The sequence below is a fragment of the Mesorhizobium tamadayense genome (assembly GCF_003863365.1).
Classification (GTDB): domain Bacteria; phylum Pseudomonadota; class Alphaproteobacteria; order Rhizobiales; family Rhizobiaceae; genus Mesorhizobium; species Mesorhizobium tamadayense.
The window spans coordinates 1-109,618 of record NZ_RQXT01000020.1 but is presented as its reverse complement, the minus strand read 5'-3'; the positions used below and the strand labels follow the sequence as shown (position 1 = coordinate 109,618).

The 109,618-nt window shown below is 63.2% G+C and carries 105 protein-coding genes, 6 pseudogenes and 1 riboswitch; of the genes and pseudogenes, 58 read left to right on the top strand and 53 right to left on the bottom strand.

Features of this window, described 5'->3' with window-relative positions:
- On the top strand, positions 1-311 hold a 311-nt coding region (locus EH240_RS17675; RefSeq protein ID WP_245436152.1), incomplete at its 5' end, for a hypothetical protein.
- 552 nt (positions 312-863) lie between these two features.
- Here the strand turns inward: EH240_RS17675 and EH240_RS38000 are convergent.
- Both EH240_RS38000 and EH240_RS17670 read right to left on the bottom strand, forming a co-directional pair.
- Positions 864-1,064, bottom strand: coding sequence for a hypothetical protein (locus tag EH240_RS38000; protein ID WP_167484051.1), 201 nt, complete (start codon positions 1,062-1,064; stop codon positions 864-866).
- 112 nt (positions 1,065-1,176) lie between these two features.
- A pseudogene (locus EH240_RS17670) lies at positions 1,177-1,898 on the bottom strand (cobalamin-dependent protein); the annotation flags it as partial.
- Positions 1,899-2,341: 443 nt separating this feature from the next.
- On the opposite strand from EH240_RS17670, the gene EH240_RS39050 reads away from it, so the two are divergent.
- Entirely contained in the window at positions 2,342-2,524 is a 183-nt protein-coding gene (locus EH240_RS39050; protein WP_245436150.1) for a hypothetical protein, read from the top strand.
- Positions 2,525-2,683: 159 nt separating this feature from the next.
- On the opposite strand, the gene EH240_RS17660 is transcribed toward EH240_RS39050, so the two are convergent.
- The 5 genes and pseudogenes from EH240_RS17660 to EH240_RS17640 all read right to left on the bottom strand — a co-directional run bounded on the left by EH240_RS17660 (position 2,684) and on the right by EH240_RS17640 (position 6,938).
- Positions 2,684-3,139 (bottom strand): phasin, encoded by a 456-nt coding sequence (locus EH240_RS17660; RefSeq protein ID WP_125000493.1) that lies wholly within the window; start codon positions 3,137-3,139, stop codon positions 2,684-2,686.
- Between the two features lie 517 nt (positions 3,140-3,656).
- A pseudogene (locus EH240_RS17655) lies at positions 3,657-4,456 on the bottom strand (putative bifunctional diguanylate cyclase/phosphodiesterase); the annotation flags it as partial.
- 505 nt (positions 4,457-4,961) lie between these two features.
- Entirely contained in the window at positions 4,962-5,264 is a 303-nt protein-coding gene (locus EH240_RS17650) for a tetratricopeptide repeat protein (RefSeq protein WP_125000490.1), read from the bottom strand.
- A gap of 14 nt (positions 5,265-5,278) precedes the next feature.
- Positions 5,279-6,502: a winged helix-turn-helix domain-containing protein gene (locus EH240_RS17645; RefSeq protein ID WP_125000487.1), complete on the bottom strand. Its 1,224-nt coding sequence runs from the start codon at positions 6,500-6,502 to the stop codon at positions 5,279-5,281.
- A gap of 142 nt (positions 6,503-6,644) precedes the next feature.
- On the bottom strand, positions 6,645-6,938 hold the full coding sequence (locus EH240_RS17640; RefSeq protein ID WP_125000484.1) for a hypothetical protein: 294 nt from the start codon (positions 6,936-6,938) through the stop codon (positions 6,645-6,647).
- An 83-nt stretch (positions 6,939-7,021) separates the two neighbouring features.
- On the opposite strand from EH240_RS17640, the gene EH240_RS17635 reads away from it, so the two are divergent.
- Positions 7,022-7,432 (top strand): hypothetical protein, encoded by a 411-nt coding sequence (locus EH240_RS17635; protein WP_125000481.1) that lies wholly within the window; start codon positions 7,022-7,024, stop codon positions 7,430-7,432.
- A gap of 427 nt (positions 7,433-7,859) precedes the next feature.
- On the opposite strand, the gene EH240_RS17630 is transcribed toward EH240_RS17635, so the two are convergent.
- Genes EH240_RS17630 through iolE form a run of 7 tightly spaced genes read right to left on the bottom strand, consistent with a single transcriptional unit; the run spans position 7,860 to position 14,947 of the window.
- The gene (locus tag EH240_RS17630; protein ID WP_125000478.1) at positions 7,860-8,798 is read right to left on the bottom strand and encodes a sugar phosphate isomerase/epimerase family protein; all 939 of its coding nucleotides are present in this window, start codon (positions 8,796-8,798) and stop codon (positions 7,860-7,862) included.
- A gap of 33 nt (positions 8,799-8,831) precedes the next feature.
- Positions 8,832-9,824 carry an inositol 2-dehydrogenase gene (gene iolG / locus EH240_RS17625; RefSeq protein WP_125000476.1) on the bottom strand — a complete coding sequence of 331 codons (993 nt, stop codon included), beginning with the start codon at positions 9,822-9,824 and terminating at the stop codon, positions 8,832-8,834.
- 52 nt (positions 9,825-9,876) lie between these two features.
- On the bottom strand, positions 9,877-10,695 hold the full coding sequence (locus EH240_RS17620; RefSeq protein ID WP_125000473.1) for a carbohydrate ABC transporter permease: 819 nt from the start codon (positions 10,693-10,695) through the stop codon (positions 9,877-9,879).
- Complete coding sequence (locus tag EH240_RS17615; protein ID WP_125000470.1) at positions 10,692-11,597, bottom strand: carbohydrate ABC transporter permease; 906 nt, start codon at positions 11,595-11,597, stop codon at positions 10,692-10,694. Before EH240_RS17615 ends, EH240_RS17620 begins: the two co-directional genes overlap by 4 nt.
- Entirely contained in the window at positions 11,597-12,916 is a 1,320-nt protein-coding gene (locus tag EH240_RS17610) for an extracellular solute-binding protein (protein ID WP_125000467.1), read from the bottom strand. Before EH240_RS17610 ends, EH240_RS17615 begins: the two co-directional genes overlap by 1 nt.
- A complete protein-coding gene (locus tag EH240_RS17605; RefSeq protein ID WP_125000464.1) occupies positions 12,913-14,010 on the bottom strand; it encodes an ABC transporter ATP-binding protein in 1,098 nt (365 codons plus the stop codon). The genes EH240_RS17610 and EH240_RS17605 overlap by 4 nt, the downstream gene beginning before the upstream one ends.
- Before the next feature lie 28 nt (positions 14,011-14,038).
- Positions 14,039-14,947 (bottom strand): myo-inosose-2 dehydratase, encoded by a 909-nt coding sequence (gene iolE / locus EH240_RS17600; protein WP_125000462.1) that lies wholly within the window; start codon positions 14,945-14,947, stop codon positions 14,039-14,041.
- Between the two features lie 251 nt (positions 14,948-15,198).
- Between iolE and mocR the strand changes: the two genes are divergently transcribed.
- From mocR to EH240_RS17580, 4 genes are all read left to right on the top strand, one after another.
- A complete protein-coding gene (mocR, locus tag EH240_RS17595; protein WP_245436148.1) occupies positions 15,199-16,677 on the top strand; it encodes a rhizopine catabolism transcriptional regulator MocR in 1,479 nt (492 codons plus the stop codon).
- Between the two features lie 291 nt (positions 16,678-16,968).
- A complete protein-coding gene (locus tag EH240_RS37995) occupies positions 16,969-17,169 on the top strand; it encodes a hypothetical protein (RefSeq protein ID WP_167484050.1) in 201 nt (66 codons plus the stop codon).
- Positions 17,170-17,772: 603 nt separating this feature from the next.
- Positions 17,773-18,246 (top strand): hypothetical protein, encoded by a 474-nt coding sequence (locus EH240_RS17585; RefSeq protein ID WP_125000456.1) that lies wholly within the window; start codon positions 17,773-17,775, stop codon positions 18,244-18,246.
- 104 nt (positions 18,247-18,350) lie between these two features.
- The gene (locus tag EH240_RS17580; protein ID WP_125000453.1) at positions 18,351-20,426 is read left to right on the top strand and encodes a sigma-54-dependent Fis family transcriptional regulator; all 2,076 of its coding nucleotides are present in this window, start codon (positions 18,351-18,353) and stop codon (positions 20,424-20,426) included.
- Between the two features lie 96 nt (positions 20,427-20,522).
- Here EH240_RS17580 and EH240_RS17575 read toward each other — a convergent pair whose 3' ends face one another.
- The 10 genes from EH240_RS17575 to EH240_RS17530 form a co-directional block, all read right to left on the bottom strand.
- The gene (locus tag EH240_RS17575) at positions 20,523-21,020 is read right to left on the bottom strand and encodes a DUF1097 domain-containing protein (RefSeq protein ID WP_125000450.1); all 498 of its coding nucleotides are present in this window, start codon (positions 21,018-21,020) and stop codon (positions 20,523-20,525) included.
- 136 nt (positions 21,021-21,156) lie between these two features.
- Positions 21,157-21,846 (bottom strand): MIP family channel protein, encoded by a 690-nt coding sequence (locus EH240_RS17570; protein ID WP_125000447.1) that lies wholly within the window; start codon positions 21,844-21,846, stop codon positions 21,157-21,159.
- 72 nt (positions 21,847-21,918) lie between these two features.
- A complete protein-coding gene (locus tag EH240_RS17565; RefSeq protein WP_125000444.1) occupies positions 21,919-22,962 on the bottom strand; it encodes an NAD(P)-dependent alcohol dehydrogenase in 1,044 nt (347 codons plus the stop codon).
- A 37-nt stretch (positions 22,963-22,999) separates the two neighbouring features.
- Positions 23,000-24,631 (bottom strand): molecular chaperone GroEL, encoded by a 1,632-nt coding sequence (gene groEL, locus EH240_RS17560; protein WP_125000441.1) that lies wholly within the window; start codon positions 24,629-24,631, stop codon positions 23,000-23,002.
- A gap of 76 nt (positions 24,632-24,707) precedes the next feature.
- Positions 24,708-25,505, bottom strand: a complete 798-nt coding sequence (locus EH240_RS17555) for an iron-sulfur cluster assembly protein (protein ID WP_125000438.1) — start codon at positions 25,503-25,505, stop codon at positions 24,708-24,710.
- Positions 25,506-25,510: 5 nt separating this feature from the next.
- Complete coding sequence (locus EH240_RS17550) at positions 25,511-26,533, bottom strand: amidohydrolase family protein (protein WP_125000435.1); 1,023 nt, start codon at positions 26,531-26,533, stop codon at positions 25,511-25,513.
- Positions 26,534-26,608: 75 nt separating this feature from the next.
- Positions 26,609-26,980 (bottom strand): MmoB/DmpM family protein, encoded by a 372-nt coding sequence (locus EH240_RS17545; protein ID WP_006206781.1) that lies wholly within the window; start codon positions 26,978-26,980, stop codon positions 26,609-26,611.
- A gap of 16 nt (positions 26,981-26,996) precedes the next feature.
- Positions 26,997-28,055 carry an aromatic/alkene monooxygenase hydroxylase subunit beta gene (locus tag EH240_RS17540; RefSeq protein WP_125000433.1) on the bottom strand — a complete coding sequence of 353 codons (1,059 nt, stop codon included), beginning with the start codon at positions 28,053-28,055 and terminating at the stop codon, positions 26,997-26,999.
- Positions 28,056-28,105: 50 nt separating this feature from the next.
- Positions 28,106-29,167, bottom strand: a complete 1,062-nt coding sequence (locus EH240_RS17535; protein ID WP_125000430.1) for an NADH:ubiquinone reductase (Na(+)-transporting) subunit F — start codon at positions 29,165-29,167, stop codon at positions 28,106-28,108.
- Between the two features lie 54 nt (positions 29,168-29,221).
- A complete protein-coding gene (locus tag EH240_RS17530; protein ID WP_206075279.1) occupies positions 29,222-30,895 on the bottom strand; it encodes an aromatic/alkene/methane monooxygenase hydroxylase/oxygenase subunit alpha in 1,674 nt (557 codons plus the stop codon).
- 568 nt (positions 30,896-31,463) lie between these two features.
- On the opposite strand from EH240_RS17530, the gene EH240_RS17525 reads away from it, so the two are divergent.
- The 20 genes and pseudogenes from EH240_RS17525 to EH240_RS17440 all read left to right on the top strand — a co-directional run bounded on the left by EH240_RS17525 (position 31,464) and on the right by EH240_RS17440 (position 49,466).
- Positions 31,464-31,940, top strand: coding sequence for a hypothetical protein (locus EH240_RS17525; RefSeq protein WP_125000427.1), 477 nt, complete (start codon positions 31,464-31,466; stop codon positions 31,938-31,940).
- The gene (locus EH240_RS37990; protein WP_167484055.1) at positions 31,937-32,263 is read left to right on the top strand and encodes a hypothetical protein; all 327 of its coding nucleotides are present in this window, start codon (positions 31,937-31,939) and stop codon (positions 32,261-32,263) included. Before EH240_RS17525 ends, EH240_RS37990 begins: the two co-directional genes overlap by 4 nt.
- 13 nt (positions 32,264-32,276) lie before the next feature.
- Positions 32,277-33,404, top strand: a complete 1,128-nt coding sequence (locus tag EH240_RS17520; protein WP_167484054.1) for a WD40 repeat domain-containing protein — start codon at positions 32,277-32,279, stop codon at positions 33,402-33,404.
- Positions 33,405-33,436: 32 nt separating this feature from the next.
- Positions 33,437-33,610 (top strand): hypothetical protein, encoded by a 174-nt coding sequence (locus EH240_RS37985; protein ID WP_167484053.1) that lies wholly within the window; start codon positions 33,437-33,439, stop codon positions 33,608-33,610.
- 385 nt (positions 33,611-33,995) lie between these two features.
- Positions 33,996-34,961 carry an NUDIX hydrolase gene (locus tag EH240_RS17515; protein ID WP_125000419.1) on the top strand — a complete coding sequence of 322 codons (966 nt, stop codon included), beginning with the start codon at positions 33,996-33,998 and terminating at the stop codon, positions 34,959-34,961.
- A gap of 67 nt (positions 34,962-35,028) precedes the next feature.
- Positions 35,029-36,003, top strand: coding sequence for a quinolinate synthase NadA (gene nadA, locus EH240_RS17510; RefSeq protein ID WP_125000416.1), 975 nt, complete (start codon positions 35,029-35,031; stop codon positions 36,001-36,003).
- Positions 36,000-37,541 carry an L-aspartate oxidase gene (locus EH240_RS17505; RefSeq protein WP_125000413.1) on the top strand — a complete coding sequence of 514 codons (1,542 nt, stop codon included), beginning with the start codon at positions 36,000-36,002 and terminating at the stop codon, positions 37,539-37,541. The genes nadA and EH240_RS17505 overlap by 4 nt, the downstream gene beginning before the upstream one ends.
- Positions 37,541-38,395, top strand: a complete 855-nt coding sequence (gene nadC / locus EH240_RS17500) for a carboxylating nicotinate-nucleotide diphosphorylase (protein WP_125000410.1) — start codon at positions 37,541-37,543, stop codon at positions 38,393-38,395. Before EH240_RS17505 ends, nadC begins: the two co-directional genes overlap by 1 nt.
- Positions 38,396-38,551: 156 nt before the next feature.
- Positions 38,552-39,493, top strand: coding sequence for a biotin synthase BioB (gene bioB, locus EH240_RS17495; protein WP_125000516.1), 942 nt, complete (start codon positions 38,552-38,554; stop codon positions 39,491-39,493).
- The gene (locus tag EH240_RS17490) at positions 39,490-40,629 is read left to right on the top strand and encodes an 8-amino-7-oxononanoate synthase (protein ID WP_125000407.1); all 1,140 of its coding nucleotides are present in this window, start codon (positions 39,490-39,492) and stop codon (positions 40,627-40,629) included. The genes bioB and EH240_RS17490 overlap by 4 nt, the downstream gene beginning before the upstream one ends.
- Positions 40,626-41,261, top strand: coding sequence for a dethiobiotin synthase (gene bioD, locus EH240_RS17485; RefSeq protein WP_125000404.1), 636 nt, complete (start codon positions 40,626-40,628; stop codon positions 41,259-41,261). Before EH240_RS17490 ends, bioD begins: the two co-directional genes overlap by 4 nt.
- Positions 41,261-42,527, top strand: a pseudogene (locus EH240_RS17480) (adenosylmethionine--8-amino-7-oxononanoate transaminase). The gene bioD and the pseudogene EH240_RS17480 overlap by 1 nt, the downstream one beginning before the upstream one ends.
- On the top strand, positions 42,524-43,507 hold the full coding sequence (locus EH240_RS17475; RefSeq protein WP_125000401.1) for a beta-ketoacyl-ACP synthase III: 984 nt from the start codon (positions 42,524-42,526) through the stop codon (positions 43,505-43,507). Before EH240_RS17480 ends, EH240_RS17475 begins: the two are co-directional and overlap by 4 nt.
- Positions 43,508-43,560: 53 nt before the next feature.
- Positions 43,561-44,013, top strand: coding sequence for an aspartate 1-decarboxylase (gene panD / locus EH240_RS17470; RefSeq protein ID WP_125000398.1), 453 nt, complete (start codon positions 43,561-43,563; stop codon positions 44,011-44,013).
- Between the two features lie 105 nt (positions 44,014-44,118).
- Positions 44,119-44,235, top strand: a riboswitch (TPP riboswitch).
- Positions 44,236-44,340: 105 nt separating this feature from the next.
- A complete protein-coding gene (gene thiC / locus EH240_RS17465) occupies positions 44,341-46,176 on the top strand; it encodes a phosphomethylpyrimidine synthase ThiC (RefSeq protein WP_125000393.1) in 1,836 nt (611 codons plus the stop codon).
- The gene (gene thiO / locus EH240_RS17460) at positions 46,173-47,174 is read left to right on the top strand and encodes a glycine oxidase ThiO (protein WP_125000373.1); all 1,002 of its coding nucleotides are present in this window, start codon (positions 46,173-46,175) and stop codon (positions 47,172-47,174) included. Before thiC ends, thiO begins: the two co-directional genes overlap by 4 nt.
- The gene (thiS, locus tag EH240_RS17455; RefSeq protein WP_125000370.1) at positions 47,143-47,340 is read left to right on the top strand and encodes a sulfur carrier protein ThiS; all 198 of its coding nucleotides are present in this window, start codon (positions 47,143-47,145) and stop codon (positions 47,338-47,340) included. Before thiO ends, thiS begins: the two co-directional genes overlap by 32 nt.
- Before the next feature lies 1 nt (position 47,341).
- Positions 47,342-48,115 carry a thiazole synthase gene (locus EH240_RS17450; protein WP_125000368.1) on the top strand — a complete coding sequence of 258 codons (774 nt, stop codon included), beginning with the start codon at positions 47,342-47,344 and terminating at the stop codon, positions 48,113-48,115.
- Complete coding sequence (locus EH240_RS17445) at positions 48,112-48,717, top strand: thiamine phosphate synthase (RefSeq protein ID WP_125000365.1); 606 nt, start codon at positions 48,112-48,114, stop codon at positions 48,715-48,717. Before EH240_RS17450 ends, EH240_RS17445 begins: the two co-directional genes overlap by 4 nt.
- Positions 48,708-49,466 carry a hydroxymethylpyrimidine/phosphomethylpyrimidine kinase gene (locus EH240_RS17440; RefSeq protein WP_125000362.1) on the top strand — a complete coding sequence of 253 codons (759 nt, stop codon included), beginning with the start codon at positions 48,708-48,710 and terminating at the stop codon, positions 49,464-49,466. Before EH240_RS17445 ends, EH240_RS17440 begins: the two co-directional genes overlap by 10 nt.
- A 14-nt stretch (positions 49,467-49,480) precedes the next feature.
- Here EH240_RS17440 and EH240_RS39045 read toward each other — a convergent pair.
- From EH240_RS39045 to EH240_RS17420, 4 genes and pseudogenes are all read right to left on the bottom strand, one after another.
- Positions 49,481-49,871, bottom strand: a pseudogene (locus EH240_RS39045) (DUF3363 domain-containing protein); the annotation flags it as partial.
- A gap of 366 nt (positions 49,872-50,237) precedes the next feature.
- Positions 50,238-51,020, bottom strand: a complete 783-nt coding sequence (locus tag EH240_RS17430) for an ATP-binding cassette domain-containing protein (RefSeq protein ID WP_125000358.1) — start codon at positions 51,018-51,020, stop codon at positions 50,238-50,240.
- Positions 51,013-53,262, bottom strand: a complete 2,250-nt coding sequence (locus EH240_RS17425) for an ABC transporter permease (RefSeq protein WP_125000356.1) — start codon at positions 53,260-53,262, stop codon at positions 51,013-51,015. Before EH240_RS17425 ends, EH240_RS17430 begins: the two co-directional genes overlap by 8 nt.
- Before the next feature lie 191 nt (positions 53,263-53,453).
- Positions 53,454-54,536 (bottom strand): substrate-binding domain-containing protein, encoded by a 1,083-nt coding sequence (locus EH240_RS17420; protein ID WP_125000354.1) that lies wholly within the window; start codon positions 54,534-54,536, stop codon positions 53,454-53,456.
- Positions 54,537-55,149: 613 nt separating this feature from the next.
- On the opposite strand from EH240_RS17420, the gene EH240_RS17415 reads away from it, so the two are divergent.
- From EH240_RS17415 to nuoG, 14 genes are all read left to right on the top strand, one after another.
- Entirely contained in the window at positions 55,150-55,650 is a 501-nt protein-coding gene (locus tag EH240_RS17415) for an NADH-quinone oxidoreductase subunit J (protein ID WP_125000514.1), read from the top strand.
- On the top strand, positions 55,650-55,952 hold the full coding sequence (nuoK, locus tag EH240_RS17410) for an NADH-quinone oxidoreductase subunit NuoK (RefSeq protein WP_125000351.1): 303 nt from the start codon (positions 55,650-55,652) through the stop codon (positions 55,950-55,952). The genes EH240_RS17415 and nuoK overlap by 1 nt, the downstream gene beginning before the upstream one ends.
- Before the next feature lie 3 nt (positions 55,953-55,955).
- A complete protein-coding gene (locus EH240_RS17405; RefSeq protein ID WP_125000348.1) occupies positions 55,956-57,410 on the top strand; it encodes a monovalent cation/H+ antiporter subunit D family protein in 1,455 nt (484 codons plus the stop codon).
- Positions 57,407-57,661: a hypothetical protein gene (locus EH240_RS17400; RefSeq protein ID WP_125000345.1), complete on the top strand. Its 255-nt coding sequence runs from the start codon at positions 57,407-57,409 to the stop codon at positions 57,659-57,661. The genes EH240_RS17405 and EH240_RS17400 overlap by 4 nt, the downstream gene beginning before the upstream one ends.
- Complete coding sequence (locus EH240_RS17395; protein ID WP_125000342.1) at positions 57,654-59,414, top strand: Na(+)/H(+) antiporter subunit D; 1,761 nt, start codon at positions 57,654-57,656, stop codon at positions 59,412-59,414. Before EH240_RS17400 ends, EH240_RS17395 begins: the two co-directional genes overlap by 8 nt.
- Before the next feature lie 8 nt (positions 59,415-59,422).
- Complete coding sequence (locus tag EH240_RS17390) at positions 59,423-60,898, top strand: NADH-quinone oxidoreductase subunit M (protein WP_125000339.1); 1,476 nt, start codon at positions 59,423-59,425, stop codon at positions 60,896-60,898.
- Complete coding sequence (locus EH240_RS17385; RefSeq protein WP_125000336.1) at positions 60,895-62,334, top strand: NADH-quinone oxidoreductase subunit N; 1,440 nt, start codon at positions 60,895-60,897, stop codon at positions 62,332-62,334. Before EH240_RS17390 ends, EH240_RS17385 begins: the two co-directional genes overlap by 4 nt.
- 154 nt (positions 62,335-62,488) lie before the next feature.
- A complete protein-coding gene (locus EH240_RS17380; RefSeq protein ID WP_125000333.1) occupies positions 62,489-62,854 on the top strand; it encodes an NADH-quinone oxidoreductase subunit A in 366 nt (121 codons plus the stop codon).
- Positions 62,842-63,345 (top strand): NuoB/complex I 20 kDa subunit family protein, encoded by a 504-nt coding sequence (locus tag EH240_RS17375; RefSeq protein ID WP_125000330.1) that lies wholly within the window; start codon positions 62,842-62,844, stop codon positions 63,343-63,345. Before EH240_RS17380 ends, EH240_RS17375 begins: the two co-directional genes overlap by 13 nt.
- Positions 63,342-63,905: an NADH-quinone oxidoreductase subunit C gene (locus EH240_RS17370; RefSeq protein ID WP_125000327.1), complete on the top strand. Its 564-nt coding sequence runs from the start codon at positions 63,342-63,344 to the stop codon at positions 63,903-63,905. The genes EH240_RS17375 and EH240_RS17370 overlap by 4 nt, the downstream gene beginning before the upstream one ends.
- A 1-nt stretch (position 63,906) precedes the next feature.
- Positions 63,907-65,121 carry an NADH dehydrogenase (quinone) subunit D gene (gene nuoD / locus EH240_RS17365; protein WP_125000324.1) on the top strand — a complete coding sequence of 405 codons (1,215 nt, stop codon included), beginning with the start codon at positions 63,907-63,909 and terminating at the stop codon, positions 65,119-65,121.
- Positions 65,122-65,137: 16 nt separating this feature from the next.
- Complete coding sequence (gene nuoE / locus EH240_RS17360) at positions 65,138-65,650, top strand: NADH-quinone oxidoreductase subunit NuoE (protein ID WP_125000321.1); 513 nt, start codon at positions 65,138-65,140, stop codon at positions 65,648-65,650.
- 4 nt (positions 65,651-65,654) lie between these two features.
- A complete protein-coding gene (gene nuoF, locus EH240_RS17355) occupies positions 65,655-66,920 on the top strand; it encodes an NADH-quinone oxidoreductase subunit NuoF (RefSeq protein ID WP_125000318.1) in 1,266 nt (421 codons plus the stop codon).
- Between the two features lie 32 nt (positions 66,921-66,952).
- Positions 66,953-69,541 (top strand): NADH-quinone oxidoreductase subunit NuoG, encoded by a 2,589-nt coding sequence (nuoG, locus tag EH240_RS17350; RefSeq protein ID WP_125000315.1) that lies wholly within the window; start codon positions 66,953-66,955, stop codon positions 69,539-69,541.
- A 51-nt stretch (positions 69,542-69,592) separates the two neighbouring features.
- On the opposite strand, the gene EH240_RS17345 is transcribed toward nuoG, so the two are convergent.
- Genes EH240_RS17345 through nuoH form a run of 3 tightly spaced genes read right to left on the bottom strand, consistent with a single transcriptional unit; the run spans position 69,593 to position 71,651 of the window.
- On the bottom strand, positions 69,593-70,033 hold the full coding sequence (locus EH240_RS17345) for a CBS domain-containing protein (protein ID WP_125000312.1): 441 nt from the start codon (positions 70,031-70,033) through the stop codon (positions 69,593-69,595).
- A 45-nt stretch (positions 70,034-70,078) separates the two neighbouring features.
- Positions 70,079-70,645 (bottom strand): NADH-quinone oxidoreductase subunit I, encoded by a 567-nt coding sequence (locus tag EH240_RS17340; RefSeq protein WP_125000309.1) that lies wholly within the window; start codon positions 70,643-70,645, stop codon positions 70,079-70,081.
- 19 nt (positions 70,646-70,664) lie between these two features.
- Positions 70,665-71,651, bottom strand: a complete 987-nt coding sequence (nuoH, locus tag EH240_RS17335) for an NADH-quinone oxidoreductase subunit NuoH (protein ID WP_125000306.1) — start codon at positions 71,649-71,651, stop codon at positions 70,665-70,667.
- Between the two features lie 361 nt (positions 71,652-72,012).
- Between nuoH and EH240_RS17330 the strand changes: the two genes are divergently transcribed.
- The 5 genes from EH240_RS17330 to EH240_RS17315 all read left to right on the top strand — a co-directional run bounded on the left by EH240_RS17330 (position 72,013) and on the right by EH240_RS17315 (position 74,946).
- Entirely contained in the window at positions 72,013-72,471 is a 459-nt protein-coding gene (locus EH240_RS17330; RefSeq protein WP_125000303.1) for a YbhB/YbcL family Raf kinase inhibitor-like protein, read from the top strand.
- 240 nt (positions 72,472-72,711) lie between these two features.
- Positions 72,712-73,647, top strand: coding sequence for an oxygenase MpaB family protein (locus EH240_RS17325; RefSeq protein ID WP_245436144.1), 936 nt, complete (start codon positions 72,712-72,714; stop codon positions 73,645-73,647).
- A complete protein-coding gene (locus tag EH240_RS17320) occupies positions 73,644-74,372 on the top strand; it encodes an SAM hydrolase/SAM-dependent halogenase family protein (RefSeq protein ID WP_125000297.1) in 729 nt (242 codons plus the stop codon). The genes EH240_RS17325 and EH240_RS17320 overlap by 4 nt, the downstream gene beginning before the upstream one ends.
- 38 nt (positions 74,373-74,410) lie before the next feature.
- Positions 74,411-74,566: a PTD012 family protein gene (locus EH240_RS37765; RefSeq protein ID WP_148101149.1), complete on the top strand. Its 156-nt coding sequence runs from the start codon at positions 74,411-74,413 to the stop codon at positions 74,564-74,566.
- A 44-nt stretch (positions 74,567-74,610) separates the two neighbouring features.
- Complete coding sequence (locus EH240_RS17315) at positions 74,611-74,946, top strand: 4a-hydroxytetrahydrobiopterin dehydratase (protein ID WP_125000294.1); 336 nt, start codon at positions 74,611-74,613, stop codon at positions 74,944-74,946.
- 117 nt (positions 74,947-75,063) lie between these two features.
- On the opposite strand, the gene EH240_RS39040 is transcribed toward EH240_RS17315, so the two are convergent.
- Both EH240_RS39040 and EH240_RS39035 read right to left on the bottom strand, forming a co-directional pair.
- Entirely contained in the window at positions 75,064-75,516 is a 453-nt protein-coding gene (locus EH240_RS39040; protein WP_245436143.1) for a Rossmann-fold NAD(P)-binding domain-containing protein, read from the bottom strand.
- On the bottom strand, positions 75,516-75,785 hold the full coding sequence (locus tag EH240_RS39035; RefSeq protein ID WP_245436153.1) for a hypothetical protein: 270 nt from the start codon (positions 75,783-75,785) through the stop codon (positions 75,516-75,518). The genes EH240_RS39040 and EH240_RS39035 overlap by 1 nt, the downstream gene beginning before the upstream one ends.
- Positions 75,786-75,972: 187 nt before the next feature.
- Between EH240_RS39035 and EH240_RS37980 the strand changes: the two genes are divergently transcribed.
- Both EH240_RS37980 and EH240_RS17305 read left to right on the top strand, forming a co-directional pair.
- Positions 75,973-76,116, top strand: a complete 144-nt coding sequence (locus tag EH240_RS37980; RefSeq protein WP_167484052.1) for a hypothetical protein — start codon at positions 75,973-75,975, stop codon at positions 76,114-76,116.
- 269 nt (positions 76,117-76,385) lie between these two features.
- On the top strand, positions 76,386-76,679 hold the full coding sequence (locus EH240_RS17305; RefSeq protein ID WP_125000291.1) for a GYD domain-containing protein: 294 nt from the start codon (positions 76,386-76,388) through the stop codon (positions 76,677-76,679).
- A 567-nt stretch (positions 76,680-77,246) separates the two neighbouring features.
- On the opposite strand, the gene EH240_RS17300 is transcribed toward EH240_RS17305, so the two are convergent.
- From EH240_RS17300 to EH240_RS40095, 3 genes and pseudogenes are all read right to left on the bottom strand, one after another.
- The gene (locus EH240_RS17300) at positions 77,247-77,696 is read right to left on the bottom strand and encodes a CBS domain-containing protein (RefSeq protein ID WP_245436142.1); all 450 of its coding nucleotides are present in this window, start codon (positions 77,694-77,696) and stop codon (positions 77,247-77,249) included.
- A gap of 263 nt (positions 77,697-77,959) precedes the next feature.
- Positions 77,960-78,247 (bottom strand): helix-turn-helix domain-containing protein, encoded by a 288-nt coding sequence (locus tag EH240_RS39030; RefSeq protein ID WP_245436141.1) that lies wholly within the window; start codon positions 78,245-78,247, stop codon positions 77,960-77,962.
- 40 nt (positions 78,248-78,287) lie between these two features.
- A pseudogene (locus EH240_RS40095) lies at positions 78,288-78,362 on the bottom strand (hypothetical protein); the annotation flags it as partial.
- Between EH240_RS40095 and EH240_RS37975 the strand changes: the two are divergent.
- Positions 78,339-78,683: a hypothetical protein gene (locus EH240_RS37975; RefSeq protein ID WP_167484049.1), complete on the top strand. Its 345-nt coding sequence runs from the start codon at positions 78,339-78,341 to the stop codon at positions 78,681-78,683. The pseudogene EH240_RS40095 and the gene EH240_RS37975 overlap by 24 nt on opposite strands.
- Before the next feature lie 54 nt (positions 78,684-78,737).
- On the opposite strand, the gene EH240_RS17290 is transcribed toward EH240_RS37975, so the two are convergent.
- From EH240_RS17290 to uxuA, 13 genes are all read right to left on the bottom strand, one after another.
- Positions 78,738-79,574, bottom strand: a complete 837-nt coding sequence (locus EH240_RS17290) for an SMP-30/gluconolactonase/LRE family protein (RefSeq protein ID WP_125000286.1) — start codon at positions 79,572-79,574, stop codon at positions 78,738-78,740.
- A 10-nt stretch (positions 79,575-79,584) separates the two neighbouring features.
- Positions 79,585-81,354: a CoA-transferase gene (locus EH240_RS17285; protein ID WP_125000283.1), complete on the bottom strand. Its 1,770-nt coding sequence runs from the start codon at positions 81,352-81,354 to the stop codon at positions 79,585-79,587.
- A gap of 14 nt (positions 81,355-81,368) precedes the next feature.
- Complete coding sequence (locus tag EH240_RS17280; RefSeq protein WP_125000280.1) at positions 81,369-82,382, bottom strand: aldose epimerase family protein; 1,014 nt, start codon at positions 82,380-82,382, stop codon at positions 81,369-81,371.
- Positions 82,379-83,161 carry an enoyl-CoA hydratase/isomerase family protein gene (locus tag EH240_RS17275; protein ID WP_125000277.1) on the bottom strand — a complete coding sequence of 261 codons (783 nt, stop codon included), beginning with the start codon at positions 83,159-83,161 and terminating at the stop codon, positions 82,379-82,381. The genes EH240_RS17280 and EH240_RS17275 overlap by 4 nt, the downstream gene beginning before the upstream one ends.
- A 2-nt stretch (positions 83,162-83,163) precedes the next feature.
- Positions 83,164-84,369 carry a CaiB/BaiF CoA transferase family protein gene (locus tag EH240_RS17270; RefSeq protein ID WP_125000274.1) on the bottom strand — a complete coding sequence of 402 codons (1,206 nt, stop codon included), beginning with the start codon at positions 84,367-84,369 and terminating at the stop codon, positions 83,164-83,166.
- Between the two features lie 20 nt (positions 84,370-84,389).
- On the bottom strand, positions 84,390-85,175 hold the full coding sequence (locus EH240_RS17265) for an SDR family NAD(P)-dependent oxidoreductase (RefSeq protein ID WP_125000271.1): 786 nt from the start codon (positions 85,173-85,175) through the stop codon (positions 84,390-84,392).
- A 1-nt stretch (position 85,176) separates the two neighbouring features.
- Positions 85,177-86,172 (bottom strand): ABC transporter permease, encoded by a 996-nt coding sequence (locus tag EH240_RS17260; RefSeq protein WP_125000268.1) that lies wholly within the window; start codon positions 86,170-86,172, stop codon positions 85,177-85,179.
- Between the two features lie 42 nt (positions 86,173-86,214).
- Positions 86,215-87,747, bottom strand: a complete 1,533-nt coding sequence (locus EH240_RS17255) for a sugar ABC transporter ATP-binding protein (RefSeq protein WP_125000265.1) — start codon at positions 87,745-87,747, stop codon at positions 86,215-86,217.
- The gene (locus EH240_RS17250; protein ID WP_125000262.1) at positions 87,737-88,720 is read right to left on the bottom strand and encodes an ABC transporter permease; all 984 of its coding nucleotides are present in this window, start codon (positions 88,718-88,720) and stop codon (positions 87,737-87,739) included. The genes EH240_RS17255 and EH240_RS17250 overlap by 11 nt, the downstream gene beginning before the upstream one ends.
- Before the next feature lie 112 nt (positions 88,721-88,832).
- A complete protein-coding gene (locus EH240_RS17245) occupies positions 88,833-89,864 on the bottom strand; it encodes a sugar ABC transporter substrate-binding protein (protein ID WP_125000260.1) in 1,032 nt (343 codons plus the stop codon).
- A 28-nt stretch (positions 89,865-89,892) separates the two neighbouring features.
- Positions 89,893-90,744, bottom strand: coding sequence for an IclR family transcriptional regulator (locus tag EH240_RS17240; protein WP_125000257.1), 852 nt, complete (start codon positions 90,742-90,744; stop codon positions 89,893-89,895).
- On the bottom strand, positions 90,744-91,886 hold the full coding sequence (locus EH240_RS17235; protein WP_125000254.1) for an ABC transporter substrate-binding protein: 1,143 nt from the start codon (positions 91,884-91,886) through the stop codon (positions 90,744-90,746). Before EH240_RS17235 ends, EH240_RS17240 begins: the two co-directional genes overlap by 1 nt.
- Positions 91,887-92,005: 119 nt before the next feature.
- Positions 92,006-93,190 carry a mannonate dehydratase gene (gene uxuA / locus EH240_RS17230; RefSeq protein WP_125000251.1) on the bottom strand — a complete coding sequence of 395 codons (1,185 nt, stop codon included), beginning with the start codon at positions 93,188-93,190 and terminating at the stop codon, positions 92,006-92,008.
- Positions 93,191-93,375: 185 nt separating this feature from the next.
- Here uxuA and EH240_RS17225 point away from each other — a divergent pair, with 185 nt between their 5' ends.
- From EH240_RS17225 to EH240_RS17205, 5 genes are all read left to right on the top strand, one after another.
- Positions 93,376-94,110, top strand: coding sequence for a FadR/GntR family transcriptional regulator (locus tag EH240_RS17225; protein ID WP_245436140.1), 735 nt, complete (start codon positions 93,376-93,378; stop codon positions 94,108-94,110).
- Between the two features lie 16 nt (positions 94,111-94,126).
- Positions 94,127-94,912 carry an SDR family NAD(P)-dependent oxidoreductase gene (locus EH240_RS17220; RefSeq protein WP_125000248.1) on the top strand — a complete coding sequence of 262 codons (786 nt, stop codon included), beginning with the start codon at positions 94,127-94,129 and terminating at the stop codon, positions 94,910-94,912.
- Between the two features lie 4 nt (positions 94,913-94,916).
- Positions 94,917-96,032, top strand: coding sequence for a mannonate dehydratase (locus tag EH240_RS17215; RefSeq protein WP_125000245.1), 1,116 nt, complete (start codon positions 94,917-94,919; stop codon positions 96,030-96,032).
- A 335-nt stretch (positions 96,033-96,367) separates the two neighbouring features.
- Complete coding sequence (locus EH240_RS17210) at positions 96,368-97,168, top strand: WecB/TagA/CpsF family glycosyltransferase (protein ID WP_425374810.1); 801 nt, start codon at positions 96,368-96,370, stop codon at positions 97,166-97,168.
- A complete protein-coding gene (locus EH240_RS17205; protein ID WP_125000243.1) occupies positions 97,165-98,391 on the top strand; it encodes an FAD-dependent oxidoreductase in 1,227 nt (408 codons plus the stop codon). Before EH240_RS17210 ends, EH240_RS17205 begins: the two co-directional genes overlap by 4 nt.
- 81 nt (positions 98,392-98,472) lie before the next feature.
- On the opposite strand, the gene EH240_RS17200 is transcribed toward EH240_RS17205, so the two are convergent.
- The gene (locus EH240_RS17200; RefSeq protein WP_125000240.1) at positions 98,473-99,630 is read right to left on the bottom strand and encodes a GNAT family N-acetyltransferase; all 1,158 of its coding nucleotides are present in this window, start codon (positions 99,628-99,630) and stop codon (positions 98,473-98,475) included.
- A 282-nt stretch (positions 99,631-99,912) separates the two neighbouring features.
- On the opposite strand from EH240_RS17200, the gene EH240_RS17195 reads away from it, so the two are divergent.
- Entirely contained in the window at positions 99,913-101,382 is a 1,470-nt protein-coding gene (locus EH240_RS17195; protein ID WP_125000237.1) for a glucosamine inositolphosphorylceramide transferase family protein, read from the top strand.
- Here the strand turns inward: EH240_RS17195 and EH240_RS17190 are convergent.
- Entirely contained in the window at positions 101,368-102,462 is a 1,095-nt protein-coding gene (locus EH240_RS17190; RefSeq protein WP_125000234.1) for a glycosyltransferase family 4 protein, read from the bottom strand. The genes EH240_RS17195 and EH240_RS17190 overlap by 15 nt on opposite strands.
- Positions 102,459-103,871 (bottom strand): lipopolysaccharide biosynthesis protein, encoded by a 1,413-nt coding sequence (locus EH240_RS17185; protein ID WP_245436138.1) that lies wholly within the window; start codon positions 103,869-103,871, stop codon positions 102,459-102,461. The genes EH240_RS17190 and EH240_RS17185 overlap by 4 nt, the downstream gene beginning before the upstream one ends.
- Positions 103,872-104,110: 239 nt before the next feature.
- On the opposite strand from EH240_RS17185, the gene EH240_RS17180 reads away from it, so the two are divergent.
- The 3 genes from EH240_RS17180 (at position 104,111) to EH240_RS17170 (ending at position 108,977) form a co-directional block, all read left to right on the top strand.
- Positions 104,111-106,258, top strand: coding sequence for a GumC family protein (locus EH240_RS17180; protein ID WP_125000231.1), 2,148 nt, complete (start codon positions 104,111-104,113; stop codon positions 106,256-106,258).
- A 20-nt stretch (positions 106,259-106,278) separates the two neighbouring features.
- The gene (locus EH240_RS17175; protein WP_125000228.1) at positions 106,279-107,388 is read left to right on the top strand and encodes a glycoside hydrolase family 5 protein; all 1,110 of its coding nucleotides are present in this window, start codon (positions 106,279-106,281) and stop codon (positions 107,386-107,388) included.
- Positions 107,389-107,459: 71 nt separating this feature from the next.
- Positions 107,460-108,977, top strand: a complete 1,518-nt coding sequence (locus tag EH240_RS17170) for a hypothetical protein (RefSeq protein WP_125000225.1) — start codon at positions 107,460-107,462, stop codon at positions 108,975-108,977.
- A 40-nt stretch (positions 108,978-109,017) separates the two neighbouring features.
- On the opposite strand, the pseudogene EH240_RS37970 reads toward EH240_RS17170, so the two are convergent.
- A pseudogene (locus EH240_RS37970) lies at positions 109,018-109,618 on the bottom strand (hypothetical protein); the annotation flags it as partial.

Here is a 109,618-nt window from a genome sequence, read left to right as displayed (position 1 = left end):
GCGCTGTAATCGAATATAGTCCCTTAGCGATCGCAGACGGAGGAGGAAAAGAGCAAATGTCCGTCGACGCCGGACCGCGAAAAGCAGACGCCGAATATGCGATTGAGTACCTGCAAGAGCATCCGGAAGCCGGGCTTTGCTGCGAGGATCGGCGCTGGTGGATTACGCCGAATGCAAACGAGACCGATCAGCAGGTCCTGCTTCTTGATGTGGCTGAGGCTGAGCGGCTCAAAGATGATTCGCGCCTTCGACCCGTGTTCGGAATCGCTCATGCGGGACGGTCGCTCTGGGTCGTTCGGAGAATGACATAACTATCTGCCATTCGAACGTTGAGGGTTAGCGGAACCGGGTCGGAGCTTAGCTTCGTCAGGAGAGCATACTATGTCAGTCAAAGTACCATTCGCGGACCGAAAGGATGCAATTCGCGCAGAGTTAATCAGGCGCGCGGCCAGAGGCCTAGCGATCACATATGCGGAGTTGGGTCAGCGGGGTCGGCATCCCGAACATGGGATACTGGAAGCCTGGATGAGATCAGCCGCGAGGAGATTTCCACGGGGTTACCGGACATCACCTTTCTCGTCGTATCGCGAGAGCGCGGATTGCCGAGCCAAATAGGCTTTAAGTCGGCGAAACCAGCCTCATCCGATCAGGAAAGACGCGCAATTCAGGAGGCCTTCGAATACTACCGCCCTCCGAGAGCATAACCTCGGAGAAGCTGCAGCATCGAAGCGGCTCCCGCTATCTGCATGATCGGGTCGTGATCCAGCGAACTCGACCGGGCGGAGCCTGCCGCCTAGTGCCAGGCCTACGATGGAAGCGGCCTCGGCAAAGGCGACCATTCGCAGGGCGCAGCCATAGCTGCGCTATGGTCCCATGTTCCTGTCGAGCGCAAATGCGACCCTCTCGCGCAGCAACTCGGCCATGTCACCATTTAGATGCATCCGTGCCCGGCCGCCACGGGCATCCGTGAGCATGAGCGCTATGCCATCGTCGGTTTCGTTGTCGGCCAACTGAACATCCATGACCACGAATTCGTGTGTGTCCCGGTTCTGATCTGAACTCATTTTCGCTCTCCTCTGCTGAAGAACGAAATAGCGCGTTAACCTGGTGGGCCATTAGCGTTCTCAGGCTCAGGCAGGCCGGACAAACGAAGAGCGCCAGCCGAAATCCTCCGGCCCGACGCCCGAGAATGACGGCGCCGGGGGGCTCGTAGTTCACCCAATCGATCTTGTGGGCATTGGCGCGGGTCTTGGCCAGAGGCAGCCGCAGCTTGTCGACTTCTGAACAGTGATGCGCTTCCGTCACCTTCTTGTAGTCGGCGCGCATGCGCTCAATATAGCCATCCTTCGTGCCCTTCGACAGCAAGGCCGATACCACGCCGACCGCACGGCTGGCGTCGTTGACATGGACGGTCTGGCCTCTGGCGTGGCTCGGGTGGATCTTGACCGCCGTATTAACGCGGCTGGTGGTCGCCCCCCGATCAGGAGCGGGATTTCGAATCCTTCGCGTTCCATCTCCAATGCCACATGCACCATTTCGTCGAGCGAGGGCGTGATGAGGCCCGACAGGCCGATGATGTCGACCTTATTGTCTTTCACCGTCTGCAGGATCTTCGTCGCCGGGACCATGACCCCGAGATCGATGATCTCGTAGTTGTTGCAGGCGAGAACGACACCGACAATGTTCTTGCCGATGTCGTGGACGTCGCCCTTGACCGTCGCCATCAGGATCTTGCCGGCGGTCTTGCGCTCGCCATTGTCGATGCCGTTGGCGGCGTTGGAGAGCTTCTCCGCCTCCATGTGCGGCGGCAGGCCTGCCACAGCCTGTTTCATGACGCGCGCGGATTTCACCACCTGCGGCAGGAACATTTTTCCGGCGCCGAACAGGTCGCCTACGACTGGCGCGCTATGTGGGTTGTCCGCGACGATGGTGACGGGTGGGCGGACATACTCGATTGTTGCCGGTTGTTGGCCTATGTCGATAACCCGATACGAACGCCTCGTTACAGCGAAACGAGCTAGACCTAAACACGCACACGGCGACTAGAAACGTTCCCTTAGCAAACGATTTCGACAACAGCCCTGTATTGGCGGTAGCTCTCCTCCGCTACCAAATTTCTGACGGAATATCAGAGATTTACATGAAGAGACGTGGCTACGCCGCCCTCATTTCGTAAGCCTCAATATCCTTCACACCTTCACACCACTCCTATACCACTTCCGAATTCGCACCGGGCAACGGGCATAGCATTCATCTCGCCCGCTTCGACGGGGTCGTCTACTACACGGTCGAGCAAGACGGCTACAAGGTCGTCGCGACCTTGGCATCCGGAGCGGAGGGATTGCCTATCCGGTTCGGTTCCACACTTCGCTCGGGCCAGCGCGTCGTCATCTCGGTGCCCCAAGCTGCCGGTGAGCCGTCCGTCGATTTCGAAATTGTCCGGGATGGCGACGTGATTCTCGTGAGCCAGCCCATCACAACCTCGGCGGATGAAGTGACAACCGCAGGGGTGGCCGACCAGTGAGGGGGGGGGGCCGGCGCCGCGTCCGGAATTGTGATCCCTAACCTGTTCCGGACGCGGAGGTCGCTTTGAAGCATTGAGCGAGAGGGGGTGAACGTGCTCCATATGCTCGCAACGCTAGTCTGCCTGTCGGCCGCGCCGCAGTCGTGCGAAACCGCGAAATCAGGCCGCCTTGAGATCCTTCAGCACCTTCTCGAAGACGTCTTTGACCGGCTTGGAGATGTCGGTCGCTGCTTTGGTAGTGAGTTCCTGAAATTCCTTGGCTTGCTCGACACCCATTTCGACGCGCTTGCTCAGGAAGGTAGTCTGCAACTCAAAAACTTCTGGCAGCGACTTCGCACGGACCAGAGCCTCGACGTGCTCGAAATCAGCTTCGGCATTGGCGCGCAATGCGGCGATCATCTTCAGCGACAGCTCGTTGCCGACCGATTTCGCGGCTTCGGCGGTCGACTCGAGCGCCTTCCGGGCGTCTTCAGCGCCCGATTGGAATTTTGCAAGAGCTTCTTTCGACTGCTCGACGCCCTTTTCGGCGACTGCACGAAGTTGATCGTTGGCCTTGCCAGGGTCGATTGTCGGAAATTCGGCGGTTCCGGTGGGCTTGTCGGCGGTCTTGGACATTTCCTTATCCTCCCGGTTGACGATGGTGTATCGCCCGCGCCCAGCACAACGAGCCCAGTATGTGGCAGTATTACCTACAGTGCAACAATTTGTTGCGGCGCACAATATTTATATTTGAAACTGGGCGGGAGGGGAGCCAATCAGCTGGCAACGTTGCTCGCCGCACATGTCAACTACGCAGCCGCGGTCCAGCCGCGCGGCGGTCCCGTCGGGTTCGGCTGGCTACCGCTAATCGGCTGTCTGTTCTGGTTGTCGGGTGAGCTCGCTGGCGCATCAGCTTTAGCCGATTGGGCAGCGGCGGCGTTCGTAGGGGCACTCAAACACCAATACGGGATCGAACTCTGCACGCGTTCAGGTCAGGCGCGGTTGCGCTATGCCACAGCGTAGAAACGCTCCATCCCAACCGCGGGTCGGGACGCCTCAACATGGCGCGACCGCGCCTTTCACGACCCTACGTTCATGACACCTTGCTGACCTTCGTCAGGAAAATGCCCTGTTTGGGCCGGAAGCGTGACCGTCAATGTTGAACATAACGCTTCTTCTGGACTGATTGGCGACGGACCAGTATGTCGCCATGACCGGTATGTCGCGCATATTCCTCGATCGGTCGCGGTGGCCCGATCAGATAACCTTGTACCTGATCGCAGGATTCGTCGGCCAAAAAATCGAGCTGATGGCTGGTTTCGACCCCTTCCGCAACGACCGGCAACTGCAGGCCGAGGCCGATCACCGCTCGAATGATAGCCGCCGACTGCGGATGGGCCACGTTGGCGACGAAGGACTGGTCGATCTTGATCTTGTCGAACGGGAAGGACTGCAGATAGGAGAGCGAGGAATAGCCCGTCCCGAAATCGTCCATGGCGACGCGCACCCCGAGCGCCTTGAGACCGCGAGGAATCGACAGAACGCGCGAGGAGTTGTCGATCAGCACGCTTTCTGTGATTTCGAGCTCGAGGCGGTGCGGGGCGAGGCCGTTTCCAGCAGGATCGTGTGCACGAGTCCCGGCAGATCGCCATGCTTGAATTGGATTGGCGAGAGATTGACCGCGATATGTAGATCGCGCGGCCAGGATGCCGCTTGACGGCACGCTTCTCGCAGTACCCAGGCGCCGATGTCGCAGATCAGGCTGCTTTCCTCGGCAATCGGGACGAAAGCGGAGGGCGGTATGTCTCCCCTTGCCGGATCATGCCAGCGCACCAGTGCTTCGAACTCCCCGATCTCCCCGTTTATGAGGGCTTGGGGCTGGTAGTGAACGTTGAGCCGGCCATCGACGAGGGCGGCATGAAGGTCCCGTTGCAGCGCGCCCATCCCGCGCAGCGGGTTCGTTCTCCGACCTCTAAGGCGACACTGATTGCATTTCAGACTAGTTGCCGCCCGTTGATTTCGCCGCAATTTCCCGGAAGTTTCGCCGCGTCCTCACGCGTCGCGGCCTCGCGCCAACTACCCTCATCCTTGCTGCCGCTAGAGGCAGTTCGAGGATGGAGACAAAGATCGTGACCACGATGGTTCGTTTCATCGGTCTCGCAGCCGATCGCCCGTCGCGTGCTTTCCCCTTCCGGCCTTTACGGCTGCTGGCCGCCGTGACATCGGCGCTGCTGTGGCTGCCTCGCTTCTGGAAGGCACGCAGAGACCTCGCTGCCCTTGCCGCTATGAGCGAATGCGAGCGCCGCGATATCGGGCTCACCGCCTTCGACATCGAAAACGCGTTCGCGCTCCCCGTTGGCCGCGATGCGACCGCGACGCTGGCGAGGTCGTTGACGATCGGCGCCGTCACCGCGAATGCTGAGGTGCCGCGCCAGCGGCCCGGTCGCCGGCGACAAGATCACTCAGGCAAGCCGGCCTCTCGTAGGCTGGCTGCGACGCGCTCGCGCGTGCCCGCCTCGAAAGGTAGTCGGTCCCAGATCTTGGCGATCGTCAGACCCGGATCGCTTTCGAGCAGCCTGTCGCAAGCGCGCCGTGCTTCCTCCTTGCGGCCTGCATGGACCAGCGCCGTCACCAGCTGGCGTAGCCCCCAGGTGGCGCCAGGCTGCCGGCTGACCCCACGCTGCGTCATGACCAATGCTTCCTCGTAGCGCGCCGCAATGAGATGGGCGGCGCCTATGCCGAGCTCAGCCATGTAGCTCATCGGGTCGCGCGGGCTCAGTCGTTCGAAATGCCCGAACTTCTCGATCGTCGCCTCGGGCCGCTCGCGATAGACATCAAGCCAGGCGCTGCGCAGCCAAGCCCAGGCCGAATTCGGATCGAGCGCGCGCGCCCGCGCCAGATGCATGTCGGCAACATCGTAGTCACGGGCGAAGGAGTGCGCGGCGCCGAGCACCGCGAGGACCATCGGGTCATCGCCGGAGAGCGCCGCCCCCTTCTGCGCCAGGCGCATGCCCTCGTCCCGAGACGCGGCCGGCGTTTCGGTCCAGTGGTAGGCGACGCGCTGCAGATGGCACCAGGCAAGCAACGAAAGCGCCACGGATAATCCGGTTCGATCGCGATGGCGCGATCAAGCAGCGTCCCGGCCTCCTCGTTCTGCGCCCGCTCGAGCGACCACGCAAGCGGAAAAGCGCGCAGCACATAGTCGTAGGCGGCGAGGCTTTCCGGCCGCTTGCGTCGCGCACGCTCGATCTGGGCCGACAGGATGGAGGGCTGGATGACGCCAACGACATTCTCCGCGAGCCGATCCTGCAGGTCGAACACGTCGGCCATGGTTCCGTCATAGCGGTCGGCCCAGATCGTCTTGCCGGACGATTGATCGACGAGCTGTCCGGTGAGGCGGATGTGGTCGCCGGCCTTGCGAACGCTGCCGGTCAGCAAGTATCTCACGCCGAGTTCGGCTCCGGCCCGTTTCAAGCCGTCGGCCTGTCCCTTGTAGGCGAAGCTGGAATTGCGGGCGATCACGAACAGCCAACGCATGCGCGACAGCGCCGTGATGATCTCGTCGACCATGCCGTCGGCGAAATAGTCCTGCGCCGGGTCCCCGCTGAGATTCTCGAAGGGCAGCACCGCGATCGACGGTGCGTCGCCGGCGCCCGGCCCCGCGCCCGTGGCCGACACCTCGCGATCCCCGATACGACGCACACGATCCTCATCGATCACATAGCCCCGCCGCAGCACGGTGCGGATCAGGCCTTCCGCATCCGCGCCGAGCGCCTTGCGGACATCCTTCATGCATTGGGTGAGGGGATCGTCCGAGACAGCGATGTTGGGCCAAACGGCATTGACCAGCTCGTCCTTGCCGATGACGCGGCCGGCGTTCTCCAGCAGATAGGTGAGCAGCGAAAGCGATTTGGCTCGGAGGTCAACGTCGTGCCCGCCCCTCCGCAGCCTACCTTTGCGCAGATCGAGCTTGTGGCCGGAGAATTCGAACGTCGTCATGTCGCCCCTCGAAGGAGACGTCAAACAACTGCACGCGACGGTCAGTTTCACGCAATTCCGGACGGAAAGCAGCTACACACTTTGCTCCAGTCGTCGATCAAAATCCTAGCAAGTTCGAAGACATCACGGCTGTCCTCCGACATCAAGGCTTGCGCCCGCTGAAGATTGCGTGGCCGGCGAAGAGCCAAATGCAGTCGACCGCGCTGAACCCGGCTTCGGTCAGCCAGCCAAGCTGCTCGGCCAGCGAGGACGGCTTGTCGATTGGCTCGCCGTCGGGATTGCTGAAGTAGTTCCAGCCCAGCCGGTTGAACTCGGCGAAGGCAGCCAAGTCGCCGTCAATCGCGAGCGAGCGCGAACGCACCGCCTCGTCCCACTGCCGCGCGGCGATGGCGAGGCCGCCAGCGCTCGGCGGCCGCACGATGTCGGCCACCACCAAGACACCGCCGGGACGGAGCGCCGCCGCGAGGTCGGCAAACAGGATCTGCTTCTGCCGGTCGTCGAGATGGTGGATCGCGAGCGATGAGACGATCGCATGCGGCGGCTGGGAAAGCTTCGCCAGTCGCGATCCGCCAGCTCGAATGTAGCTGTGATCAGTCGGTCGGCATGATCGCGGCAGGTCTCTTGTGTCCGTTCGAGCATCGGACCCGATCCGTCGAGCGCCAGCACCCGGCTGTCCGGAAATCGCTCCAGCAAGGCTTGGCTAAGCAGCCCCTCGCCGGGGCAGAGTTCGACCAACAAGCTGCCCGACGCCGCTGGGATCAGGTCGGCGATCATGTCGACCTGGCGCTCGCGTTCTGGAACAAAGTAGCGCCCGTAGTCCAGAAAGCTGCGGGAATTTTTCTCGGTCCAGTGCTGTGCGCCTTCTATATCCGTCATGATGCGTTTCCACGTTTTTCGATCATGATGCCCGAGGCCGGCGGATCGTCATGATGCGGAGCTGAAATTAGACTGAAATTGGAGCGAGGAACGCAATTAACGCAGTGCGCTGCTGCTCCGAATGCCGGCTTTTGGAGGGCGCGGTAACGTATCTCGACGGCCGATATTTGGCGCAAAGCTGCCGTTTGCGTAACAGCCCGCGAGATCGCATTTGGGTCAAAGCGGCCCACGCAGTTCTACTCTGACAGGAGCGTGGTGCGGCCTCGATCAGGCGCTGCAAGGTCTCGTCCTTCGAGCCGTCGTTGATGACGATCACCCGACCAAGAACACGATCGACCATGCGAATCATCTCCCTTGAGCTTTCTCACACAGAATCATCGCTCGGCTCCCGTGCGAAGGTTTCTTTGGAGATTGCCAGCCCGTCGTCGAGGCCGACCCAACCGGCAATCCTCTCTTGGCTCGAGGCTCGACATGTCCTCGCCTAAGCTAGATTGATGGCGACGTTGCGCAGCAGCGAGACGGATTTGCGCATGCCTTCCATCGGCGACAGCATCATGTCCTCGTGCTCGATAGACAGCACGTCGTCATAGCCGACCTGCTTGAGCGCAGTGCAGAACTGCCGCCACCAGAACTCGCCGTGGCCGTAGCCCAGCGTGATGTAATTCCAGGCCCGTTCCGCATACTGGTTCGGCGGACGCGCATCGAGCGTGCCGTCTATGCCTGCCGGGATCGGCTCGACGCGGGTGTCCTTGGCGTGGACATAGTAGATCGCGGAGCCGAGCTTGCGCACTGCGGCGATGGGGTCGGCGCCCATCCACATCGGGTGGCTCGGGTCATAATTGGCGCCGACCGTTTCGCCGACGGCATCGCGAAGCCGGAACAGCGTCTGGACATTGTAGACGGCCTGATGGCCGTGCAGCTCCAGGCAGAGTTTGCTGATGCCGAGATTGTTCGAGAATTTTACCAGATCGCGCCAGTAGGGAATGATGCAGTCGTCCCACTGGTAGCGCTGGATGTCGGCGCATTCGGGCGGCCAGTCGGTTATGATCCAGTTGGGATTCGCGTCCCCCGGCCCGCCAGGCAGGCCCGACATCATGACCACGCGATCGATGCCCATCAGGCTCGCCAGCCGGATGGTCTCCTGCGTCACCTCATGGTGCTTCTTGCCCTGCGGCCCCGGATGCAGCGGATTGCCCGAGCAGTTGAGCGCCGTGATCGTCAGCCCGTGATCCCTCACCTTGGCGACGAATTCGCTGCGCGTGGCAGCACTGTCCAGCATCGCCTGCAGATCGATGTGCGGCGCCGACGACCAGTTGCCGCAGGCGAACTCCAGCGTCTCCAGCCCCAGCTCGGCCGATGCGCGCAACATCTCGTCGAAAGAGAGGTTGCCCAGGCTGTCGGTGATCATACCAATCTTCATGGGGAGACTCCTGTTTGACTTGAGACCGTTCCGTCAAAGCTTCACCGACTCGAACCTGCCGGATCTGGCGGAGGCAAGGGCTGCTTCGCAAAGGATCATCGCCTTGCGGCCATCGCTGGCCGTGACAGCGGGCTTCATTCCCGTCTCCACGCAAGTGATGAAGTGGTCGATCTCGGCGGCGTAGGACTCGGCGTAGCGATCGACGAAGAAGTAATAAGGCTTGTCGCGCGAGACGCCGCTGCCGCCGGACATCTCGACCGAGGTCGGCAGCCGGTTGCAGGCCTGCAGCATGCCGCCGGCGCCATGCACCTCGATGCGCTGGTCGTAGCCATAGGCGGCCCGGACGCTGTTGTTGATGTGGCACTGCCGGCCGGAGGCGGTGCGCAGGATGAACATCGCGGTGTCGTAGTCGCCGAGCTTCTTGTATTGCGGCGCCACCAGGGACGACCCGGTCGCGAAGAGGCCGACGGGTTCCTCGCCCAGCATGTTCCGCGCCATGTCGAAGTCATGGATGGTCATTTCGCGAAAGACGCCCCCGCCCCCGGCCAGCGCTTCCTCGGTCTCGGGTTCGGGATCCCGGCTGGTGATGATGACCTGCTCGACGGCGCCTATCTCACCGGCGACAAGGCGCTCCTTCAGCGCCCGGAAGCTCGGGTCGAAACGGCGGTTGAAGCCTATCTGGAACGGCACGCCGGCCTTCTCGACCGCGGCCAGGCACTGGTCCGTGCGCTTGAGGTCGAGATCGATCGGTTTCTCGCAGAAGATCGCCTTGCCTTTCGCCGCCGCCGCCATGGTCAGCTCGGCATGCGTCCGCGTTGCCGAGGCGATGAACACCATCTTCACCGCAGGGTCGTTCATCACGGTTTCGGTGTCGGCGATCTCTGCGCCCGTCACGGCAGCGATCTTCTCGGCCGCCTCCCGGTTTGGATCGACAATGTAGCGCAGCCGCACTTTCGAATGGCGGGCGAGGTTGCCCGCATGCACCCGGCCGATCAGCCCCACTCCGAACAGACAGACATCCATCATGCGTTCGACTTTCCTGTCAGGCAGTCACTTTCGCGAGGCGGCCGATTCATGTTCACTTGACGGCGCCCATGGTAAGCCCGCGAACCAGATGCCGCTGCACCAGCAGCGCGAAGAGGACGATCGGAAGCGCGCCGATGACGCCGGCGGCGGCCATCGAGGCCCAGTCGGTGTCGATGCGCCCGATCAGCGTGGCAGTGCCGCGTGGCATGGTCATGGCGCGCGGCGTCGCCGTCAGCGCCAGCGCGAAGAGGAATTCGTTGAAGGTGACCAGCACCGCGAAGATCGCGGTTGCGGCAAGCCCGGGTGCGGCGAGCGGCAGCGTGATACGGCGGAAGGCGCCGAAACGGGAATCGCCGTCGACCATAGCGGCCTCCTCGAGATCGACAGGGATCTCGCGGAAGAAGCTTTCCATCATCCAGACGCAGAAGGTGACGTTGAAGGCCGTGTAAGTGGCGATCAGTCCGAGCCAGCTGTCGAGCAGGCCAAGGCTGAGCATCAGCAGATAGACCGGGATCAGGATGACGACCGGCGGAATGATGCGCAGCGTCAAAAGGAACAAGCCGACCTTGCGGTCCATAGCGAAAGGCAGGCGAAAGCGGGCGATCGCATAGGCGCCCATGGCGCCGACCACCAGCGCAATCGCGACGGAGAAGAAGGTCACCACCAGCGAGTTTGTCAGGTAGGAGCCGAACTGCTTTTCGGTGAACAGCCTGACGTAATTGTCCAGCGTCGGCACATGCGGATAGAGCGTACCTTCCTGGGTGATCTCGCGGTTGGACTTGAAGGAGGTCGAGACAAGCCAGTAGATCGGCAGCAGCACGACGGCCAGCACGCCGGTCATTACGCAAATGCGCGCCAGGCGAGCGTTCATGACGCATCGATCCTGCGCAAAAGCCTTATGGCGCTGAAAGCCAAGGCAAGCACAACGAGACCGATCGTCACGAACAACGCAGCCGCGTAACCGGTTTGCTGGAATTTGAAGGCGGTGTCGTAGCCGTAGATCGAGACCAGCCTGGTCGCCTCCCCCGGCCCGCCGCGGGTCAGCACGAAAACCTGGTCGAAGGTGCCGAAGGCGTCGATGGTCCTGAGCACGATGGCCACCGCCAGCACAGGCCGCATCATCGGGAAAGTGAGATCGGCAAACACCCGCCACGCGCCGGCGCCGTCGACGCGCGCCGCCTCGAACGGCTCTTGCGGCAGCGATTGCAAGCCGGCCAGCAGGATCAGGAACATCAGCGGCGTCCACTCCCAGACGTCGAGGACGACGAGGCCGATGAAGGCGTTGAGCGGGTTGCCGAGGATCTGCATCGCGCCGCCGCCCATGGCCTCGGAAAGCGCCGTCAGCATGCCGGCATCGCTGGCGTAGATCAGGCGAAAGACGATGGCGACGACGACGGGCGTGATCACCATCGGAATGATCAGCACCGTCCGCAACAGGCGGATGCCGCGGAACTCGCGCAGGCAAAACAGCGCCAGCGCGAAGCCCAGCACCGCCTCTATCGATACCGACAGCGCGACGAACTTCACCGTGACCCAGAGGGAGTTGAGGAACTGCGCATCGCTCCACAGATGCACATAGTTCTGCAGACCGACGTCCGAGATGGGCGAGCCGTAGCGGTAAGTCCTGGTGCTGGCCTTGAGCCCGTCCAAGAGCGGATAGACCAGCACGCCGAGCACGATCATCAGGCCCGGCGCCAGCATGAGATATGGGAGGGCGAGGTCGAGCCCCGCCCCCTGCAGGCGATATTTGCGCGCCTGCGTGCCGCTTTGCATCAGTAGTAGCCGGCCGTGGTCAGGTACTCCTTGACCTGCTTGGCGGCAGTGTCCAACGCCGCACCCCCGCCGGAACCGGCCTGCAGCGCCTTGTTGAGCTCGATGCCGAGCAGTTCCTCGACCTTGGCCCAGTCCGGCGTGCGCGGCCGGGGCAGCGCGCCGGCATCAAGCTGCTGCAAGGCGACCGGGATCAGCCGATTTCCTGGTTTGGCGATGCCGAAGGCGCTGCGCTTGACCGGGATCGAGCCCGCCTCCGAGAGCTTGGCCTGGGTTGCAGCGCTGGTGTACCATTTGAGGAACTCAATCGAGTTTGCCTTGTTGGGCGCCGATTTCGGAACGCCTGCGATGAATATTCCCATCTGGGCGATCGCCAACTGCTGCTTCGGCACCACGCCGAAATCCAGCTTGCCGGCCACCTTCGCCTGAGCGGGATCGTCGGCCTTCAAGGCATTGCCAGAATACTGGATGATCGCGCCGGCATCGCCGCCGAGGATTGCCGCGCCTTCCTGATCCTGGTCGAACTCCACGACGCCGCTCGGTGCGTTCTGCTTCATCGTGCCGACGAAGAAATCGGCCGATGCCTTGCCTTCCGCCGAATTGAAGATAGGGTTCCACTTGTCGTCGAAGAAGGCGCCGCCGAACGACAGGAAGACCGGATACCAGCTGGTGACGATCGGGTTGCCGGAGACGCCGCGGAAGACGACCGGGTATTTGATCTTGCCGGCCGCCACCCCTTCCTTGCCCTTGGCGATCACCTCGTCCCAGGTCTTCGGCGCGCCGCCGGTGAAGACGTCGTTGCGATAGGTAAGTGTCTGCAAATCGCCGACGAAGGGCACGCAGATCAGCGTCGGCTTGGCGTCCTCGAAGCCCTTGACGCGCGGCCCCTTCTGCGGCGGCCAGTAGCCCATGTCGATCATCGAGCCGATCCAGTCCTTGTCGGCGCCGTCGACGCCGCCGGCGCCGAGATCCTCCAGCACATTGGCGGCGCCGAACTGCGGCACCCAGGGATCATCGAGCAGATAGAGGTCGTATTGGCCGGCGCCGCTTTGGGCGTCGGCGAACCACTTCTCAAGCGTCACGCCGTATTCGTCCTCGAGGAACTCGATGTCGAAGCCGGCCTCCTTGGCCTGCGGGATGATCTTCTGCTTGAACGGCGTCAGCCCACCATCGGCGAAGGCGCCGATGATGACCTTCTTGCCGGCGGCTCTCGCCGGCATCGGCAGGCCGAGCGCGGTGAGGGCCGTGGTGGCCAAGGCCAGGCCAAACCCGCCCTTGATGACGGAGCGGCGAGTAAATCTGCTTCTACTGGAATGCGTCATTTCTCTCTCCCGTTACTGTTGACCCTGTGGACGGCGGTGATGCCGACCGAATTGAAGAAACAGGCGTTGGCCGCGTCGAAGGCGACGCCGATGTTTTCGCCCACCGCACCCCTGAAATCGCGGCCTGCCCGCACCGAGACGTTGCCGCCGTCGAGGCGGACATTGACCAGCGTCTCGTTGCCCATCGGCTCGACGACGTAGATCTCGCCGGGCAGCACATCAGGCGCATCGTGCTGGGCGACGCTGCAATCTTCCGGGCGCAGCCCGATCTCGACGATCTCGGCGAGGCGGCATGCGAAGAAGCGCGTTCGCTCCAGCGGCACGATCTTGCCGCCCGCCCTCACGCCGTTATCGGCCAGCGTGACCGGCAGGATGTTCATCGGTGGATTGCCGACGAAGGTGGCGACGAAGCGGTTTGCCGGGCGGTCGTAGATGTCAATGGGCGGCGCCATCTGCTGCAACTCGCCGCCATGCATAACCGCGACTAGGTCCGCCATGGTCAAGGCCTCGACCTGATCGTGGGTGACGTAGATGGTGGTGGCGCCGAGGCGCTGGCAGAGGCGCTTGATCTCGCCGCGCATGGTGAGCCGCAGCCTTGCGTCGAGATTGGACAGCGGCTCATCCATGAGGAAGGCCGCCGGATCGCGGACGATCGCCCGCGCCAGCGCCACGCGCTGCCGCTGCCCGCCAGAGAGCTGGCGCGGCCTGCGGTCAAGCAGATGGCCGATTTCGAGGACGGCGGCGACCTCGCCGATCTTGACCTTGCGCTCGATGTCCGGCGTGCCGCGGATCCACAGCGGATAGCTGATGTTTTCGGCAACCGTCATCTGCGGGTAGAGCGCGTAGCTCTGGAACACCATGGCGATGTCGCGGTCGCGAGGCTGCAGGCGCGTGACGTCGCGCTCGCCGATGAACACCTTCCCGGCGCTCGGCATGTCCAGCCCGGCAAGGATGCGCAGCGCGGTCGTCTTGCCGCAGCCCGATGGGCCGAGGAGGGCGAGGAATTTGTGGTCCGGCACAGCGAGATCGAGCGATCGCAGCACGTTGAGTGCGCCGAAGTTCTTGACCACGCTCTTGTACAGGACCGAACTCATCGCCGCTCCCTGACGTACCCCTCTTGCTTCAGGTCGACCGTTCGTCGACCGTAAACCCAGCTTTCCCCGCCATGTTGCGAAGGTTGCGATAGCCCATCGTCGCGTATGTAAGAGGATGTGCCTTGGCCGGATCCTGCTCGGCCTCGACGACCAGCCAGCCGGCATAGCCATTGTCGGCCAGCGCCTTGAGCAGCGTCGCAAAGTCGATCGAGCCATCGCCGGGCACGGTGAAGATGCCTTCCATCACCGCCCCCATGAAGCTCATGTCGCTGGCGCGCGCGCGCTTCAGCACTTGCGGCCTCACATCCTTGCAATGCACGTGTACGATGCGACCGACATGCCGGCGGAGCAAACTTTCGGGGTCGCCGCCGGAGAAGGCGCAATGACCGGTGTCGTAGAGCAGGCCCACGGCCTCCCCTGAACCTGCCATCAGCCTGCCGATCTCCTGGTCCGTTTCGATGATGGTTCCCATGTGATGGTGGAAAGCCATGCCGACGCCGAAGTCGGCGAAACGCTCGGCCAGCCGCGTTATCTTTGCGCCGTAGTCCTTCCATTCATCGTCGGCGAGCCTTGGCCGCCGCGAGATCGGGTCATGGATGGCGCCGTGGCGCCCGCGCGAGGTGTCGGCATAGACGACGTGTTTCGCACCGAGGTCGCGCAGCAGCGTCAGGTGCGGCAGGATGGCGTCGAATTCCGCCTCGACCTCCTTTTCGCAGATGCGCCCATCGTACCAGCCGGAGACGAGCGCGAGGCCGTAGGGCGCAAGTGCTGCGCCCAGCGCCTTGCTTTCCCTTGGGAATTTTCCGCCCAGTTCCGTGCCGGCGTATCCGGCCTGGCGCGTTTCGGAAAGGCAGGTTTCGAGCGGCGTATCTCCCCCCAACTCGGGAACGTCGTCGTTCGTCCACGTGATCGGGTTGATGCCTATTTTGACAGCCATCGTATCTTCCCGCCGGACCAGACTTCCCAGCGCGGCGCTCCGCCCACTTGTTCGCGGCGGCGAAACGCCGGCGGCATGTCTGGCGCGCTGTTCCCATTTGCAATCTAAGCGCCAATCTGTATCCATCGCGAGGGCCAGTTTTGGCAGAAGTGAAGGTGCCAGTTTTCATGCCCGCCGCCGTCGGCTAGAGTTATGCCCTTGCCGGGGTTTTTTCGATGCAGACGTCAAGGCGCAGGCGCCAGGCCTTTCCGATGGAAGCGCTTGCTATCGAGCGGAGGGTGGCCGAGCCCATCCAGCGCCAGCTCTACCGACAGATCGCCGCGATGATTCGCGACAAGCGGCTGATGCCGGGATCGGAACTGCCCTCCACCCGCGCGCTGGCGGAAGATCTGGGTCTCGCCCGCAACACCATCGTCGGCGCATATGATCAGCTAACGACGGAGGGTTATCTCACCTGCCGGCGCGGCGCGCGCGCCATCGTCGTCGACCTGCCAGCCAATTCACTCGACAAGGACAAGCGCGGCACTTCGGCGTCGGCCATCCGCCACCCGCTGTCGAAGCGCGGCGAAAGCCTGATGCGGCAGCCCTTCCACCACGGCGCGCCCGGCCGCTTCGCCTTCCACCCCGGCATGCCCGACGCGCAGAACTTCCCGTTCGGGGTTTGGGGAAGACTGCTGGCGCGCCGCGCCACCTTTGGCGCCGACATGCTGTTCGGCACCTATCACGTCACCGGCCTGCCGGCGCTGAAGGAGGCGATCGCAAGCTATCTAGTGTCGGCGCGTGGCGTGCGCTGTTCGCCCGAGCAGATCGTGGTGACGACCGGCGCGCAGGCCGCGTTCGACCTGCTTGCCCGCCTGCTGCTCGACCCTGGCGACACGGTGTGGCTGGAGGAGCCGGGCTACTACGCCGCCAGGGCGACCTTCACCGTGGCCGGCGCCAACATCATGCCGCTCGCCGTCGACCGCGACGGCTGGCAGATGAACCCGCCTGAGATCGCGCCGCGGCTGATCTACGTAACGCCGGCCTGCCAGCATCCGCTGGGCATCACCATGCGCATGGACCAGCGGCTGCGCCTGTTCGAGATCGCCGAGCGCCACAATTCCTGGATCATCGAGGACGATTTCGACGGCGAGTACCGCTTCCAGGGACGGCCGGTGCCGGCGATACAGAGCATGGATTGTGGCGACCGCGTCATCTATGTCGGTACCTTCGCCAAGCTCTTGTTCCCGGCTCTCAGGCTGGGCTTCATGGTGCTGCCGCCGGCGCTCTGCGAAGGCATTCCACATGCGCTGAGCACCACCGGCCAGTTCGCGCCGCTGGTGCTGCAGGCCGCACTCGCCGACTTCATCGACGAAGGCCATATGAGCCGGCATCTGAAGCGCATGCGCCGCATCTATTCTGAGCGCCGCAAGCTGTTCCACGACCTCTTCGCCGCCGAGCTGCCCGCCGACCTGACGCTTTCGCCGGCCGAAGCCGGCATCCAACTCGTCGCGCATCTGCCGGAAGGCTGCGACGACTGCGCGGTGGTCGAAGCCGCCGACAGGCTCGGCATCAACGCTTCGCCGCTGTCGAAATACTATTGGTCGACCTCCGGCAACGGCCTAGTGCTCGGCTACGCGGCCTGCAACAAGGCGCAAAGCGAAGCGGGGATACGGCGACTGCGGCAGGCGATCGAGCAGGCTCGGACACTGCCGACGCCCGGCCGCCTGGCGCTAAACGTTGATAAATAGCGACAATGGTGGTTCCGGATGACGTATTCAAATCTCTGATTTCATTGTCTTTTTCGTTGGCTGGAATGAAAAATCTTGCCCGTACCCTTCCGTATGGTTCCGCGCCTAAAGCAAAGGATGCTGCACAAGATAGGGCCCCATGCAGGTCCCAGGATGTGGGTTTGCTTAGTATGATTTCGCGTTAGCGATCAGCCGCCGCTGTCTAATTCCGTTCCGGTTCGCAGGCACTCCAGATAGGCGCGATAGGCGAAGCTGCGGTCGCGCTTCTTCCCCGTTCTTTCCACGAGTATATTGGCTTCGGTCAGCGCCTCGATCGCACGGGTCGCGGTCGGCTTGGTCGAAACACGCGGCCCCCAGCGCGTCGCCAAATGCCACAAAGAGATCCGGCGTGAGCCGCTGTTCAGCCTCGTGGAATGGATCATCTTCGCCGCCGCGGTGGTGAGCGGCGTACTTGGCATCTTCGGTCTCGCGACCGGTTACATCACCATTTAGCCTTTTCAGACCAATTCTCTTAAACCGCGCAGACCCGCCGATTTGCACGCCATAGTACGGCGCAGCCCTCCGCGAGGCTGAACGGGATTTACTTCCGAAGCAGCGACATGTCAGATCAGCCAAACGGTAACGAAAGGAGCGGAGGAAATAGCGGACGGCATTTGACACGAACCGAAAACGGAGGGCGCGAGGATTGCCGAATATCTGCTACCGCCGCTGTTTCCCTCATTTCCACTATTGTTTCAAGCCACGATAACAGATTGACTTCACAAATCTCGCGCTTTCGAGAACTATCGATAAGACAGGGAATTTTTTCGGCGCGGACCTCTCGGATCCATTTTCGCATCAGGCAAAAAGTACCGTCATTCCGGCAACCACTCGACAGCGAACCCTCGGAATTCACGAACAAGGCAGCATGACCCGCGGGCATTTACTCAAACGTCCGAGATCGGAAATCTCGTGTAGCAGCCGCCTGCTACCAGCGACCCGAATTTCGGCGCTATATGATATGAATGGCGTAGTTGAACGAGGCAGTGTAGAGTTCACCTCAAAAGAAGAAATGAGCCGTATCAACGGCAACGCTGAGCGAATCTGGGAGGATTCATGGTCGAAATCATCTCCAAGCGGGATGGCCCGCGACGCGAGGACATGCAGGTCAAAAGACTGATCGAGCAGAACCGCTCGACCATCGTTCGCCTTGCCGACCAGATCAGCGGCGGCGGCTATTCGGCTTCGAGGAAACCACGCCAGCAACCCAAGGCGGAAGGTCTGATTATCCATGTTGGTGGCGGCGCGGCACCGGTGGTTGAAGCCAGGCCGTCCATCCAGGTCACCATGAACGGCCGCGTGATTTCGAAGGATCAGAACACAGGCCGCCAGCTTCATCACATCGGCGATATCCGCAATCGGGGTGGCGAACAGATCTTCGTCCTGGCAACGAAGCAGAATGGCTTCTTCTCGCCGGTCGATGAAACCGTCGCCGAGGCGCTTGCCGACCTGGATGGATCCCGCCTTGCCGCCTCCTACACCGAAGAACAGCTTGCCGCCGACATCGGCGCGAAACTCGGCATCGACTGACCGTGCAGACGCCTGGGCGTGCTTGTCCACGTCCAATCCGCGTCAGCATACGAACGTGACAGCATACAGAAATGGCATGCCTCAAAAGGATCTGTGATGGCTGAATGAAACGCGAGATAGGCCCCAATCAGATGAAGATCGATGCTCTTCCAGCGCGTGCGTCGCTGGCCGCGGGGCAAATGGTTCTGGGCAACATCGATTATGACGAGCGCGCCACCATGCGCGCCTGGGAAAGTTTCCTGGCCGATGAGCCGAAATGTGCCCGCGACCCAGTCCACCCAAAGCACGTCCGCTCCCTCATTCACGATTCCTGGTATCGCAGTGCCACCGGCGGCATCAACGCTCAAGGAATCGAAGCGCCGCTGAGCAGTGATCGCGACGAGATCGAATATCTAACTCGCGCCAATGCAGAACTACTTTCGGCGGCGCGCCGGTCGTTCGCCTCCCTTGGCCAGTTGCTGGACGGGACAGGCGCAATGCTGGTTCTAGCCGACAGCGACGGCGTGCTGATCGACGCCATCGGCGACAAGAAGACGCTGCATGACGGCATGGATATCCACCTCGCCATCGGCGGCAAATGGAACGAGGATGCCGTCGGAACCAACGGCATCGGAACGGCGCTGTGGACCGGTGAGCCGACTTTCGTCCATGCGGCCGAGCATTTCTGCGCCGGCATCAAATCCTGGACCTGCGCCGGCGCGCCGATCCGCGATCCGCTGGACGGCAAGATCATCGGTGTCGTCGACCTGTCAGGCTATTCGCCGATCTTCCGGCCGCACAACACCGCGCTCGTCGCCGCCACGGCCCGGCAGATCGAAAAGGCATTGGCCGAACAGCAGCAGGAACAGCGCACGCGCCTGCTCGAGGCCTTCATCTCGTCGGCTCCCAGCTACCGCCGAAAAGACGGACTGGTAATCGTCGACCATCGCGGCCGCGCCATCTTCTGCAACAACGTGCCTGACGGCGAAACCACCGAGATGATGGACGGCCCGATGGAGCCAGGCCGTGGCCGCTGGCTGATGAATCTTCCGTCTTCCGGCTCCGACGCCGACCTTGCCAGGGCGCTGCCGGCCCATCTGCGATCCTGCCACATCACGCCGCTCAAGCTCGACGGCGACCTCCGCGGCGCGGCGCTGGTGTTCCCCTCAGTGCCGGCAGTCTCCAGCGCGGCAGTGGTCCACCGGGAAGTGAACAAGCATCTTCAGGATGCTGTCGCCTTGATCGTCGGCGAAAGCGAAGCGCTGCAGGCCGCCATCGACGTCGCATGCCGCGTCGCCCGATCGAATAGTGTCGCATCGCTGCTAGTCGAGGGCGAAACGGGCGTCGGCAAAGAGTTGTTTGCGCGGCTGGTCCATGCCGGCAGCCGGAGCACTCCTAACGCTCCGTTCATCGCGATGAATTGCGGCGCCATCACCAAGGATCTGTTTGGCAGCGAGTTGTTTGGCCATGTCGCCGGCGCCTTCACCGGCGCCTCACGCGACGGCAAGCCGGGCGTTTTCGAGCTTGCCAGTGGTGGCATTCTCAGCCTCGACGAGATCGGCGAAATGCCGCTTGAGATCCAGCCGTTCCTGCTGCGTGTCCTGGAAGAGCGCGTGGTCCACCGCATCGGTGACAGCCGGGGTCGGCCCGTGGACGTCCGACTGGTCGCCTCGACCAATCGCGACATCAAACAGGAAGTTGCCGCGGGTCGCTTCCGCCGCGACCTCTATTATCGCATTGGCGCGGTCTCGATCACCGTCCCGCCGCTGCGCGAACGCGGCGACGACGTGCTGCTGCTGGCCGAACATTTCAACCGGAAGATCGCCGCTGCATCAGGCGAGGAGCCGCTGGAATTCTCGCATGAAGCGCTCGATGCCCTGCTCGCCTATCGTTGGCCGGGCAACGTGCGCGAGTTGAAGAACCTCGTCGGGCGGCTGCATGTCCTGGCGCGTGGTCGCGACATCGGCCTTCATGACCTTCCCGAGGAAATCAAGAGCTCGGGTTCTGAGCCGAGCTTGCAGTCGACCACCTCAGTCGAAGAGCTGGAGGGCACGCTCGCCGAGGCGGAACGCCAAGCGATGAAGAACGCGCTGGAAGCAGAGAGCGGCAACCTCAGCCGCGTCGCGCGACGGCTCGGCATCTCGCGGCCGACGCTCTATCGCAAGCTCGACCAGTACGGCATCCGCCGCGGGTTCACCTAGTCTAACCAGAACCTGTCGCGTGCACAAAAGAACCCCGCGGCATTCGCGCCACGAGGTTGGGGAAAGTCAATCAACTGGGGCTATCGCGGGGTATGATCAGCCCTTCACGACAGCGGCTGTTACTTTCTCGGAAACGTAACCGAGACTGTTGCCGACGATCAGCGAAATCACCACCGCTGCTGCTACCTTGGTGATGCCGCTAGCACCCTCGCCATAGGCGGCAGCGCCAAGCAGAAAAAGTGCTGCGGTCGTAGCGTAGCCATAGACAGCTGACGGAATGGCGCTGAGCAATGGCAGCTTGGCGGCGAGAATCAGAACGATGATTGAAATGCCGACGCAAATGCCGGCCGTGATCGCCGTAACACCGATAGACGTCAGTGCTATTAATGCGCCGGCAGCGCAGATCGCTCCCCAGAGGTTTGCAACCGCCGAATTCTTGAACCCGGCTTCCTTGCCGCCACAGTGATAGAAACTCCCCCAGCCTACAAACACCGCCCAGATCAGTAGATAGGGGTTGCCGATCGTGATCGCCGCCCACGTGGCAATTCCACCCATAATGCCGATGACGACGGCCAACCCTGTAATGAGATCCATATTGTCCTCCCTTTTCCAAACCTCGAAGCCAAGAACTCGTTTCAGGATCGCGCTTCGCCCAACGTCCCGATACGGAATAAAGCCGTGGCGTCCGCCACAGGGTTGAAGAAGAATTGCTTGCCGATCCGACAGGCAATCAGGCCGGCTGCGCCGCCGTTTCGGCCGTACCGATCACGCCAGCCCGCAATGCCAGCCCGGCGGCGGCGGCGCCCAGGCACGGCGCCACGATGTAGAGCCAGAGCTGTGACAACGCAGCTCCGCCGGCAAAAAGCGCCGGGCCGAGCGAGCGCGCCGGATTGACCGACGACCCGGACACGGCAATGCCGGCAAGATGGATCATGACCAGTGTCAGCCCGATCACCAGGCCGGCCAGGGGTCCTGCGCCGCCTTCGGCTGTGGCGCGAAGGATGACGAGCAGAAACAGGAAGGTTGCGACGGCCTCGAACAGGAAGGCCGAAGCCGCCGAGTAGGTCGACCAGCCGTTTTGGGCGAAGCCACTGGCCGCCACGTCGTAGCCGCCGCCCTTGCCTTGCACGACCACATAGAGCACCGCCGATGCGACGATCCCCCCTATGCATTGCGCGACCACGTAGCCAACAAGGTCGTTTGATTTCATTCGACCTGAGACGAAGAAGCCGAGGCTCACCGCCGGATTGAGATGGGCGCCTGATATCGGTCCGATCGAATAGGCCATCGCCACCACCGACAAGCCGAAGGCCATGGCGACACCCAGCAGGCCGACTTCGGAACGCATGAACAGAACTGTCGCGCAGCCGAAGAAAACCAGCGCGAACGTTCCGATGAATTCACAGACGTATTTGTTCATTTTCTCCTCTCCTTGCAGATGATGACGGGACCGAGACGCCGCGCCCGTTCCGCACGGGTCCGGTCCGGAAGTTTAGGGAACGATGACGCCTCGACCGGTGAATCGCCGGTTCTTGAAATCGTCGAGCGCGGTGTTGATGCTGGCGAGATTGTATTCGGTGTAGTGCATCTTCACCTTGCCATCGGCGTTTAGCTCCATCAGCTCGACAAGCTCGGAGAAATTGCCAACCAGGCTGCCGCCGATGTTGATCTCCTCGATGACCAGATGCGCGGTCGGCACGTTGACAGTGCCGCCATAGCCGACGACGAACAGTTGCCCGCCCTTGCGCACCATCTTCCAGCAGATGTTCTCGACGCCGAGTTCGCCGACGAAATCGATGACCACATGGGCGCCACCGCCGGTGATCTGGCTGATCTCCTCGACGACATTCGGTCCGCCGTCGAGGACGAAATCGGCGCCCAGATCCTTGGCCAGCACACGCGCGGCCGGTTCGCGATCGACGGCAATGATGCGGCAGCCCGAGATAGCGTGCAGCGATTGCAGCGCGATATGGCCGAGCCCGCCTATGCCGAGCAGCACACAGTAGCTCCCTGGCCTTAGCAACTTGGCCGCCCGCTTGGCGGCGCGGTAGGCGGTGATGCCGGCGTCAGCCAACGGCGCCACTTCGATCGGTGTGACGTTGGCGTTGAGCTTGATCAGCGAGCGTTCGCTGGTGATGAAATATTCGGCGAAGCCGCCATTCATACCAAGGCCGGGAAACTGGCCGTTGTCGCAATACATGTCCTCGCCGTGCCGGCAGTTGAGGCAGATGCCGCAAGAGCGGAAGGGATGGCAGATCACTGCGTCACCGCGCTTGACCGACCTGACGCCGCTGCCGACCTCCTCGACCCAACCGGCATTTTCATGGCCCATGATGTAAGGCAACAGCGTGCCTTCGGGGTCCATCGTTGGCTTCCATACGCCTTCGATGATGTGCAGGTCGGTGCGGCAGAGGCCTGCGGCACCGACCCGCACGATCACCTCGTCGGGCGCGGTGATCGTCGGCGCCTTGACCTCCTCGATCCTGAGCTGGACGTTCATATGCGGATCGTATTCGTACAGTCTGGCAGCTTTCATCGTCGTATCCTTTCAACGTCGAGATTGTTCGGATTGCTTAGGCGCGGCCGAGCTTTTCAGAGCCGCCGCCGCGAGCCGGTCCGGCCGTCGGGTCCTCGTCCTCGGCGAGATGGCCAATCAACGTTTCGGTGGTTAGGATCAGCGTCGCCACCGAAGCTGCGTTGGCGAGCGCTGTGTAGGTGACGCGGACCGGATCGATGATCCCTGCCTCGAACATGTTCTGGTAGCTGCCGGCAGACGCGTTGTAGCCGTAGCCGCCATTGATGCGCGTAACTTCCGCCACGACTGCTTCGGGATCGGCGCCGGCATTGGCGGCTATGCGCCAGAGCGGTCGCGACAGCACCGACCGCACCAGGCGCACGCCTTCGGCGACATCGCCGTCGACACCGGCCGCAACCTTGTCGAGCAGCGGCGCAATCTGGGCAAGCGCCGAGCCGCCGCCGGCGACCACGCCCTCTTCGGACGCGGCGCGCACCGCATTGAGCGAATCCTCGATCAACTGAATGGTTCGCTTCTGCTCGACCGGTGTGACACCGCCGGCATAAAGGATGGCGGTGCCGCCAGAGAGCTTGGCCAAGCGCTCGCGCAGCTTGTCCTGGTCGATGTTCGGCGGCGAGGCTTCATACTGCCGCTGCACCTGGGCGCGGCGCGATGCGATTGCCGCATGGTCGCCGCCGCCGCGGATGATCGAGGTGTAGGACGAGCTGGTCTTCACCCGGTCAGCCGTTCCGAGATCGTCGGCGGTGATGTCCTCCAGCCGGCCGCCGAGGTCGCGCGCAATCACCTTGCCGCCGGTGATGATCGCCAGATCCTCCATCATCGCCTTGCGCCAATGGCCATATTCCGGCGGATGGACGACGAGGTATTTTCCAGGTCCCTGCTTGCCGAGCAGCGTCACCACGACGTCCGGCGACATTTCCTCGGACACGATAAGCAACGGTCGACCATCCTCGTCGGCAATGCGGCGAACCGCATCCAGCGCCTCGGGCTCCTTGATCTTGAGATCGGTCATCAGGATGTAGGGGCGTTCGAGAACCGCCTCCATCTTCTCCTGATCGGTCACCATGTGATGAGAGAGATAGCCGCGGTCGAAGGACATGCCCTCGACTACATCGAGCGTGGTCTCGGTGGTGACGCTGAAGTCCGTGGTGATGACACCTTCGGCTCCCACGCGCTGATGGGCTTCCGCCACCAGCGCGCCAAGCTTCGTGTCGGTCGCAGCAATATTGGCGACCGAAGCCAGGATGCCGTTGCCTTTTGCCGGCTTGGCCGAAGCCTTGAGCGCGGCCACGACCGCCGACACGGCAAGGTCGATGCCCTTGCATAGATCGACGGATTTCACGCCGCGTTCATTCGCCTCCACACCACCCTGGATGAGCGCGTTGGCGAGCACGATGGCAGTCGTGGTACCGTCGCCGGCGACCTCGTTGGTCTGCATCGACACCTCGCGGACAACCTGTGCGCCCATGTTTTCGAAACGGTCGTGCAGTTCGATCTCGGAGGCGATGCTGACACCGTCGCGGGTCACCATCGGCGTACCGATCGGCCGGTCGATCATGGCGTTCATGCCTTTGGGGCCGAGCGTCGGCTCGACGGCAGCGGCCAGGCGAAAGACGCCGCGGGCGAGAGCACGGCGAGCCTCGGCATTGTGAAGCATTATTTTGGGCATGATTCCTCCTTCCGCCTTACGGGCGGGTTGTTGGTTCGGGGCCTCGTGCAAGGGAGGCCGTTGTGTCAGCTCTGCTTCAGGCGGTCGGCGCAGCTCGTGCCGGCACGCGATCCATGATGAAATCGACAAGCGTCGGTTCGCCGTCGACCACATCCAGTTCCTTGTATCTGGTCTGCTTGAGTCCACGGCAAAGCGCGCCGTTGAACTCCATATTCACGCGCACACCGCGCAGTTCGGCGAGATGGGCTTCGAGTGCGCCAGGCGGTATGCGTTGCCCTTCCCATGTCACGAAGGCGGGATCATCCGCCCGGCGGTCGGGAAAGCGTTCAAGCAAAGCTGCCCTGTACCTCGGCTTCTGTTTGGCCGCTTCACCCGGTTCGAACCGCGCGACGTCGTATGCTGGCAGCTCCATGCCGAGGATTTCCAGATCCGTCAGACCGTGCTGCCGCAGCCCACGCAGGACTGCCTCCTGGCGCCGTTTGAATGCCTTCATCCTGAAGGTTTCGCGCAAAGCGCCGAGATCCTGATCCTCGGCAAGTTCAGCAAAAATATCGCTGAATGTCTTGCCGGCTGCCATGCCGCGATTGACCTCCTCCGCGAACATGTGGTCGTGCAGCTTGACGCGATAGGCAGGCGACCAGGAGAGCTGGTCGAGCGCCTTGCGGACGCCGTCCAGCATGAGGAAGGCGAAGTTGGGCGAGCACCAGTAGGTCGGCAGGCGGAAGTCTATCTCCACGCTGCCATCGTTCGTCATCGCGGCCCGCTCGACGAAGCCCATCTCGGTAATCGGTTCGTCGAGCTCGGGGTCGTTGACCTCACCGAGGCGCCGCCAGAGTTCGTTCTCGCGGTAGCCGGAAACACTGGCGGTTGCCATGGCCCCTACTCCGCCGCGATGCTGAAGGGCGAGCCGGCGAGCGCCTTCTTGTTGGCTTCGATGTCGATGTTGTAGAGGCGCGCGGCATTGAGGCCGAGGATCTTCTCCTTGATCTCGTCGGTCACTTGAACACCACGTTCCGCGGCGATGTCCTCGGGGATCTGGTAGGCCCAGAATTTCTCGACAAGCCAGCGCGGCGTCCAGATCGCGTAGTCGGAACCGAACAGGATTTTCTCCGGCCCGATCCAGAACAGCAGTTCGGCGATGACCTCGCCGAAATAGCGCGGGCGGGAGTGGATGAAGGGCAGCGCCACGGCCAGCCCGCCATAGACGTTGGTTTCCTGCGTCGCGATCCAGCAGAAATCGTCGAGACGCGGCAGGCCGCAATGCTCGATGATCCAGTTGAGGCCCTGGAAATCTGTCGCCGCGTAGTCGACGTCATGCACGTCGAAGGCGTCCTTGCTAAGCGGGATGATCGTTGGACCCTTGTGGACGTGGATGTTCCTGATCCCGAGCTTGTCGCAGAGTTCGAAACACTTGTAGGCATCGGGATCGGTGAGCTTCCAGCCCTTGGAGGCGCCGTTCCATTCGGCCGTGTACATCTTCACGCCTTTGACGTCATAGGTCTCCTTGAGGAAGTGGATGTACTCGAGCGCCTTCTCACCGTCGCGCGGGTCAAAGGCGCCGTTGACGATGAAGCGCTCCGGATAACGCTTGGCCACTTCGGTGTTGCGCTCGATTGTGTTGAAGCCGTTCTTGTAGAAGTCCTTGAGATAGGTCGACTGGACGATCGCCACATCATCGGGACCGTCGATGAACAGGTCGCGATAGAGGTCGTCGGCGCTATATTTCTCGAACTTGCTCTTCTCCCACAGCTGGTCCTTGGGGCTCAGCCCCGTATGATAGGCATAGAAGCACTCGATGAACTGCTTTCCGTGGATATTTTTCTGATTTTCGGGGCTGCCGTCCCAGAAATGGGTGTGGCCGTCGACCACGAAGATATCCTTGCCTTCCGGTGTCCTAAACATTCTTCCCTCCGCAAGATGCGTGTTGATCGGATCGGCGCGCCGCAACCAGGGCGGCGCGCCCGATTTTTTTGGCGGCTATTCGATGTATTCGAACATCTCGTCCATGTTGCCGAACAGGATCACGGTGTTGTCGTCGACGCGAACCATGCGGCCGTAGTGGGTGGAGGTGTTGACCTCGAAGGTCTCGGCTGAAATCTCGCGGCCGAGATATTCACCGATCGCGTCCATCTTGAAGATCAGCTTGCCGTCGCCGTCGATACGGATCAGCGCCGGCTGATAGGTGATAGTCACCCCCGGCTTCTGGCCCATGAATTCGGCGATAGCCCTGGCCTCGACCGAGTCATTCATGGTGACTCCGCACTGATGCGAAATCGTCTGCTCGAAGGTGATGTCCTTCATCTCCTTGAAGATGTTGGAATGCGTTGCGTCGCGTGCTGCTAGTGACATGACATTTCTCCCTGTGTCAGCGCTTGAGGCCGAGTTCGCCGAGGATCTGGCCAATCCGTTCCTCGGATTTGGCGCGAACGTCCGCGAACGCGACTGGCTTGGAATGCGGCATCGACCAGATAGGCTGCAGGCCGACGGCTGCCTTGTCGGCGAGCGCGCCGTGTTTCTTGACCCAGCCCTGGAAGAGCTTCTTGTTCGCCGCGCCGTGTTTCTCGTCGTTGGCGAGCAGGTGCATGAGGTCGATCGTGTTGGCGAGGTTGCGCTCGTAGTCGGCCTCGGCTGCCGAAATCACTGCAGGCGTGATGAAGTCATGATTGGCGGCCGCGATCTGCATCAGGAAGCCGGAGCGGAATGCTTCGCCGACCAGCGGCTCGAAAACAATGTTGATGGCGAAATACTGTTCGAGGTAGTCGGCCGCGCCCATGATGGTTTCGACCGCTTCGCGCGTGCCTTGCCAGTTCTTGTCTTCGAGCCAGGTCTTCTTGCCGAGTTCGTCGTCCCAGCCGGGAAGGTCCATGCCGATCTCGGCAAGGTAGAGCGTGATGTCCTGTGCAAGCCGCAGCTTGTAGGACGAGTTGGTCAACGTCGCGTTGTTGATCATCTGGGTGTAGCCGTAGCGCTGCGCCTGCATCAGCGAGGTGCCGAGCCCGAATTCGGCATGTTTCCACGCGCCGAGCTGCGTCTGAAGGATCTTGACCCAGGCCTTGTCGAAGGTCTTCGGTGCGCCGGACTTGCGGGCATTGTTGATGACGCTCTGCACCATCGTCTCGATCTTCGACTGGCGCTGGTAATGCGTGCGCTCCCATTCCTGATCGGGGGCGCGGAAGGCATGCCAGTTGGAACTCTGCGCGGCGGTGTTCTGCTTGACATAAGCGCCCTTGCCGTCGGCGAAGGAGATGATCCAGTCCTGGATCAGGTAACGCTCGGGGTCGGGCTGCACGTCGACCGTCATGTCCTCATAGTGGGTGGCACGTTGGCCCTTCGGGTCGAAATACCGGTACTTCCGGCTGTCAGAGTCGGCGAAGATCGCCGCGCCGGCGGCTCCGGATCCGACTGAACTCGAGGTAGCTGGCATAGTCTTCACTCCCTTGTTGCAGTTGTGGTTACAGTTGCGTGGCCGCCCTCTCAGTGGGCCGGTGTCGCACCTGCCGATGTGGTGAACTTGTCGAAGAAGATCCGCTCCGTCTCGAACCCGTTCATGAACAGAACCGGCTGAAGCGCATCGATCATCGGCGGCGGGCCGCAGGCATGGACATCGCCCTGCCCGTCCACCGCCAGTTGCTTGAGCTTGGCGTCGACACTCTGGTGTACGAAGCCGCGCTCGCCTTGCCATTCGGCGTCATCAGTCGCGTGCGATAGCACGGGAATGAATGTGACTTCCGAATGCTGGCCGACCAGTTCGGCGATCCTGTCGAGATAGAACAGGTCGTTGCGGGTGCGGGCACCGTAGAAGAAATAGACCTGACGTTTCTCGCCGCTCTTCAGATGGTCGTTGAGGATCGACCAGATCGGTGACATGCCCGATCCGGCCCCGACGAGGATCAGGGGTCCTTGCCGTTCGTCCCGGCGGAAACAGGTTCCGTAGGGTCCGACGACGGTGACCTCGGCTCCGACTTTGATTCCTCCAGAATCGAGTTCTCCGGAGAACTTTCCCTCAGGGTATTTTTTGATGATGAAGGAGAGTTTTTGGGTTTGGTCCGGCGTATTTGCCATGGAGAACGAGCGCGTAATCGTCTCCCCTTTTTGCGTGGTAACCGTGATGTCGACATATTGCCCCGCCCAGAACTTTATCGGCGAGCCGAGTTCGATCTCGATGCCGCGAATGTCGTGGGTCAGATGCTCGATCCGAGCAATCCGGCCCTTGAACGTCTTCACGGCGATCGCTTTCGCCAAAATCTCCTCGTCGTAGTTGAGAAGCTCGACTTCCAGATCGGAGTAGGCGATGCAGCGGCACAAAAGGACGTGGCCGCTCTCCTTCTCCATGTCGTTCAGTGCGAAGGTGGAGTATTTGAGCATGTCGACTTCGCCTTCGAGCAACACGCTTTTGCAGGCGGAGCATTGCCCTTCCTTGCAACCGTGCGGGAGCGCGATGCCCTGGCGGAAGGCGGCGTTGAGCACCGTTTCGCCATTTTCGACATCGAATTCGACGCCGACCGGGCTGAGCCTGACCGTGTGGGTTTCCGACATACGGACCTCCAGTGAAAGGAAGGGGGCGGGACGAACCCGCCCCCTTTGGCCTGATCAGTTGCAGGGATTGATCGTGAAGCCGGCCCGGTATTCCGCCAGGTGCTTCTCACGGTCCGTGGGCGACATGGCACGCAGCGCGTTGAGCGGCGACCCGAGCTTGTTGCCGCGCACGTCGTCCAGCGTCCACATCTCCTTGTCGTCGAAGCGCATATGCGGCTGCGGGACGAGCGTCTTGCCGTCGGAGCGGACGAAGTTCAGGTCCTTGATCGCATCGGCCAGATCCCAGCCGTCATAGAGCGTCTCCCACTCGCGCTTGCCGCTGAAGCGGCCCATCGCGGGCGTCGGACGGCCTTGATACTCGTCGGCGAAGGCGACCGTTGCGGTCCACTTGTCGAGCTCGTGGGCGAAGGTATGGAGCTGGCCATCGATCTCGCCGACAACCATATCCTCACGGATCAGGCAGGGAACGAGGCAGGACCAGCAGCGGTGCGGATAGACGTAACCGACGTCGCTGTTGAACAGCAGCACCTTCTCGCCTTTGTGGCTGAGCTTGGCGTACCATTTCCAGAAGTCGCCGAACTCGGCATACCAGCCCGGATATTTGTGTTCGAACCACTCGAAGTCCTTGCCGGTCTGGGCTTCGATGCGCCAGAAGTTGACCGGCCAGCCGACCGCGAAGAACTGTCCGACCTTGTGGACGTAATTCTTCTTGGTAATGCGTTCCCAGGCCGCCTGGACGTCGTCGTGATGGACCTTGATGCCGTATTTCTCGAGCGGCAGCATGTAGGTGCGGTAGTAGTCCTCGTAGATCCAACGGTGCCACATTTCCGCGTAGGACTCCTTGTTCTTGTCGCGGTTGGTGGTGCCGTATTCGATGAAGGTGCCGATGGCGGCGTCGACGATCGCATGGTTCTGCCAGAAGGCGTATCGCAGGTCCCGCTCGAGCAAGAGGTGATTTTCCGGCTCCTTGAGCGCCGCCATCAGCAGCGAATGGCCGTTGCCGATATGCCGGCTCTCGTCCGACTGCACCGACAGGAAGACGGTGGGCAGCGCATAGTCGCCGTTGCGGGCGGCTTCCGATGGCATGGCGACGAACAGCGTATTGGTGAAGGCGGTCTCGGCGACCACGGTCAGGTACATGCAAGCGGCGGTCATCGTGTCGCCGGTGATGAAGCCTTCCGCGAACTGCCGGCCGATGGTCGTGGCATAGCATTTTCCGAAGGCTTCCTCGGTGATGTCGAAGCCGGCCGGATCGATGTAGTTCTCCATGTACCATTTCTTCAAATTCATCTGGATCGTCGAGTGACGAAACTCGTCGATCATCTGCATGGTGAAGCCGGTCCGGAGTTCCTCGCCGGGCGCGATGCGAGCGACCATCGCCATCGAGCGAGCTGCGGAGATTTCCGGGAAAGGAATGATGGCCAGGAAGAGCTTCATCCACTCGACCCAGCGCGGTTCAACGTTGCGGAACATGTCGCCGCGCAATGCCGCATCGAGCGCGCCGTAGACGCGGTTGTCCTTCTCTTCCTGCATGGGGAAATAGGACCGCAGGACCTGCTTCATCGGGTCGCGCGGCGTCTTGTTGATCTTGTAGTCCGTCGGAAACGTCATCGCTTCCTGGACGTAGGAAGGATTCCAGCCGAGATCGGCAATCTTCTTGGTCGCCTCGCCGACGGAGATTCCGCGTTGCGAGGTAATCTTGTTGAGCGTCAGAGACGTCATGGTCATAAGCCTCCACCAGGTTTGAGCCGCAGATCCCTTGACCCCGGCATGAAGCGACGCACGCGCCGCATGTGAAAGTGCGAACGGCACGACAAAGGGTTGCGCGTTCAGGCGCGACTCATGGTCCGGCCATTCAAGTGGATCGCGGCAAAGGTTTTAGAGGCGTCTGGCAGGGATCTTCGGCGCCAACCGCATGTGCGTGGGCGTATCGAAGCGGACGTGACTGGTCCCCTGCTTCCTCCGTTCCTTCGTTCTTTTGGCACCGCGTCAAAAGCGCGGTGGGCTTCTTATGGAAATGTACGAAGCAAGCGCCGTGCCAACTCGAGAATGACGCTTTTGGCTGGCGCTAAAAACAAAATCGCTGCGCTTTCGACAGATGGAGCGGAGATCAACTGTAACGTTCTTTTACAGTTGTAAAGATCGTATGTAATATTTAACGTACGATCGCATTGCAATATACTTAGTTAGCGCTCGCAGCAAATTTGAAAATCACGCCCCATCTGTTCAATTCTACTCCTTTATATACTATTTGACGGCGACGGCTCACAGAAGGGCCTCGTACTGGAGAGAGACCGTGGCGAACGACAAAGACAGCCGGGGGCAGCCCGAGCCAATGTCCAGCCAAGCCGACGGCGTCACCGGCGATCTTGTCAGGCTAATGCCCCGCGACTTGGTCTTTGTCATGCGCTTCATGGGCGAGAGCCAGTATCGCCTGCAGAGCCATTTCCAGGACTTCATCCGGGTTGAGCTTGCCGCCGGTGGCGTCACTACGGAAACCCATCCGATGATCCATCTGTTCATCGAAAACCATGCGATCCTGTTGCGCGACTTCGTGTTTTCCGGCGTTTCGCTGTCGCGCCAGTTCCGCGTCGACGAGATCGAGCGCCTCACCGGCGATACGACTTCGATGATCCGCGTCGACATCTGGGATCAGCTCAAGAGCCACATCGAAACGGCTGAAAAGCAGTTCCATTCGCAGGCCGGCACATTGCCCGAATTGCTGTCGGCTTTCGAAAAACCGCCCGCACCGTTGGCTGGGAGCAAAAAATGACAGGAGGATCCGATGGGGCAACCGCCAGGCGTGACGCGCTGCTCGCCCGCCGGCTCAATCTGATCGCCAACGTCTCCGCGCTCACCGCCGAGGCGCTGCGGCTCAATCAGAAACGCGCCGGTATCGAGATGGATGTGCTGCGCCTGGAGCTCGAAATCGCAAGGAGCGGCGCCAACGCGCAACTGGTGCAGGACTTGCATGAAGCGGAGGAGAGCGCCGAGGCAACCATGCACGCATACGCGGCGTGCGAGGAACGCATCGTCGCCGCGGAAGGCGACGTCGAGGACGTCGACTGCAGCATCGCGGCAACGGATGGAAACTGACGAGGGACCCGCCATGAACCAGCACGCGATACAGAACCTGACCTTGTTCGACCTGCTGGCGCGCAGCTGGCGTCGCCCGTCGGCGATCGCTGATCTATGCTTTAGCGCCGACGGCTCGACTGTCGCTTTCACCTGCGTGGATGGAACGGTCACCATAGCCGCGACCGCAGACCAGGAGCCGCCGGAGTCGCGGATCAGGGTAAGCAATGATCTCGGACAGACGTCGATTCGACCAAGGGAAAAGTTACCGGCGCCACTGATCGCCACCGCCGTCTTGGGGGACGGCGATGTCCCGCTCACCAGCTACCTTCGGTCCGGCTTCCTCGTCGGGACCGCCGCCGGCGAAGCGGCGCATCTCACCGCGAGCGGCGACGTAATGGAGACGCTGATCAAGATCGACGGGCCGATGGCCGCCATCGACCATAGCGCTCGAGCGGCGCTGACAGCCGTCAGCAACGGGCAGGATGTCTTTCTTTCGCGCGGCCGAGGCGATTCGGTGAGATTGCGACGCGGCGTGCCTTCGTCAATTGACGCGCTTGCCTTCTCGCCGGGCGGGCGGCGCCTGGCCTGCGCCGGGGAGAATGGACTGTCGATTTGGACCACCGAAGGCGACGCCGGCCCAATACGCGAGATTCCGCTTACGGTGCATCCGATATCGATCCGCTGGAGCGGTGACGGCACCTGGCTGGCTTGCGGGCTCGATACTGGAGGCTTTGTCTTGGCCAACATGGCCGATGGCCGAACCGGTATCGTCGCGGGATTTCCATCGCCGGTGCGGGCGGTGGCCTGGAGTCTGCAGGAGAATGCGCTGTTTGCATCCGGCGCCTACCGGATCGCCGGCTGGTCGATGACCGCTCCGCCGCTTGACGGCGAGGCCTCTGGCGCTCTGGAAACGGGCCGCACCGGGCTGGTTCCGGTCGAGACGGTGGCAGCACATCCGAAGAAGAATCTCATCGCGGCCGGTTATGGCAATGGCCGGATCACCATCTCCCAGATCGGCGCGCGCGACGAACTGCTCGTCCGACCTCTGGGCAACGCCATCACCGCGCTTGCCTGGTCCGGCGACGGAAGGCACCTGGCGGTAGGTTCGGTCGATGGCACCGCCGCGATCGTCACTTTTCCCGCGCAGATGTTCAAATAGCGGGTGCGGGCCGCATGAAACGGGAGGAAGAAATGCAGACCGAACCCACGCCCGAAGATGTCAGCAAGGATGAATTTTTCGAAAGGCTCGCCAAACTGTCGGAAGAAATGGTGGCCAAGCACGGCAAGGATTTCAGCATGGGCGCATTGGTGCTCGCCGCGCGCTGGATCGCGGAAAACCGCGTTGGCCAATTGAAGACGAACTAGATCAACGAGACTGTCCGTTCTTCAGGCGACGATCCGATCCCGTGGCGCAGAGCCGATTTATACCAGGGGCGCCACGTCTTGGTGGCCGTCCCCGCGATCGTTACTCTGACCGTTGAGAGTCGAGGAAACGGTATCGGTGGCCAAAGGCACCCGGTTGCCATCTAACGTCCCAACGCCCGGAAGCAACCCCCAGTATCAGCATGCTATGCGCAGCTCGGTCGTTGTGCAGACTCAAATCGCAGTGACTTGATTGGTCCGAAATCCTCTTTCGGATAGATCGAGATCTCACCCGTCGTTCCGTGGTGAGCGTTGACGGGCGGCGTGCGGCAGTACACCTTCGCTCAGCCCGCTTGGGCGCCACGATTTCGGAACTCCATCGAACCCAATGCAAGACACGACAATACAGGCGACGAAGCGCGCCGCAATAACCAATCAGAGCCAGGCTGTCAGTGCAGACCTGATCGCCGTCGTGATTGCGGTAACCAATGGTGAGCCACGCGTCCTGACCATCGAGCAGGCTCAAGCTTTACCATCTGGCCCTTTTGAGCTTGGCCATCGCTCCCTACAGTCGGGTCTGCGGGCGTGGGTAGAGCGGCAGACCGGTCATCCGCTGGGCTACATCGAGCAGCTTTATACCTTTGCCGACCGCGACCGGACCGGCGACGAGCGCGTGCAGATCTCGATCAGTTATCTTGGCCTGACGCGGGAAGAGCATGCCGAAAGGTCTGCCGCGCATGGCTGGCGGGGCTGGTACGACTATTTTCCGTGGGAAGATCACCGTGCGGGCGTGCCGTCCATCCTGCCTGATATCCTCATGCCCCGACTGCAGGCTTGGGCCGGCGAAGCCGATGATCCAGACATGCGTCACGATCGCTGGCAGCGCGTGGCAATCGCTTTTGGCTTCGATGATCGCCACTGGAACGAGGAGCTTGTCCTGCAGCGATACGAACTGCTCTATGAAGCAGCGCTGGTGGCCGAGGCCACACGCAGTTGGGACAATGGCAATCGGCCGTCCATTCCCGGTCGGTCGATGATTGCCGATCATCGTCGCATTCTGGCGACCGGGATCGCCAGGCTTCGAACCAAGATCAAGTACCGCCCCGTCGTATTCGAACTGATGCCGCCCACATTCACGCTGCTGCAATTGCAGCGCACCGTTGAAGCGCTGGCCGGCAGGCTCGTGCATAAGCAGAACTTCCGGCGGCTTATCGAACAGCAGGACTTGGTCGAGGAGACGGGCGAGACGATGTCGGACACAGGCGGGCGCCCGGCGAAGCGTTTCCGTTTCCGCCAGACGGTTCTGGCGGAACGAGCTGTCGCAGGGACGAAATTGCCAATTTCACGCGCTTGACATTCCTTATGCTCAGGTTAAGCATATGTCCGAGTTATACTCAACGTGAGCATAATAGGATTGACCTATGCCGACCGCCTCCGCACGTACGACCGCGCTCTATGATCGGGTGCGGCGGGTCATTCCACCGATCGAATGGCCGATGTTCGCCGATGATATCGAGGCCGTTCTCGATCTGAAGCGACAGCGCAATGCCGTCCTCCTTGCACACAACTACCAGACGCCGGAGATCTTCCACTGCGTCGCCGACAGCGTCGGCGACAGCCTGGCGCTTGCCCGCAAGGCGATGGCGGTCGAAGCGGATGTCATCGTGCTCGCCGGCGTGCATTTCATGGCCGAGACGGCGAAGCTGCTCAACCCGCAAAAAACGGTGCTCATTCCCGACCTTCGAGCAGGCTGCTCGCTGGCGGACTCCATTACCGCCGCAGATATCCGGCTGCTCAGGCAACGCTACCCGGGTGTGCCGGTCGTCACCTACGTCAACACGTCGGCCGAAGTGAAAGCCGAGTCCGATATCTGCTGTACGTCCGGCAACGCGAAGGCCATCGTCGAATCTCTAGGTGTTCCCCGAGTGATCATGCTGCCGGACGAGTATCTGGCCCAGAACATTGCCGCCCAGACCGACGTTGAGATCATCGCCTGGAAAGGGCATTGCGAGGTGCATGAGCGCTTCACGCCAGCCGACATCCGCGAGTTGCGCGAAAGTCATCCGGGCGTGACGGTGCTCGCGCATCCCGAATGCCCGCCTGACGTGGTGGCCGCAGCCGATTTTTCCGGCTCGACCGCTGCGATGTCCGACTATGTCGGGCAGCGAAAGCCGGCACGGGTGGTGCTGATGACTGAGTGTTCGATGAGCGACAATGTCGCTGTCGATCACCCCGATGTCGAGTTCATCCGGCCCTGCAATCTGTGCCCGCACATGAAGCGCATCACGCTCGCCAACATCCGCGCGGCTCTCGAGCATAATCGCCATGAGGTGACCATCGATTCCGAGATCGCCGGGCGCGCACGGCTCGCCGTCGAGCGGATGCTGGCCATATGAACATGGACATCCGCGATCTCGGCGGCCGGCCGATGATCATCGGCGGCGGCATAGCCGGGCTGATGACCGCGCTGCACCTGGCGCCTGAGCCGGTGCTCCTGCTGTCGAGATCGCCGCTTGGCGCGGATGCTTCCAGCGTCTGGGCGCAGGGCGGTCTCGCCGCCAGCCTGGGCGGCGATGATGACCCGGCGCTCCATCTTTCCGACACGCTTGCCGCAGGTGATGGTCTTTGCGATGCGGAAGCGGCAAGGCGCATCGTGTACGCGGCGCCCGCAGCGATCGAGGACCTGGCGCGGCTTGGGGTTTCCTTTGATCGGACACCGGTAGACGCCTTTCGTCTCGGGCTGGAGGCCGCGCACAGCCGGAGGCGTATTGTTCATGCCTATGGTGACGGCAGCGGGCGCGAGGTGATGCGCGCCCTGATCGCAGCCGTGCGCTCCACGCCTTCGATTCTTGTCGTGGAAGGAGTCGAGGCACGCCGGCTGGCCGTCGAGGACGGCAGAATCGCCGGTGTTGTGGCGAGCGGTCCGACAGGTCCGGTGTTCTTTGCCACGGGACGGGTCGTTCTCGCCACGGGCGGCATCGGCGGCCTGTTCCACGACTCAACCAACCCGCTGGGCAGCTGCGGACAGGGCCTGGCGCTGGCTGCGCATGCGGGTGCCGTCCTTGCCGACCTGGAGTTCATCCAGTTCCATCCGACCGCGCTTGACGGGCCGGGCCGTCCGATGCCGCTTATCAGCGAGGCGGTTCGCGGCGAAGGCGCAGTGATCGTCGACGAGACAGGGCGGCGTTTTCTCGAAGACGTGCGAGGGGCGGAGCTCGCGCCGCGCGATATCGTCGCGCGCGCCGTCTGGAAGCATCTCGCGGACGGACATCGCGTCTTCCTCGATGTGCGCGAAGGGCCAGGTTCTGCATTCGAACGGCAGTTCCCGACGATCGCATCGGCCTGCGGCAAGGCCGGCATCGATCCTGCTCGCAACCTCATTCCCATCCGGCCGGCACAGCACTATCACATGGGTGGCGTTGCCGTGGATCTGGCCGGGCGCACGTCGGTTCCCGGACTTTGGGCCTGCGGCGAGGTCGCCTCGACCGGGCTGCATGGCGCCAACAGGCTTGCCAGCAATTCCTTGACCGAGGCCGTGGTCTGCGCGCGCTGGGTTGCCGAGAGTGTAGCCGCTTCGCCCGACGGCGGCGGAAGGCGAGCCATGACAACGGATCTCCCCGCGCCGGTTCCAACACCAGTGCGCCCTCTCCTGTCGCGTGCCCTTGGCGTCATACGGGATGGCGAAGGGTTGAAAGAGGCTGCGAGGGCCTTGTTGCCGCTGTTGCAACGGCATGATGCGGCGTCCGAACCTGCTGCCGTCGGGTTGATAATCGTGATTGCCGCCTTGCGGCGCCGGGAAAGTCGCGGTGCTCATTTCCGGACCGACTTTCCGCATCATGCAACCGTCGCTCGCCGTTCCCGAGTCACGCTCGAAGCGGCCATTGCTGCCGCGCGGGAACTCGCATCCTCCCCCGCGCTGGAAAGCGTCATCTGATGACCCTGTCACCAGTTCCCACAATCATGCTCGAGTCTCTGGTACGGGCAGCTCTGCTTGAAGATCTCGGCAGGGGCGGCGACTTGACCTCGGACGCCATCGTGCCGAAGGACCATCGTGCGACAACCGTGCTGACTGCGCGCCAGGCCGGTATTGTCGCCGGGCTCGAGCTGGCGATGCTGGCTTTCAAGCTGATCGACCACAATGTTCAGATGACGGTGGAACGAGCGGACGGCAGCAACGTCGCGCAAGGTGAGACCATCGCATCGGTCAGCGGTCCGGCCCGAGCCATTCTCACCGCGGAACGGACGGCGCTCAATTTTCTCTGCCATCTGAGCGGCATCGCCACGGCGACGGCCTCGGTCGTCAATGCGATCCGCGGACACAAAGCAAAGATCGTCTGCACCCGCAAGACGACGCCGGGTCTGCGGGCTGTCGAAAAATATGCCGTGCGCGCCGGTGGCGGCGCCAATCACCGATTCGGCCTCGATGACGCGATCCTGATCAAGGATAACCACATCGCCATTGCCGGCGGCATTCGCCCCGCTATCGAGCGGGCGCGAAGCGGCGTCGGCCATCTCGTCAAGATCGAAGTCGAGGTCGATACGCTGGCCCAGTTGGAAGAGGTCCTGCCCTTCGCCCCCGACGCCGTCCTGCTCGACAATATGTCGATCGACGAGTTGCACCAGGCTGTAGCCTTGGTTGCCGGCCGGGCGATCACCGAGGCGTCGGGCCGGATCACCGCCGCGATTGCGCCAGCCGTTGCCGCAACCGGTATCGATCTGATTTCCATCGGCTGGTTGACTCACAGCGCGCCGATCCTCGATATCGGCCTCGACTATCGCGAGCCTTGATCGTCGAGGCTGACCATCTAGCCTACCCAGCCTCTCTCGACGCGGTCCGCAAGTCTAAAGCGCCCCCGTCGTCACAACGCAAGGAACAGGATGGAAATGCACGCAGCGATTTCGGAGAAGACCGCGCCTGAAGTTCGATCCCTCGGCGACCGCCGGATGTGGACCCTGGAAGAGGCTCAGGCTCTCCACGACGCGCCTTTCAACGACCTTTTGTTTCAGGCGCAAACCGTTCACCGCCAGAATTTCGATCCCAACAAGGTCCAGCTCAGCCGGCTCCTCAGCATCAAGACCGGCGGCTGCCCGGAGGATTGCGGCTATTGCAGCCAGTCGGCGCACCATGAAAGCGGGTTGAAGGCGTCGAAGCTGATGGAGGTCCGGCGCGTCATCGCCGAGGCGACCAAGGCGCGTGACGCCGGTGCCACCCGCTATTGCATGGGCGCTGCCTGGCGCAACCCCAAGGCGCGCGACATGGATGCGGTGGTGGCGATGGTCGAGGGTGTGAAGGCGCTGGGCATGGAGACCTGCATGACGCTCGGCATGCTCGATCTTGAGCAGGCCGCTCGACTGAAACAGGCCGGCCTCGACTACTACAACCACAACATCGATACGTCGGAGCGCTACTACAGCGAGATCATTTCGACGCGCACGTTTGCCGACCGGCTGGATACGCTCGCCAATGTCCGCGACAGCGGCATCAAGGTCTGCTGCGGCGGTATTGTCGGCATGGGCGAAGAACCGGTGGACCGGATCGACATGCTGGTGACGCTGGCCAATCTGCCGGAGCATCCGGAAAGCGTTCCGATCAACATGCTGATCCCGATCGAGGGCACCCCGCTTGCCGACGCCAGGCCGATCGAGCCGATCGAGTTCGTGCGCGTGATCGCGCTGGCGCGCATCATGATGCCGAAATCGCATGTCCGTCTTTCCGCAGGCCGCACCGCCATGACCGACGAGATGCAGGCGCTGTGCTTTTTTGCCGGCGCCAACTCGATCTTCGTCGGCGACACGCTGCTGACGGCGGACAATCCCGGCGAAGACAAGGATACTCTGCTATTCCAGCGTCTTGGCATCGAGCCGATGGAAATCGGCACGCAATGAACGAGGCACTTCTTGCCCGGTATGACGCATCCTTGCGCGGACTGGCGCGCAAGGACCGGCTGCGCACGCTGTCGCCGCGCGCCGGGCTCGACTTCTCGTCGAACGACTATCTCGGACTTGCCTCATGCAAAAGACTTGGCGAGGCGGTTGCGGCGGCGATTGCGCGGGGCACGCCGGTAGGCGCCGCCGGGTCGCGGCTGTTGCGCGGCAACGCGCCGGAACACGAGACGCTGGAGTCGGACGCTGCGGCGTTTTTCGGAGCCGATCGCGCGCTGTTCTTCGGCAGCGGCTACATCGCCAACTTCGCTCTGCTGACCGCGCTGCCGCAGAAGGGCGACCTGCTGGTCCTCGACGAACTCGCCCATGCCAGCATGCATGAGGGGGCACAGGCCGGACGCGCACAGTTCGTGCTGGCGGCACACAACGACGTCGACGCTGTCGAGGACGCGATCACCCGCTGGCGCTCTGAAGGTGGCATGGGGCGCGTGTGGATCGCGGTCGAAAGTCTTTACAGCATGGATGGCGACCGCGCGCCGATGGAGAGCGTCGTCGCGCTTGCCGATCGGCACGAGGCATTCCTCGTCGTCGACGAGGCGCATGCCACCGGCGTCTGCGGGCCGGACGGCCGGGGGCTGGCCGCCGCTTTCGAAGGTCGCGACAACATCGTCGCGCTCCACACATGCGGCAAGGCTCTTGGCGCCTCCGGCGCGCTCGTCACCGGACCGCGAACACTGTGCGACTATCTCGTCAACCGGTGCCGGCCATTCATCTACGCCACCGCGCCATCGCCGCTGATGGCGGTCGCGGCGCGCGAAGCGCTGGCTATCCTGTCAGACGAGCCCACGCGCCGCGCCCAGTTGCAGGAACGCGTTGCCTTCGCCGGCCGCCAACTGGCCGAGCGCTGCGGCGTGATGCCCAGCGGCTCGCAGATCCAGCCCTTTGTCATCGGCGATGTCAGGCGCACCATGGCGGTGGCGGCGGCACTGCAGGCCCGCGGTTTCGACATACGCGGCGTACGTCCGCCGACCGTGCCCGAGGGTACATCGCGCCTGCGCATCTCGCTGACGCTCAATGTCGACGAAGCCGACATTTCCGCCATGGTCGAGGCGCTCGTCGAGGTGTTGGCGACGGCATGACCAAGCGCATCGTCGTCACCGGAACAGATACCGGAATTGGCAAGACAGTGTTTTCGGCCGGGCTCGCCGGCCTGCTCAACGGCTTCTACTGGAAGCCGGTGCAATCGGGCCTCGACGAGGAGACGGACAGCGAGGTCGTCGCGCGGCTTGCTGGCCTGCCGTCGGGGCGCGTGCTGCCGGAAGTTTACCGTCTGACGATGCCGCTGTCGCCGCATCGATCAGCCGAAATCGACGGCGTCGCGATCGAGGCGGCCAAGCTCTCACTTCCGGACTTGCCGGGTCCGCTCGTCATCGAAGGCGCCGGCGGGCTGATGGTGCCGCTCAATCGGCGCACAAGGTTCATCGACATATTCGCGCAATGGCGGTTGCCGGTCATACTGTGCGCCCGCACCGCGCTCGGCACCATCAATCACACTCTGTTGTCGATCGAGGCCCTGCGGGCTCGCTCCATCCCGCTCATCGGCATCGCCTTCATCGGCGAAGAGGTGGCCGATACGCAAAGGACAATCGTGGAGTTCGGCGGCGTGCCGCAGCTCGGCAGGCTGCCACACCTAGATCCGCTGACGGGTGAAACGTTGAGAAATGCAATGATTGCCGGCTTCGACCTTGCCCTGATCGCCGGAGGCCAATGATGCCCCAGTCTCGAGTCTGGCATCCGTTCACCCAGCACGCGCTCGAGCCCGCGATTCTTGAAATCGTGCTGACGGAAGGCGCCTATCTCCACAAGGCCGACGGCTCGCGCATCCTGGACGCCATTTCCTCCTTGGTGGGTCGTCACCCATGGCCACCGCCATCCTCGCATCATGAAGGCCATCGAGACGACCGCGGCGAGCCTCGACCAGATCATCTTCGCGGGCTTCACCCACGAGCCGGCCGAACGGCTGGCCGAGGCGCTTGTCGACCTCGCTCCGCTCGGCCTCGACCGGGTGTTCTACTCCGACAGCGGCTCGACCTCCGTCGAAGTCGCGTTGAAGATGGCGCTCGGTTATTTCCGCAACCTCGGCGCGCCGCGCTCGCGCATCGTCGTCATGGAGCACAGCTATCATGGCGACACGATAGGCACGATGAGCGTCGGCGCCCGCAGTGTATTCAACGCCGCCTACGAGCCCTTGCTGTTCGAGGTCGACACCATCCCCTTCCCGGCCGCAGGGCGCGAGCAGGAGACCCTGGATCGTTTCGAAGCAGTCTCTCGCGACCGGCGCGCGGCTGCGCTGATCGTCGAGCCGCTCGTGCTCGGCGCCGGCGGCATGCTGATGTACCCGGCCTGGGTTCTCACCGAATTGAAGAGGATTGCCGAAGCCTCAGGCACACTCTTGATCGCCGATGAGGTGATGACAGGCTGGGGACGAACCGGAACCATGTTCGCCTGCGAGCAGGCGTCCGTCTCGCCGGACATACTGTGCACCTCGAAGGGCTTGACCGGCGGCGTGATCCCTTTGGCGGCCACGCTTGCCACCGACGCCATCTTCCAGGCTCACTATTCCGAGGACCGGAGGAAGACCTTCTTTCATTCGAGCTCCTACACCGCCAATCCGATTGCCTGCGCGGCCGCACTCGCCAATGTCGAGATCTGGCGCGACGAGCCGGTGGCCGAGCGCATTGCGACCTTGAGCGCGAGGCAGGCCGCCGGACTTCAACGCTTTCGCCACAATCCCTACTTCACCGACAGCCGGGTGACCGGCACGATCGCGGCCCTCGATCTGCGCACCGGCTCGGCCGGCTATCTGGCCGAGATCGGGCCAAAACTGCGTGCATTCTTCCTCGAGCGCGGCATGCTCGTGCGCCCGCTCGGCAATGTCCTCTACGTCCTCCCGCCCTATTGCATCACCGGCAACGAGCTGGACGGGCTCTATGACGCCATCGAGGAGGCCGGCGAACGTTTCGGGGCGAGGCCATGAGCCGATCGTCGCGTCTTCTCGGGTTTGGTCATCATGCGCCGTCGCGCAAGGTGGAGAACCCGGAAATCGAAAACCGTCTCGGGCTCGAACCCGGCTGGATCGAGCGGCGTACCGGAATTCGCTCGCGCTTCTGGGCAGCGGACGAGGATACACTGTCCGGTCTTGCCGCGCATGCCGGCGACATGGCGCTGGCGAACGCCGGCATCGACCGGAGCGACATCGGCCTGCTGTTGCTCGCCACCTCGACGCCCGATCACCTTCTGCCGCCCAGCGCGCCGCTGGTTGCACATCGGCTGGGGCTCAGCCGAGCCGGCGCGATCGACCTGACCGGCGCCTGTGCCGGTTTCATCTATGCACTGATGTTCGCCGACGGCTTCACCCGCCTGCACGGAAAAGCGAGCCTTGTCATTGCCGCCAACATCCTCAGCCGCCGCATCAATCCGGCCGAGCGCGCCAGCGCCGTGCTGTTTGCCGATGCCGCGGGGGCGGTGGTGATCGGTCCGTGCGAGGAGCCGGATCGGGGCATTCTCGGCGCCTCGGTGGATTCGGACGGCTCGCGCTACGGGCTGATCCAGATTCCCGCGGGAGGAAGCAACGACCCGTTCCGTAGCGACCTGGACCTCGAGCAGACCCGGATGACGATCACCGACGGCCGTGAAGTGTTCAGCAAGGCCGTGGACATGATGACTGCCTGCTCGCAGGATGCGCTCGCAGCAGCCCAGATGCATCCGCAGGACATCGGGCGGTTCGTACCGCATCAGGCCAATGCTCGTATTTTCGATGCCGTGGGGCGAAACCTCGGCATAGCAGGCCACGCAATCGTCAAGACGATCGCCGATTACGGCAACTCCTCCGCCGCGACGATCCCGCTCTCGCTTTCGCTCGCCCATCGTGCAGAGCCATTTCGGCCGGGCGAGAAAATTCTTTTGGCGGCAGCGGGTGCGGGTCTCAGCGGCGGCGCGCTCGTCGTTGGAATTTAGCCGAGCGACCAGCCGCAGGACGTTCCTGCATGACAGATGGGACAACAGAACCAATGCGAAAAATAGTCGCCGGCAAGCTGCACGGGATCCACGTCACCGAAGCGAACCTCAACTACCATGGTTCGATAACGCTGGATCCTGCCCACTGCGAAGCAGCCGGGATCCTGCCGATGGAATTCGTGGAGATATGGAACAAGAATTCCGGTGCGCGGATTTCGACCTATGTCATTCTCGGCGAGCGTGGCTCACGATGCTGCATCCTCAATGGTGCGGCCGCCCGCACCTGCCAGCCCGGCGATCAGATCATTGTCTGCAACTCCGTCTATCTGGACGAAGCGCAAATCACCTCGCTGAAGCCGCGGATCGTCACTTTCGACCAGGATAACCACATACGCGACCGCCTGAGCTACTCGGTCGATCTCGACACCTATGGCCGATACAGTTTCTCCATCCTTGACGAGGCGAATGCGGCTTTGGCCATTCCCGCCCTGGTCTCCGGCGCGTGATTTTTTTTCCGGCGCATGCGCGAGCTCTCCGCCGGTTTGATTGGCCGCGATCACCGCCGCGGGCCGAATGCGCTTGACAAAACGGAGCCGGCCCGTTCAACCTGAGGCATTCACCAGGGGAGTCCCGGCAAGGGGCTGAGATACTGCTGGCTTTCGCGGCGCAGTGACCCGTTGAACCTGATCCAGTTCATACTGGCGTAGGGACGGTGCAAGCGCTTTGCGGGAGTTCACGCCCGACGTCCTGTTTCGAGCAGGGCCGACAGAAGCGTCTTTTCATCCTTCCGGCACAGAACTGGGTCTCCAATGCATGAGCAAAGGAGCCTCACGATGAATGCCCTCACCCCCGCCGTCTCGACGGGACCATTGCCCGCCTCGCGGAAAATCCACAAGCCCGGTGCCATCCACCCGCAGATCAGGGTGCCGATGCGCGAAATCTCCGTGCATCCGACGGCCGGCGAGCCGCCCGTCACCGTCTACGATCCGTCCGGCCCCTATACCGACCCGACTGTCGAAACCAGCATCGAAAACGGTCTTGCCCGGCTTCGCCACGAATGGATCATGGCGCGCGGCGATGTCGAGGCCTATGACGGCCGCCACGTGCGGCCGGAGGACAACGGAGTTGTGACCGGTGAGCGCCTGACGCCGGAATTTCCCATTCGCAACCGGCCGCTCAGGGCCAAGGCAGGCAAGGCGGTGACCCAGCTTGCCTATGCGCGTGCCGGCATCGTCACGCCCGAGATGGAGTTCGTCGCCATCCGCGAGAACCTTGGCCGCGAGATCCGGCGCGGCAAGCTCGAGCGCGACGGCGAAGCCTTCGGCGCGGCGATCCCCGACTTCGTCACGCCGGAATTCGTGCGCAACGAGGTGGCGCGCGGACGAGCGATCATTCCCGCCAACATCAATCATCCCGAGAGCGAGCCGATGATCATCGGCCGCAATTTCCTGGTGAAGATCAACGCCAATATCGGCAACTCGGCGGTCACCTCATCAATGGCCGAGGAAGTCGAAAAGATGGTGTGGGCGATCCGCTGGGGCGCCGATACGGTGATGGACCTGTCGACCGGCCGCAACATCCACAACATCCGCGAATGGATCGTGCGCAACTCGCCGGTGCCGATCGGCACGGTGCCGCTCTACCAGGCGCTCGAAAAGGTTGGTGGCATCGCCGAGGACCTGACCTGGGAGGTCTACCGCGACACGTTGATCGAGCAGGCCGAACAGGGCGTCGACTATTTCACCATCCATGCCGGTGTGCGGCTGCATTACATCCCGCTGACCGTCGACCGGGTCACGGGCATCGTCTCGCGCGGTGGCTCGATCATGGCCAAATGGTGCCTGCACCATCACCGCGAAAGCTTCCTCTATGAGCATTTCGAGGAGATCTGCGACTTCTGCCGCGCCTATGACGTGTCCTTCTCGCTCGGCGACGGCCTTCGTCCGGGCTCGATCGCCGATGCCAATGATGCGGCGCAATTCGCAGAGCTGGAGACCCTCGGCGAGCTGACGAAGATCGCCTGGGCCAAAGATTGCCAAGTGATGATCGAAGGCCCTGGCCACGTGCCTATGCACAAGATCAAGCAGAACATGGACAAGCAGCTCGCCGTCTGCGGCGAGGCGCCGTTCTACACGCTGGGGCCGCTGACGACCGACATAGCGCCGGGCTATGATCACATCACCTCCGGCATCGGCGCCGCCATGATCGGCTGGTTCGGCACCGCCATGCTTTGCTACGTCACGCCGAAGGAACATCTCGGCCTTCCCGATCGCAACGACGTCAAGACCGGCGTGATCACCTACAAGATCGCGGCTCATGCCGCCGACCTGGCTAAGGGGCATCCGGCGGCGAAGGTCAGGGATGATGCCCTTTCGCGCGCTCGCTTCGAGTTCCGCTGGGAGGACCAGTTCAACCTGTCGCTCGATCCCGAAACAGCGCGGTCCTTCCACGACCAGACCTTGCCCAAGGAGGCGCACAAGCTGGCGCATTTCTGCTCGATGTGCGGGCCGAAATTCTGCTCGATGCGGATTTCCCACGACATTCGCGCCGAGGCGCAGAAGGAGGGGATGGCGGCCATGGCGGCGAAATATCGCGAGGGCGGCGATCTCTATGTGCCGGCGGACGAGACCGGCGCGCCGCTCGTGCGAGAGGCGCGCGAGCGATCATGAGGGTGCTGGTCCAAGGGGCCGGCGTCGCCGGCCTCACCGCAGCCTTCGAGCTCGCCACACGTGGCGCGGCGGTGACAGTTGCCGAGGCAAGACATGCCCTTGGCGGCAATGCGTCGTGGTTCGCCGGCGGTATGCTGGCGCCATGGTGCGAGCGCGAAAGCGCCGAGCAGCCAGTGCTGGATCTCGGACGCGACGCCGCCGACTGGTGGGACGCGGCAACGCCCGGCCAGGTGACACGGGCCGGAACAATGGTTGTGGCCGCGCCTCGTGACAACGGCGAACTCGAGCGGTTCGCCAGCCGCACGTCGGGCCATCGGCGCGTCGATGAAGATGAAATCGCTTTGCTGGAGCCCGACCTCGCCGGCCGCTTCCGCCGCGGATTGCTCTTCCCCGACGAGGCCCATCTCGACCCGCGCCAGGCGATGGCGGCACTTCATGACAGGCTTGCGGACAAGGGTGTCGAGTTCCACTTCGGCGCCGACGCTTCGGCTGTTTCCGGTTTCGATCGCCAGATCGACTGCACGGGAATGGCGGCGGGCGATGACAGACTGCGCGGCGTTCGCGGCGAGATGCTGATCCTGAATACGCCTGATGTCTCGCTGTCGCGCCCAGTCAGGCTGCTTCATCCGCGCTTTCCGCTCTACGTGGTGCCGCGCACCGACCACCGTTTCATGGTTGGCGCGACGATGATCGAGAGCCAGTCCACAGGACCGGTCACGGCGCGTTCAATGATGGAGTTGCTCAGCGCCGCCTGCGCGCTCCATCCGGCATTCGGCGAGGCTGAGATCGTTGAAACCGGTGTCGGCGTTCGTCCGGCCTTTTCCGACAATCTGCCGCGTGTCGAGGCACGCGGAAACACCGTCACGATCAACGGCCTCTATCGCCATGGCTTTCTGCTCGCCCCTGCCATGGCGCGCCAGGCGGCCGAACTCGTCTTCAATCAGGACAAATCCATGGAGCTTGCCAATGAAACTGATCGTCAACGGCAAAGCGCTTGAGATTGATGCCTCAACGCTGGCGGCTCTGCTAGCCGCGCTCGACTATGAAGGCGACTGGCTGGCGACGGCCGTCAACAGTGACCTCGTGCACAAAGCCAATCGGGCGGATTTCCAGTTGAGCGACGGCGACCGGATCGAAATCCTCTCGCCGATGCAGGGAGGCTAGCATGTTCGAGCTTCTCGGGACGACGCTTCCGTCTCGCCTGCTTCTCGGCACGGCTCAGTATCCTTCGCCAGCCGTCCTTGCCGATGCGGTCAAAGCGTCGGGCACGTCGGTGGTGACCGTGTCATTGCGGCGCGAGATGGCAGGCGGCAGAGCTGGCGAAAATTTCTGGTCGTTGATCCGCGCGCTCGGCACGAGAATCCTCCCCAACACCGCCGGTTGCCACTCCGTCAAGGAAGCGGTCACGACCGCGAAAATGGCGCGCGAAGTGTTCGGCACGAACTGGATCAAGCTCGAAGTCATCGGAAACCACGACACGCTGCAGCCCGATGTGTTCGGCCTGGTCGAAGCCGCGCGCATCCTGTGCGAAGACGGCTTTGCGGTATTTCCTTATACCACCGACGACCTTGTCGTGGCCGAGCGGCTGCTGGAAGCGGGCTGCAAGGTCTTGATGCCGTGGTGCGCGCCAATCGGTTCCGCCCTCGGGCCGGTCAACATCGCGGCGCTTCGCTCGATTCGCGGACATTTCCCCGACGTTCCCATGATCGTGGATGCCGGGCTCGGACGGCCGTCGCACGCGGCGACCGTGATGGAATTGGGCTTCGACGCCGTGCTCCTGAACACGGCGGTCGCCAAGGCGGCCGACCCCGTCGGCATGGCGCGTGCGTTCGGCAAGGCGGTCGAAGCCGGTCGCGAAGCTTTTGGTTCGGGAATCCTCGAACCGCGTGAGGTCGCGGTGCCATCGACACCGACATTCGGCAGGGCGGTTTTTGCATGAGGCTCGATCCCTTCTACCTGATCGTCGACAGCGCCGCCTGGATCGAGCGATTAGCGCCGCTCGGCGTCAGGCTGGTGCAACTGCGTATCAAGACCTTGGATGAGGCCGGGTTGCGCGCGGAAATCCGCAAGGCGAAAGCCTTGTGCGCCAGACACCATTGCCAGCTCATCGTCAACGACCACTGGCGCCTGGCAATCGAGGAAGGCTGCGACTTCGCTCATCTTGGCCAGGAGGATTTGCAGACCGCCGACCTCGCGCAGATGCGGGCAGCGGGCATCAGGCTTGGACTGAGCACGCATGATCATGCCGATTTGGAAACGGCCATGGTTGCGAACCCCGACTACGTCGCGCTTGGGCCCGTCTATCCCACCATCCTGAAGAAGATGAAATGGGCGCCGCAAGGCCTTGAACGGATCAGCGAGTGGAAGCGCCGGGTCGCGCCGATCCCATTGGTCGCCATTGGCGGCCTCAATCCTAAGCGGCTCGACGGTGTCTTTGCGGCTGGCGCCGACAGCGCCGCCGTGGTTACCGACATCACACTGAACGGCGACCCCGAAGCGCGCACGCGAGAATGGATCGAAAAGACAGGGCAATGGCGCTGAGGCGAAACCCGCATGTGCTTGTCGTCGGCGGATCGGATTCCAGCGGCGGTGCTGGAATAGCACGCGATATCGAGACGATCTCTTCCATTGGCGTGCGCAGTTGCCTGGCTGTCACGGCGCTGACGGTGCAGACGCACGAAAGTGTGACGGAAATCCACCATTCGCCACCAAGCTTGGTGGCCGGCCAGATGCGCGCCGCTCTACAGACCGACGATGTGGCTGCCATCAAGATCGGCATGCTGGCGACGGCGGAGAACGTCGTTGCCGTTGCCGCCGTGCTGCGCGAAAATCCGCACGTGCCAGCGATACTCGACCCGGTGCTGGCCTCGACGTCAGGCCGAGCGCTCTTGGAAGCAGGCGCGATCGAGGTCATGAAGCGTGATCTGATGCCGCTTTGCAGTTTGGTCACCCCCAACGGCTTCGAGTTGGCGCTGCTCGTCGGCGCGGAACGCATGGCCGACGAGGACGGCGCGGTCAGGCAGGGCCGGGAATTGCTGGCCGCGAATGCGCAGGCGCTGCTGATCAAAGGAGGCCACGCATCTGGACCGCAATCCACCGATATTCTGCTGCGCCGCAATCAACAGCCTGTCCGCTTCGACGCACCGCGTCTCGCCGCGTCGATGCGCGGAACGGGATGCATACTGGCCAGTGCAATCGCGGCGCATCTTGCCAAGGCGGGTCCGCTCGAAGACAGCGTGCGCAAAGGCAAGCTGTTTGTGTTCGAGAAGCTCCAGAAAACTTCCCCGTAAGAGCGACAAATAGCTCAAATCCCAAGTGTTCGCTTCCTGCCGAAACTCCAATCCAAGCTGCCCTCGCCGCGAACAACACCGCCAACGTGGTTGCCGAGTCGCTTTTCGAGTGATGGCGACCAAGGCACAAGCCTGAAGCCAAGACCGTCGTCGATCATCGCGAAGCGGCCGGAGGCGAGAGAGAAACGTTGCCGGCCAGCGACGTGATCACCGTCTGCGGCCTTCGTGAACGGCAACTCTGTCTCGGCGGCGAGCCGCGCACCGAATGCATCGAGCTCTCGGCTTCGCAGCGTGTCGATGAGATTTCGCGCGAGAATGACACGCTGACCCTCGCGCCGGGCGAGGCTCTGCTCGATCAGATGATTAGTGCGATCCTGGCGCCTGCCTAATCTCCCTACTGAAGCCAGTTTTACAGAGTTCTCCGCTCGATCTTCAAAGTCAGGAACTCGTCCGGCTGGGTTGACAGAGGCGCTGAACCGCCCTGACGGGCGCACAGAGGGCGCGGCAAACCGAAAAGCCAAAAGAAAAAGTGACTTGCGCTCCAAGAGGTCTCGCACTCTGGCTGAGGGCAACTTCGCTCGACCATGGGAGGGACGGCCGAAGAGTAAGTCTGGCGAACCCCGCTCGACGATCCGGCCGTGTCGATCACGGTCCAAGAGACACGACCGCTTGGGATGCATTGAGGCATCCGGCGAAGCACGGGGGGCCAAAATCCCGGGAGAACCCTGCACGGATTTGCTGGCGCGAACCTGTCCCAATAGCGGATGTCGGTCAGATTGCCGCTGCCTGATCGGCCGTAAGCGCCCTCTCCCGCGTGCCAGAGACGATTATCTCCAGGACCTCATGCTCGTCGGTGTTCCTGATGTGGCGGTCGCCGACGTTCTCTCCGCGCTTGAGGACCATGACGCGGTCGCCCACCGCGAATATATCAACAAGCCGATGCGAGATGATGATCTGCGCGACGCCCTGCTTTTTCAGTTCCAACATGGTCTCGAGGAGTCGATCGGTCGCCATCACCGAGAGATTGGCGGTCGGTTCGTCGAGGATCACGACGCGTGGCTCGAACGAGATAGCGCGGGCGATCGCCACGGATTGCTGGCGGCCGCCGGACAGGCTCTCGACCTTCTGGAAGACGGAATTCACGTCGACCTTGAGCCGCTTCAGTACGCGGTCGGCCTCGGCGTACATTTTGCGACGATTGACGAACGGGCCTTTGCGCGGCCAGCGGCCGAGAAAGATGTTCTGGCCGACATCCATGTTCCCGCAAAGAGCGAAATCCTGGTAGATCATCTCGATGCCGGCGTCGCGGCTCTCATGCGGACTCCTGAAGTGCACGAATTGGCCGGCAACTGAGATTTCGCCGGAATCGCGCTGATAGGCGCCAGTCAGGATCTTCATGAGTGTAGACTTGCCAGCCGAATTGTCGCCGACCAAGCCAAGGATCTCGCCAGGATAGAGCAGCAGATCGACCTTGCGAAGCGCCTGCACTGCTCCGAAGGCCTTTTCGATGCCCCGCATTTCCACGATCGGTTGAGGCGATGTCGCGTCAGGCATGGGTGGTTTCCGGGGTTCGTGCGCGTCTCGCGAGGCGAGCTCGCAGGCGACCAAAGATGTTGGCCTGGCGCACCCAGATGTCGATCAATACTGCGGCAATCAGGATGATACCAATGAAGACGTTGATCCAATGCTGCGGCATGCTGAAGCCCTGGACATTGAGCTGGAGGAGCGCCCGAACGAGGGTGATCACGGCGGCACCGGCGAGAGACCCCAGCATGGTGCCGTAGCCGCCGAAGATCGACCCGCCGCCGATGATCACGGACGCGATGGCGTCGAGCTCGCGGAACTGGCCCGCAACAGGATTGAAGCTTCGGAAGTAGGCCACGTTGATGAGACCGGCCATGGTCGCGCAGAGCGCCGACAGCATGAGCGCGATGAAGCGCGCCCGGTTGGTGTTGATGCCGGCATAGGCGGCCGCGCGGACGTTGCCGCCGGTCGCATAGACCTTCTGCCCAAACGGGGTGTAGGCGAGCACGATGCCGGCAAGCAGGGCGACCAAGACCATCCAGATGGTCTGCACGCTGACCACCTCGGCGACCGTCTTGAGGATGCCATCGGGAAGCACGATGCCGAAGTGAAGGAGAATGTCGTTCACCTTGCGGCCAAGCAGGTTGTAGCCCTCCGACCAGCCGGTGAGCTGCTGACCGGCGACGAACCATGCGGCGAGGCCGCGGGCGATGTAGAACATGCCAAGCGTGGCAATGAAGGCCGGGAGCTTCAGGCCGACCGCAACGATGGCGTTGACAAGGCCAGCGATCATTCCAGCCAGTAGGCCCATCGCGATGGCGGTGACGGGATCGGCGCCCAGAACCTTCAGGAAATAGGCTGCGGCGCTGCCGGCGAGCGCAAGGACCGCTCCGACAGAGAGGTCGATATCGCCGGCAGCGATGACATAGGTGAGCCCCACCGTGATCAGCGCCAGTTCGGTATAGTTGAGCAGGATCGCAAAAGTGTTGGAGAGGTTCCACCAGTAATCTGGCCTGAGGAAGAGACCCGTGAGCCACAGCACCACCGTCAGGATGACGGCGAGGGCATCGCGCCGGGCGAGGAGCTTGCCGAACCCGGTTGCCGACAGCGCGATGTCAGTCGCCATCGCGCCCTTGGTCACGACGCCTTCGAGCGCAACGCCGCCGATCTCGAAGGCGGGCGGCGGCGGCTTGCCACGCAGCCATGCCCAGAGCCGCGCCGCTACCTGGCGGCGGATGAGATAGGGTTCGATCAGCACGGCGACGACCAGCAGCAGCCCGAGGAAGACCGGCACCGCACCCACCGGCAGGGAGTAGACGGCGTTGACCGTCACCTCCTCCTCCCCGATCTTGATGGTGCGTGTGATCGGCAAGCCCTCCCGCAGCACCTTGTCGAGTAGCACGACCAGCATGGCGCCGAGGCAGGACCCGGCAACGCGGCCGCGACCGCCGAGGATCGAAGCGCCGCCGATGATCACCGCGGCGATGACGGTGAGTTCGCCGCTGACCCCGTAAAGTGGAGTTACGCCCTTGTCCTGGGCGGCTGACAGCAGGCCGGCGACGGTGGCGCAGAGCGACGAGAGCAGATAGGCGCGGATGCGCACCCAGTTCGTCGGTATGCCCGCATAGACCGCTGCCTGCTCGTTGCCGCCGGTCGCAAAGGTCTCGTAGCCCCAGCGTGTGTTGGCGAGCACGTAGGCGCCGATCACCGCAACGACCGCGAAGATCTCGATCTGGTTGTTGAAGCCGAAGAGGTTCGTCTCGCCCAGGTGAAAGAAGGTTGGGGCCTCCTTCGCCTTGCCTGGATAGTAGATCGCCTGCCCGTGCGTCAGCGCGAGCACGAAGCCGCGGCCGATCAAAAGCGTGGTCAACGTGGCGATGAAGGCCGGCACTTTGAGGATGGTAACGAGCACGCCGTTGACAAAGCCGATCACCACGCCAAGCAGGACGCATACGATCACCGAGGTGACAATGTCGAGATTGGCAAAGCTTGGCGCGAACAACCGGGCAAAAACAACGGCCACCAGGCCGTAGATGGAGCCGACCGAAAGGTCGAGGTCCTTGTTGATGATGACGAAGGTCATTCCGACGGCGATAATGGCGACACGCGAGGTGTCGCGAAGCAGTGCATGGAACGCCTCCGAGGAGCCGAAGAACGTTGGATTGACAACGGCGCCGCCGAGATAGATCAGCGCCAGCAGCGCAAGCAATCCCATTTCCCAGCCACCGACGAGCTGAGGCGGAAGACGGCGAGCGAGAGCTTCAGCGGTCATATGTGCGCGGGTTCCGAAGGGCAAAATGCGCGGGAGGATGCCAGCCCTCCCGCGACGGATTCAGAATCGCTTCTTGTTTTATGCATGTCGCTATCCCAAAACCGCTGCGCACTTTTGGGCGACATGCATTTTGTTTTATGCATGTCGTTGTCCCAAAAACCGCTACGCACTTTTGGGCGACATGCATTGGTTCAGTTCTCGAAGCGCTTGCCGACCTTGCCCACAGTCTCCTGCGTCACAAGTTGGGCGCGCGTGTCGAGATTGGCAGCCGCGATGCCACGGTCGATCTGCAGATAGAGCTGCATGACCGGATAGAAGCCCTGCAGGAAGGGCTGCTGCCCGAGCGCGCCAGTCAGGTCGCCGCTCTTCAACGCATCCTGCTGGGCCGGCCCGAGGTCGAAGCCATAGGCGCAGATCTTGCCGGTCTTTCCGGTCTGGGCGACGGCCTTCGCGAGCGCCGGCGTGAACACATTGTTGCCGGCGAAGGCGCCGACGACGTCACCGCGCGATTCGAACAGCGTCACGATGCCGTTCACCGGATCGTTCGGATTGGTGTCGATGCCGGTGTTCTCAGGCCCCGCGTCGACCTTGAAGGCGTCAAGCTTGCCGGCGGCCTTCAGGCCCTTGACGATCGCATTGAAGGCCGAGGTGACGCGATTGTTCACCTCGATGTTACCCATCGCGGTCGATGACGGCAGCACGATCGAGCCCTTCTCAATACCCTTGTCGGCCAGGCACTTGACGAGCGCCTCGCCGGCGATTGCCGCAGCGGAGGCATCCTGGCCAGTGTGGCTGATGCCGCTGCGGTCTAGGATCGTGCCGTCGAAGGAATTGGTCGTGGCCACCGGTATGCCCTTGGCCTCGGCTGCCTTGACGATGTCGTTATAGGCGCCGACCTGGGGCGTTGTCATGATCAGCCCGTCGATCGTCGGGTCCTGCACGATCTGGTTCAGGATTTCGATCTCGCGGGCCGGGTCATCGGTCGGAGATTCCGAGCCGAGCAGCAGTATCTTGGCGCCAATCAGATTGCCGGCGGCGGTCGCGCCGACATAGACGGGATCGAAGAAGCCGTTGCCCGCCGTATGGGTCACGATCGCGAAAGTGAGGTGACCATCGGCCGAATGGAAATCCTTGGTTGTGGGGGCCTCCTTGGCGGCTTCTTCGAAGCTGTAGCCGCCGACTGCTTTCTCGACGCCGCCGGATTGGGCGAAGGCGGAGGGCACGCCAATCAACAACCCCGCGGCGCATGCCGCGAGTGGGAAAGTACGTCTCATGATTATCCTCCCTTGCATCCAACGGGCGGAAGCCGTTCGGGCGCAATTATTAAGGAGTTTTCCGAGTGCTTCCTCCCGTTGCGTAATAATCTGCCCAAAGCCTGTCCAAGTAAATAGGCTGCTGCGTCCTTCGTCCGGGCGGTACCCACTCGAAAGAGCGCGGGCTGGTCCAGGTTTTTTCACTCGATGCGCCCGGTCCAGGCGAGCACAACCAGATTAAGCAGGCTATCCTCCAAGCGAGCATCGAATTGGGTCAGGAACTTCGCGCGAGATATCAATGGTGACCTCAGCTATGAACCGAAGGATATGCTCCTTAGGCCGCACGCGACGGCCTCGGCAGCGACTTCGTCTCCGGAATCTGTACCGGCGTCCCCGTCTGCCCTTTCCGTGCCGCCTGAAAGCCCCGCTTCAACCGAGCCTATCCTGTCACGGATCAGCAAGGCTTTCCGAGAAGTGCGCCTCGCTCTCAAATATGAGTTTAGCTCAGCACTAAACCACGATAATCTTGAGAAAAATCGGATATTAGGGCACAATTTGGGAACGGAAGTGGACAGCTATCTCAAGTCCGGCCCTGTCGCGCCGAGTGACAGTTCGCGTCGGAGGAGCGGCGTCGATGGATCAGGGGTTCTTTCTTCTGTTCGCTGCGGCGTCCGTGGTAGCGGCCCTGACCTTGGTCCTGGCGCGGAATCCTGTTCACAGCGCATTGGCGCTGATGGCGTGTTTCCTGCAGGTATCGGCGATCTTCGTCTTGCTCGAGGCGCCGTTGCTCGCGGTTATCCAGATTTTCGTCTATGTCGGCGCGATCATGGTCCTGTTCCTATTCGTGATCATGATGATTGATGTACGCGAAGCGGTGTTGCAGCGGTTCTTGCCGGGTAGCAACCTGCCTGTTCTGGTGCTGCTCGTCCTGCTTGGGGTCGAGATGCTTGTACTGGTGCTCAGGAGCGACCGCTTTTCGGTCGCGGAGCCCGTCGCAACGAGCACCGGCGGTGAGGTCAGGCAGCTCAGCACGACGCTTTTCGCCGACTATCTCCTTCCGTTTGAAGTCGCCTCCGTCATCCTGCTGGCGGCCCTGATCGGCGCCATCGTGCTGGCGCGGAAGGAGCCGCGGTGATGGTGCCGCTCTGGTGGTATATCGTGCTCGGAGTGGTCCTGTTCGTGATCGGTGCGGCGGGCGTGCTGCTCAGACGCAATATCCTGGTCGTGCTGATGTCGCTGGAACTGCTGCTCAACTCGGTCAACATCAATTTCATTGCTTTCGGGCACTACTACGACGACTTCCGCGGGCAGATTTTTGCAATCTTCGTCATAGCAATCACTGCGGCGGAAGTTGCCGTTGCCCTCGGCATCCTGGTCGCCCTGGCGAGGAACAAGTCCACCCTCAAGGTCGACGAAGTGACCATCATGAAAGGATAGCCGGTGATATCGATCCGGCCGCTGCTTGCCGTTGCCGTCGCCGTTCTGGCGGCCCTTGCAGTTCTCCTTCTGAACAAACGCGAGAAACTTCGCGATGCCGTCTCGCCGTTGGCCGCGATCGCCATGTTCGCAATTGTCGCCTCGATGGCGCCCACGGTGCTGGCGGGCGGGACAGTCGATTTGCGCCTGTTCGAGATTCTGCCGGGGATCGACTTCGCTTTCCGCGTCGATGCGCTCGGCATGGTGTTTGCCACCGTCTCGTCGCTGCTGTGGATCGTGGCGTCGATCTATTCCATCGGCTACATGCGACACTTGAATGAGCATGCGCAGACCCGGTTCTTCGCCTGCTTCGCCGCCAGCCTCGCGGCGGCCGCCGGGGGCGCCTTCGCCGCCAATCTGTTCACGTTGGTGATCTTCTACGAGGCGCTGAGCCTCGTTACCTATCCGCTCGTCTACCACCATGAGGACGAGGAGGGATGGGCGGGCAGCCGCAAGTACCTCGTCTATTTGATGGGCGCGTCGAAAAGCCTGCTTCTGGCAGCGCTGGCGTTGACTTACCAAATTGCAGGATCGCTCGACTTTGTGCCGGGGGGACTGCTGGCGGGGGTCGACGTCTCGGCGCCGCTGCTGACCGTCGTCTATTTCTGCTATCTCTTCGGCTTCGCCAAGGCCGCGGTGATGCCAATGCACGCCTGGCTGCCTGCCGCGATGGTGGCGCCGACACCGGTTAGCGCGCTCTTGCATGCGGTGGCCGTCGTCAAGATGGGGGTGTTCTGCGTGCTGCGCGTGGTGTTTCACGTCTTCGGCGCAGGGCTGGTCGGCGGGCTGGGGCTCGGCATCGCCACGGCCTATGTGGTCTCGTTCACGATCCTGATGGCGTCCATCTACGCCCTGACGCGAGACGACCTGAAGGCACGGCTCGCCTATTCGACGGTTAGCCAGCTCTCCTACATCGTGCTGGGCGCGGTTCTGCTGTCGCCCGTCGCGATGGTCGGCGGGATCATTCACATCGCGGCGCACGCATTCTCGAAGATCACGCTTTTTTTCTGCGCCGGGTCGATCTATTGCGCGTCCGGCAAGCGCAACATCAGCGACATGGCAGGCATAGGCCGCAGGCTGCCCTGGACGATGGGGGCGTTCTTCGTCGGCTCGCTCAGCATGATCGGAGTGCCGCCGGCGGCGGGCTTCATCAGCAAGTGGTATCTGGCGCTCGGCTCGGTGGAGGCCGGGGAGACCCCGTTCCTTATCGTGCTCTTGATAAGTTCGGTACTGAACGCCGCCTATTTCCTCCCGATCAGCTATGTCGCCTTCTTCGGGACGGAGGCGCAGGAGAGCCCGGCGACCGTTCGTGAAATTCCGATGTTGACGATCCCGCTGATCGCGACCGCCATCCTGTCGGTGGCTATGGGCATCTTCCCGGACTATTTCCTCGCCCTGGCGGAAAGAGTCGTCAGATGATCAAGCACGTCGTCGATTTCTTTGGCGATGAGAGACATGCGAAAGTGCGTCGCCGGCTATTCTATCTGGTGCTCGGCCTGATCGTTATCGCCGACTTTCTGGTCTTCCGCGAACACGCTGAATACCTGTGGGAGCGGCTGCCTGGCTGGTCTGCCCTCTACGGCTTCGGCTCCTGCGTGCTTCTGATCTTCGTGTCAAAGTTTCTTGGCCATCAGTGCGGGCTGATGCGGCGCGAGGACTATTATGACTGACTTCGTCCATCCCGGCCTGCTGTTCATTCTCGGCGCGCTGCCGATCCCCTTCCTGAAAGGGTCCGTCCGCAAGGCCTATGTGCTGCTGATCCCAACGCTGGCGATCCTGGCGGTGCTGACGATGCATCCTGGCAGCTACGGCGCGGCGCGATTCATCGGGCAGGAAATCCTGATCGCGAAGGTCGACAAGCTGAGTGTCCTGTTCGCCACCGTTTTCAGCATCATGGCATTGATCGGCACGGTCTATGCGCTGCACCTGACGCGCGCAGGACAGCATGTTGCGGCGTTCGTCTACGTCGGCGGCGCGCTCGGAGTCGTATTCGCCGGCGACTACCTGACCCTGTTCCTGTTCTGGGAGGGTATGACGTTTGCCTCTGCCTACCTGGTCTTTGCCCAGCGCAGCGAGCAGGCGCTCCGCGCAGGGTTCCGCTATCTCATGGTCCATATCACCGGCAGCGTTGCCCTGCTCGGCGGCATCATTCTCCACGGGTTCGCCACCGGTTCGCTGCTCTTCGGCCCGATCGAGGGCGGGCTGGGCTTCGCCACCTGCCTGATCCTTGCCGGGTTCCTGCTCAACGCCGCGGTGCCGCCACTCAACGCCTGGCTGACCGACGCCTACCCGGAAGCGACCGTCACCGGGGCCGTATTCATGAGCGCCTTGACCACGAAGACCGCCGTCTATGTGCTGGCGCGGGCGTTTCCGGGGACCGATCTTCTTGTCTGGCTCGGCACTGTGATGGCGCTTTACGGCGTTATCTACGCGGTGCTGGAGAACGATTGCCGGCGGCTCCTGGCCTATCACATCGTCAGCCAGGTGGGCTACATGGTGGCGGGTATCGGCATCGGGACCGAGATGGCGGTGAACGGCGCCGTCAGCCATGCCTTCGCGCATATCCTCTACAAGGCGCTCCTCTTCATGGGCGCGGGGGCGGTGATCCACGTCACCGGGCGGCGCAAGCTCACCGAACTCGGAGGGCTCTACAAAACCATGCCGGTAACCCTTGCGCTCTACATGGTTGGCGCCTTTGCGATCTCGGCATTCCCGTTCTTCTCAGGCTTCGTCACCAAGTCGATGGTGGTGGCTGCCGCCGGACAGGATCATCGCGCGCTGGTGGTGCTGGCGCTGACAATGGCGTCGTCGGGCACGTTCCTGCACACCGGGCTCAAGCTCCCGTACTACATGTTCTTCGGCACGGACCAAGGGCTGGAAGCGCGAGAACCGCCGCGCAACATGCTGGTTGCGATGGGTATGGCAGCGGTGCTCTGCATTGCGATCGGAGTGTTCCCCCAGACGCTCTACGCGCTTCTGCCCCACCCGGTCGACTTCGAACCCTACACCGGCGTCCATGTCACCGAGAGCCTCGGCGTGCTGATGTTCACCGCCTTGGGCTTCGTCATCTTCCTCAGGGCGCTCGACCCCGAGAATACGATCAGCATCGATACCGACTGGCTCTACCGCATGGGCGCGCGGCGCTTCATGTGGCTCGCCGAAAAGCCATTGGCGCGCTACGAGAAGGCGGTGAGTGACGTGTCCGAGACCGCGGCGCTGCCCTTCCTGCATGGAACGGCACGGGCAGGACTGCGGATCGATCTGCACGGCGTGGACGCCTTCGTGAACGCCGTCGCTCGCACGATCCTGGCCGGCGGCGGAGCGTTGCGGCGGCTCCAGAGCGGCGTCGTGACCCACTACGCGCTGGCGATGATTGCCGGTGTGATCGCGGCCATCGCCGTATTCGCTGTGGCGTGGCAGTAGGGGGCGCCATGGCGGTCCCTCTGCTTAGTCTCATCGTCTTCACGCCAGCCGTCGGGGCGGCGGCGCTGATGTTTATCCGCAACGACGATGTGGTGCGGTGGATGGCACTGGCTGTCACTATCCTCGACTTCGCGCTTTGCATCGCCATGCTGGGCGGCTTTGACACCTCTACCCATGAGATGCAGTTCACCGAGACGCACCCGTGGGTGCCCGCGCTGGGGATCACTTACGCACTTGGCGTCGACGGGATCAGCGCACTCTTCGTGTTCCTGACCGCGCTGTTGGGCTGGATCTGCGTGCTCGCCTCGTGGGTCGCAATCGACCGCAAGGTGAAGGAGTTCATGGTCAGCCTGCTTGCCATGCAGGCGCTGATGCTGGGTGTGTTCTGCGCGCTGGACCTGTTCCTGTTCTACGTCTTCTGGGAAGCGATGCTGATTCCGATGTACGTGATCATCGGCGTCTGGGGTGGCGATGGCCGGGTCTATGCAGCGTTCAAGTTCTTCCTCTACACGCTGGCGGGCAGCCTGATGTTCCTGATCGGTGTCATCGTGCTCTATTTCCACGGTGGCGAGACCTTCGACATCCGCACCCTGATGGCGCAGCATTTGCCGTTCCAGGTCCAGTCATGGCTGTTCTTCGCCTTCCTGATCGCCTTCGCGGTCAAGGTGCCGATGGTCCCGGTCCATACCTGGCTGCCGGACGCCCATGTGCAGGCGCCGACGGCCGGCAGCATCATCCTCGCCGCCGTGCTCCTGAAGATGGGCGCCTACGGGTTCCTGCGGTTCTCACTGCCAATGCTGCCCGAGGCGACGGTGCACTATTCGACGCTGATGCTGGTCCTTTCGGCGGTTGCCATTGTCTATGGCGGGTTGCTCGCCTTGGCGCAGGATGACCTGAAGAAGCTGGTGGCCTATTCCAGCATCAGCCACATGGGCTTGGTGACGCTGGGGATTTTCACGCTGAACCTCCGTGGGCTCGAGGGCGGCATCTTGCAGATGTTCAATCATGGCGTGACTACCGGCGCGTTGTTCCTGTCCGTGGGCCTTATCTACGAGCGGACCCATACCCGCAGCATCGCGGATTATGGCGGGCTGATGAAGGCGGCGCCGGTCTATACGGCGTTTCTTGCACTGTTTGCCCTGTCATCGATGGCGCTGCCGGGAACGAATTCGTTCGTGGGCGAGTTGCTGGTGCTGTCAGGCGCGTTCGCAGCCAACTTGGCTGTCGGTGCCGCTGCCGTTCTGGGCGCCTTGCTGGGAGCGGCCTATCTGCTTGGCATGTATAGGAAAGTCGCGCTTGGACCGGCCAGCATCGGCATGCGGTTCAAGATCCGCGACGTGAACGCCCGCGAAATGGCGGCGATCTTGCCGCTAGCCGTCTTCGTTCTTTGGATCGGGCTCTATCCGAAGCCCTTTCTCGAAATCATCGACGCCTCGGTGAAGCATCTACTGACGCAGGTGCAGGGTAAGGGGGGCGCCCAATGACCGCCGCCGCGCTTTTCCAGTCGATTCTGGCGAGCCTGCCAGAGATCGTCGTGGTTACCGGGGCCTGCATCCTGCTGATCCTGGGGCAGCTGGTGCGGAAGGGGCAGCAACATTTCCTTGTCTGGGCTTCAGTCGCGGTCGTGCTGATTGCCGCCCTAGGGACACTCATGCTGGCGGGCGAGGTGCGGCCGGCCTACTCGGGCATGTTCGTCGCCGACCGCTTCGCGGTCTTCTTCAAGGTCGTGTTCTATCTGGTCACAGTTCTGACATTCCTTCTTTCGCGAAAATATGCCGAGATCGAAGGGATCGGGAGTAGTGAATACTTTGTACTGCTGCTCCTGGCGCTCTCGGGAATGATGATCATGGCCTCAGCGACCGACCTCCTGTCGATCTATGTAGGTCTCGAACTGACGGTGCTCTGCACCTATGTGCTGACCGGCTTCCTGCGCCAGCAGCAGCGGTCGAACGAAGCGGCGCTGAAATACGTGATCCTCGGCGGGGTCTCGACCGGGATTTTCCTTTACGGCGTTTCGCTGATCTACGGGCTCACCGGCACGACGCAGTTGGACAGGATGGCTGCGGCGGTGACCGGTGATCAGCTCGATCCCGGATTGCTCTTGGCTGTGGTCTTTATCGTCGCGGGGCTGGTATTCAAGGTCGGCGCGGTGCCGTTCCACATGTGGGTGCCGGACGTCTATGAAGGCGCGCCGACGACGATCACCGCCTTCATGTCGGTGGGGCCCAAGGCAGCGGGGTTCGCTGTGATCCTGCGGGTGTTCCTCAACCCACTGGTCGCGGCCTCGAACGTCTGGATCATCGTTGCGGTCATTGCAGCAGTGACGATGGCGCTCGGTAGTTTCGTGGCGCTGGTGCAGGACAATTTCAAGCGCCTCTTGGCCTATTCCAGCATCGCGCATGCCGGGTTCGCCATGTTCGGCGTGGCGGCCGGCGGTGCGGACGGGGTTGCCAGCGTGATGCTCTATTTGCTGATCTATGCGTTCATGAATCTCGGCATCTTCGGCATCGTCATCATGATGCGGAACGGCGATTTCTCGGGCGAGGTCATCGAGCACTACGCCGGTTTCGCCAAGTCGCATCGCGGGCTGGCGCTTCTGATGCTGCTTTATCTGTTCTCGTTGGCTGGCATTCCGCCGACAGCCGGGTTCTTCGCCAAGTTCTACGTGCTGGTTGCGCTCGTCGAGCGGGGTTTCGTCATGCTGGCGGTGATCGCAGTGCTGCTGAGCGCAGTTGCCGCCTACTTCTACATCCGCATCGTGATGGTGATCTACATGCGCGAGCCGGAGGGCGCGTTCGATCCGGCGCTGACGCCCGCGGTCCGCGCCACACTCGCCTTCACCGCTGCCGGCACCATCGGCATCGGCCTGTTTCCGGCGTGGTTTCTGAGGCTTGCTCAACATGCCGCGATTGGCGGCTGATCGAATGGATTTGCAATAATCCGACCGACGGAATACTCTGACGGTACTAGAAAGGAATGCCCTAGTCGCTTCCAAAGGGCGCCTGCAACACCGATCCAAAGGCGTCGGTGGCAGCTTGAGTAGAGCCCTCGGCGGGTGACCGGGGCTGTGCGACGTGACCGGAATGGAGTTCCTGCCGGTACTTTTCATGGTCGCCGGAATTGTTCTGGTGGCGGGTGCTACGCTTTTTGTCTCCTCGCTCCTGCGCCCATCCAATCCTTATCCCGAGAAGAACATGCCCTATGAATGCGGCATGGACCCGGCGGGCGAAGCCGCCGGAGGCCGCTTCAGGGTACAGTTCTTCATCATCGCGATCCTGTTCGTGGTCTTCGATGTCGAGACTATGTTCCTCTTTCCCTGGGCCGTCGTGCTGAAAGAGATCGGGCTGGTCGGCTATGTCGAGATGTTCGTCTTCATATTGCTTCTTCTCGTGGGCTTCGCCTACGCCTGGCTGAAGGGGGCGCTGGAATGGGAGGCGTAAACAACGCGATCCGCGACAGCGTGCTGTTCACCACGGCCGACAGCCTGATCAGTTGGAGCCGAAGGTCGGCGCTGTGGCCCGAAACCTTCGGCATCGCCTGCTGCGCCATCGAGATGATCTCGGCGGGGTGCGCCCGCTACGATCTCGACCGCTTCGGCGTGGTGTTCCGGCCTTCGCCGCGCCAGTCCGACGTGATGATCATCGCCGGCACGATAACGCGGAAATTCGCGCCCGTGGTGCGTCGGCTCTACGACCAGATGCCGGAGCCGCGCTGGGTCATCGCCATGGGCACCTGCGCCATCTCGGGCGGGGTCTACAACACCTACGCCGTGGTGCAAGGGGCGGAGACCTTCGTGCCGGTGGACGTGCATGTGCCGGGCTGCCCGCCTCGGCCCGAGGCGCTGATGCACGGCTTCCTTCTGCTTCAGGAGAAGATCAAGAAATCCAGGGCGCTGGCCGGGACGCCTCTGGACCGGGTCACGGTGTCATGAGCGCGGAGACGTCCCTCATCCGCTCCCTGATCGCGGAACGTTTCGGGGAGGCCATCGAGGAGCTTGGCTTCTCGCATGGGGTTTATGCTTTCGCCGCTTCGCCAGACAGGATCGTCGAGCTTTGCCGTTTCCTGAAGGAACACCCGACGCTGCGGTTCGATTTCCTGTCCGACATCTGCGGGGTCGATCACTACCCCGAGATGCCGCGCTACGAGGCAGTGTACCACCTCTATTCGCTGCCGAACAAATGGCGCGTGCGGATCAAGTGCCGCCTCGGCGATCCGCCGCGGGTCCCGTCGGTGACGGGGGTCTGGCGCACCGCCAATTGGCATGAGCGCGAAGCCTGGGACATGTACGGGATCAGGTTCGAGGGCCACCCCGACCTGCGCCGGATCTATATGTGGGAAGGGTTCGAGGGCTTCCCGCAGCGCAAGGACTTTCCGCTGCGGGGCTACAAGGACAAGCTGAACCCGTTTGGCGCCGAAGGCCCGCCGCCGACGCAGCCCGACCTCGCCACCGAGGACATTCCACAGGGAGGCCGCTCCACACCGGGGACTTGAGATGACCGAAGTCACGGAACTGAGCTGGCCGGAAGCCGATGCACCCCACACCAAGGAGGTGCTTCTCAACCTCGGCCCACAGCATCCCAGCACGCATGGGGTGCTGCGGCTCGTCCTCGAGTTGGACGGCGAATATGTCGCGCGCGTGGACCCGCATATCGGCTACCTCCACCGCGGCACCGAGAAACTGGCCGAGAGCTTCACCTACACCCAGATCTTCCCGCTGACCGACCGGCTCGACTACCTCTGCCCGCCCTCGAACAACCTGGCCTTCGCATTGGCGGTGGAGAAGCTCCTGGGCATCGATGCGCCGATCCGCGCGCAATATATCCGTGTGCTGATGGCCGAACTGGCGCGGATCTCCGGTCATCTCCTGATCACCGGCGCACTCCCGCTGGACCTGGGCGCGATGACCGCGCTCCTTTATGCCATGCGCGAGCGCGAAATGATCATGGACTTGCTGGAGATGATCAGCGGGGCGCGGATGCACACCTCCTTCTGCCGGGTCGGCGGTGTGCGCGAGGATCTGCCCGACGGGTTCTTCCCCAAGATCCGGGAGTTCTGCGACATCTTCCCGAACCGGATCCGCGACTATGAACGGCTGGTCGATAACAACCGGGTGTTCCTGAAGCGCACGCAGGGGATCGGCGTGATCTCTGCCGCGGACGGCATCGATCTGGGCCTGAGTGGCCCGAACCTGCGCGCCTCGGGCGTCGACTGGGACATCCGCCGCGACGAGCCCTATGAGATCTACGACCGGCTAGCATTCAACGTTATTACCCGCGATGAAGGCGATTGCTACGCGCGCTGGCGATGCCGCGTCGAGGAAATGCGCGAGAGCGTACGGATCATCGAGCAATGCCTCGACCAGATGCCCGACGGGCCGTTCCAGATCGACATGCCGACTATCGCCTTCCCGGTGGACAAGGATCGGGTGCACTGCTCGATGGAGGCGCTGATCCAGCATTTCGACCTATCGGCCTATGGCTTCAAGGTGCCGAAGGGCGAGGTCTACTCGGCGATCGAGGCGCCAAAGGGCGAGCTCGGCTTCTACATCATCAGCGACGGGTCGCCAAAACCGTTCCGCATGAAGGTCCGGGCACCCTCGTTCGTCAACCTTCAGGCGCTCTTCGGGGTCACCAACGCACGCTACCTGGCGGACATGATCGCCGTGCTCGGCAGCCTCGACCCCGTGATGGCTGAAGTGGACAAGTAGCAGGGATTTGGGCGCGATGACCATGCGCGAAAAGATCGAAGAGGCGGCGGCGCGATATCCCGACCAGCGCTCGGCAATCATGCCCGCGCTTCTGATCGCGCAGAGGGAACGTGGCCATCTGCCCGGCCCGGTGCTGGAAGAGGTCGCCGACATCCTCGGCGTCGAGCGGATCTGGGTCTACGAACTGGCGACCTTCTACACCCTCTTCCATACCGAGCCGGTCGGCATTTTCCACCTGCAGCTCTGCGACAATGTCTCCTGCATGCTGCGCCGATCCGAGGACCTGCTGAGGCACCTGGAGGAGGTGCTCGGCATCAAGAAAGGCGGCACGACCCCGGACGGGCTGTTCACGCTTTCGACCGTCGAATGCCTCGGCGCTTGCGAGATGGCCCCGGTGATGCAGGTCGGCGACGACTATCATGGCGACCTCGACATCGCGCGGATCGACGCGCTCCTGGACAGGCTGCGCGCGACGGTGCGGCAGGCGACTGGCGCCGATCTCGCTGCCGCTGGACCGCCGGGAGAATAGCGCCATGTTCGAACCGGTCCTTCTCAGGAACGTGGACGTGCCGGATGGCCATCTGCTCGCGACCTACGAGGCCGGCGGCGGCTACCGGGCCCTGGCCAAGGCGCTGCGGAAGCACACGCCCGACGAGATCATCGACGTCGTCAAGAAATCCAACCTGCGCGGTCGCGGCGGAGCCGGATTTCCTACGGGTATGAAATGGAGCTTCGTGCCCAAACGCGCCGGCAAGCCGAAATATCTGTGCTGCAATGCTGATGAGGGCGAGCCGGGCACCTTCAAGGACCGGATCATCATGGAGCGTGACCCGCACCAGCTCATCGAAGGCATGGCGATCAGCGCCTACGCGATAGGAGCGGAAACCGCCTATGTCTACATCCGCGGGGAATACACGCTGGCGATCGCGCGGCTGGAGCAGGCGATCGCCGAGGCCCATGCGAAGGGTTATCTGGGAACACGGATTCTGGGCTCGGATTTCAGCTTTGCCGTGCACATCCATTGCGGCGCCGGCGCCTATATCTGCGGCGAGGAGACCGCGATGCTCGACTCGCTTGAAGGCAAACGGGCACAGCCGCGTCTGAAACCGCCGTTTCCGGCAGTCGAAGGGCTCTACGCCAGCCCGACCGTGATCAACAACGTCGAGACGCTGGCCTGCGTCCCGCATATCGTGGCGCGAGGGCCAGACTGGTTCCGCGGCATCGGCCCGGACAAGAGCCCCGGCCCGAAGCTCTATTGCCTAAGCGGACAGGTGCGGAAACCGGGCCTTTACGAGCTGCCGATGGGGATACCGCTGCGCGAACTGGTCGAGGACTGCGCCGGCGGGGCGCTACCGGGGCGCAAGCTCAAGGCGGTGATCCCAGGCGGGGTTTCGGCGCCGCTGATCCCGGAGCGCGGGCTGGACGTGGGGATGGACTTCGACTCGCTGGCCGCCGCTGGCTCGATGCTCGGCTCGGCCGGGGTGATCGTGATCGACGACTCGACCTGCATTGTCAAAGTCGCCACACGGATCATCGAGTTCTTCCACCACGAGTCCTGCGGCAAGTGCACCCCCTGCCGCGAAGGGCTGAACTGGGTCGTGAAAGTGCTGCGCCGGGTCGAGGCGGGCCAGGGCGCGCCGGGCGATATGGAACAGCTGGAGGCGCTCTGCAAAGGCATTTTCGGCAACACGTTCTGCGCTCTGGGCGACGGCGCGGCGATGGGCCTGCGGGCAGCACTGGCCCATTTCGAAGATGAATTCGTCACGCACATCGAGGAGCGGAGGTGCCCGTTTCACTGAGGAGGGCGCAACGAGAGGACCGCGAGGAAGCCATGGTTCGCGTCACAATCGATGAACGAACGCTGGAAGTGGAGGCTGGCTCCACGGTGCTCCAGGCCGCCGAGCGTTTGGGCATCGACATCCCGACCTTCTGCTATCTGAAGCGGCTGCCGGCGCTGGCCTCCTGCCGCATGTGCCTGGTGGAGATTGAGGGGCAGCGCCGGCTACAGCCTTCTTGCGCCACCGCGGTCACCGACGGCATGGTGGTGCGCACGAACACGCAGCTGATCGACGAAACGCGCTCTTCCATGCTCGACATGCTGCTCGCCAACCACCCTCTCGACTGCCCGATCTGCGACAAGGGCGGCGAGTGCGAGCTTCAAGACATGGTGATGGCATACGGTCCCCGCACAAGCCGATTCCGAGATGCCAAGCGTGTGTTCCACTCCGAGGACATCCGTCTCAGCCCGGTCATCATCATGAACGTCAACCGCTGCATCCAGTGCCAGCGCTGCGTCCGGATGTGCGAAGAAGTCGTCGGCGCGGTCGCCTTGGGCACCATTGAGAAAGGCATGGATACCGCTGTCACTGGCTTCGAGGGCAGTCTCGCGAGCTGCGATCAATGCGGCAATTGCGTCGAGGTCTGCCCGGTCGGCGCGTTGATGAGCTTCCCTTATCGCTACAAGGCGCGGCCCTGGGATCTGGTCGAAACGGACACGGTCTGCCCGCATTGCGGCACCGGCTGCCAACTGACCGTCGGCGCGCGCAAGGGCGAGTTCATGCGGGTCCGCTCGAAGGTGGAGCACGGCATAAACCGCGAAACGCTCTGCGTGCGCGGGCGCTTCGGACTCGACTTCGTCGGCAGCCAGGACCGGATCAAGCGGCCGATGATCCGTCGTGACGGGGTCCTTGTTCCGGTTTCCTGGAACGAAGCGGGGGACTACCTCCGCCGGCGGCTGTCGGCCGTCGCCAGCAAGGCTGTGGGCGGGCTGGCCTCGCCGCGCCTGCCCAACGAGGTGCTTTATCAGTTCCAGAAGCTGATGCGCACAGCGTTCCGGACCAACAATATCGACTGCTCCTCGCGCTGGTCCACGCCTTTTGATGCGCTCGGCCCGTTGGTGGCCTCCTTCTACACCCGCGCGCCGCTGGAGGAGGTAATCGGCAACGACTGTGTGCTTGTCGTCGGTGGCAACGTGACGGACGAAAACCCTGTCACCGAATATTTGCTGCGGGACTGTGCACGGCGGCGACAGGCCGGCTTACTCATGCTCTCTGCGCGGCCATCCCGTCTGGACGCCGATGCGCGGGCAGTCGTTCGCGTGCCGCCGGGCGGTGAGGCTCAGGGCCTTGCCGCGGTGATGAGCGGACTGGGGGCGGCTGGCCAGGCACTGACGGGCAATGTTTTTGCGGACATCGGCGCGAAAACCGGCCGGCCGGCAGCGGCTACCGACAGTGACGGTCCGGACCGTCTGGCCGCGGCGCTGCTGGAAGGTCGCAGCGTCACCATGCTTGTCAGCGCCGACCTCTTGAGATCGCCCCTGGCGCGCGCGACGTTGCAGCAGCTTAACAACCTTTTGCAGGTTCTGCGCGCGCTCGGTAAGGGCCTGGCGATGCAGTTCCTCTTCGACCGTGCCAACCAACTGGGCGCCTGGGACATGGGCGTTCTGCCGACGGCGCTGCCGGGGCCACGCGCGCTCGCCGGTGATGCGGCGCGCCCAACTCTCGAACGGGCCTGGGGCGCCGAAATCCCGTCTGAACCGGGCGTGGATTTCGACGCCATGCTGGAACTCTGTGACAGGAAGCGAATGGGTGCGCTCTATGTCGTCGGAAGCGACCCCCTGATGTCCTATCCCGACCGGGGATTCGTGCAGCGGGCGCTTCGCGCCGCCGACCTCCTGATCGTGCAGGACGCGTTCCTCACGGATACGGCGGGCTTGGCGGATGTCGTGCTGCCCGCGGCGAGTTATGGCGAGGAATCCGGTACGTTCACCAACAACGAGGGCCGCATCCAGAAGGTCTGCAAGTTCCGCGAACCCGCCCTCGAGGCGCGGGACAATCTGGCGATATTCGACTTCGTTGCGGCGCTTCACGGCCAGGCATTGCAGCCGTCGATCCAGGGCGAAATCTTCGGCGAGATTGCCCGGCTGGTTCCGGCCTACCAAGGGTTGACGCAGGACGGGCTTGGCGCCGACGGAGCATTCACCAAGGCGACCCTTGCGCCACCGGTTGGCGAGTTCTTTGCCCACCCACCCGCCCCCATTGCAGCCGACCGGCTCATGCTGGTCACCGGCAACTGCCTGTTCCACAACGGATATCTTTCCGAGCGCTCGGAGATCCTGAATACGGTCGCGGATGACCCATATGTCGAGATGAGCGCGCCGGATGCAGCGCAGCGTGGCCTTGCGGATGGCGATCAGGTGGTGGTGCGATCGGCCCAGGGCGAACTGACGGCGAAGCTCAAGGTCAACAAGCGTTTCCCCAGGGGCCTAGTGTTCGTTCCCGAAAACTACAGATCCCTGCGTCTCAACAGCCTGATGCGGCGGGGCGAATACCCATGTCCGGTGGAAGTTCAAATGGCGCACGCGGCCTTCGAGATCGCCACTCTCGCCGGGGTCGGGGCGCGGCCTGACAATCCGATCTGAGGCGGGTTCCCCGGGCAGCCTGCCCTGATCCTGCGCCTTGAGCCGGCGTCGTCAGTGATAGCCGGTCCCGGCAATGTAATCGTACAGCACCTGCTCGTTGCTCAGCAATTCGTCCAGGCGGTGCTTGACCACGTCGCCGATGCTCACCACGCCGACAGTGGCGCTGCCATCCATGACCAGCACATGGCGCGTACGCCGTTTGGTCATGGTCGCCATCACCGAAGGCAGCAAATCCTGTGTCGAACAGGTCGCCACATTGCGGTTCATGATGTCGGCGACCCGCATCATGGGCGCCTCGGTTCCGTATTCAGCCACCGCATAGCAGCAGTCCCGCTCCGACAGCGTTCCCAGGCATTGGCCGGGGAACCGGCCGACGACCACGAAGCCGATGTTGTTCTCCCGAAACAGCCGTAGCACTTCCACCATCGTCTGACTTGGAGTGACCGAGATGACCTCGGGAGCCTTGGTCTTCAAGATTTGGCAGACCAGCATATGAGCCTCCTGTCTGCGCGCTCCGGCTTGGCAGTTGGCGCGCCTTCACCTTCGACGGATATTCCGCCACCAGTTGTACCCCTGCGGCTCGCTCGTCTCGACCAGCACGTCCTGCTCGGTGTTCAGGCGTGCAGCGACCACGCCACCGCCGGTCGTCGCCTTGCCCGGCTTGCCGAGCAGATCGTCACGCCCGACCACCAGATCCGCTGAGGAAAAACTCGAGAATTCGTACTGTTGGCCAAGCGCGATCGCGTCCGCCGGACAGGCGTCCTCGCACAGCCCGCAGAACAGGCACCGGGCCATGTCGATCTCGAATTTTGCCGGGTGCCGGTTGCCCTTCTCGTCCTCGTAGGGGATGACCTCGATGCAGTCGCAGGGACAGATCCGCGCGCAGAGTTCGCAGGCTACGCATTTGATCTCGCCCTCGTCGTCGCGCTTCAGGAAGTGATGCCCGCGGTAACGCGAGTAGGGCAACCATTTTTCCTTGTCCGGATACTGCATGGTCACGGGTCTGGAGAACATGTAGCCGAAGGTCAGCGCCAAGGCGTTCGTCAGATCGGCGAAGAACGCCCAGCCGATCCATATTCCAGTTCTGTCCAGTGCGCGCGACATCGTCGCCTCGTTGCAGCCCCTAAAGGAAAGCAACACCGGTTATGATTATGTTCGCCATCGACAAAGGAAGCAAGACTTTCCAGCCGATCGCCATCAGTTGGTCGTAGCGATAGCGCGGGAAAGTGAAGCGGAACCAGATAAACACATAGACGAAGAACGCGACCTTGAGCACGAACCAGAGGAGCGGTGGCAACGGGACCAGCACGCCGTTCCAGCCGCCGAAGAACAGGATCACCGCCAGGACCGACGTCAGAAGCATGATGGCGTATTCACTGACCATGAAGAACGCAAAGCGGATTCCGCTGTATTCGGTATGGAACCCGGCCCCCAGGTCGCCTTCCGCTTCCGCCAGGTCGAAGGGAATGCGCTGCGCTTCGGCCAGGCCCGCTACGAAAAACACGAAGAACCCGACCGGCTGGTAGACGATGTTCCAGACATTGGCTTGCGCCCGCACGATGTCGAGCAGGCTCATGGATTGCGCCAGCATGACCACGCCGATGACCGCGAACCCCATCGGGATCTCGTAGCTGATCATCTGAGCGCAGGTCCTGAGACTGCCCAGGACAGCGTATTTGCTGTTCGCCGCCCAGCCGCCGAAGATGACGCCATAGACCTCGATCCCGATCACCGCAAAGACGAAAAGCAGCCCCACATTCATGTTGGAGACGTAGAGAGTGATCTTGGTGCCGAGCACCGAGACGGATTCGCCGAAGGGAATTGCGACGAACACCACGAAGGGCGGAGCGAGCGCCAGGATTGGCGCCAGTTTGAACAGGAAGCGGTCGGCCTCGGCCGGGATGTGGTCCTCCTTGGTCAAGAGCTTGACCCCGTCCGCCACCGGCTGCAGCAGCCCATGCCAGCCCACACGCATGGGCCCCATCCTCTGCTGGATGTGTCCCGCGATCTTGCGTTCCAGCCACGTCAGCGGCAAGGGCAGCAGCAGCAGGATCGCAATCAGCAACGCGACCTTGAAGAGGATCAGCCCAAGAGCAACAACGAGTTCCATGATCCGAGGCCACTCGTTCGACGGGACGAGACCCGCGACCCGATTAGCACTGCACAGCGGTCAGGCTGCGCGGGCGTGGCAATTGCCAACCGCGGCGCAACTTGTGCAATGGTATCACAGCCTTGCCATCACTGGCTACGATGCATGCGACGCGGCGCTTGGACGGGGCGGCAGGGCGAAACGAACTGCCGTTCAATATTGTCTCGTACATTTTCGACAGAGTGCCTATCCTTGCGCCCGATCGACCGCGAAGCTCGTGTCGGAATGCAGCCTCGACGCTCGCGCTTCCTACCAGCTCTGCCTGGCACCTGGCGTTTGGGCACGAGTGCTGCGGGCGCGGCAATAGCGTCAGGGGTGACCCATGCAGCTCATTTCAAATGGCTTTGCGGACGGTACGACGATCCCGCGGCGCTTCACTTGCGACGGTCAGGACCTTTCCCCGCCGCTCAGTTGGACCGGCGCTCCGGCAGGAACCCGCAGTTTTGTCCTTCTTTGCGATGATCCCGACGCTCCGACGGGGGTCTGGCACCACTGGGCGGCCTATGACATGGCGGCCGATTGTGTAGGGTTGGCCGAAGGCGCTGCCCGGGACCCCGGCAAGCAAGGCCTCAAGCAGGCAACCAACGATTTCCGGCGACCAGGTTACGGTGGCCCCTGCCCACCGCATCGCCATGGCCCACACCGCTATCACTTCCGGCTGCTTGCGCTATCGATAGATCACCTGCCATTCGGCAACGACCCATCGTGTCAGGGAGTCGAACGAGAAGCGCGCAAGCATGGCCTCGCCGAGGCGCTCCTCGTCGGAATATATGAGCGATGATGGTCTTCGCTCGTGTGAAGTCTGGCAAATTAAGGAAGGCCTTCGGGTCCTGAGCGACAACACTGGTCGCAATGGCCCCAGCGGCTTTCGCGGCGTCCGCTCGGGGTGGGCACGGTCGTCCAATTGAGCTACAGTGGAGATCGAGCACCGCAGAACGTGGCCGTAGTTTCGCCAAGTGCGTCCAGCGGCCCAATTTCGCTGCTCGGAAGCACGCGTTTCTTGTGAATGGCGCTCGTTGCCATGACCACGCCGATCGTCCTGCCTTGGCCGTTGCAAAGCCTCTTGGAGGCGATAACGCGGGCGGTGCTGCAGCCCGGCGACCGGCCTCACATCGATTTCTCGCGACCGATCGGCGAGGCCGGACTGATATCGCCGGACTCCGTGTCGTGGCGCGTGTTCAAGAACCCGCTTTCGCTGTTCATCGGCGGCGTCACCGCCGTGATCATGGAGCTTGCAGAACCGCGCGTGCGCACTGGCGTATGGGAGCATACGTCTTTCCGCCTGAATCCAATTCGGCGACTGCACAGCACGGGGCTCGCTGCCATGGTGACGATCTACGGTTCCCGCACCACGGCCGAGGCCATGATCGCCCGCGTTCGGCGGATACACGACCGGGTCGCAGGCGTGACATCGTCTGGCGAGACGTATTGCGCCAATGACCCCGACCTTCTGAACTGGGTTCAGGGCACGGCGGCGTACGGCTTTGTCCAAGCTTATCACACCTATGTGCGGCAGCTCTCCGCATCGGAGCGCGACCGCTGTTATACCGAGGGCGTTCCCGCCGCGCGCCTTTTCGGCGCCACAGGCGCGCCGGGATCGGAAGCCGAGCTTGAAGCGCTGTTCCATGCGACAGCCGGACGGCTGGAGCGCTCGGCCATTGTGCTCGAATTTCTCGCCATCATGCGTTCGGCGCCTATCCTGCCGCTGCCGCTCAGGCCGGCACAGCTCCTGCTGGTAGCGGCTGCCGTTGATCTGGTGCCTGATTGGATGCAGGCGCTGTTGGGGCTCACCCGGCACGGCTTGCACAGGTGGGAAGCCGAGGCGGTCCGGCAGGCAGGGGCTTTGGCGGATCGCCTCGTTATGGAAACCAACCCGCCCGTTCAGGCCTGCCGGCGGATGCGCCTTCCGGCCGACTATTTGTATGTCCATCGCAGCGCAGTCGGCGCCCGGCCATGATTGTCTTGTTCACGGATTTCGGCTTGCACGGCCCCTACACGGGTCAGATGAAGGCTATGTTGCACCAGATGGCGCCGGGCATCCCCGCGATCGACCTCTTCTCCGATGCGCCGGTCGGCAATCCCAAGGCGTCGGCCTACCTGCTGGCGGCCTACGCGGAGTGGTTTCCTGCGGGAACCGTCTTTCTCTGTGTCGTCGATCCAGGCGTCGGAGGGACGCGCCCGTCTGTCATCGTCGAGGCCGACGGTCGCTGGTATGTCGGCCCCGGCAACGGCCTGTTCGAGCTGATCCAGCGCCGCGCGGCTGACACGTTCAGCTGGGATATCGACTGGAAGCCAAAGCGCCTGTCTGCCAGCTTTCACGGGCGTGACCTGTTTGCCCCGATCGCGGCCATGCTGGCACGCCGTGAGCCGCCGCCCGGAAGGCCGCGCCTGGATGACGCAGATCGCCGTAGAGACTGGCCGGAGGACCTCGCCGAGATCGTCTATATAGACCATTTCGGCAATGCCATGACCGGCCTGAGGGCGGCCAAGCTGCCGGCGGGCGCAAGGATCGCCGCGGCAGATCGCGTGCTGGAGGGCGCGACGACCTTCGGCGATCGGCCGCCGGGCACGGCCTTATGGTACGAGAACTCGAACGGGCTTGCCGAGATTGCTGTCAATCAAGGGCGCGCGGACGGCGAACTCGGTCTCGCGATCGGCAGTCCTGTGGAGATCGTCCTTTGAACGAAACCGGTTGTCAGTCACGGCGTTGATCTATTGCGATGCGCAAATCAACGAAACGAGGCCCGGGCGCCGATCTGCCGAAGCTGCAAAAAGGCGATGACAAGGCGCGGGCGAAGACCGGCAACAAGCGCCTTGCCGAGCAGATTCGCAAGGCTCTTGCAAAGCACTATGCGAGCAAATACCGGGCGAGATGAAAACGCGATCGCTACGCCCGGAATGAGCACGAAGGGAGGTTGTCATGACCGATGGTATTGCTCAGAAAACCTGTACGCCCTGCCGCGGCGGCGTTGCGCCGCTAACGCAGGAGGCAGCCGAGGGCTACCTGTCCCAGACCCCTGGCTGGGAACTGGAGGAGGCGCACCTGCTGCGCCGCAACTTCAAATTTGCGGATTTCCGTCAATCGCTCGGCTTCGTCGACGAAGTTGCCCGATTGGCGGAAGAAGAAGGGCATCATCCCGACATCTGTTTCGGCTGGGGTTATGCGACAGTTTCGCTGCAGACTCACAAGATCAAGGGATTGCACGAGAATGACTTCATCATGGCCGCGAAGATCAACCTCATCGCCGGTTCATAGAGAGGCACCCGGCACCCAACGGCCGGAATGGGTCCAAAGTTCGCATTCACGATTGGCCGGTTAGCGCGATTTCGGACACTCAATCGTGGCGCCTGAGTACGCAAGAAGGCTCGTTGATCAGGGATTACGCAACATCTCCTGGAGTATTTCCTCAACCGGATGTGGCGAAATGCCAAATTCTTCAAATCCGGGCATCTGCGGCGATGACACGTTGTCGACCTGCATCAGTTCCACTTGATTCCGAGTGACGGGCGGACTCGCAAGCATTTCCGCGGCCCATGCGAGTGCGTGCCAAGCTGCAAATGGCACTGGGACCAGTATGGGTCTAAGGTCGGATTGGTGCGCAACGGCTCTGAGAAATTCCTCATAAGAGTAGATGCGAGGACCGCCGCACTCATACGTGATCGCATGCGTTTCCGTCCCCTGCAGCGCTCTTGCAGTCGCCTCTGCCACATCGCCCACATAGGCCGGCTGCAATCGAGTCAGGCCGCGACCGAACATCGGATAGATTGGAAGCCGACGCAGAAGCTTGAGGATAATCGTGAGAAACGCGTCATCCGGTCCGAACATCACCGCCGGGCGGATGATGGTGGCGTCAGCAAACGCGGCACGCGCCGGCAGTTCGCCGTCGCCACGCTTGCGAATGTAGAGCGACGGCGAGGCACATCGGAGCCGATTCCCGAAACGTGAACGAGCCGTTCGACGCCAGCTCGGTGTGCTTGAGCCGCAACCCGCCGGGCCGACTCGACATGCACGGAGTGAAAGGTCTCCCGTCCCTGCTCGACGTAAAGACTGACGGCATTTACAACGCCGTAAGCACCTGCAGGTGCATCGGCGATCGCCCGCTCATCATGGATATCGGCTTCGAAGGTTGAAGTTGCGGATCATCGGAACCGAACAACTTCTTGGCCCGCTCCGGATGTCTTGATGCAATCCGAACGAATAACCCACCGTCGCGGAGACGCCGAAACAACGCGGCGGCCGAGAAACCCGGTTCCACCGAACACGGTGACGACGCGATGGTTCATGGCAGCCATAGCTTGGACTTTGTCGGCTCATGTCGGCCGTCTCGACCTGGCGGTCCAGGTCATGTGGACGGCACGCCTGCTGACCAATATCTGCCACCTGGGCTGCCTCGTACAGATCGGGATCGATCTTCTCCGCAACTGATCGAGAATGACCCACCCCTTGGGGAATCCGGCGATTGATGAGCCGACTGCAGCAGATCGCGATTCTGCCGTTGGACGTCGGTGACAGTGCGCCGCACGTCATGGCTGAGATGCCGCAACGAAGAAGTGCTATGTGGTCGACACGCCACCGAGCGCCGTTGTCGTTTCTTGACCGCCTGTGGTTCGCGCACCCGGCTCGTGCTATCGTGGTTCCGGGAACGGCGGACGCGCCGTGAGCGCCCGGCCGGTTCTCCATTGTGGGAGGAACCAATGGCTCATTACGTATTACTGTCGAATTTCACCGATCAAGGTATCAGGACTATAAAGGATACTCAGAAGCGGGCTGAGGCCTTCAAGGCGATGGCCAGCAAAAGCGGGGTGAAGGTTCACACTCTATTGTGGACGCTTGGCAAACATGATGTCGTAGTGATTGCCGAAGCAGAGGACGACATTGCTGCGACCGCACTAGCCTTATCAATCGCATCAATGGGCAACATCAGAACTGAGACGCTGAGGGCATTCGACACGGCAGATATGACCAAGATATTGGCAAAGATGGCCTGACCGCCACTTTGCTGACGCGCGGGTGATCGAAGTCGGCGCCGGGCTTGGGTGCTCGGCGCCCAAGTCGTTCAGCTATGTCTCGTCCCGCCAGATCACCCGCCGGCGTGATGCGAGAACCGCCCATAGGCCGCTGACGGGAGTGGTCGGTAGCATTGGCAGATGAAACTATTTAGGCAGGGGGCAATGGGAGGCCGTCCCGGGGCCTGCAGCCTGCTGATCGGGAACCGACACAGGTGTTTAGGCAGTCGCGCTCATGAAGGCGACGGCCGCAAAGGGCGATGCGCAATATCTCAAGGCACCCTTGATACCTGATTCCTGGTAGAGGCGCCGTTCGCTGCCGCGTCCCGCATCACAAACCACGCATGGCGCAGACGCGCGGATGGCGATCCTACAGTAGAATCGGCAGGACGTCCGACGCCTTTGCCATTTCCATAGGCACCTCGGTCTTCGGCCTGTTGTGCGGATCGGCGCGGGGTTCCCACGCCGATTGACCTTGAGGGCGGCGTGCCTGGTCCCCGCTAAGCGCATGCCGCCCCCGTCTATTTGACGCAAGCGTCCCTGAAAACCTCAGGCGGCTTGCAGGTGCCGTTCAGCGTCGCGTGCGGCGATTTTGGCAAGCGGCGCGAGGATCGAACTTTCGCCCTTCAGAGCGATATCACCCAGCGAGATGAGGCCCGTCATCCGCTTCTGCCGGTTGAGCACTGGAAGGTGATGCACCTGGCGCTCCTGCATTTGCCCAAGCGCCTGCTCCAGGGTCTGGTCCTCGAAACAGAAGAATATGCCGGGCGACATCACCGCGCGGCACGTCAACGCATCGAGGCGTTCGCCCGCGGCCACGCCGCGGCAGGTGATGTCGCGATCCGTGATCATGCCAACGAGCCGATCGTTCTCGCCGATCGGCACGCAACCGATACCTTCATCACGCATGACGCGCGCGACTTCCTGGATCGGCGTATCGGGGGAGTACCAGCGTACTTCGCCCGTCATCGCTTCCCTTACCAGCATGGTAGCCTCCATGTGGCCTGGTCCCATCGGGATCGCGGACGGATGCAGCACAAAGACGGGACCGGGCAATGGCATTGCTGCGGACAGTACCGCCCGCGAAGTCCCGGACATAACTATGCACCCGGACGATGCGGTCTGACCAGCCCATTCAGGCGCGTGGGATCCGAAAGACGAGCGGGCCGCAGCACGGCCGAGATCGGTGGCGAGACAAGCACCGCCGCACGGACAGGAGTATCAAAGGATCCCCACGCCCGGTAGCGTCCCCTGCCGGTCACCTACCGAACGCCGAGTTCGGCGACGAGGCCGAGCGCGGCGCGCTGGCTGACCTTGAGCTCGCCCCCGATCAATCCCGCCGACACCACCGGCCGCGCCAGCACCAGCTCGATCAGCGCCGGCAGGCTCGAATTCTTTCGCCGGTTCCTGAGCCTGCGTTCCATCTGGGCTCTGGCCAGCGCCAGCCGATCGAGTTCCTTCAGCCCGGCTGCGGCGGCCTCCGCAAAAGCGTCGAGCGCGGCCTGCAGCGGGGTGGTCCGGACCGCGGCTTTTGCGCCGTTCCCGGGCAATCAAACGCATTCCCGAGTTGAGAGCAAAAAGATGCGAGCTAACCTTACCGCCTTCCCTGAGCAAAGCGGCAACCAGCAGCGTGCCGAGCCAATGCTGATGCTGCAGCGGCTCGATGTCTTGCCAGGCCTCCCAGGCGATCGCGGCGGCCAGCACCGCCGGCATGTTTTCGCTGCGAAGCTGATCGACGACGGCGAGCTAGTCGGCCAGCCGCTGGTCCTCATCCCAGTCGAGGTCGCGGATCAGCGGCCCGAGGCTGTTCGGCAAGGCCTCGCGCGCCGTCGCGCCCTGCCCTGCGGCGTCGATGTCGTTCGCCGGTCAGACGTCGATCTTCTCGGATGGGATTACTCCAGTCAGCGCGCCACCGGTAGCGCGCAAACCACGGCGGCAATTGGCGTAACTCACCGCCATGGAGCGGTGAGCTTGGACCACGCCTGACGCTGGAAGTCGAAAAGGCCGGAGGATGTGCCCGGCGTCGGTCAGCCAAACGGCTCAGCTTGGAATTGCCGCCAGATCGATCTCGGTGATGTGCCAGCGGCCAAGATTTGCGGTGTAGAGCTTGTCGCCCTTGAAGGCGATGTTGGTGGGGTGCGCCAGTGTCGTCGCCGCTGGGTCCTCGATCAGCACTTCAAGACGTCGGTCCTTTCGCCAGCGATAGATCCGGCTTGGCTCGTAGCATGAGATGAACAGCGAGCCGTCAGGCGCCAAGGCGACGCCGTCCGGGACATTGCGCACGTCTTCGACGACGACCTGCCTGGCCCCTGCTGCGCCGTTGGCGAGGATCGGCACGTAGCTGATGCACCGCGCGTGGCTTTCGACCACGTAAAGTCCATTGCCGTCTAGCGCCATGGCCATGCCATTGGCGAAGGACATGGCCTCCCGGCACCACAGGCCGCCCTCGCCGGTCTTGAGATCGTAGCGGAAGATGCCGGAACGGTTGTCCTCGCCAACGCTATCGGAAACGTAAAGCCAGCCCCTCGCCTCGTCGACGACCGGATAGTTGGGCACGTGGATGCCCGCGGAAGCGAAGCGCTCCATGCGGCCCGTCGCGGCGTCCCGGCGAAAGATCGCGGCATGCTTCAGATCGCAGGCGAAACAGTTCCCCGCGCTGTCGAAGGCGATGCCGAGCAGAAAGCCATCCGTGCCGCCCATGCGCTCGACGGAGCTGCCGTCGGCGGCCAGCCTCAGGAGATCGCCGGTTTCGGTGCCGCACCAGATCGAACCATCGCGGTGGACAGCCACGCCTTCCGGATGCGCGACGCGCGGGCTGGTGAAGATGCCGTCGAAGAAGACGCGCGCGGCGGACATATCGAGCAACGGCTTTGCCATGGAGCGCTCCTCAGCTTGCGACAGGCGATCTTTGGGCGGCGATGCAATGCTCGACCATGGCGCGGTCGGCGGCGAGGATCTCGGCGATGAGCGCGCCGCGTTCCTTCGCGCTGACGAATTCGAGGCGACGCAAACCGAGCGGATCGATGCGGTTGCGCAGGACGGCGAGTGTATCGTCGGACGGCAGAGGCACCTCCCGGCAACCGGCATCGAACGTCACCGCAAATCCGGTGGCGTCGCGGATCTGCTGTTGGATAACGCCCGGCATGGTTTCGATGACGGTCAATTCCCTGGAAGCCTGGTCGAGCCGGAAGACGCAGAGATCGGTGAAGACCAGCGCCTTGCCGGTGCGATAGCCCATCGGCTCGCGTTCGGCGGGCGTCAGCAGCCCACGCGCCGAACTTGCGATCTCAACCTCGTCCACCAGCGATTGAACGGAATGGCGGGGAATATAGAGCAGGTAATCGCGATGCATGTTGGCGACGTCCGCCATGCCGCCCTGCCCGGGCAGCCGCAGTATGCCACCGCTCGGTTTGCGCAGCGCGATGGTGTTGACGCGGCCGCGCCGGTCGACCTGTGCGGCGCCGACAATCTCATGCGTCACCGCGCCCGCCTGGTAATAGGTCGAATAGGTGTCGTCGCCGCCGGCATGCGCCGCCGCCGTCTCGCAATCAAGACTTTCGATCAGCGACAGGATCATCGGGCTCGGCACGATGTCGAGGTGGCCGCAACTCATCGTCGCGATGATCATGTCTGGCGCGTGCGTTGCCTTGGCCAGCCGGTAGGCGACGTTGGCGAGCGGCGATACCGCGCCGGCGCTGGCAAAGCTCTCATTGTCGAGCTCGGCGGCGATCCGGGCGGCAATGATCTCATCAACGGACGGTTTCCTGTCACCATACGCGAGCGCCGGCATCGCCAGCACCGTCTCGGCGCTGACTTTCGCAGCGTCTCGAAGCCGCTCTGGCAGGCCATTCGGAGGCAGGCGGAGCTTGTCCGACAAAGCTGCCTCCTTGGTCGCGAACGCCTCCGATAATGCCTGATAGTCGGTGACGTAGAAGGGCAGGCACGAGGCCGGGTAGGCGCCGCCCGGCGCCAGGGCTATCGCCGAAACCTGATTGCGGGTGAGGATGCTCTGGTGGCCGTCCTGCCGCAGCGCCCCGATCGGGACGATCTCCTCGACCATGACCAGCACCTTGCGCGCCGCACCTGCCATGGCGAAGTCCAGCGCCCGCGGCCCGATGATCTGCACGTTGCCGCTTTCGTCGGCGCGCTGGGCGTGCACGACGAACGTATCGAGCCTGAGCGGCGGGACAAATCCGGTATCGGTCCCGGCAACCGGATCGGGCCTGGCGATCGCACCCGGCACGCGATCCAGCATGTCGGATCCCTGCGGAAGCTGGAACGGCATCGACGGCAGGTTCTGCTGCGCCGCCCGCAGTGCCTGGATCATGGCCAGCGCCGTCCAGTCGCGAACGGGAACCGCACCGCTCTCGGCGGCCGCGCGGAACTTCGGCGGCACCCCAAAAATGTCGAGGCTGGAAAAGCAGAGGTCGATCTCGGCCACCGCATCCGCCTCGAGCAGCAATTCGAGCGGCAAGCCGCCGGCCCAGGAGACGTAGCGCAGATCCTTGACGCCGTATCTGGCGATCGCACGCAGCAATGCGATCGGCAGCCGCGCGAAATGATGGCCCCCGACGCCAAAGGCGTCACCGTGGCCGACCATGGCGGCCAGTCCCTCGATATCGGTGAAGCGCGGCCGGTTCGACTTGACCAAAGACATTGCAGCACGGTTCGTCACAGCGCGAATGCCTCGATGCGGTAGCGGGTCACGAATGGTTTTTCGGGCGAGAATTCCAGCGCCGTCGCGATGCCGGATTGCGCGATCGGATTGTCGGCCAGCGCGGTCGCCGGACCGAGCCCGAAGGGCGAGCAGATCGGCTCGATGCCGACGGCGACATGACGCCCGTTCCAGGGCGCCGCCTTGCGGCCGCGATTGGAGTACCAGAGCAGAAGACTCGGGAAATGCTCCTTTTGCCAGGATAGCTGCACCCGGTAGCCGTCCTCGTGGTTGGCGAGCGCCGCCTCGCCGTCGACGCCGTCGATCTGCAGCAACTCTTCCGTGTCGGCGGCCAGCGGCAGCCGCGAGGCATCGATCGCACTCCCGGCTCGCGCCGGAACCGATGTCAGTTCGAAGAACGTCTTATTCCTGGCAAACAGCGCCGCGCCGGGTTCGACATCGTGCGGGTAGGTGCGGCCTTCATCGAAGCCACCAAGTTCCAGCGCGGCCGCACCCGTCTCGAACGGCAGCCGGAACACCGGATGCAGTCCGATCGGCAGGCGGCAGGCGCGGCGGACGACGATCCTGAATTCGATGTCGATGGCCGGCGCCGACGGATCGGGCCTCACCGTCCGCTCGACGCGCTCGACCGGGCTCCCCTGGGGATAGTCTAGTACCAGCGACAGCGACCCGCTCCCGCTGTCGCGCCAGGTCCAGTCATGGTTGGAGCTATAGCCATGCACTTCTTCGTCCGGCTCCGGCGGTCCCATCACGCGCGCCCAGTTTTCCGACCATCCCTCGGCAGGCACCGAGTAACCGAAAGGCACGCAGGGCCATTCGCCTCGCAATTTGCGCAGGATGCCCGGCAACGCTTCCGTCGCCGGCTCGCTCGACCAGGGCGCGATGTGCATCGGCGAGACCTGCCGGCCGTCGGCCAGCACGAACGTCACCGGCGCCAACATCGCGCCGAGCCGCTGGACGGTCAGCGCGCCATGCGCCCAGCCGACGCCGCGATAGTTGTCGTCCTTCATGAGCCGGCCTTCTTCACGGCACTCCTCTCCGCGAACTCCTTGACGCGCCGCTGACCGATCTCGCTGCGGTAGAGCCCGCCCAGTATGTCGCGCTCCATGGCGAGGCCATCGGCCAGGTCGCCCGACACGGCGTGCGCCGTCAGCGCCTTCAGGCCTTCGATCGCGGCGGCGGGCTCGCCCGCTATCATCCCGGCCAGTTCCAGCGCGCGCGGCATCAGGGCGTCGACATCGACGATCTCGTTGACCAGGCCGGCACTGACGAATTCGGAAGCCGGCACGATCGCGCCCGTCATCAGCAGGAAATTCGCGCGGTTGCGGCCGAGCTTGGCGACGCTGCGTTGCGTGCCGCCACCGCCGGGGACCAGCCCGAGCTTGATCTCCGGCAGGCCGAGCTTCGCATACTGGTTGGCGATGACGACGTCGCAGCACAGCACCAGCTCCATGCCGCCGCCCAACGCGAAGCCGTTGACCGCCGCGATCACCGGCTTGGGGTTGTTCTCGATCGCCGCATACATGCGCGCGCCGGCAGCCTGGAAAATGTCGAACTCGGCGGGCGTTTGCGCTGCGTATTCCTTGATGTCGGCGCCGGCCATGAAGCCGCGCCCCTCGCCGGTCACCACGATCGCACCGACGGCCGCATCGCCGGACAGCGCCTCGAAGGCCTCGGTAATCTCGCCTTGCATCAGCCGGTTCATGGCGTTGAGCTGGTCGGCGCGCCGGAAGGTGACGATCGCGACGCGGCCCGAGGTTTCGACCGTGAGTGTCTGGTAGGCGCTCATCGTCAGGCCGCGTCCACGGTCATGTCGCCGGAGGCCTCGAGTGCTGCGATCTCCTCCCTGGAGAGGCCGAACTCGGCCAGGATCTCGCGGCCGTGCTGGCCGACCAGGGGGGCCGGCCGCTCGATGGTCGCGGGCGTCTCGCTCATCTTGACGGCGGGCGCCACCACCCGCACCTTGCCGCCGCGTGGGTGATCGTAGCTGGTGATCATGCCCATATGCGTGACCTGCGGGTCTTCCGCCGCGCGGCGGATATCCTTCACCTCGGCGCACCAGATGTCGGCCTTGAGCAGCCGCGCCAGCAGATCCTGCGTAGCGAATTTCTTCGTCTCGGCATTGACCTTGTCGAAGACCTCGTCGCGCTTGTCGAATAGCGTCTTGAGGTCGTCATAGACGGCAAGCTGCGGCGCCCCCAGCACCTCGCAAAGCGTCTTGAACGGGCTCATGGCGATCGACACGTAGCCGCCGTCCTTGGTCTCGTAGATGCCGAACGGCGCCTGCATGCCGGGATGGCCGATGCCGGAATTCGGCCGCACGAAATCCTCGCCGAGGTTGAGCACGGCGACATATTCCTGGTTGAGGTGCGCCAGGAGGCCGGCCAGCAGGTTGACCTCGATCTTCTGGCCCTTGCCGGTCTTCTCGCGATAATAGAGCGCCGACAGGATGCCGTAGACCATGTTCATGGCGCCGATCTGGTCGGCGAGGCCGGCGCCCGCGGGAACCGGAGCCTGGTCGCCGCGGCCGGTGTTGGCGATCAGCCCGGCAAGTCCCTGGATCAGCATGTCCTGGCCGGGGCGCTCGACGTAAGGCCCTTCCTCGCCATAGCCCGAGCCCGAGCAGTAGATGATGCGCGGGTTGACGGCCTTGAAATCCTCGTAGCCGTAGCCGAGCTTGGCCAGCACCCCGGGGCGGAAATTCTGCACCACCACGTCGGCGCTCCTGGCCATCTCCATGATGATGGCATGCACCTTGCGGCTCTTCAGGTTGAGCGCGATCGAGCGCTTGTTGCGGTTCCAGGCGAGGAAGTTCGGGCTCTCGGAGCCGCCCACCCATTTGGCGAAGAAGGTCATGCCGCGGAACATGTCGCCGACGCCGGCGCGCTCGATTTTGATGACATCGGCGCCCATGTCGCCGAGCAGCTGCGTGGCGAACGGCCCCTGCAGCAGATGGCTGAAATCGAGGATGCGGACGCCTTCGAGGGCCTTGTTCATTTCATGTCTCGTTCTGTGGTTCAAAGCAGTTCAGGCACGTAGCGGGGTGCTGCGGTCAGCCCGCCGTCGACGCGCAGATCGGTGCCGGTGGTGAAGCCTGCCGCATCCGAGGCGAGATAGACGGCGGCCTCGGCCACCTCGGAAGGTTCGCCGATGCGGCCGAGCGGATGCATCTTGACCCAGGCCTTGGCGAGGTTGCCGCCGATCTCCTTGATCAGCCTGTCGTTCATCGGCGTGTTTATGGTGCCCGGCGAGATCGAATTGACGCGGATGTTCACTGGGCCGAACTCGACCGCCATCTGGCGCGTCATCGCCATCACCGCGCCCTTGGCGCCGGCATAGGCGGTCCAGCCGTCGAGCCCGATATGGCCCTGCGCCGAGGCCATGTTGATGATCGAGCCCGACTTCCGCGCGATCATGTGCGGCAGCGCGTATTTGCAGCCGCGGAACACGCTGGTCAGGTTGACCGCGATCAGCCTGTGCCATTGCTCGTCGGTCATCTCGTGCACCGGCATGCCGCCGATGGCGATGGCGGCGTTGTTGACCAGGACGTCGAGGTGTCCGGTCTTCTTGACAGCGGCATCGATGAGGCCGGCGATATCGGCTTCCTGCGAGACGTCGCAATGGACGTAGTCGGCACGGTGGCCGGAAGCACGAAGTGCTGCCGCGAAATCCTCGCCCGCACTGTCGGCGATGTCGCCGAGGAAGACATGCGCGCCTTCCCGCGCCATCGCCTCGGCGATCGCGTGGCCGATGCCGTCGGCGGCACCGGTGACGACGGCGGTTTTTCCTTCAAGACGAGCCATGTCAGCCTCCATTCGCGCGCCGGCGCTTCGCCTCGTCCACGGCCACGGCGGCAATGATGATGATGCCGGTGATGACCAGCTGCCATTCGGTCGGCAGCCCGAGCCCGCGCAGGCCGTTGGACAGGAACTGCAGGATCAAGACGCCGAGCGCCATGCCGGTCAGGCTGCCGATGCCGCCGGCAAGGCTCACCCCGCCGAGCACGGTCGCGGCGACGACCTGGAACTCGAAATTGAGCCCTGCTGTATGCTGCGCCGAACCGACGCGCGCCGCCAGGATGATGCCGGCAACCGTTGCGAGCAGCGAGCTGATGATGAAGCAGATGAACTTGACGCGCCGCACGTCATAGCCAGCCAGCCGCGCCACTTCCTGGTTGCCGCCGACGGCATAGATCTGCCGCCCGAATGGCCGGTGCTGCATCATGTAGCCGAAGGCGGCGAGGAGGACGATGGCAATGACCGCCGAATACGGGATGATGTTGAACAGGCGGCCATCGGACAGCGCGATGAAGCTGTCCAGGGCAGCATCGTCCGAGATCGCGCGCTGGCCGGTATAGAGATAGACGCCGCCGCGCATGATGAACATCGTGCCAAGCGTCACGATCAGCGAGTTGATGCCGGCATAGGCGGTGAGATAGCCGTTCACGGCACCGATGATCAGCCCGAACAGCAGCGCGGCGCTGACGCCGAGCAGCAGCGAGTTGGTGTCGTTCATGATGATGATCAACGGCAGGGCGATGGTCGCCAGCAACGATCCGATCGAGATGTCGACCTCGCCGGAAATGAAGACGATGGCGCAGCCAATGCCGGCGGTGAGCGCGAGCGAGGCCTGCCCGAGCACGTTGGTCATGTTGCGCACGGAGAGGAAATTCTCGACCGTGGCGGAAAAGAACACCAGCACCAGGACGAGGCAGACGAGCAGCGCCAGTTCCTGCCTGGCAAAGAGCCGCGCCAGCATGGACGGCTGGGCCTTTGCGGAAGCCGTGCTTGCAAGGCTCATCGCTTGCTCCTTTCCAGAGGCCGATCACGACGCGCCATGGCTCTATCCGATCGCCGCATTGAGGATCTTTTCCTGCGTGGCTTCTTCGCGCGACATGATCGCGGTCAGGCGGCCCTCGCACATCACCGCGATCCGGTCGGAAAGGCCGAGCAGTTCCGGCATCTCCGACGTCATCATGACGACGGCGAGGCCTTCGCCGGCGAGCCGGTCGATCAGCGCGAAGATTTCCGATTTGGCGCCGACATCGATGCCGCGGGTCGGCTCGTCGACGACGATGACCTTCAGCCCCCGCATCAGCCAGCGCGAGATCAGCACCTTCTGCTGATTGCCGCCCGACAGGTTCTTCACCTGCTGGAACAGGCTGGGCGTCTTGATGCGGAAGCGGTCGACATAGTCCTGCACGGCCCTGTTTTCCTTCGCCTTATCGACGAACCCCAGGCGCGCGAAGGCGCCGAGCGAGGCCAGGCTGGCGTTCTGGTAGACGGGCAGCTCGCCCATCAGGCCTTCGCTCTTGCGATCCTCGGTGAGCAGGCCGATGCCGAGCTTGACGCCGGTGCGCGTGTCGTGCGGCGCAAGACGCTGACCGTCGACCGTGATCGTGCCCGCAGTGATCGGATCGTAACCGACGATCGCCTTGGCGAGCTCGGTGCGGCCGGCGCCCATCAATCCGAAGAAGCCGAGGACCTCGCCGGCGCGTGCCTCGAAGGAAACCTCGTCCAGCTTCTTGGCCGTGCTGAGATTCTCCACGGACAGCGCGACCTTGCTGCCAGGCGCGCCGCGCTTGCGGGGAAACAGATTGTCGATGCGCCGGCCGATCATGTCCTGGATCAGCGTGTCGTTGGTGTGCTCGCCGATCGGCCTGGTCGAGATGTGGCGGCCATCGCGCAGCACGGTCACCGTGTCGGCGATCTCGAACACCTCGTCGAGCTTGTGGCTGACATAGACCACCGCGATACCGAGAGCGGCGACGCGGCGGATAACGGTGAAGAGCAGCGAGACTTCGTTCGGCGTCAGCGAGGACGTCGGTTCGTCCATCACCACGACGCGCGCCTCATGGGCGAGCGCGCGGGCGATCTCGACCATCTGCTGCTGGCTGACCGGCAGCGATCCGGTGCGGGCCGCCGGATCGACGTCGAAGCCGATGCGGTTGAACAGCGCGGCTGAATCGGCGCGGATCTTCTTCCAGTCGATCGAGCCGGCTTTGCCGGTCGGATAGCCTTCGAGGAAGATGTTCTCGGCGACGGTGAACTCGGAGATCAACGCGATCTCCTGGAACACGACCTTGATGCCTTCCTTGAGGCTGTCGCGCGGCGACTTGATGTCGACCTCGCGTCCGCGCATGCGGATGGTGCCGGCATCCTTGCCGTAGACGCCTGCCATTATCTTGATCAGCGTCGACTTGCCGGCGCCGTTCTCGCCCATCAGAGCGTGGATCTTCCCGGGCTCCAGGGTGAAGTCGACATTGTCGAGCGCCACGACGCCCGGGAAGCGCTTGCCGATGCCGCGCAGTTCCAGCGCCGGCACATCCGTATCGATGGCCGCGCCTTCGCCGGGATGAAGGAAATCAACGGACATTGGCTTTGTTCCGGATGATGTCGAGATAGGTTGCCAGGATGATGACGATGCCCGGCACCACCATCTGCAGATCCTGGTTCCAGCTGAGGATGATGATGCCGTTGTCGATCACCTTCAGCACCAGCACGCCGAGCAATGTGCCGAACAGCGAGCCGCGGCCGCCGAGCAGGCTGGTGCCGCCGAGGATGACGGCGGCAATCACTGTCAGCTCGAAGCCGCGGCCGGCGGTCGGCTGGCCTGCATTCATCAGCGACGACAGGATCATGCCGGCAACGCCGACGCAAAGGCCGGTGACCACGAAGCCAAACAGCTTGAGGCGTTCGGAGCGCAGGCCGGACAGGCGCACCGCCTTTTCATTGGCGCCGACCGCATAGAGATAGCGGCCGAGCGTGGTGAAGCGCAGCGTCACATAGGCGACCGCGAAGATCAGTGCCGCCAGGATGACGGGAACCGGCACCGCGCCGACATAACCGGCGCCGAGATCTGTAAAGATCGCCAGCCGATTGTGGTTCTGCACCGCCTCGCGCGTGAACAGATAGACGCCGCCCTGCAGCATCATCATCGTGCCGATGGTGGCGATCAGCGAGTTCACCCTGAGCCTGGTGACGACCAGCCCGTTGAACAGGCCCACCCCACCGGCAAAGGCCAGCGCCGCCAGCATGCCGAGCGTGAGGCTGTGCGTCGAGTTGAGCACCGCCATGCCGATGCAGCCGACGAAGGCGAGCGAGGCGCCGACCGACAGGTCGACTTCCGCCGTGATGATGAGCATGGTCATGCCGGAGGCCACGATCAGCACCAGCGCGCATTGGCGCAGGATGGCGATGATGTTGGGTTCCGAATAGAATTGCGGCGCCGCGATCGAGATGGCGATGCAGAGTACCGCCAAGATGGCGCCCAGCACGAGCTGGCTGCCGCCCAGAAGCTGGCCGCCGATCGAACGCCTTTGCGCGGGGGCGTGTGTAAGCTCGCTCATCTCAGTCCATTCCCGTCGCTCAGGGCCATGCGCCGGTGCCGGTGTCTTTGCGGCCGACAGCATCTGGCCGGTAGGCCCTTCCCGCGACGTGGGAAGGGCCATCTCGATCAGCCTACTTCTTCAGGTCGGCCGAGGTTTTCATGCACTTTGCCGGCGGCTGCAGCGCATTGACGGCGTCCCATTTGATGGTGCGCGCGGTGCCGTCGTAATCATAGTACTTCTTCCAGTCCTCGCCCGTCATCGGCGCGGTCGGGCTGACGATGTGCTCCGGCACTTGCTCGTTGTTGAAGAGCTTGACCGCCGCGTCGATGGTTGTGAAGCCTTCCTTTTCCGGGAACATAGCGGCCTCGATACGGTAGGAAGGCTCGTTCTGCATCGCGTTGATAAAGGCGAGCCCTTCGCCGCCGGTGCCGACCGTCAACAGGCCATCCTGTGATTTGCCGGCCGCTTTCCAGGCCTGCAGGCCGCCCAGCGATGAGGAATCGTTGATGCCGTAGATGATGTTGATGTCGGCGTTTTTGGCGAGTGCAGCCGAAGACACTTCGAGCGCGCGGTCCGGATTGCCGCCGCCGTCGAGGTCATGAACCATCACCGCGTCGGGGATGATGGTCTTCAGCCCGTCCATGAAACCTTGCGAGCGCAGCACAGTTGCCGACAGCAACGGCAGCCCGACATTCATCACCTTGGCGGCGCCGCCGAGTTTTTCCTTGGCGTATTTGCCGGCCTCGACGCCGGAGAAATAGCCGGTGTCATAGTCGCATATGGCAACCATCGTGGTCATGCCCTTGACGGGGTTGCCCTCAAGCACCACCGGGATGTTGGCGGCTTTGGCTTGACGCAGCAGCGGGACCACGCCTTCTTCATTCACCGGGGTGAGGATCAGCACGTCAACGCCCTTGGCGATAAAGTCCTCAGCGGCTGCGACCTGCTTGGCTATGTCGAGATTGGCGTCCTGTACCTCGACCTCGATGCCGAGGTCCTTGCCGTGGGCCTTCATGCCCTTGATGACGTTCTGGTACCACTCATGGGTGGCGTAGTTAGTGACGTAGCCGATGCGCTTCGGCATGTTCTCGGCATGCGCGGCAGCAGCGCCCATGGCCAACACGGCCGCGGATGCAAAAAGGATTGACTTGGACCAGTGCATTTTCTTCTCCCAGGTTTATTGCTTTTTGTCAGTCGCTGAACGGGTAGTCCCGCCGTTCCGGGTTGGCATGCAACGCGTTGTTGGATTCGCCCCAGCCGAGTGCGGCCGATATCTTCTCGGCGGCGGCCCGGGTCCGTTGGAAGACGGTTTCGCGGTCGAATCGCGCCGCCTTCTGCGGCAGCAGCGGCACCGTGAGCGCGGCGATGACGGCGCCGGTATGATCGCGCACCGGCATGGAGATGTTGGTGCAGGCCTCGACAGCCAGTGAGGCGCGCATCTCGTAGCCGAGCCGCGCCACCTCGTTCAGCCGCGCCTCGATTTCCTCACGCGTTCCCTGGCCTTCGCCGGCGGCCACGATGCGCTCGACGATGCGGTCGCGCTCGGCCCTGTTCGAATGGGCAAGCAGCACCGCGCCGGAGCTGGTTTCTAGGATCGGGAAATGCGATCCCAGCGCAACCGAATAGCGCATCGGCAGCGGCGAATCGATCTGCAGCACCACCAGCGCGTTCTGTCCCTCGCGCACCACCAGATGACAGCTTTGATCGGCATTGGCGGTCAATTCGCGCATCACCGGCAGTGCGCATTCGACAAGCCGCTTTACCGGCGGATGCATATGCGCCAGTTCGAACAGCTTCAGCGACAGCCGGAAGCGGTCCGATTGCGTGCGGAAGATGTAGCCCCGCTTCTCCAGGAGAAGCAGGATACGGTAGATTTCGTGGATGGAGCGGCCGAGGCCGGTCGCGATCTCGGTCTGCGTCAGCGCTTCGGCGCTTGAGGCCATGAACTCCAGGACGTCGAGCGCCTTCTCCACAGCCGGCACGCGATAGCCGTTGCGGCCGCCTTCGCCTTCGTCGAGCATTTCGGCAATGCCGGCAGCCATCACGCGACGCTCCGTTCCGGTTGCCTGGTTTGGCGGTAGAGGCGGTTCACGTGCTCGGCCAGCTCGGCGGCCGCGATGTCGCCGGCGATGGCAGCGGCCGCACGCGGCGCGCATTCGCGGAAGAAGGCGATGAAGCCCGGATGCGTCGGGCGCAGATAGGACGAACCGATCGTGCGCAGCGTCGAGGAGAAGAAATCGCCGGAGAAACGATTGACCTCGGCGTCCTTCCAGGCCGCCAGCGATCCTGGCTGGCCGCCCGATCTCACATAGTCACCGCGCTGGTATTCGGGCGAGCACAGGAACAGCGCGTAGTCGATCGCCTCCCGCTTGTGCTTCGACCCGGCGCTGACGCCGATGCCGGCACCGCCGAGCAAGGCGCCGCCCGATCGCGCGGTCGGCACGTCGGCAAAGCGAAGATACGGCCCGTCGGTTTTCGAGGCGTAATTCACATAGCCGAAGGCGAACGGCACGTAGACCACGTCGTCATGCGCGACCATGTGGTCGTAGCAGCGGATCGGATTCCATTTGGACGAGTTGGGATGCGAAAGCGCCGCAAGCTCGCGCAATTGCGCGATCGCCTGCACGACCATTTCCGTCGCGATGAATTGCTCGCCGTCCTCCTGCGGATGGCCGAGCGTCAGAAGCAGGCACATGGCGTCCGTCGGCACGAAGGGAAGGCCCAGCCACTTACCGTCCTTGCGCGCGAGCCGGCCGAGCGCGACGGCCTCTTCATGCGAGCGCGGCACCGGACCGTAGCGCTCCAGAAGGTCCGGACAATACGAGGCGACGTGGCAGGCGGCATCGATCGGCAATGCCCATTGGCGCCCGTTCTTCTTGTAGGACCGCCAGGACGGACCGACCGAATCCTGCTCGAAGAAGCGTATCTGCTTCGCCGAGAGATAGGCGTCGAACGGCACCATCAGCTCGTCCTGCGCGATGTCGCCGATGAAGGGATGATCGAACACGATCAGATCGTACGCGCCGAGCACCGGGCCGAGCGCGCCCTCGCCGAATTCATAGAGGCTGCGGCGGTCCCATTCGATTTCCAGGCCGGGATTGGCGGCGCAATACGGCGCCACGCTGGCATCCAGCGGACCCCAGCAACGTCGATGATCCCACGCGAGACCGCGCAGTCTTGTCATATCCGGCAATTCCTCCCTGAACCGGGCACACGCCCGATCCGCAATCAGTAGCAGTTATTTTTACCTGAGCAACTAGTTTTTACATACGCAAATGGCAACTCCCTCCCCGGCCGGCGGCCTCAAGCCAGCCCAAATCGCTCGACGGCCCGCATGATGCCGCGCAGTTCGGCGAGGCCCTTCAGACGGCCGATCAGCGAGTAACCGGGATTGATCCTGGTCTTGCCGATGTCGTCGGCGAGTAGATGTCCGTGATCCGGCCGCATCGGAATGCGCCAGTCGGCGCGGCCCTCCTTGCGGCGGCGCGCCTCCTCTCGCGTCAGGGCAAGGATGACATGCGCCATGTCGGTGCCGCCCTCGAGATGCTCGGCTTCATAGAAGGAGCCGTCATCCTCGATGGTGACGTTGCGCAGATGGACGAAATGGATGCGGCCGGCGAACTCCTCGACCATGGCGACGATGTCGTTGTCGGCGCGCGTGCCGTAGGAGCCGGTGCAGAAGGTCAGGCCGTTGGCCGGGCTATCGACGGCGCTGAGGATGAAGCGCGCATCCTCGGCTGTCGAAACGATTCGCGGCAGGCCGTAGAGCGAGAAGGGCGGATCGTCGGGGTGGATGCACATGCGCACCCCTTCCTGTTCGGCCACCGGAATGATCTCGCGCAGGAACCAGGCGAGATTGTCGCGCAATTCCTTCGGCCCGATCGAATCGTATTCTGCCAAGGCCTCGCGAAAACTGTCGCGGTTGTAGCTGCGCTCGGTGGCGGGCAGGCCGGCGATGAGGTTGCGCTCGATCCTGTCGATCTTCTCGTCGCCGAGTTCCTTCAATCGCGCTTCAGCCTCAGCGATGCGCGTGGCGCTGTAACCGGCCTCGGCATTCCTGCGCTTCAGCACGAACAGGTCGTAAGCCGCGAAATCGATCGCGTCGAAGCGCAACGCATAACCGGTCGTCGGAAGGCGGTAAGCCAGATCCGTGCGGGTCCAGTCGACCACGGGCATGAAATTGTAGCAGATCGCGGCGATGCCGGCCTTGGCGAGCGCGCGGATCGTGTCCTTGTACCAGCCGACATAGCGGAGCCGTTCCGGCGAGCCGATCTTGATCGAGTTGTGGACGGGAATGCTCTCGACGACCGACCAGGTCAGCCCCGCCGCCTCGATGATCCGCTTGCGCTCCAAGATGTTTTCCAGCGGCCAGGCGCATCCGTCATAGATGTCGTGCAGGGCCGAGACGACGCCGGTCGCACCCGCCTGCTTGACATGATCGAGTGTCACCGGATCGTCCGGTCCGTACCAGCGCCAGCACTGTTCCATTGCCGTTTCCTTCTGCGAGAGAAGGGCAACCTATTGTTGGACCACAATGGGAGTCAAATTAAAAATTGTGCTGATTTTGGAGCCGCCAATCAGGCAACGGCGGCCGATATCTCACGATTAATGATAAAATATGATTGTTTTCGCCAAAGCCTTCGATATTTTGGTCCAACAAATAGGAAGGTCGAATGTTGGAAAATTCTCAAGCCGTGCCCGAGAACGCCACTGCGCGACGCACCGGCGGCAGATCCGCGGTCGACACCGCGGCCGGGCGGATCCTCGATCTCATCCGCGTGCGGCAGCTGAACGTCGGCGACGTGCTGCCGACGGAGCGCGAGCTGAGCGAGATCACCGGCGCCAGCCGCAACACGGTGCGCGAGGCATTGCGCACCATCCGCACCTACGGACTTATCGAGCCCAAACCGCGTGTCGGCGCCGTCCTGGCCGACGGGCAGAGCATCGCCATCCAGAATTTCTTCGCCGCCCACATGGATGTCTCGCGCTCTTCCTTCGCCGACATCCAGGGCTTCAGGCGCATCATCGAGGTCGGCATCGGCGACCACATCGTGCTCAATGCCACCAGCGAGCAGATCGAGGCTCTCGACGAGATCAATGCCCGGATCGTCGAGAGCCGCTCGATCGAGGAGGCCGCCGAGAACGACTTCAATTTCCACATGGCGCTGATCGGGCTGGCGGACAACCGCATGCTGAGCGACATGTATTCCTTCCTTTCCCCGGTGATCCTGCGCATCATGACCATCGGCAAGGAAATGCGCCCGGTGCTGGCCGACACCCGCGCCGCGCATGGCGAGATCATCGCTGCGCTGCGCGCACGCGACAGGCTGGCCTACGCCTACCTGATGAGCCGCCATCTCGATTTCGCCCTGCGATTCCTGCCGGAAGAGCCGGCTTCCGACACGTGAACGAAGGAGTTCCCCAATGAAGGATTTCGACGGCAAGGTCGCCTTGGTGACCGGGACGACCGGAATCGGTCTCGCAACCGCCAGGCGCCTTGCGGCAGGGGGCGCAGCGATCATCGCCTGCGGCATCGACCGCTCGGCCAATGCGGCGATGAGAGCAGAACTGGAAAGCTCCGAAGCCGGCGCGCTGGTCATCGACACTGACGTCTCCGTGCCCGACCAGGTCCGCGACGCCGTCGCGGCCGGCGTCGCGCGCTTCGGCGGCCTCGACGTGATCGTCAATTCGGCGGCCGTCCATCCGTACGGAACCGCAACGACGACTGATTGGGAAACCTGGAACAAGGCGATGTCGGTCAATGTCGGCTCGATCCACCTGACGGCGCATTTCGGCATCCCCGAAATCATCCGCCGCGGTGGCGGCGCCATCGTCAATGTCGCCTCGGTGCAGGGTTTCGCCTGCCAGCAGAACGTCGCCGCCTATGCCACGACCAAGGGCGCCATCCACACGCTGACGCGTTCGCTGGCGCTCGACTACGCGGCGGCCGGCATCCGGGTCAATTCGGTCAGCCCGGGCTCGATCCGTACGCCGATCCTGGAGAAGGCCGCGCGTGGCGAAAACGGCAGCGATGCCGATGTCGAGGAAGCCTACAGGCGCTTCGGCGCGGCGCATCCGCTTGGCCGTATCGGCGAACCGGAGGAGGTGGCGGAACTCATCGCCTTTCTATGCTCGTCGAAAGCCAGCTTCTGCACCGGCGCGGACTACAAAATAGACGGCGGGCTGACCGCCGGCATCGGCGTGAAGTAGCGCCATGAAGATCGGTCTTGGCCTTTACCGGGAATCGCTGACGCCGGACAATTTCCGCTTTGCCCGTCAGGCAGGCGCCACCCACATCGTTGCCCACCTCACCAATTATTTTCGCGGGCGCGATCCTTCGCTGTCGGCCGGCAGCGAGAGGGAAGGCTGGGGCGACTGCTCAACCGATGAGCTCTGGAGCTATGAGGACTTCGCCGGCCTGGTGAAGACCGTGCGCGACAACGGATTGGAAATCGCCGCGATCGAGAATTTTTCGCCGCGCTTCTGGTCCGATGTTTTGCTCGACGGTCCCGATAGGGCAAAGCAGATCGAAGGCTTGAAGCGTCTGGTCCGCGATGCCGGGCGCGCCGGCATTCCCTGCATCGGCTACAATTTCTCCATTGCCGGCGTCTGGGGCTGGTCGCGCGGACCGTTCGCACGCGGCGAAGCGATGTCGGTGGGGCTCGACCTTGCGGCCATCGATCCCGATCTGCCCCTCCCCGACGGCGTCGTCTGGAACATGCGCTACCGCGCCGGCCGGCCCGACGCCGAACCGGTGACGGTGAGCAGCGATGAGCTTTGGCAGCGGCTCGGCGCGTTCCTGCGGGAGGTCGTTCCGGTGGCCGAAGGATCTGGCGTGGTGCTCGCCGCGCACCCCGACGATCCCCCGGCCGAAGCGTTGCGGGGCACCGCAAGGCTCGTCAACCGGCCGCAGAAGTACGACCGGCTGATGGACATCGTCGACTCGCCGTCCAACGGGCTGGAGCTCTGCCTCGGCTCGCTGCAGGAGATGCCGGGCGCCGACGAGATTTACGGGCATGTCCGGCGCTTTGCCCGAAGAAAGCGGATCGGCTACATCCATTTCCGCAACGTGCGCGGCAAGGTGCCGAACTATCACGAGACCTTCGTCGACGACGGCGACATCGACATGGCCGAGATCGTCCGCATCCTTCGCGACGAAAACTATGATGGCGTCATCATCCCCGACCATACGCCGGAAATGTCCTGCGACGCGCCCTGGCATGCGGGAAAGGCCTTCGCGCTCGGCTATATGCGCGCGCTGGTGCAGAACGCCGCAGCGCTGGGACCTTCCCGCACCGCCCAAGCCGCCAACATCCGGATAGAAGCCTGAAATCGATGAAAAACAAGCTGTAGTTGGGATCAGAAGAATTGAATTGGTTTATTCATAAATTCAAATTTTACATATTAACTAACTATTAACATATCACTTAACTTTATGATTTTTTTACGTATGGTGCCCGTGAAGGGGGTAGTTGAATATCGGAGAGTGGGGCGGCTTCTCCTATGCGAAAAGTTTTAGAAAGTTCAAAAAGAGATTTTGAACAACAGTGCGTTACGACTAGCGGATCGGATCCGCTCCATCCCAGCCAACATTTGACGTCCGCAAACCATGAGACCTCACATTTTCCCCGGTTGCAGCACCAGACTTCGACCGGGCATACAAGCGTGACCGCCGTGGCAGCGCTGGAAGCGGCGCCTTCCCGGCAGGACCTGCCTGCATTGCCGACGGTGCAGCTTGGCGGACTGCCCATCACCGTGATCGACCGGCAGGGCGCCGCCCGCCTGATGCTCGCGGCGGCGCGGCAACACCGCCACGGCAGCCGTCCCTATTACTTCACCTCCGCCAACGGCGAGGTCATCGCCCAGGCGCGCGCAAAGTCCGAGATAGCTGCTCTCTTCCGCGAAGCCGACCAGATCTTCGCCGACGGCCAGCCGCTTGTTCTCGCCTCGCGGCTTTTGTGCCGCACACCGCTGCCGGAACGGGTGGCCACCACCGATCTGTTCCACGATGTGGCAAAGCTCGCCGAGAACGAGGCTGCGACCTTCTATCTGCTGGGATCGACGGAGGCCGGGAACGGCAAGGCCGTGGCCGCCATCAGGGCCAGCTACCCGCGTCTGCGCATCGCCGGCCACAGCCACGGCTATCTCACCGGCGAAGCGCTCGACAACAAGCTCGACGAGATCGATGCGCTTGCACCGGACATATTGTGGCTGGGCCTCGGCGTGCCGCGCGAGCAGGTCTTTGTGCGCGACTTCGGGTCGCGGCTGTCGAATGTCGGGGTCATCAAGACGTCGGGCGGCCTTTTCGACCATCTTGGCGGCAAGGTCCAGCGCGCGCCGCTCTGGATCCAGAAGGCCGGCTTCGAATGGCTGTGGCGCATGCTGATGGAGCCGCGCCGGCTCTTCTGGCGCTACTTCACCACCAATCCCCGCGCCCTCTATGCCCTCCTGAGGTATTCGCAATGACAGCCGAACATTCGCTTCGTCCGCTGCCGACGGGAACCGATACGGAGATCGCCATCGTCGGCGGCGGGCTCTCCGGAACCCTTGCCGCGACCTTGCTGGGACGGTCGGGCTACCGTGTCACGCTGATCGACCGCCACCCCGTTTTTCCGCGCGAGTTCCGCGTCGAGAAGATCGCCGGCGACCAGATCGACAAACTGCGCCGGATCGGTCTCCTAGACAGCCTTTCCGCGGCGGCCGCGGCATTCGACGAGATCGTCAACGTGCGCAAGGGGCGGGTGCTCGACCGCACACGCGCCCGCCATTACGGCATCTTCTACGACGACCTCGTCGCCGCGATGCGGGCCGAGCTGCCCGAGACCGTGCGCTTCGTCGCCGGCCGGGTGAGCGCAGTGGAGGCTGGGTCCGAGCGGCAGCGTGTGTCGATCATCGGGCAGCCGGATGTGACGGCCCGCCTCCTTGTGCTCGCCACGGGCATGGGGGACATCCTGCGACGCGACGTGGGTATCGAGCGCCGGTTCGTCCACCAGCGCCAATCGCTGACCTTCGGCTTCAATGTCCGGCCGGCGGGCGCAAGCGCCTTCAAGCATACGGCGCTGACCTATTACGGCGAACGCGTCTCTGACGGGATCGATTACCTGAACTTCTTCCCGGCCGGAGGCGTTACCCGCGCCAATCTCTTCGTTTTCCGGGAGCACACCGACCCGTGGGTCAAGGCGCTGCGCGACCGCCCTCGCGAAATGCTCATCGAGACGCTTCCCGGACTCCTCGACACATTCGGCAATTTCGAGGTCATCGACCGTGTCTCGAGCTGGCTCACCGACATCACCGTCGCCGAGAATTGCAAGCGCGACGGGGTCGTCCTGATCGGAGACGCCTATCAGACATCCTGTCCGGCCGCCGGAACAGGGGTCAGCCGTCTGCTCACCGACGTGGAACGCCTGTGCATGGTGCATGTGCCGCAATGGATGGCCTCGCCCGGCATGGCGGCCGCGAAGATCGCCACCTTCTATGACGATCCCATGAAGCAGGCGATGGATGAACGCGGGCTCGAGCTGGCGAATTTCCGCCGCAGCCTGACGATCGACACCGATCTGCGCTGGCGCGCGCGGCGGCAGGTTCACTTCAGCCGTCGCCGCATCCTGCATGAGATCGACAAGTTCAGCCCGAGCTTTGCCGCCAGGCTGCGCGGTCTCAAGCGACCGCAAGTGGAAGCCGTCACCTGATCGCGGCCAATCAGCCGGCACTTAGGCATTTTGAATGCGCGCAAGGCGTTGAGACCCCGATGCGTTTCAGGCTTTCGGATTTCAGGACGACTCGGCGGCCTCATCGGGAGCCGGCGGCACGATGACAGGCGAAGGCTTGGCCTTCTTGACATGCGCGGCCTCCAGGACATGCCGCGCCAGCGCCTTGGCTGCCGGCAATTTCTCCACCGTCAGATGCGCCGCATAGCCGAGCGGACTCCCCGCCCGGTAGATCTGCCACATCGGTGAAGGCCGGCCGCCGAAGATGCGCTTGTAGGGCTCGTCGCCGATGGTGAAATCGAGGTGGTGGTCGCCGCGCTCGATACAGTCGCGGGCAATCTGCTCGAACATCAGGCTGCCGATCGACTGCTTCCTGTAGCCGGCCTCGTCGAAGCCGCCGAGGATGACCAGGAGCGAGCCGCGGTGCTCGAGCCCGAGCGCGCCGGCGATCGCCCGGCCGTTCATCCAGAATGCGTAGGTGCGGGCGAAGCCGCCGCATCCTTCATTGGCCACAGCCATATAGAAATCGAAATAGGAGGGCAGTTGCAAAAGATCGGCGGGACCGTTGCTGCCGTCGAAGCGTTTGCCGCGATAAAGCTTGAGGGCATCGAATGTCGTGCGGATGGCGGCCGGGCCGTCCACGCATTCGAAGCGCGCCTCGCCCATGCGGTTGAGCTGCCGGGATTTCTTGTCGAGCTCCTTGCGATAGGACTGGTCCAGCCGATGCTCGCGCCAGCCGGCGAATGTCGGCTCCAGCTTGCTGGAATAGGCGCTCATGCCCATGCTGTCGCGCTTGTCGACGCCAAGCAAGCGTTCCATAGCCAGTGCGCGGTCCGCCAGCTTGCCGATGCGCAAGAGATCGTATGGCCGCAGGTGCTTGCGGATGGCGGCGACCGTGCGGCTGTCGGCAAGGATTCGGGAGAAAGTCTCCTCGTCGGCGACAGGCGAGACATAGTCCGAAACCCGCATGTCCGCGAATTCCACGACCTTCAGCAGTGTGTACCGGCGCCTCACCAGAGGCAGCACCATCGCGAGCTTTCCGCTTGCGCGCATGCGAACGACGATGATCAAAGGCGTGGCGGCACCTTGCCGTACGAGCCTATCGTACAGTTGCGCGAGCCATATGGGATGCTGGAAAGCGGTCGCCGCCGAACTGGCGAAGAGCTCGGCATATTCCGTCGAACGGAAATCGAACGCATCCTCGGCAGTGACTTCAAACATGTGATCCGAACCGGCGGGACAGCGGCCTATCGACGACGTCTTGCGTTTCAGGTCAAGATCGATCGCGGGGATTGTTGGAATCTTGGTATATGCGCAAAGTGCTAATGTTGCGTTGCACAGGCATCGGGCGCGTCCGTCAAAAGGCCGGTTCGGTATCGCAAGCAGAGAATTTCGGCGTGACCGGCGAAGTCGAGCTTTGCACGTAACCTCGATGCAAGCATTTTCGTCCAGTCTTCCATTCCTCATTGTTGGAAATCCGAGCAGGACATAGTCGCGGAAGACATGCTGGCGATCGAGGTCATCGTTCCGCAATCGGCGCCCCGCCATTGGCAGCAGGTCGCCATAGAGCGGCTGGAGGCGGATGGCCACGACGTCGCGGTAGCGCATCGGCCCGGGCCGGCGAGCTGGCCTGTCGCGGCAAAAGCCGCCTTCCACTTCGAGCAACGTCTTTTCCGCCGGCGCGGGCCCCTTCTCAGCTCCGCCGTGCAAGCAATCCAGGCTCGGCCCGGCAACCGCCCTGCCGCGCTGAGGCTCGATCTTGCCGGCGATGCGGCCACATCGGACGTTCCGACCATCGGCCTTCGCTTCGACGGTTCCAGCGCCGATCTCTCGGCCGCGATTGCCGTCGCGGCCGGCAGGCTGCCGGTGATCGAGGCCGTGCTCGACAGGAAGACGGTGGTGGGCCAGGCGCGGCCGATGGTGGACAAGCGCGAATCCACCGCACTCGGCACCGAGGACGTCTTCGCCCGCGCCATCACTCTGGTTCGGTCGGTCGTTCGCGCGTTCGCTGCGGACCGGCTGCCGCGGGAGGCTGAAACCCACGGTCGCGGTGAGCGAGGCCGGTTCACATCCGCGTATCTCGGCGCGGCGCTTCCGCGGCTTGGCCGGGAAGCGCTCCGGCGCGCGCGCTTCCGCCACGCGCACTGGCGTGTCGGCTACCGCTTCACCGATGCGCCGAGCGTCGCCGATATGGGCAAGCTCGGCACCGGCTGGTCGGTGCTGCCGGACCTCGGCGACCACTTCTATGCCGACCCGTTCCCCTTTTGGTGGCGGGATCAGCCATTCGTTTTCGTCGAGGATTATCCGCACGCGACCGGTAAGGCTGTCATCTCCGTTGTTCCGTTCGATGCGAACGGTGTCGCCGGCGAGCCCCGAGTCGTGCTGGAGGAGGCCCACCACCTCTCCTACCCGCAAGTGTTCGAGCGCGACGGCGTGATCTGGATGCTGCCGGAGGCGAGCGCCGGCGGCACGCTCACGCTCTACCGCGCCTCGGCCTTCCCGGACGGGTGGATTCCTGAGACTGTGCTGGTCGAAGGCGAGATTTCCGATGCCACCTTGTTCGAGCATGAAGGACTGCTGTGGCTGTTCGCCACGGATCGGGACGGTCATGGAAGCACTTCCGACACGCTGGTGGTTTTCTCGGCTCCCGGGCTCGCCGGTCCATGGCGGCCGCATCCGGCGAACCCGATCCTGATCGACCATCGCATGGCTCGCCCCGGTGGAGCCTTCGTCCGCAACCGCGAGGGCCGCGTGCTCCTTCCAGTCCAGGACGGAACGCTGGGCTATGGCGGCGGGCTGGGCTTGTCCGAGTTGCTCGAGCTCAACCAGCATGCGGTGCGGCTGTCGGCGCCCCGGCCGATCGATGCCGCTGGCGACTGGCCCTATCCGAAGATCCACACGCTCAATCGGGCGGGCCGGCTGGAGGTGATCGACGGGATCGCCGCGGTGCGGAAGCGGTCAGCCAAGAAGTAACGCCTCATAGCCGGCGCACATCCTGGCTGGCGAATACTTGTCCCGCAGCCGCCGTCCCGCCGTTGAAAGCCTGGCCTTGAATTCCGGCCGCGCGAACAGATCGCCAAGTCCCCTGGCCATGCCGGCGGCGTCGGCCTCGACGAACAGCGCGGCGGGTTCGCCGTCCTCGGCGGTCAGCACCTCGCGCAAGACGTCGAGGTTGCTCGCCACGACCGGCAGCCCGGAAATGGCCGCTTCGACGCAGGCGAGGCCGAAGGTCTCCGTCATCGAGGCGAACGCATAGGCATCGCCGGCCGCGAGGAATTCGAAGATGCGCGCCGGAGGAACCTCGCCGACGAGATGCAGGCGGTCCGCCACGCCGCGGCTTTCGGCAAAGGCGACGAGCGCCTCGCGTTCCGGCCCCGCGCCGGCGAGCGCGACATGGACGTCAGGCAATCGGTCCAGCGCCCCGACAAGCGCGATCTGGTTCTTCATGCGCGTCAGCCGGCCGGACGAGACGGCCAGCCACACGTTTTGCGGCAGGCCGAAAGCGGCACGCGCTTCTGCCTTGTCGAGTCCCTCGCCCGGTGCGGGAACACCGTGATCGATACGGCGCATGCGCCGCCGATAGGATCGCGGATAGCGACCGAACTGCGCTTCCGTCCAGCCGGAATTGACGACATTGGCCTGGTAAAGGCCGACCGTGCCCATCAGCTTGTCGATCTGGGAGAGCAGACCCATGACTCCCTTGCTGTGCGGGGCGCCGCTCTGGTTTGCGACGATGTGCCTCACACCGGCCAGCCGGGCGCCGAGCGTGCCGAAGATATTGCCATAGTGCTGGTAAGTGATGACGGCGTCGGGGCGCGCCGCACGCAGGTATCGCACAAGTCCGATGGTCGCCCGGATCTGCCCGGGCAATCCGCGCGGGCGTTCCGCCAGGATGAAATCCGCATTGCGATCGCGGTCATAGGCATCGGTCTTGCGATACATGAAGACGGTGCGCACCGTATGCCCGCGCGCCCGCAACCCTTCGCCCACCATGTCGGAGATGCGCTGCGCTCCCGCCGCCTCCGCCTGGGTCTGCACCTGGACGATTTTCACGTACGCCCTTTCAGGAGCAGGTGCGGCACGAGCCCGATCTTGCCAAAAGACAAGCCGAGGATCGACGGGTTGATGCCGATTTTGCGCCGGGCGATCAACACCCCGAAGGTCGTCCAGGCGATGACTGTCGCGGCAATGCTGAGCGCCGCGCCTATCGGTCCGAGGTAGTAGGTTGCGACGGCCGTCACGCAAAGCCCGATGATGTTGACAACGACAAGCACCTTGAACAGCGCATGCTGGAGACCGGTCAACTGCAGCAGGATTTCGATCGGGCCGCAGGCGGTGCCGAAGGTCGCCCCTATGCCGAAGATGACGAGCGTCGCCCTCATGGTCGGCGTCGCATAGGCCGGGTTGAACATGAACAGGATGAAGTTGCCGAATATCCAGAACGCCGCCAGCACGCATAGCGCAATGGCCGATCCGCCGAGCGCGGCCAGACTGGTGATGCGGTGGACGTGAGCCCTGTCGCCGCTGTAGAAGGCGGCCGATATCTGGGGCGCCAGCGCCTGGTTCATGCCATTGAGGGCAAGGGTCACGAAGCGCGTGGTCCGGTCCGCCACAAAGATCGCGCCCGCCGCCTCCGGCCCCAGGATCATAGCCACGAGCAGGGTGCTTACCTGGCCGAGCGCGGGCGGCAGGGAGGTGACACCCCATAGGCCGAGCGTCACGGTTTTGAATTCCTGCTTTTGCCCTTGCGTGAGACCGCCGCGATCTGCTCGCGCCGTGTCGCGCACCAGGACGATTGTTTGCGGGACGACCGAGAGGATGAGCAGCAGCGCCGTCAGATATGTCGCGGCAACCGCATCGAGCTTCACATGCATGAAGTGCAGCGCCACAACGGCGGCGATTGTCGCCGCGCGCCAGATGATGTCCCGCGGCAACAGGCCCGATATCAGCGCGTTCTTGGCCCTGAAAGCGCCGGAGGTAAACTCCGACCAGCCGAGCGAGAACGACAGCACCGCGGCCGCCACGCACAGCGGCAGCCATTCCGGCGTTCCCCTGCCGACGAAGGGCAGGAATCCCACCACGATGATGAGCAGGCTTGTGGCGACCAGCCCGGCCAGCGCGACGAGAATGGCGCGCGCCATCAGCCCGTGAGCCGATCCGAGATCGCCTAACCCGGCATATTGAGGCCAGAACCTGAGCACGGTGCTCTGCTGGCCAACCGAAGCGAAAAAAGACACCAGGCTCGCGCCGGCATAGGTGGCGCTGTAGAGGCCGAACTCGCGTTCGTCCGTCACAATCGCCACGGCCACGAACATCAGGAAGGACAGGCCGGCGCTTGTGAGCTTGATGACGCCGGCCACGGCGCCGCTCTTGGCGAGGGCTGTGATCGACATGCGCATGTCGGTCGCCGGGCTGGCCGCTGCCCCCGGGGCGGCCTCGCGGTTCCCTGTCTTATCCTTCAACCTCGCCTCCTGAGACGATCGGCGAGGGCCTACCCTGCACCTGCGACGACGCTCAAAACCCGATCCTGCATAAGCAAAATGCCGCAAACGCGCCAGCGCGAACGCTTCGCATGGTTACCGGCCTCGCCCGCGCCGAACTCATCGTCGCGCCGCCACCCTTAACGGATGGCTAACGATAATCCTTAATAATGCGGCCACGAGTGAGGTCGTGGGATCGCGGCTCTGCACGAGGAAAATTGATGAAGCCAGCCAGGATCGACGAGCGCACTCTTCCGCCGCTGTTCGACATAGGTGCCGTGTGGGCCATCCTTTGGGCGCGTCGCGTGATGGTGCTTGCCATCGCCGGCGCGGCATTGCTGCTGGCGCTTTCCTATCTCGCGGTGACCAAACCGAGCTATACCGCAACGGCCTCGATACTGATCGACCCCCGCGACACGCGCGCGACCAATTTCAACAACGTGCTTCCGGGGATCGGCTCCGACAGCGCCGCCATCGCCAGCCAGGTCTTCGTCATCCAGTCGCCTGACCTGCTGGGCTCGGTTTTCAAAAGCCAGAAGCTCGACAGCGATCCCGAATTCACCGGCGTCGGCCTGATGTCGCGCCTGTTGTCGCTGTTCGGCGCCGGCGCGACCTCGCCGCAGGACGCGGCCTTCAAGCGCTTCCAAGGCAAGGTGTCGGTGGAGCGCGAGGGGCTCACCTACGTCATCAATGTCAGCTTCACGTCGCCGTCGCCGGAAAAGGCCGCGCGCATCGCCAATGCCATCGTCGACCAGTACCGGGCAGGCCTCGTAGGAGAACGCGAGACCGCCAACAGCGACGTGAACACGCTGCTGACGGACAGGATCTCGGGCCTGCAGAAGGACGTCAGCGACGCCGAGCGGGCGGTTGAGGATTTCAAGACGAAACATAATATCGTGAATTCGACGGATGGCGGCACGCTGCAGTCGCAGCTCGATCAGCTCACGACGCAGCTGATCGCCGCCCAGGGCGACGCCGATCAGGCCAAGGACCGGTACAACCAGGCGCTGGCGGCGGGCAATTCGCCGGCCGGGCTCGCCAAGCTTGCGGACATTCTTACCTCCACCTCGGCCATCAAATTGCGCGACGACTACAACCAGCGCGCCACCGAGCTTGCCAGCCTGCAAACCATGTATGGGCCGCGTCACCCGACCATCGGGCGGCTTCAGTCCGAGCTGGAGCGGTTGAAGCGGCTGATGGCCGCCGAGGCGGATCGCATAAGGCAGCAGTTGAAGGCCAGCTACGACCTTGCCGTGCAGAATGTCGGGAAGCTGCAGGACAAGCTCGAAGCCCTGCGCCAGCAGTCGACGAACTCGAACATCGCCCAGGTGCAGCTGCGGCAGTTGGAATCGGAGGCCCAGGCGGCGCGCGCTGTGCTCGACGACTACCTCAAGCGCGCGCAGGAAACCTCCCAGATGCAGGGCGTGCAGACCTCCGAGGCGCGCAAGATCGGCGTGGCCTCACCGCCGGTGCAGCCGACTTGGCCGAAACCGGTCCTGCTTCTCCTGGTAAGCGCCGTTCTGGGGCTACTCGCCGGATGCGGCCTGGCCTTGGCGCTTGGTCCGGTCCCGCAGCCGCAAGAGGATCCGCAGGCACCGAAGGATGTCGCGCCGGAGCCGGTCGCGGACCGCAAGGACGGCGCGCCCGCCAGCCCCCGGCCATTGCCGATGCCGGCCAATTTCGGCGAATATCGTCTGCCTGGCGTTGCCGGCGGGACAGCCTATTCCAACATCAAGGCGATCAGGAAGCAGCTGTTCCAGACCGGAAACGAAACGCTTTCGCTCGACGTCCTGAAGATCATGCGGCAGATGGTCCTGCACTTGAACGACCATGGCAAACCCTTTGTCATCCTCGTGTCCTCGATCCGCAGCAGCTTCGAGGCAAGGATCGCGGGCGCGATGCTGGGCATCGGCATGCAAAGGGCCGATCAGAATGTGCTGATGGTCGAAATTGGCGATCACCTGTCCAACTCGACGACCGACGGAGCCGGGTTGTTCATCGATGGCGCGACCGGCCTGCAGACTATCGTGTGCAGCTCTGTGGCGGAAAAGGGTCCAGGCGTTGCGGATCGCAACACGTTCCGCGGCATTTTGGCGGAAGCCGGCAGCGCGTTCGATTTCGTGCTCGTGATCGCGCCCTCGTTCAATGAGAACGGCTGGAATCCGGAACTTTTCGCCAAAGCCGACCTTGCGCTTCTGGCGCTCGGCCCGTCCGAGCAGCCTTCGGAAGCCGCTAGGCTGCTCGCGCAAAAATTCGGTGCCGGCCAGATCGGCCGCAGCGCCACTCTTGTCGTCGCGCCCGACGGCGCGCGGCCGGCCGAGGCGATCGCAGCCGCTGAACAGCGCCGCAGCGCCGCCGCCCGGGGATAGGCGGTGGACGGGGTGGATCGATGACATCGCCGCCCAAGGTGTCACGGCGACATGCGCTGGCTCTTGCCGCCGGAGCCGTTCTCGCCACCTCCCCTCTGCCACGGTCCGCCGCGCTGGCAACGGCCGGCGCCCGCGTTCCTTCGCGCGGCTTCAACCTTCCCGGATGGCTCGACCGTGACGATGGGTTTGCGCCCACTAGGGCCACGCTTGAAAAGTTGCGCCAATCGGGGTTCGAGACGATCCGGCTGCCGGTAAACGGCGATCTCGTCTCCAGCGGCGACCCGGCAACGCTTCGCCGCATCCAGAACGGGATCGGGGACCTTGTCGCATCGGGCTTTTCAGTCCTCCTCTACATGCATCCCTCGGGCGAGCTCGTGGCGGCTTTCCGAAACGATCCCGAGGCAGCGGCAGAACAGGTGCTCCAGGCCTGGACGGTGTTGCGCGTCGTCGTCGCCGATCTGCCGGCGCAATCGGTCTATCCGGAGCTGCTGAACGAGCCTCCCATGGAACGGAGCGCATGGCTGGCGCTGCGGGAACGGATCGCCGCGACGCTGCGAGCGAGCTGCCCGCGCCACACGCTGGTCTGGGGACCGGCACGGTTTCAGGGTATCTGGGAAATCGCCGGCACGCCGCCGCTCGCCGACGACAACCAGATCGCCGCCGTCCACTATTACGCCCCCATGGCATTCACCCACCAGTGCAAGAACTGGGATGCCTCGCCGCTCGCGCGCATCGCGAACCTGCCCTTTCCCGCAAGCAAGGACACGGCGACGGTGATCCGGCAGCTGTCCAAATTGCGCGCGGCGGGCGACGAAGAGGCCGTCAGGCTCGTTGAGGACGAACTGTCGGCGCCTTGGACGGAGGCCCGGATCGCCCAGGATTTTGCCGATCTTGGGTATTGGTCCGCGACCCACGGCTGCCCGGTCATGCTGAACGAATTCGGCGTGCTCAATTTCTGCGTGGACGCCGAAAGCCGCGCGTCGTGGGTGCGCGCCGTGCGCAAGGCGGCTGACGCGAACCATGTGGCATGGATCTATTGGGAGCTCGATCAGGGTTTCGGCTTCATCAGGAGCAGGCAGAGCGTCGAAGGCTTCGACGGCTCGATGATCGCCGCGCTCCTTGAAAATTAAGCGGGCACGGACATGGACGATAGGCGCCATAAAGACTTGCCGCGGCAAGCAATGACAGGAGCGGGCAAGGGATGAGCACGACGCAGGCCTATTCGCCTGTCGGACTGCCGGGCAGGGACACGCCCGAAGCCCTGCTGCATGTCGGCACGGCCTTGCTTGTCGTTGCGCTCGCCGTCTCCGCCTTTGCCGTCTGGACCCCGTTCGGGGTGGCCGCGACCTTCGTGCTGACGCTGATCATTTCGAACGCGATGCCTTCGGGCGTTCCCGTGCTGATCATCTGCGCCTTCCTCTACCAGAACCTCGTGGTCGCCTGGTTCACCCCTTACATCGCCGACAACGACACGTTCGACGCGCTGCGCGGCACGAACTTCATCATCTTGATGACCGCGTTTGCCATTTTCCTGGCCGCCTCGCTTCAGTACCGCGTCCGCGCGCTGAGCGAATTGCGCCCATGGCTGCTGCTGAGCATGGTGCTGTGCGGAACGATTTGTCTCTATTTCGCTCTCGGCGCCGTGTACGGCGGGCCGAAGGACGCCGTCGTCTATTTCCGCAACACGATCACGCCGCTCGCCTGCTTCCACGTCGCGGTCCTCGCCGCCAGCCTTTATCCCGTCGATCTGCGCAAGAGCATGCTCTGGCTCGGCGCCGGCGCGATCATCTATGGCTATGCGGAACTGATCTTCACCATGGATTTCCTCGGCCTCTTCCATGGCGACCAATATGTCGAGCGCAGCATATCGCGGCAGGTCGAGACAGGCGTGTGGGAAAAGGCGCTCCAGGAAACGGGTTTCGTCTACCGTGGGATCGAGGACGTGATGACCACGACCTTCTTCAACACGCCGCTGTTCAACGACATTCTGCCCAGCGTCTTCCGCATCGGCGGCCCGAACTTCCATCCGATCAGCTATGGTTATGCCTTGAGCATCATTTCGGCTTGGCTCCTCTTCAGAGGACGATGGTTGCTGCCTTTCGCGGCCTTGCCGCTGCTGCTCGTCATCGGCTCCAAGGGCGCTACCTTCCTACTCTTCGTCGCGATCGCCGTGCGGCTCGTCTACAGTCCTTCCCGCGCCGGTCTGGCGCTCATGGCCGTGATGGCCCTGGCCGTGGTCTGGACGACAGCGGCGATCGCCTATGGCGCCACGCATGGCGATTATCACGTCCTCGGCCTGATTGCCGGCATGCGCGACTTCCTGGCCGACCCGCTAGGCCAAGGACTGGGTCTCGGCGGCAACCTGTCGAGTACGAGCATCAATCTCAACTGGCAAAGCGCCCAGGCCGAGGGCGCCGCCTCCGTCCCGGTCGAGAGCGCGGTCGGCGTCATGCTTTACCAGATGGGCGTAGGCAGCCTCGTCTTCTTCGGCTTCCTGACGGCGTTGGCCGCGGCGTTGCGGCGGCAGCTCATCGAAACCGGCGACCCGGATTTCCTGTTCGGTTTTGTCGGCATCGTCACCATATCGGCCAACGCCGTGCTTCAGGAGGAGGCGTTCTACTCCCCTCTCGCCCTTGCCTTCTGCCTTCTGCTCGTGGGCGTCTCGCTGGGAACACGCTGGCGCATGGCCGCGGCGGCAAGGACGGAGGCGTCGAGCTGATTTCAAGTGTCGGCGGATTTTGGCCGGCTCCGCGATTCCTTCAGGAGCCGAACAGCACCATCTCGGTAAACGTCAAGTCTCCCGGCGAGGGTGATTTCGGACCCTTGAAATACTTGATCCCCTTCTTCGGAAAATACCTGCCGGACAGACCCGGAACCGGACCCATGGCGTCGACGAGGCATAGCAGCTTTCCGCGCCGCAGGAGAAAGCGCCCCGCGGCCTCGGCGCAGCGGACAAGATCCGCGTGGGAGCGGCAGTAGACGACCTGGCAGCACGGAATGAGACCATGCAAAATCGGGCGCGGTTTCAGCACAAGCGGCAAGGCCAAGCCATCGCAGATGCAGATCAGCGACAGGCAGCCCAACGAGGCATGCTCGAGCAGTATAGTGAGCTCAGCCATTTCGGCGAGGTCGGCACGGGCTTCCAGCACGAGATCCGGGCGCGGCATCGCATTCAGGACTGGAAAGAAGGCGACCTGTCCGCCGGAAAACAGGCGAAAACCGAATGCCTTGTTGAGCTTCACTGTCCCGGGCGATGCAGGGCTGTCCGGGGAAAGTTCTGAGTGAATCGAAATGCCGCATGTGCATGCCCCGTAAAGCGGGTTTTGTCCGTCTTCTCTCTGGTTGTCGAGACTCAGAAAA

Excerpts from the sequence above, each read along its gene's own strand:
- EH240_RS38000 (WP_167484051.1), bottom strand. The coding sequence starts at position 1,064 with ATGAGTTCAGATCAGAACCGGGACACACACGAATTCGTGGTCATGGAT.
- EH240_RS17660 (WP_125000493.1), bottom strand. The coding sequence starts at position 3,139 with ATGTCCAAGACCGCCGACAAGCCCACCGGAACCGCCGAATTTCCGACA.
- EH240_RS17650 (WP_125000490.1), bottom strand. The coding sequence starts at position 5,264 with ATGAGCTACATGGCTGAGCTCGGCATAGGCGCCGCCCATCTCATTGCG.
- EH240_RS17645 (WP_125000487.1), bottom strand. The coding sequence starts at position 6,502 with ATGACGACGTTCGAATTCTCCGGCCACAAGCTCGATCTGCGCAAAGGT.
- EH240_RS17635 (WP_125000481.1), top strand. The coding sequence starts at position 7,022 with ATGAGACGATCGCATGCGGCGGCTGGGAAAGCTTCGCCAGTCGCGATC.
- EH240_RS17630 (WP_125000478.1), bottom strand. The coding sequence starts at position 8,798 with ATGAAGATTGGTATGATCACCGACAGCCTGGGCAACCTCTCTTTCGAC.
- iolG (WP_125000476.1), bottom strand. The coding sequence starts at position 9,824 with ATGATGGATGTCTGTCTGTTCGGAGTGGGGCTGATCGGCCGGGTGCAT.
- EH240_RS17620 (WP_125000473.1), bottom strand. The coding sequence starts at position 10,695 with ATGAACGCTCGCCTGGCGCGCATTTGCGTAATGACCGGCGTGCTGGCC.
- EH240_RS17615 (WP_125000470.1), bottom strand. The coding sequence starts at position 11,597 with ATGCAAAGCGGCACGCAGGCGCGCAAATATCGCCTGCAGGGGGCGGGG.
- EH240_RS17610 (WP_125000467.1), bottom strand. The coding sequence starts at position 12,916 with ATGACGCATTCCAGTAGAAGCAGATTTACTCGCCGCTCCGTCATCAAG.
- EH240_RS17605 (WP_125000464.1), bottom strand. The coding sequence starts at position 14,010 with ATGAGTTCGGTCCTGTACAAGAGCGTGGTCAAGAACTTCGGCGCACTC.
- iolE (WP_125000462.1), bottom strand. The coding sequence starts at position 14,947 with ATGGCTGTCAAAATAGGCATCAACCCGATCACGTGGACGAACGACGAC.
- mocR (WP_245436148.1), top strand. The coding sequence starts at position 15,199 with ATGGAAGCGCTTGCTATCGAGCGGAGGGTGGCCGAGCCCATCCAGCGC.
- EH240_RS17585 (WP_125000456.1), top strand. The coding sequence starts at position 17,773 with ATGGTCGAAATCATCTCCAAGCGGGATGGCCCGCGACGCGAGGACATG.
- EH240_RS17580 (WP_125000453.1), top strand. The coding sequence starts at position 18,351 with ATGAAACGCGAGATAGGCCCCAATCAGATGAAGATCGATGCTCTTCCA.
- EH240_RS17575 (WP_125000450.1), bottom strand. The coding sequence starts at position 21,020 with ATGGATCTCATTACAGGGTTGGCCGTCGTCATCGGCATTATGGGTGGA.
- EH240_RS17570 (WP_125000447.1), bottom strand. The coding sequence starts at position 21,846 with ATGAACAAATACGTCTGTGAATTCATCGGAACGTTCGCGCTGGTTTTC.
- EH240_RS17565 (WP_125000444.1), bottom strand. The coding sequence starts at position 22,962 with ATGAAAGCTGCCAGACTGTACGAATACGATCCGCATATGAACGTCCAG.
- groEL (WP_125000441.1), bottom strand. The coding sequence starts at position 24,631 with ATGCCCAAAATAATGCTTCACAATGCCGAGGCTCGCCGTGCTCTCGCC.
- EH240_RS17555 (WP_125000438.1), bottom strand. The coding sequence starts at position 25,505 with ATGGCAACCGCCAGTGTTTCCGGCTACCGCGAGAACGAACTCTGGCGG.
- EH240_RS17550 (WP_125000435.1), bottom strand. The coding sequence starts at position 26,533 with ATGTTTAGGACACCGGAAGGCAAGGATATCTTCGTGGTCGACGGCCAC.
- EH240_RS17545 (WP_006206781.1), bottom strand. The coding sequence starts at position 26,980 with ATGTCACTAGCAGCACGCGACGCAACGCATTCCAACATCTTCAAGGAG.
- EH240_RS17540 (WP_125000433.1), bottom strand. The coding sequence starts at position 28,055 with ATGCCAGCTACCTCGAGTTCAGTCGGATCCGGAGCCGCCGGCGCGGCG.
- EH240_RS17535 (WP_125000430.1), bottom strand. The coding sequence starts at position 29,167 with ATGTCGGAAACCCACACGGTCAGGCTCAGCCCGGTCGGCGTCGAATTC.
- EH240_RS17530 (WP_206075279.1), bottom strand. The coding sequence starts at position 30,895 with ATGACCATGACGTCTCTGACGCTCAACAAGATTACCTCGCAACGCGGA.
- EH240_RS37990 (WP_167484055.1), top strand. The coding sequence starts at position 31,937 with ATGACAGGAGGATCCGATGGGGCAACCGCCAGGCGTGACGCGCTGCTC.
- EH240_RS17520 (WP_167484054.1), top strand. The coding sequence starts at position 32,277 with ATGAACCAGCACGCGATACAGAACCTGACCTTGTTCGACCTGCTGGCG.
- EH240_RS37985 (WP_167484053.1), top strand. The coding sequence starts at position 33,437 with ATGCAGACCGAACCCACGCCCGAAGATGTCAGCAAGGATGAATTTTTC.
- EH240_RS17515 (WP_125000419.1), top strand. The coding sequence starts at position 33,996 with ATGCAAGACACGACAATACAGGCGACGAAGCGCGCCGCAATAACCAAT.
- nadA (WP_125000416.1), top strand. The coding sequence starts at position 35,029 with ATGCCGACCGCCTCCGCACGTACGACCGCGCTCTATGATCGGGTGCGG.
- EH240_RS17505 (WP_125000413.1), top strand. The coding sequence starts at position 36,000 with ATGAACATGGACATCCGCGATCTCGGCGGCCGGCCGATGATCATCGGC.
- nadC (WP_125000410.1), top strand. The coding sequence starts at position 37,541 with ATGACCCTGTCACCAGTTCCCACAATCATGCTCGAGTCTCTGGTACGG.
- bioB (WP_125000516.1), top strand. The coding sequence starts at position 38,552 with ATGTGGACCCTGGAAGAGGCTCAGGCTCTCCACGACGCGCCTTTCAAC.
- EH240_RS17490 (WP_125000407.1), top strand. The coding sequence starts at position 39,490 with ATGAACGAGGCACTTCTTGCCCGGTATGACGCATCCTTGCGCGGACTG.
- bioD (WP_125000404.1), top strand. The coding sequence starts at position 40,626 with ATGACCAAGCGCATCGTCGTCACCGGAACAGATACCGGAATTGGCAAG.
- EH240_RS17475 (WP_125000401.1), top strand. The coding sequence starts at position 42,524 with ATGAGCCGATCGTCGCGTCTTCTCGGGTTTGGTCATCATGCGCCGTCG.
- panD (WP_125000398.1), top strand. The coding sequence starts at position 43,561 with ATGCGAAAAATAGTCGCCGGCAAGCTGCACGGGATCCACGTCACCGAA.
- thiC (WP_125000393.1), top strand. The coding sequence starts at position 44,341 with ATGAATGCCCTCACCCCCGCCGTCTCGACGGGACCATTGCCCGCCTCG.
- thiO (WP_125000373.1), top strand. The coding sequence starts at position 46,173 with ATGAGGGTGCTGGTCCAAGGGGCCGGCGTCGCCGGCCTCACCGCAGCC.
- thiS (WP_125000370.1), top strand. The coding sequence starts at position 47,143 with ATGAAACTGATCGTCAACGGCAAAGCGCTTGAGATTGATGCCTCAACG.
- EH240_RS17450 (WP_125000368.1), top strand. The coding sequence starts at position 47,342 with ATGTTCGAGCTTCTCGGGACGACGCTTCCGTCTCGCCTGCTTCTCGGC.
- EH240_RS17445 (WP_125000365.1), top strand. The coding sequence starts at position 48,112 with ATGAGGCTCGATCCCTTCTACCTGATCGTCGACAGCGCCGCCTGGATC.
- EH240_RS17440 (WP_125000362.1), top strand. The coding sequence starts at position 48,708 with ATGGCGCTGAGGCGAAACCCGCATGTGCTTGTCGTCGGCGGATCGGAT.
- EH240_RS17430 (WP_125000358.1), bottom strand. The coding sequence starts at position 51,020 with ATGCCTGACGCGACATCGCCTCAACCGATCGTGGAAATGCGGGGCATC.
- EH240_RS17425 (WP_125000356.1), bottom strand. The coding sequence starts at position 53,262 with ATGACCGCTGAAGCTCTCGCTCGCCGTCTTCCGCCTCAGCTCGTCGGT.
- EH240_RS17420 (WP_125000354.1), bottom strand. The coding sequence starts at position 54,536 with ATGAGACGTACTTTCCCACTCGCGGCATGCGCCGCGGGGTTGTTGATT.
- EH240_RS17415 (WP_125000514.1), top strand. The coding sequence starts at position 55,150 with ATGGATCAGGGGTTCTTTCTTCTGTTCGCTGCGGCGTCCGTGGTAGCG.
- nuoK (WP_125000351.1), top strand. The coding sequence starts at position 55,650 with ATGGTGCCGCTCTGGTGGTATATCGTGCTCGGAGTGGTCCTGTTCGTG.
- EH240_RS17400 (WP_125000345.1), top strand. The coding sequence starts at position 57,407 with ATGATCAAGCACGTCGTCGATTTCTTTGGCGATGAGAGACATGCGAAA.
- EH240_RS17395 (WP_125000342.1), top strand. The coding sequence starts at position 57,654 with ATGACTGACTTCGTCCATCCCGGCCTGCTGTTCATTCTCGGCGCGCTG.
- EH240_RS17390 (WP_125000339.1), top strand. The coding sequence starts at position 59,423 with ATGGCGGTCCCTCTGCTTAGTCTCATCGTCTTCACGCCAGCCGTCGGG.
- EH240_RS17385 (WP_125000336.1), top strand. The coding sequence starts at position 60,895 with ATGACCGCCGCCGCGCTTTTCCAGTCGATTCTGGCGAGCCTGCCAGAG.
- EH240_RS17375 (WP_125000330.1), top strand. The coding sequence starts at position 62,842 with ATGGGAGGCGTAAACAACGCGATCCGCGACAGCGTGCTGTTCACCACG.
- EH240_RS17370 (WP_125000327.1), top strand. The coding sequence starts at position 63,342 with ATGAGCGCGGAGACGTCCCTCATCCGCTCCCTGATCGCGGAACGTTTC.
- nuoD (WP_125000324.1), top strand. The coding sequence starts at position 63,907 with ATGACCGAAGTCACGGAACTGAGCTGGCCGGAAGCCGATGCACCCCAC.
- nuoE (WP_125000321.1), top strand. The coding sequence starts at position 65,138 with ATGACCATGCGCGAAAAGATCGAAGAGGCGGCGGCGCGATATCCCGAC.
- nuoF (WP_125000318.1), top strand. The coding sequence starts at position 65,655 with ATGTTCGAACCGGTCCTTCTCAGGAACGTGGACGTGCCGGATGGCCAT.
- nuoG (WP_125000315.1), top strand. The coding sequence starts at position 66,953 with ATGGTTCGCGTCACAATCGATGAACGAACGCTGGAAGTGGAGGCTGGC.
- EH240_RS17345 (WP_125000312.1), bottom strand. The coding sequence starts at position 70,033 with ATGCTGGTCTGCCAAATCTTGAAGACCAAGGCTCCCGAGGTCATCTCG.
- EH240_RS17340 (WP_125000309.1), bottom strand. The coding sequence starts at position 70,645 with ATGTCGCGCGCACTGGACAGAACTGGAATATGGATCGGCTGGGCGTTC.
- nuoH (WP_125000306.1), bottom strand. The coding sequence starts at position 71,651 with ATGGAACTCGTTGTTGCTCTTGGGCTGATCCTCTTCAAGGTCGCGTTG.
- EH240_RS17330 (WP_125000303.1), top strand. The coding sequence starts at position 72,013 with ATGCAGCTCATTTCAAATGGCTTTGCGGACGGTACGACGATCCCGCGG.
- EH240_RS17325 (WP_245436144.1), top strand. The coding sequence starts at position 72,712 with ATGACCACGCCGATCGTCCTGCCTTGGCCGTTGCAAAGCCTCTTGGAG.
- EH240_RS17320 (WP_125000297.1), top strand. The coding sequence starts at position 73,644 with ATGATTGTCTTGTTCACGGATTTCGGCTTGCACGGCCCCTACACGGGT.
- EH240_RS37765 (WP_148101149.1), top strand. The coding sequence starts at position 74,411 with ATGCGCAAATCAACGAAACGAGGCCCGGGCGCCGATCTGCCGAAGCTG.
- EH240_RS17315 (WP_125000294.1), top strand. The coding sequence starts at position 74,611 with ATGACCGATGGTATTGCTCAGAAAACCTGTACGCCCTGCCGCGGCGGC.
- EH240_RS39040 (WP_245436143.1), bottom strand. The coding sequence starts at position 75,516 with ATGTTCGGACCGGATGACGCGTTTCTCACGATTATCCTCAAGCTTCTG.
- EH240_RS37980 (WP_167484052.1), top strand. The coding sequence starts at position 75,973 with ATGGCAGCCATAGCTTGGACTTTGTCGGCTCATGTCGGCCGTCTCGAC.
- EH240_RS17305 (WP_125000291.1), top strand. The coding sequence starts at position 76,386 with ATGGCTCATTACGTATTACTGTCGAATTTCACCGATCAAGGTATCAGG.
- EH240_RS17300 (WP_245436142.1), bottom strand. The coding sequence starts at position 77,696 with ATGGAGGCTACCATGCTGGTAAGGGAAGCGATGACGGGCGAAGTACGC.
- EH240_RS37975 (WP_167484049.1), top strand. The coding sequence starts at position 78,339 with ATGCTGATGCTGCAGCGGCTCGATGTCTTGCCAGGCCTCCCAGGCGAT.
- EH240_RS17290 (WP_125000286.1), bottom strand. The coding sequence starts at position 79,574 with ATGGCAAAGCCGTTGCTCGATATGTCCGCCGCGCGCGTCTTCTTCGAC.
- EH240_RS17285 (WP_125000283.1), bottom strand. The coding sequence starts at position 81,354 with ATGTCTTTGGTCAAGTCGAACCGGCCGCGCTTCACCGATATCGAGGGA.
- EH240_RS17280 (WP_125000280.1), bottom strand. The coding sequence starts at position 82,382 with ATGAAGGACGACAACTATCGCGGCGTCGGCTGGGCGCATGGCGCGCTG.
- EH240_RS17275 (WP_125000277.1), bottom strand. The coding sequence starts at position 83,161 with ATGAGCGCCTACCAGACACTCACGGTCGAAACCTCGGGCCGCGTCGCG.
- EH240_RS17270 (WP_125000274.1), bottom strand. The coding sequence starts at position 84,369 with ATGAACAAGGCCCTCGAAGGCGTCCGCATCCTCGATTTCAGCCATCTG.
- EH240_RS17265 (WP_125000271.1), bottom strand. The coding sequence starts at position 85,175 with ATGGCTCGTCTTGAAGGAAAAACCGCCGTCGTCACCGGTGCCGCCGAC.
- EH240_RS17260 (WP_125000268.1), bottom strand. The coding sequence starts at position 86,172 with ATGAGCCTTGCAAGCACGGCTTCCGCAAAGGCCCAGCCGTCCATGCTG.
- EH240_RS17255 (WP_125000265.1), bottom strand. The coding sequence starts at position 87,747 with ATGTCCGTTGATTTCCTTCATCCCGGCGAAGGCGCGGCCATCGATACG.
- EH240_RS17250 (WP_125000262.1), bottom strand. The coding sequence starts at position 88,720 with ATGAGCGAGCTTACACACGCCCCCGCGCAAAGGCGTTCGATCGGCGGC.
- EH240_RS17245 (WP_125000260.1), bottom strand. The coding sequence starts at position 89,864 with ATGCACTGGTCCAAGTCAATCCTTTTTGCATCCGCGGCCGTGTTGGCC.
- EH240_RS17240 (WP_125000257.1), bottom strand. The coding sequence starts at position 90,744 with ATGGCTGCCGGCATTGCCGAAATGCTCGACGAAGGCGAAGGCGGCCGC.
- EH240_RS17235 (WP_125000254.1), bottom strand. The coding sequence starts at position 91,886 with ATGACAAGACTGCGCGGTCTCGCGTGGGATCATCGACGTTGCTGGGGT.
- uxuA (WP_125000251.1), bottom strand. The coding sequence starts at position 93,190 with ATGGAACAGTGCTGGCGCTGGTACGGACCGGACGATCCGGTGACACTC.
- EH240_RS17225 (WP_245436140.1), top strand. The coding sequence starts at position 93,376 with ATGTTGGAAAATTCTCAAGCCGTGCCCGAGAACGCCACTGCGCGACGC.
- EH240_RS17220 (WP_125000248.1), top strand. The coding sequence starts at position 94,127 with ATGAAGGATTTCGACGGCAAGGTCGCCTTGGTGACCGGGACGACCGGA.
- EH240_RS17215 (WP_125000245.1), top strand. The coding sequence starts at position 94,917 with ATGAAGATCGGTCTTGGCCTTTACCGGGAATCGCTGACGCCGGACAAT.
- EH240_RS17205 (WP_125000243.1), top strand. The coding sequence starts at position 97,165 with ATGACAGCCGAACATTCGCTTCGTCCGCTGCCGACGGGAACCGATACG.
- EH240_RS17200 (WP_125000240.1), bottom strand. The coding sequence starts at position 99,630 with ATGTTTGAAGTCACTGCCGAGGATGCGTTCGATTTCCGTTCGACGGAA.
- EH240_RS17195 (WP_125000237.1), top strand. The coding sequence starts at position 99,913 with ATGCTGGCGATCGAGGTCATCGTTCCGCAATCGGCGCCCCGCCATTGG.
- EH240_RS17180 (WP_125000231.1), top strand. The coding sequence starts at position 104,111 with ATGAAGCCAGCCAGGATCGACGAGCGCACTCTTCCGCCGCTGTTCGAC.
- EH240_RS17175 (WP_125000228.1), top strand. The coding sequence starts at position 106,279 with ATGACATCGCCGCCCAAGGTGTCACGGCGACATGCGCTGGCTCTTGCC.
- EH240_RS17170 (WP_125000225.1), top strand. The coding sequence starts at position 107,460 with ATGAGCACGACGCAGGCCTATTCGCCTGTCGGACTGCCGGGCAGGGAC.